The 115,036-nt window shown below is 36.7% G+C and carries 128 protein-coding genes, 9 pseudogenes and 2 riboswitches (1 of these 139 cut by a window edge); of the genes and pseudogenes, 26 read left to right on the forward strand and 111 right to left on the reverse strand.

Features of this window, described 5'->3' with window-relative positions:
• From ACJ004_RS22900 to ACJ004_RS22915, 4 genes are all read right to left on the reverse strand, one after another.
• Nucleotides 1–236: hypothetical protein (locus tag ACJ004_RS22900; RefSeq protein WP_410895452.1), on the reverse strand; the 236-nt coding region annotated here is incomplete at its 3' end.
• A gap of 773 nt (nucleotides 237–1,009) precedes the next feature.
• Nucleotides 1,010–1,186, reverse strand: a complete 177-nt coding sequence (locus ACJ004_RS22905) for an antibiotic biosynthesis monooxygenase (RefSeq protein WP_410895453.1) — start codon at nucleotides 1,184–1,186, stop codon at nucleotides 1,010–1,012.
• 277 nt (nucleotides 1,187–1,463) lie between these two features.
• Nucleotides 1,464–1,922, reverse strand: a complete 459-nt coding sequence (locus ACJ004_RS22910) for a CBO0543 family protein (RefSeq protein ID WP_410895454.1) — start codon at nucleotides 1,920–1,922, stop codon at nucleotides 1,464–1,466.
• A gap of 381 nt (nucleotides 1,923–2,303) precedes the next feature.
• A complete protein-coding gene (locus tag ACJ004_RS22915) occupies nucleotides 2,304–2,759 on the reverse strand; it encodes a MarR family winged helix-turn-helix transcriptional regulator (RefSeq protein WP_410895455.1) in 456 nt (151 codons plus the stop codon).
• A gap of 123 nt (nucleotides 2,760–2,882) precedes the next feature.
• Here ACJ004_RS22915 and ACJ004_RS22920 point away from each other — a divergent pair, with 123 nt between their 5' ends.
• Complete coding sequence (locus ACJ004_RS22920; RefSeq protein WP_410895456.1) at nucleotides 2,883–3,752, forward strand: SDR family NAD(P)-dependent oxidoreductase; 870 nt, start codon at nucleotides 2,883–2,885, stop codon at nucleotides 3,750–3,752.
• Between the two features lie 135 nt (nucleotides 3,753–3,887).
• Here ACJ004_RS22920 and ACJ004_RS22925 read toward each other — a convergent pair whose 3' ends face one another.
• The 12 genes from ACJ004_RS22925 to ACJ004_RS22980 form a co-directional block, all read right to left on the reverse strand.
• A complete protein-coding gene (locus ACJ004_RS22925) occupies nucleotides 3,888–4,499 on the reverse strand; it encodes a LysE family translocator (RefSeq protein WP_410895457.1) in 612 nt (203 codons plus the stop codon).
• Nucleotides 4,500–4,739: 240 nt separating this feature from the next.
• Nucleotides 4,740–5,720, reverse strand: coding sequence for a hypothetical protein (locus ACJ004_RS22930; RefSeq protein WP_410895458.1), 981 nt, complete (start codon nucleotides 5,718–5,720; stop codon nucleotides 4,740–4,742).
• Nucleotides 5,721–5,842: 122 nt separating this feature from the next.
• On the reverse strand, nucleotides 5,843–6,199 hold the full coding sequence (locus ACJ004_RS22935) for a DUF7674 family protein (RefSeq protein ID WP_410895459.1): 357 nt from the start codon (nucleotides 6,197–6,199) through the stop codon (nucleotides 5,843–5,845).
• A 133-nt stretch (nucleotides 6,200–6,332) separates the two neighbouring features.
• Nucleotides 6,333–6,824, reverse strand: a complete 492-nt coding sequence (locus ACJ004_RS22940) for a DUF6584 family protein (protein WP_410895626.1) — start codon at nucleotides 6,822–6,824, stop codon at nucleotides 6,333–6,335.
• Between the two features lie 304 nt (nucleotides 6,825–7,128).
• The gene (locus ACJ004_RS22945; protein WP_410895460.1) at nucleotides 7,129–7,929 is read right to left on the reverse strand and encodes an ExeA family protein; all 801 of its coding nucleotides are present in this window, start codon (nucleotides 7,927–7,929) and stop codon (nucleotides 7,129–7,131) included.
• On the reverse strand, nucleotides 7,922–9,277 hold the full coding sequence (locus ACJ004_RS22950) for a DDE-type integrase/transposase/recombinase (RefSeq protein WP_410895461.1): 1,356 nt from the start codon (nucleotides 9,275–9,277) through the stop codon (nucleotides 7,922–7,924). Before ACJ004_RS22950 ends, ACJ004_RS22945 begins: the two co-directional genes overlap by 8 nt.
• Before the next feature lie 47 nt (nucleotides 9,278–9,324).
• Entirely contained in the window at nucleotides 9,325–9,873 is a 549-nt protein-coding gene (locus tag ACJ004_RS22955) for a DUF6431 domain-containing protein (RefSeq protein ID WP_410895462.1), read from the reverse strand.
• A gap of 138 nt (nucleotides 9,874–10,011) precedes the next feature.
• Nucleotides 10,012–10,302, reverse strand: coding sequence for a hypothetical protein (locus tag ACJ004_RS22960; RefSeq protein ID WP_410895463.1), 291 nt, complete (start codon nucleotides 10,300–10,302; stop codon nucleotides 10,012–10,014).
• A gap of 123 nt (nucleotides 10,303–10,425) precedes the next feature.
• Nucleotides 10,426–10,743 carry a hypothetical protein gene (locus ACJ004_RS22965; protein ID WP_410895464.1) on the reverse strand — a complete coding sequence of 106 codons (318 nt, stop codon included), beginning with the start codon at nucleotides 10,741–10,743 and terminating at the stop codon, nucleotides 10,426–10,428.
• Nucleotides 10,744–10,982: 239 nt separating this feature from the next.
• Nucleotides 10,983–11,132 (reverse strand): hypothetical protein, encoded by a 150-nt coding sequence (locus ACJ004_RS22970; RefSeq protein ID WP_410895465.1) that lies wholly within the window; start codon nucleotides 11,130–11,132, stop codon nucleotides 10,983–10,985.
• Nucleotides 11,133–11,304: 172 nt separating this feature from the next.
• The gene (locus ACJ004_RS22975) at nucleotides 11,305–11,535 is read right to left on the reverse strand and encodes a hypothetical protein (protein ID WP_410895466.1); all 231 of its coding nucleotides are present in this window, start codon (nucleotides 11,533–11,535) and stop codon (nucleotides 11,305–11,307) included.
• 483 nt (nucleotides 11,536–12,018) lie between these two features.
• Entirely contained in the window at nucleotides 12,019–12,300 is a 282-nt protein-coding gene (locus tag ACJ004_RS22980; protein WP_066253999.1) for a hypothetical protein, read from the reverse strand.
• Nucleotides 12,301–12,569: 269 nt separating this feature from the next.
• Here ACJ004_RS22980 and ACJ004_RS22985 point away from each other — a divergent pair, with 269 nt between their 5' ends.
• Nucleotides 12,570–13,844 carry an IS110 family RNA-guided transposase gene (locus ACJ004_RS22985; protein ID WP_410895467.1) on the forward strand — a complete coding sequence of 425 codons (1,275 nt, stop codon included), beginning with the start codon at nucleotides 12,570–12,572 and terminating at the stop codon, nucleotides 13,842–13,844.
• A 506-nt stretch (nucleotides 13,845–14,350) separates the two neighbouring features.
• Here the strand turns inward: ACJ004_RS22985 and ACJ004_RS22990 are convergent.
• Nucleotides 14,351–14,761 carry a DUF4279 domain-containing protein gene (locus tag ACJ004_RS22990; RefSeq protein WP_410895468.1) on the reverse strand — a complete coding sequence of 137 codons (411 nt, stop codon included), beginning with the start codon at nucleotides 14,759–14,761 and terminating at the stop codon, nucleotides 14,351–14,353.
• A 143-nt stretch (nucleotides 14,762–14,904) separates the two neighbouring features.
• A complete protein-coding gene (locus ACJ004_RS22995) occupies nucleotides 14,905–15,204 on the reverse strand; it encodes a hypothetical protein (RefSeq protein WP_410895469.1) in 300 nt (99 codons plus the stop codon).
• Nucleotides 15,205–15,632: 428 nt separating this feature from the next.
• On the opposite strand from ACJ004_RS22995, the gene ACJ004_RS23000 reads away from it, so the two are divergent.
• Nucleotides 15,633–16,490, forward strand: coding sequence for an alpha/beta fold hydrolase (locus ACJ004_RS23000; protein ID WP_410895470.1), 858 nt, complete (start codon nucleotides 15,633–15,635; stop codon nucleotides 16,488–16,490).
• A 251-nt stretch (nucleotides 16,491–16,741) separates the two neighbouring features.
• Here ACJ004_RS23000 and ACJ004_RS23005 read toward each other — a convergent pair whose 3' ends face one another.
• From ACJ004_RS23005 to ACJ004_RS23050, 10 genes and pseudogenes are all read right to left on the reverse strand, one after another.
• A complete protein-coding gene (locus ACJ004_RS23005) occupies nucleotides 16,742–17,323 on the reverse strand; it encodes a nucleotidyltransferase domain-containing protein (RefSeq protein WP_410895471.1) in 582 nt (193 codons plus the stop codon).
• A gap of 162 nt (nucleotides 17,324–17,485) precedes the next feature.
• Nucleotides 17,486–17,737 carry a VOC family protein gene (locus ACJ004_RS23010; RefSeq protein ID WP_410895472.1) on the reverse strand — a complete coding sequence of 84 codons (252 nt, stop codon included), beginning with the start codon at nucleotides 17,735–17,737 and terminating at the stop codon, nucleotides 17,486–17,488.
• Nucleotides 17,738–17,840: 103 nt separating this feature from the next.
• Complete coding sequence (locus tag ACJ004_RS23015) at nucleotides 17,841–18,338, reverse strand: DinB family protein (protein ID WP_410895473.1); 498 nt, start codon at nucleotides 18,336–18,338, stop codon at nucleotides 17,841–17,843.
• 938 nt (nucleotides 18,339–19,276) lie between these two features.
• Nucleotides 19,277–20,116: an Imm26 family immunity protein gene (locus ACJ004_RS23020; RefSeq protein WP_410895474.1), complete on the reverse strand. Its 840-nt coding sequence runs from the start codon at nucleotides 20,114–20,116 to the stop codon at nucleotides 19,277–19,279.
• Nucleotides 20,117–20,367: 251 nt separating this feature from the next.
• Entirely contained in the window at nucleotides 20,368–21,510 is a 1,143-nt protein-coding gene (locus ACJ004_RS23025) for a D-alanyl-D-alanine carboxypeptidase family protein (RefSeq protein ID WP_410895475.1), read from the reverse strand.
• Nucleotides 21,511–22,124: 614 nt separating this feature from the next.
• Entirely contained in the window at nucleotides 22,125–22,625 is a 501-nt protein-coding gene (locus ACJ004_RS23030; RefSeq protein WP_410895476.1) for a GNAT family N-acetyltransferase, read from the reverse strand.
• A gap of 120 nt (nucleotides 22,626–22,745) precedes the next feature.
• A complete protein-coding gene (locus ACJ004_RS23035; RefSeq protein ID WP_410895477.1) occupies nucleotides 22,746–23,045 on the reverse strand; it encodes a hypothetical protein in 300 nt (99 codons plus the stop codon).
• 379 nt (nucleotides 23,046–23,424) lie between these two features.
• Nucleotides 23,425–23,842, reverse strand: a pseudogene (locus ACJ004_RS23040) (GNAT family N-acetyltransferase).
• 160 nt (nucleotides 23,843–24,002) lie between these two features.
• Nucleotides 24,003–24,464 (reverse strand): hypothetical protein, encoded by a 462-nt coding sequence (locus tag ACJ004_RS23045; RefSeq protein ID WP_410895478.1) that lies wholly within the window; start codon nucleotides 24,462–24,464, stop codon nucleotides 24,003–24,005.
• 250 nt (nucleotides 24,465–24,714) lie between these two features.
• Nucleotides 24,715–25,371: a DUF3885 domain-containing protein gene (locus ACJ004_RS23050; protein ID WP_410895479.1), complete on the reverse strand. Its 657-nt coding sequence runs from the start codon at nucleotides 25,369–25,371 to the stop codon at nucleotides 24,715–24,717.
• A 224-nt stretch (nucleotides 25,372–25,595) separates the two neighbouring features.
• Between ACJ004_RS23050 and ACJ004_RS23055 the strand changes: the two genes are divergently transcribed.
• Complete coding sequence (locus ACJ004_RS23055; protein ID WP_410895480.1) at nucleotides 25,596–25,811, forward strand: hypothetical protein; 216 nt, start codon at nucleotides 25,596–25,598, stop codon at nucleotides 25,809–25,811.
• Between the two features lie 194 nt (nucleotides 25,812–26,005).
• Here ACJ004_RS23055 and ACJ004_RS23060 read toward each other — a convergent pair.
• Both ACJ004_RS23060 and ACJ004_RS23065 read right to left on the reverse strand, forming a co-directional pair.
• A pseudogene (locus tag ACJ004_RS23060) lies at nucleotides 26,006–26,411 on the reverse strand (GNAT family N-acetyltransferase).
• A 58-nt stretch (nucleotides 26,412–26,469) separates the two neighbouring features.
• Nucleotides 26,470–27,633 (reverse strand): low temperature requirement protein A, encoded by a 1,164-nt coding sequence (locus ACJ004_RS23065; protein WP_410895481.1) that lies wholly within the window; start codon nucleotides 27,631–27,633, stop codon nucleotides 26,470–26,472.
• 269 nt (nucleotides 27,634–27,902) lie between these two features.
• Here ACJ004_RS23065 and ACJ004_RS23070 point away from each other — a divergent pair, with 269 nt between their 5' ends.
• Nucleotides 27,903–28,460, forward strand: coding sequence for an NADPH-dependent FMN reductase (locus ACJ004_RS23070; RefSeq protein WP_410895482.1), 558 nt, complete (start codon nucleotides 27,903–27,905; stop codon nucleotides 28,458–28,460).
• Between the two features lie 187 nt (nucleotides 28,461–28,647).
• A complete protein-coding gene (ycaC, locus tag ACJ004_RS23075) occupies nucleotides 28,648–29,292 on the forward strand; it encodes an isochorismate family cysteine hydrolase YcaC (RefSeq protein WP_410895483.1) in 645 nt (214 codons plus the stop codon).
• 280 nt (nucleotides 29,293–29,572) lie between these two features.
• Here the strand turns inward: ycaC and ACJ004_RS23080 are convergent, their stop codons facing one another.
• From ACJ004_RS23080 to ACJ004_RS23090, 3 genes are all read right to left on the reverse strand, one after another.
• Nucleotides 29,573–29,755: a hypothetical protein gene (locus ACJ004_RS23080; protein WP_410895484.1), complete on the reverse strand. Its 183-nt coding sequence runs from the start codon at nucleotides 29,753–29,755 to the stop codon at nucleotides 29,573–29,575.
• Nucleotides 29,748–30,005, reverse strand: a complete 258-nt coding sequence (locus ACJ004_RS23085) for a DMP19 family protein (protein WP_410895485.1) — start codon at nucleotides 30,003–30,005, stop codon at nucleotides 29,748–29,750. The genes ACJ004_RS23080 and ACJ004_RS23085 overlap by 8 nt, the downstream gene beginning before the upstream one ends.
• Nucleotides 30,006–30,333: 328 nt before the next feature.
• Nucleotides 30,334–31,245 (reverse strand): phosphatidylinositol-specific phospholipase C/glycerophosphodiester phosphodiesterase family protein, encoded by a 912-nt coding sequence (locus ACJ004_RS23090; protein WP_410895486.1) that lies wholly within the window; start codon nucleotides 31,243–31,245, stop codon nucleotides 30,334–30,336.
• 627 nt (nucleotides 31,246–31,872) lie between these two features.
• On the opposite strand from ACJ004_RS23090, the gene ACJ004_RS23095 reads away from it, so the two are divergent.
• Together ACJ004_RS23095 and ACJ004_RS23100 are read left to right on the forward strand one after the other, a co-directional pair.
• A complete protein-coding gene (locus ACJ004_RS23095; RefSeq protein WP_410895487.1) occupies nucleotides 31,873–32,820 on the forward strand; it encodes a DUF6454 family protein in 948 nt (315 codons plus the stop codon).
• A 290-nt stretch (nucleotides 32,821–33,110) separates the two neighbouring features.
• Nucleotides 33,111–33,518: pseudogene (locus tag ACJ004_RS23100) on the forward strand (DUF3888 domain-containing protein); the annotation flags it as partial.
• Between the two features lie 309 nt (nucleotides 33,519–33,827).
• Here ACJ004_RS23100 and ACJ004_RS23105 read toward each other — a convergent pair.
• Complete coding sequence (locus ACJ004_RS23105) at nucleotides 33,828–34,352, reverse strand: GNAT family N-acetyltransferase (protein WP_410895488.1); 525 nt, start codon at nucleotides 34,350–34,352, stop codon at nucleotides 33,828–33,830.
• Nucleotides 34,353–34,646: 294 nt separating this feature from the next.
• Here ACJ004_RS23105 and ACJ004_RS23110 point away from each other — a divergent pair, with 294 nt between their 5' ends.
• Complete coding sequence (locus tag ACJ004_RS23110; protein ID WP_410895489.1) at nucleotides 34,647–35,093, forward strand: hypothetical protein; 447 nt, start codon at nucleotides 34,647–34,649, stop codon at nucleotides 35,091–35,093.
• A gap of 208 nt (nucleotides 35,094–35,301) precedes the next feature.
• On the opposite strand, the gene ACJ004_RS23115 is transcribed toward ACJ004_RS23110, so the two are convergent.
• From ACJ004_RS23115 to ACJ004_RS23165, 11 genes and pseudogenes are all read right to left on the reverse strand, one after another.
• Nucleotides 35,302–35,751 (reverse strand): hypothetical protein, encoded by a 450-nt coding sequence (locus ACJ004_RS23115; protein ID WP_410895490.1) that lies wholly within the window; start codon nucleotides 35,749–35,751, stop codon nucleotides 35,302–35,304.
• Nucleotides 35,752–36,317: 566 nt separating this feature from the next.
• On the reverse strand, nucleotides 36,318–37,031 hold the full coding sequence (locus tag ACJ004_RS23120) for an alpha/beta fold hydrolase (protein ID WP_410895491.1): 714 nt from the start codon (nucleotides 37,029–37,031) through the stop codon (nucleotides 36,318–36,320).
• 80 nt (nucleotides 37,032–37,111) lie between these two features.
• Nucleotides 37,112–38,113 carry an NADP-dependent oxidoreductase gene (locus ACJ004_RS23125; protein ID WP_410895492.1) on the reverse strand — a complete coding sequence of 334 codons (1,002 nt, stop codon included), beginning with the start codon at nucleotides 38,111–38,113 and terminating at the stop codon, nucleotides 37,112–37,114.
• A gap of 143 nt (nucleotides 38,114–38,256) precedes the next feature.
• Nucleotides 38,257–38,737: pseudogene (locus ACJ004_RS23130) on the reverse strand (oxidoreductase).
• Nucleotides 38,738–38,770: 33 nt separating this feature from the next.
• On the reverse strand, nucleotides 38,771–39,619 hold the full coding sequence (locus ACJ004_RS23135) for an alpha/beta fold hydrolase (RefSeq protein WP_410895493.1): 849 nt from the start codon (nucleotides 39,617–39,619) through the stop codon (nucleotides 38,771–38,773).
• A 414-nt stretch (nucleotides 39,620–40,033) separates the two neighbouring features.
• Nucleotides 40,034–41,107, reverse strand: a complete 1,074-nt coding sequence (locus ACJ004_RS23140; RefSeq protein WP_410895494.1) for an alkene reductase — start codon at nucleotides 41,105–41,107, stop codon at nucleotides 40,034–40,036.
• Between the two features lie 47 nt (nucleotides 41,108–41,154).
• Nucleotides 41,155–41,904 (reverse strand): SDR family NAD(P)-dependent oxidoreductase, encoded by a 750-nt coding sequence (locus tag ACJ004_RS23145; protein ID WP_410895495.1) that lies wholly within the window; start codon nucleotides 41,902–41,904, stop codon nucleotides 41,155–41,157.
• A 170-nt stretch (nucleotides 41,905–42,074) separates the two neighbouring features.
• Entirely contained in the window at nucleotides 42,075–42,650 is a 576-nt protein-coding gene (locus ACJ004_RS23150; RefSeq protein WP_410895496.1) for a TetR/AcrR family transcriptional regulator, read from the reverse strand.
• Nucleotides 42,651–43,435: 785 nt separating this feature from the next.
• Entirely contained in the window at nucleotides 43,436–43,750 is a 315-nt protein-coding gene (locus tag ACJ004_RS23155; RefSeq protein ID WP_410895497.1) for a DMT family transporter, read from the reverse strand.
• Nucleotides 43,751–44,092 (reverse strand): DMT family transporter, encoded by a 342-nt coding sequence (locus ACJ004_RS23160; RefSeq protein WP_410895498.1) that lies wholly within the window; start codon nucleotides 44,090–44,092, stop codon nucleotides 43,751–43,753.
• 21 nt (nucleotides 44,093–44,113) lie between these two features.
• Complete coding sequence (locus tag ACJ004_RS23165) at nucleotides 44,114–44,695, reverse strand: TetR/AcrR family transcriptional regulator (RefSeq protein WP_410895499.1); 582 nt, start codon at nucleotides 44,693–44,695, stop codon at nucleotides 44,114–44,116.
• 288 nt (nucleotides 44,696–44,983) lie between these two features.
• Here ACJ004_RS23165 and ACJ004_RS23170 point away from each other — a divergent pair, with 288 nt between their 5' ends.
• Nucleotides 44,984–45,196, forward strand: a complete 213-nt coding sequence (locus ACJ004_RS23170) for a hypothetical protein (protein WP_410895500.1) — start codon at nucleotides 44,984–44,986, stop codon at nucleotides 45,194–45,196.
• Nucleotides 45,197–45,219: 23 nt separating this feature from the next.
• Here ACJ004_RS23170 and ACJ004_RS23175 read toward each other — a convergent pair whose 3' ends face one another.
• The 7 genes and pseudogenes from ACJ004_RS23175 to ACJ004_RS23205 form a co-directional block, all read right to left on the reverse strand.
• The gene (locus ACJ004_RS23175; protein WP_410895501.1) at nucleotides 45,220–45,720 is read right to left on the reverse strand and encodes an RNA polymerase sigma factor; all 501 of its coding nucleotides are present in this window, start codon (nucleotides 45,718–45,720) and stop codon (nucleotides 45,220–45,222) included.
• A 96-nt stretch (nucleotides 45,721–45,816) separates the two neighbouring features.
• Complete coding sequence (locus tag ACJ004_RS23180; RefSeq protein WP_410895502.1) at nucleotides 45,817–46,290, reverse strand: hypothetical protein; 474 nt, start codon at nucleotides 46,288–46,290, stop codon at nucleotides 45,817–45,819.
• 38 nt (nucleotides 46,291–46,328) lie between these two features.
• A complete protein-coding gene (locus ACJ004_RS23185; RefSeq protein ID WP_410895503.1) occupies nucleotides 46,329–47,132 on the reverse strand; it encodes an extracellular solute-binding protein in 804 nt (267 codons plus the stop codon).
• Between the two features lie 921 nt (nucleotides 47,133–48,053).
• Complete coding sequence (locus tag ACJ004_RS23190; protein ID WP_214712295.1) at nucleotides 48,054–48,401, reverse strand: VOC family protein; 348 nt, start codon at nucleotides 48,399–48,401, stop codon at nucleotides 48,054–48,056.
• A gap of 218 nt (nucleotides 48,402–48,619) precedes the next feature.
• Nucleotides 48,620–49,501 (reverse strand): annotated as a pseudogene (locus ACJ004_RS23195) (aminoglycoside 6-adenylyltransferase).
• A 159-nt stretch (nucleotides 49,502–49,660) separates the two neighbouring features.
• On the reverse strand, nucleotides 49,661–50,479 hold the full coding sequence (locus ACJ004_RS23200) for a sugar nucleotide-binding protein (RefSeq protein ID WP_410895504.1): 819 nt from the start codon (nucleotides 50,477–50,479) through the stop codon (nucleotides 49,661–49,663).
• Between the two features lie 285 nt (nucleotides 50,480–50,764).
• Nucleotides 50,765–51,124: pseudogene (locus ACJ004_RS23205) on the reverse strand (helix-turn-helix domain-containing protein); the annotation flags it as partial.
• Between the two features lie 6 nt (nucleotides 51,125–51,130).
• Here ACJ004_RS23205 and ACJ004_RS23210 point away from each other — a divergent pair.
• Nucleotides 51,131–51,895, forward strand: a pseudogene (locus ACJ004_RS23210) (aldo/keto reductase); the annotation flags it as partial.
• A 1,090-nt stretch (nucleotides 51,896–52,985) separates the two neighbouring features.
• Here ACJ004_RS23210 and ACJ004_RS23215 read toward each other — a convergent pair.
• From ACJ004_RS23215 to ACJ004_RS23225, 3 genes are all read right to left on the reverse strand, one after another.
• Nucleotides 52,986–53,327 carry a hypothetical protein gene (locus ACJ004_RS23215; RefSeq protein WP_410895505.1) on the reverse strand — a complete coding sequence of 114 codons (342 nt, stop codon included), beginning with the start codon at nucleotides 53,325–53,327 and terminating at the stop codon, nucleotides 52,986–52,988.
• 105 nt (nucleotides 53,328–53,432) lie between these two features.
• Nucleotides 53,433–53,609, reverse strand: a complete 177-nt coding sequence (locus tag ACJ004_RS23220) for a hypothetical protein (RefSeq protein WP_410895506.1) — start codon at nucleotides 53,607–53,609, stop codon at nucleotides 53,433–53,435.
• A 94-nt stretch (nucleotides 53,610–53,703) separates the two neighbouring features.
• Nucleotides 53,704–53,862 (reverse strand): hypothetical protein, encoded by a 159-nt coding sequence (locus ACJ004_RS23225; protein WP_410895507.1) that lies wholly within the window; start codon nucleotides 53,860–53,862, stop codon nucleotides 53,704–53,706.
• A 249-nt stretch (nucleotides 53,863–54,111) separates the two neighbouring features.
• Here ACJ004_RS23225 and ACJ004_RS23230 point away from each other — a divergent pair, with 249 nt between their 5' ends.
• Entirely contained in the window at nucleotides 54,112–54,690 is a 579-nt protein-coding gene (locus tag ACJ004_RS23230) for a hypothetical protein (RefSeq protein WP_410895508.1), read from the forward strand.
• Nucleotides 54,691–55,293: 603 nt separating this feature from the next.
• Here ACJ004_RS23230 and ACJ004_RS23235 read toward each other — a convergent pair.
• From ACJ004_RS23235 to ACJ004_RS23270, 8 genes are all read right to left on the reverse strand, one after another.
• The gene (locus ACJ004_RS23235) at nucleotides 55,294–55,716 is read right to left on the reverse strand and encodes a CBS domain-containing protein (RefSeq protein ID WP_410895509.1); all 423 of its coding nucleotides are present in this window, start codon (nucleotides 55,714–55,716) and stop codon (nucleotides 55,294–55,296) included.
• 110 nt (nucleotides 55,717–55,826) lie between these two features.
• Nucleotides 55,827–56,468, reverse strand: coding sequence for a DUF421 domain-containing protein (locus ACJ004_RS23240; protein ID WP_410895627.1), 642 nt, complete (start codon nucleotides 56,466–56,468; stop codon nucleotides 55,827–55,829).
• Nucleotides 56,469–56,743: 275 nt separating this feature from the next.
• Nucleotides 56,744–57,046: a hypothetical protein gene (locus ACJ004_RS23245; protein WP_410895510.1), complete on the reverse strand. Its 303-nt coding sequence runs from the start codon at nucleotides 57,044–57,046 to the stop codon at nucleotides 56,744–56,746.
• 517 nt (nucleotides 57,047–57,563) lie between these two features.
• Complete coding sequence (locus ACJ004_RS23250) at nucleotides 57,564–58,505, reverse strand: hypothetical protein (RefSeq protein ID WP_410895511.1); 942 nt, start codon at nucleotides 58,503–58,505, stop codon at nucleotides 57,564–57,566.
• 175 nt (nucleotides 58,506–58,680) lie between these two features.
• The gene (locus ACJ004_RS23255) at nucleotides 58,681–59,148 is read right to left on the reverse strand and encodes a UPF0158 family protein (RefSeq protein ID WP_410895512.1); all 468 of its coding nucleotides are present in this window, start codon (nucleotides 59,146–59,148) and stop codon (nucleotides 58,681–58,683) included.
• 227 nt (nucleotides 59,149–59,375) lie between these two features.
• Entirely contained in the window at nucleotides 59,376–59,885 is a 510-nt protein-coding gene (locus tag ACJ004_RS23260) for a tetratricopeptide repeat protein (RefSeq protein ID WP_410895513.1), read from the reverse strand.
• Between the two features lie 249 nt (nucleotides 59,886–60,134).
• Nucleotides 60,135–60,401, reverse strand: a complete 267-nt coding sequence (locus tag ACJ004_RS23265; RefSeq protein ID WP_410895514.1) for a hypothetical protein — start codon at nucleotides 60,399–60,401, stop codon at nucleotides 60,135–60,137.
• A gap of 119 nt (nucleotides 60,402–60,520) precedes the next feature.
• A complete protein-coding gene (locus ACJ004_RS23270; RefSeq protein WP_410895515.1) occupies nucleotides 60,521–61,021 on the reverse strand; it encodes a DinB family protein in 501 nt (166 codons plus the stop codon).
• A gap of 332 nt (nucleotides 61,022–61,353) precedes the next feature.
• Here ACJ004_RS23270 and ACJ004_RS23275 point away from each other — a divergent pair, with 332 nt between their 5' ends.
• Complete coding sequence (locus ACJ004_RS23275; protein ID WP_410895516.1) at nucleotides 61,354–61,818, forward strand: hypothetical protein; 465 nt, start codon at nucleotides 61,354–61,356, stop codon at nucleotides 61,816–61,818.
• 244 nt (nucleotides 61,819–62,062) lie between these two features.
• Here ACJ004_RS23275 and ACJ004_RS23280 read toward each other — a convergent pair whose 3' ends face one another.
• The 7 genes from ACJ004_RS23280 to ACJ004_RS23310 form a co-directional block, all read right to left on the reverse strand.
• Nucleotides 62,063–63,082 carry a DUF3231 family protein gene (locus ACJ004_RS23280; protein ID WP_410895517.1) on the reverse strand — a complete coding sequence of 340 codons (1,020 nt, stop codon included), beginning with the start codon at nucleotides 63,080–63,082 and terminating at the stop codon, nucleotides 62,063–62,065.
• Nucleotides 63,083–63,286: 204 nt separating this feature from the next.
• Nucleotides 63,287–63,667 (reverse strand): dienelactone hydrolase family protein, encoded by a 381-nt coding sequence (locus ACJ004_RS23285; protein ID WP_410895518.1) that lies wholly within the window; start codon nucleotides 63,665–63,667, stop codon nucleotides 63,287–63,289.
• Between the two features lie 303 nt (nucleotides 63,668–63,970).
• A complete protein-coding gene (locus tag ACJ004_RS23290) occupies nucleotides 63,971–65,059 on the reverse strand; it encodes a PIG-L deacetylase family protein (protein WP_410895519.1) in 1,089 nt (362 codons plus the stop codon).
• A gap of 293 nt (nucleotides 65,060–65,352) precedes the next feature.
• Complete coding sequence (locus ACJ004_RS23295; RefSeq protein WP_410895520.1) at nucleotides 65,353–65,553, reverse strand: YrvL family regulatory protein; 201 nt, start codon at nucleotides 65,551–65,553, stop codon at nucleotides 65,353–65,355.
• A 115-nt stretch (nucleotides 65,554–65,668) separates the two neighbouring features.
• Complete coding sequence (locus tag ACJ004_RS23300) at nucleotides 65,669–66,100, reverse strand: DUF192 domain-containing protein (protein ID WP_410895521.1); 432 nt, start codon at nucleotides 66,098–66,100, stop codon at nucleotides 65,669–65,671.
• 319 nt (nucleotides 66,101–66,419) lie between these two features.
• On the reverse strand, nucleotides 66,420–66,581 hold the full coding sequence (locus ACJ004_RS23305) for a hypothetical protein (RefSeq protein ID WP_410895522.1): 162 nt from the start codon (nucleotides 66,579–66,581) through the stop codon (nucleotides 66,420–66,422).
• Nucleotides 66,582–66,733: 152 nt separating this feature from the next.
• Complete coding sequence (locus ACJ004_RS23310) at nucleotides 66,734–67,051, reverse strand: MFS transporter (RefSeq protein ID WP_410895523.1); 318 nt, start codon at nucleotides 67,049–67,051, stop codon at nucleotides 66,734–66,736.
• A gap of 110 nt (nucleotides 67,052–67,161) precedes the next feature.
• On the opposite strand from ACJ004_RS23310, the gene ACJ004_RS23315 reads away from it, so the two are divergent.
• The gene (locus ACJ004_RS23315) at nucleotides 67,162–67,413 is read left to right on the forward strand and encodes a TetR/AcrR family transcriptional regulator (protein ID WP_410895524.1); all 252 of its coding nucleotides are present in this window, start codon (nucleotides 67,162–67,164) and stop codon (nucleotides 67,411–67,413) included.
• A 61-nt stretch (nucleotides 67,414–67,474) separates the two neighbouring features.
• Complete coding sequence (locus ACJ004_RS23320; protein WP_410895628.1) at nucleotides 67,475–67,705, forward strand: TetR-like C-terminal domain-containing protein; 231 nt, start codon at nucleotides 67,475–67,477, stop codon at nucleotides 67,703–67,705.
• A 785-nt stretch (nucleotides 67,706–68,490) separates the two neighbouring features.
• Here the strand turns inward: ACJ004_RS23320 and ACJ004_RS23325 are convergent.
• The 3 genes and pseudogenes from ACJ004_RS23325 to ACJ004_RS23335 form a co-directional block, all read right to left on the reverse strand.
• Entirely contained in the window at nucleotides 68,491–68,880 is a 390-nt protein-coding gene (locus ACJ004_RS23325) for a cupredoxin domain-containing protein (protein WP_410895525.1), read from the reverse strand.
• A gap of 173 nt (nucleotides 68,881–69,053) precedes the next feature.
• Nucleotides 69,054–69,266, reverse strand: a pseudogene (locus ACJ004_RS23330) (Type 1 glutamine amidotransferase-like domain-containing protein); the annotation flags it as partial.
• A gap of 31 nt (nucleotides 69,267–69,297) precedes the next feature.
• On the reverse strand, nucleotides 69,298–70,176 hold the full coding sequence (locus ACJ004_RS23335; RefSeq protein WP_410895526.1) for a LysR family transcriptional regulator: 879 nt from the start codon (nucleotides 70,174–70,176) through the stop codon (nucleotides 69,298–69,300).
• 195 nt (nucleotides 70,177–70,371) lie between these two features.
• Here ACJ004_RS23335 and ACJ004_RS23340 point away from each other — a divergent pair, with 195 nt between their 5' ends.
• The 3 genes from ACJ004_RS23340 (at nucleotide 70,372) to ACJ004_RS23350 (ending at nucleotide 72,437) form a co-directional block, all read left to right on the forward strand.
• Nucleotides 70,372–71,265, forward strand: coding sequence for a PhzF family phenazine biosynthesis protein (locus tag ACJ004_RS23340; protein WP_410895527.1), 894 nt, complete (start codon nucleotides 70,372–70,374; stop codon nucleotides 71,263–71,265).
• Nucleotides 71,266–71,734: 469 nt separating this feature from the next.
• Complete coding sequence (locus tag ACJ004_RS23345; protein ID WP_410895528.1) at nucleotides 71,735–72,217, forward strand: DUF2975 domain-containing protein; 483 nt, start codon at nucleotides 71,735–71,737, stop codon at nucleotides 72,215–72,217.
• 10 nt (nucleotides 72,218–72,227) lie between these two features.
• On the forward strand, nucleotides 72,228–72,437 hold the full coding sequence (locus ACJ004_RS23350) for a helix-turn-helix domain-containing protein (protein WP_410895529.1): 210 nt from the start codon (nucleotides 72,228–72,230) through the stop codon (nucleotides 72,435–72,437).
• A gap of 226 nt (nucleotides 72,438–72,663) precedes the next feature.
• Here ACJ004_RS23350 and ppsA read toward each other — a convergent pair whose 3' ends face one another.
• Nucleotides 72,664–75,264, reverse strand: a complete 2,601-nt coding sequence (gene ppsA, locus ACJ004_RS23355) for a phosphoenolpyruvate synthase (protein ID WP_410895530.1) — start codon at nucleotides 75,262–75,264, stop codon at nucleotides 72,664–72,666.
• Between the two features lie 1,028 nt (nucleotides 75,265–76,292).
• Entirely contained in the window at nucleotides 76,293–76,838 is a 546-nt protein-coding gene (locus ACJ004_RS23360; protein WP_410895531.1) for a TetR/AcrR family transcriptional regulator, read from the reverse strand.
• Between the two features lie 294 nt (nucleotides 76,839–77,132).
• On the opposite strand from ACJ004_RS23360, the pseudogene ACJ004_RS23365 reads away from it, so the two are divergent.
• Nucleotides 77,133–77,279 (forward strand): annotated as a pseudogene (locus ACJ004_RS23365) (SDR family NAD(P)-dependent oxidoreductase); the annotation flags it as partial.
• 31 nt (nucleotides 77,280–77,310) lie between these two features.
• A complete protein-coding gene (locus tag ACJ004_RS23370; RefSeq protein WP_410895532.1) occupies nucleotides 77,311–77,721 on the forward strand; it encodes a cupin domain-containing protein in 411 nt (136 codons plus the stop codon).
• Nucleotides 77,722–78,037: 316 nt separating this feature from the next.
• On the opposite strand, the gene ACJ004_RS23375 is transcribed toward ACJ004_RS23370, so the two are convergent.
• Nucleotides 78,038–78,655 (reverse strand): LysE/ArgO family amino acid transporter, encoded by a 618-nt coding sequence (locus ACJ004_RS23375; protein WP_410895533.1) that lies wholly within the window; start codon nucleotides 78,653–78,655, stop codon nucleotides 78,038–78,040.
• A 136-nt stretch (nucleotides 78,656–78,791) separates the two neighbouring features.
• Between ACJ004_RS23375 and pdxR the strand changes: the two genes are divergently transcribed.
• Complete coding sequence (pdxR, locus tag ACJ004_RS23380) at nucleotides 78,792–80,243, forward strand: MocR-like pyridoxine biosynthesis transcription factor PdxR (protein ID WP_410895534.1); 1,452 nt, start codon at nucleotides 78,792–78,794, stop codon at nucleotides 80,241–80,243.
• Nucleotides 80,244–80,303: 60 nt separating this feature from the next.
• Here pdxR and ACJ004_RS23385 read toward each other — a convergent pair whose 3' ends face one another.
• Nucleotides 80,304–80,450, reverse strand: a complete 147-nt coding sequence (locus ACJ004_RS23385) for a hypothetical protein (protein WP_410895535.1) — start codon at nucleotides 80,448–80,450, stop codon at nucleotides 80,304–80,306.
• A 265-nt stretch (nucleotides 80,451–80,715) separates the two neighbouring features.
• Between ACJ004_RS23385 and ACJ004_RS23390 the strand changes: the two genes are divergently transcribed.
• Nucleotides 80,716–81,156, forward strand: a complete 441-nt coding sequence (locus ACJ004_RS23390; RefSeq protein WP_410895536.1) for a YaiI/YqxD family protein — start codon at nucleotides 80,716–80,718, stop codon at nucleotides 81,154–81,156.
• 190 nt (nucleotides 81,157–81,346) lie between these two features.
• Here the strand turns inward: ACJ004_RS23390 and ACJ004_RS23395 are convergent, their stop codons facing one another.
• Complete coding sequence (locus ACJ004_RS23395) at nucleotides 81,347–82,252, reverse strand: NAD(P)/FAD-dependent oxidoreductase (RefSeq protein ID WP_410895537.1); 906 nt, start codon at nucleotides 82,250–82,252, stop codon at nucleotides 81,347–81,349.
• Between the two features lie 85 nt (nucleotides 82,253–82,337).
• Nucleotides 82,338–82,739: an Rrf2 family transcriptional regulator gene (locus tag ACJ004_RS23400; protein ID WP_410895538.1), complete on the reverse strand. Its 402-nt coding sequence runs from the start codon at nucleotides 82,737–82,739 to the stop codon at nucleotides 82,338–82,340.
• Between the two features lie 279 nt (nucleotides 82,740–83,018).
• Here ACJ004_RS23400 and ACJ004_RS23405 point away from each other — a divergent pair, with 279 nt between their 5' ends.
• Together ACJ004_RS23405 and acpP are read left to right on the forward strand one after the other, a co-directional pair.
• Nucleotides 83,019–83,645, forward strand: coding sequence for a metal-dependent hydrolase (locus tag ACJ004_RS23405; RefSeq protein WP_410895539.1), 627 nt, complete (start codon nucleotides 83,019–83,021; stop codon nucleotides 83,643–83,645).
• A gap of 118 nt (nucleotides 83,646–83,763) precedes the next feature.
• A complete protein-coding gene (acpP, locus tag ACJ004_RS23410; RefSeq protein ID WP_410895540.1) occupies nucleotides 83,764–83,991 on the forward strand; it encodes an acyl carrier protein in 228 nt (75 codons plus the stop codon).
• 155 nt (nucleotides 83,992–84,146) lie between these two features.
• Here the strand turns inward: acpP and ACJ004_RS23415 are convergent, their stop codons facing one another.
• Nucleotides 84,147–84,278 carry a YjcZ family sporulation protein gene (locus ACJ004_RS23415; protein ID WP_410895541.1) on the reverse strand — a complete coding sequence of 44 codons (132 nt, stop codon included), beginning with the start codon at nucleotides 84,276–84,278 and terminating at the stop codon, nucleotides 84,147–84,149.
• Between the two features lie 424 nt (nucleotides 84,279–84,702).
• Nucleotides 84,703–85,260 carry a hypothetical protein gene (locus tag ACJ004_RS23420; protein ID WP_410895542.1) on the reverse strand — a complete coding sequence of 186 codons (558 nt, stop codon included), beginning with the start codon at nucleotides 85,258–85,260 and terminating at the stop codon, nucleotides 84,703–84,705.
• A gap of 284 nt (nucleotides 85,261–85,544) precedes the next feature.
• Between ACJ004_RS23420 and ACJ004_RS23425 the strand changes: the two genes are divergently transcribed.
• Nucleotides 85,545–86,402 carry an SPFH domain-containing protein gene (locus tag ACJ004_RS23425; protein WP_410895543.1) on the forward strand — a complete coding sequence of 286 codons (858 nt, stop codon included), beginning with the start codon at nucleotides 85,545–85,547 and terminating at the stop codon, nucleotides 86,400–86,402.
• A 12-nt stretch (nucleotides 86,403–86,414) separates the two neighbouring features.
• Nucleotides 86,415–86,570, forward strand: coding sequence for a type II toxin-antitoxin system antitoxin (locus ACJ004_RS23430; protein ID WP_098573206.1), 156 nt, complete (start codon nucleotides 86,415–86,417; stop codon nucleotides 86,568–86,570).
• A gap of 57 nt (nucleotides 86,571–86,627) precedes the next feature.
• Here the strand turns inward: ACJ004_RS23430 and ACJ004_RS23435 are convergent, their stop codons facing one another.
• The 30 genes from ACJ004_RS23435 to ACJ004_RS23580 all read right to left on the reverse strand — a co-directional run.
• Complete coding sequence (locus ACJ004_RS23435) at nucleotides 86,628–87,431, reverse strand: HoxN/HupN/NixA family nickel/cobalt transporter (RefSeq protein WP_410895544.1); 804 nt, start codon at nucleotides 87,429–87,431, stop codon at nucleotides 86,628–86,630.
• 108 nt (nucleotides 87,432–87,539) lie between these two features.
• On the reverse strand, nucleotides 87,540–88,424 hold the full coding sequence (locus ACJ004_RS23440) for a GHMP family kinase ATP-binding protein (protein WP_410895545.1): 885 nt from the start codon (nucleotides 88,422–88,424) through the stop codon (nucleotides 87,540–87,542).
• A 137-nt stretch (nucleotides 88,425–88,561) separates the two neighbouring features.
• A complete protein-coding gene (gene cobO, locus ACJ004_RS23445) occupies nucleotides 88,562–89,161 on the reverse strand; it encodes a cob(I)yrinic acid a,c-diamide adenosyltransferase (RefSeq protein WP_410895546.1) in 600 nt (199 codons plus the stop codon).
• Nucleotides 89,136–89,705 carry a nitroreductase family protein gene (locus ACJ004_RS23450; RefSeq protein WP_410895547.1) on the reverse strand — a complete coding sequence of 190 codons (570 nt, stop codon included), beginning with the start codon at nucleotides 89,703–89,705 and terminating at the stop codon, nucleotides 89,136–89,138. The genes cobO and ACJ004_RS23450 overlap by 26 nt, the downstream gene beginning before the upstream one ends.
• Nucleotide 89,706: 1 nt before the next feature.
• Entirely contained in the window at nucleotides 89,707–90,489 is a 783-nt protein-coding gene (cobA, locus tag ACJ004_RS23455) for a uroporphyrinogen-III C-methyltransferase (RefSeq protein WP_410895548.1), read from the reverse strand.
• A 24-nt stretch (nucleotides 90,490–90,513) separates the two neighbouring features.
• Nucleotides 90,514–91,554 (reverse strand): nicotinate-nucleotide--dimethylbenzimidazole phosphoribosyltransferase, encoded by a 1,041-nt coding sequence (cobT, locus tag ACJ004_RS23460; RefSeq protein ID WP_410895549.1) that lies wholly within the window; start codon nucleotides 91,552–91,554, stop codon nucleotides 90,514–90,516.
• On the reverse strand, nucleotides 91,551–93,068 hold the full coding sequence (locus ACJ004_RS23465; RefSeq protein ID WP_410895550.1) for a cobyric acid synthase: 1,518 nt from the start codon (nucleotides 93,066–93,068) through the stop codon (nucleotides 91,551–91,553). Before ACJ004_RS23465 ends, cobT begins: the two co-directional genes overlap by 4 nt.
• Complete coding sequence (locus tag ACJ004_RS23470; RefSeq protein ID WP_410895551.1) at nucleotides 93,061–94,431, reverse strand: cobyrinic acid a,c-diamide synthase CobB; 1,371 nt, start codon at nucleotides 94,429–94,431, stop codon at nucleotides 93,061–93,063. The genes ACJ004_RS23465 and ACJ004_RS23470 overlap by 8 nt, the downstream gene beginning before the upstream one ends.
• 18 nt (nucleotides 94,432–94,449) lie before the next feature.
• Nucleotides 94,450–95,571: a cobalt-precorrin 5A hydrolase gene (locus ACJ004_RS23475; protein WP_410895552.1), complete on the reverse strand. Its 1,122-nt coding sequence runs from the start codon at nucleotides 95,569–95,571 to the stop codon at nucleotides 94,450–94,452.
• Nucleotides 95,571–96,344, reverse strand: a complete 774-nt coding sequence (gene cobM, locus ACJ004_RS23480; RefSeq protein WP_410895553.1) for a precorrin-4 C(11)-methyltransferase — start codon at nucleotides 96,342–96,344, stop codon at nucleotides 95,571–95,573. The genes ACJ004_RS23475 and cobM overlap by 1 nt, the downstream gene beginning before the upstream one ends.
• Entirely contained in the window at nucleotides 96,341–97,042 is a 702-nt protein-coding gene (cobI, locus tag ACJ004_RS23485; protein ID WP_410895554.1) for a precorrin-2 C(20)-methyltransferase, read from the reverse strand. The genes cobM and cobI overlap by 4 nt, the downstream gene beginning before the upstream one ends.
• 2 nt (nucleotides 97,043–97,044) lie before the next feature.
• Complete coding sequence (gene cbiE / locus ACJ004_RS23490) at nucleotides 97,045–98,235, reverse strand: precorrin-6y C5,15-methyltransferase (decarboxylating) subunit CbiE (protein WP_410895629.1); 1,191 nt, start codon at nucleotides 98,233–98,235, stop codon at nucleotides 97,045–97,047.
• A 1-nt stretch (nucleotide 98,236) separates the two neighbouring features.
• Nucleotides 98,237–99,340 carry a cobalt-precorrin-5B (C(1))-methyltransferase gene (locus tag ACJ004_RS23495; protein WP_410895555.1) on the reverse strand — a complete coding sequence of 368 codons (1,104 nt, stop codon included), beginning with the start codon at nucleotides 99,338–99,340 and terminating at the stop codon, nucleotides 98,237–98,239.
• Between the two features lie 3 nt (nucleotides 99,341–99,343).
• Nucleotides 99,344–99,991 carry a precorrin-8X methylmutase gene (locus ACJ004_RS23500; protein ID WP_410895556.1) on the reverse strand — a complete coding sequence of 216 codons (648 nt, stop codon included), beginning with the start codon at nucleotides 99,989–99,991 and terminating at the stop codon, nucleotides 99,344–99,346.
• Between the two features lie 12 nt (nucleotides 99,992–100,003).
• The gene (gene cobK, locus ACJ004_RS23505) at nucleotides 100,004–100,804 is read right to left on the reverse strand and encodes a precorrin-6A reductase (protein ID WP_410895557.1); all 801 of its coding nucleotides are present in this window, start codon (nucleotides 100,802–100,804) and stop codon (nucleotides 100,004–100,006) included.
• Nucleotides 100,801–101,745 carry a sirohydrochlorin chelatase gene (locus ACJ004_RS23510; RefSeq protein ID WP_410895558.1) on the reverse strand — a complete coding sequence of 315 codons (945 nt, stop codon included), beginning with the start codon at nucleotides 101,743–101,745 and terminating at the stop codon, nucleotides 100,801–100,803. Before ACJ004_RS23510 ends, cobK begins: the two co-directional genes overlap by 4 nt.
• A 63-nt stretch (nucleotides 101,746–101,808) precedes the next feature.
• A complete protein-coding gene (gene cobJ, locus ACJ004_RS23515; RefSeq protein WP_410895559.1) occupies nucleotides 101,809–103,434 on the reverse strand; it encodes a precorrin-3B C(17)-methyltransferase in 1,626 nt (541 codons plus the stop codon).
• Between the two features lie 45 nt (nucleotides 103,435–103,479).
• The gene (locus tag ACJ004_RS23520; RefSeq protein ID WP_410895560.1) at nucleotides 103,480–103,863 is read right to left on the reverse strand and encodes a (2Fe-2S) ferredoxin domain-containing protein; all 384 of its coding nucleotides are present in this window, start codon (nucleotides 103,861–103,863) and stop codon (nucleotides 103,480–103,482) included.
• Between the two features lie 130 nt (nucleotides 103,864–103,993).
• Nucleotides 103,994–104,181, reverse strand: a riboswitch (cobalamin riboswitch).
• 181 nt (nucleotides 104,182–104,362) lie between these two features.
• Nucleotides 104,363–104,557, reverse strand: a riboswitch (cobalamin riboswitch).
• Between the two features lie 146 nt (nucleotides 104,558–104,703).
• Nucleotides 104,704–105,354 (reverse strand): vWA domain-containing protein, encoded by a 651-nt coding sequence (locus tag ACJ004_RS23525; protein ID WP_410895561.1) that lies wholly within the window; start codon nucleotides 105,352–105,354, stop codon nucleotides 104,704–104,706.
• Nucleotides 105,355–105,432: 78 nt separating this feature from the next.
• Nucleotides 105,433–106,428, reverse strand: coding sequence for a macro domain-containing protein (locus ACJ004_RS23530; protein WP_410895562.1), 996 nt, complete (start codon nucleotides 106,426–106,428; stop codon nucleotides 105,433–105,435).
• An 81-nt stretch (nucleotides 106,429–106,509) separates the two neighbouring features.
• Nucleotides 106,510–107,352 carry an aldo/keto reductase gene (locus ACJ004_RS23535; protein WP_410895563.1) on the reverse strand — a complete coding sequence of 281 codons (843 nt, stop codon included), beginning with the start codon at nucleotides 107,350–107,352 and terminating at the stop codon, nucleotides 106,510–106,512.
• Between the two features lie 124 nt (nucleotides 107,353–107,476).
• Nucleotides 107,477–108,205, reverse strand: a complete 729-nt coding sequence (queE, locus tag ACJ004_RS23540) for a 7-carboxy-7-deazaguanine synthase QueE (protein ID WP_410895564.1) — start codon at nucleotides 108,203–108,205, stop codon at nucleotides 107,477–107,479.
• A complete protein-coding gene (gene queD, locus ACJ004_RS23545) occupies nucleotides 108,202–108,678 on the reverse strand; it encodes a 6-carboxytetrahydropterin synthase QueD (protein ID WP_410895565.1) in 477 nt (158 codons plus the stop codon). The genes queE and queD overlap by 4 nt, the downstream gene beginning before the upstream one ends.
• Nucleotides 108,679–108,680: 2 nt before the next feature.
• A complete protein-coding gene (gene queC, locus ACJ004_RS23550) occupies nucleotides 108,681–109,361 on the reverse strand; it encodes a 7-cyano-7-deazaguanine synthase QueC (RefSeq protein WP_410895566.1) in 681 nt (226 codons plus the stop codon).
• A 364-nt stretch (nucleotides 109,362–109,725) separates the two neighbouring features.
• Nucleotides 109,726–110,700, reverse strand: coding sequence for an electron transfer flavoprotein subunit alpha/FixB family protein (locus ACJ004_RS23555; RefSeq protein WP_410895567.1), 975 nt, complete (start codon nucleotides 110,698–110,700; stop codon nucleotides 109,726–109,728).
• 14 nt (nucleotides 110,701–110,714) lie between these two features.
• Complete coding sequence (locus ACJ004_RS23560; protein ID WP_410895568.1) at nucleotides 110,715–111,485, reverse strand: electron transfer flavoprotein subunit beta/FixA family protein; 771 nt, start codon at nucleotides 111,483–111,485, stop codon at nucleotides 110,715–110,717.
• Nucleotides 111,486–111,598: 113 nt separating this feature from the next.
• Nucleotides 111,599–112,249 (reverse strand): 3-oxoacid CoA-transferase subunit B, encoded by a 651-nt coding sequence (locus tag ACJ004_RS23565; protein WP_410895569.1) that lies wholly within the window; start codon nucleotides 112,247–112,249, stop codon nucleotides 111,599–111,601.
• 108 nt (nucleotides 112,250–112,357) lie between these two features.
• Entirely contained in the window at nucleotides 112,358–113,059 is a 702-nt protein-coding gene (locus tag ACJ004_RS23570) for a CoA transferase subunit A (protein ID WP_410895570.1), read from the reverse strand.
• Nucleotides 113,060–113,117: 58 nt separating this feature from the next.
• Entirely contained in the window at nucleotides 113,118–114,662 is a 1,545-nt protein-coding gene (locus ACJ004_RS23575; RefSeq protein ID WP_410895571.1) for an acyl-CoA carboxylase subunit beta, read from the reverse strand.
• Between the two features lie 30 nt (nucleotides 114,663–114,692).
• Nucleotides 114,693–115,036 carry the 3' end of an enoyl-CoA hydratase gene (locus ACJ004_RS23580; protein ID WP_410895572.1) on the reverse strand. 439 nt of this gene lie beyond the right edge of the window, so only the last 344 of its 783 coding nucleotides appear in the window; its start codon lies beyond the right edge, outside the window — the gene reads right to left on this strand; its stop codon occupies nucleotides 114,693–114,695.

Below are 115,036 nucleotides of genomic sequence, written 5' to 3' on the forward strand. Positions count from 1 at the left end.
CTGTTACAACCACACTCATATTCTTTGAATTTATATTCTTTGTATAGTCTAAATTCTTTAAAGTCGCTTGTATCCGATTCATAAACCTTAACCACAGGAGCAACATCCACTTTTGCTAATTCCCTTATTTGATTATCCATATCCACAGAACCGTCTATATTATATTCGTTCATATCTAAATAAAGATTATTATGTTCACAAACTTCATACGTCACTGCGATATAATATTTCTTCAAATTTCCACTCCTACAATTTTTTGTTACCCTAATGTACCCCGTTGTTCTTGAACTATCCTGCTAGCGGAACAAGAAAAAGGGTTGCCTTGCTACATATTCTTTTTTATTGGATATTTCTTCCTAAACTAAACTGTATCTTTAGTTGAACAAGAAAAGCTGCCAAAATGACAGCTTGATTTACGACTTTTGCACCTTTACTTAAGTATATATATTCAAGCTTTTAATATGGGCTTACAATTTTTTAAACTACAATGATTTGCAGGAAGGACAATGAGTGGTAGATATATTGGTTTCATTATGTATCCACTCATAATTACATGTCGAGCAGTGTAGAACTGTATGTTTTTTTTTGAATTCTATTGATTCATTTATATATTGCTCATAATCTTGAGGGTACATATCTGCTAATGTACGAAATACAAAATTACCATCACACTTGCTTCGGTTCCAATATTCTTTACCATCTTTATATTCAATCATAATTTACACTTCCTACTACTTTTTATAATTTATAAATATGTCTTGGTTTCATAATAGCATAATATTGGGAATCATTTTCCGGTCTCTTTTATCTTCTTATTGCTAAACTGCTTCGTTAGTGCTAAAAGAAAGGGATCGCAATACCGCCCCCTTGTTTAACTCTTGCACCCGGAAGTTTAACAAGAAAACGCGTCTTACTTTACTAATTTTCTTCCATACTTATTATTCAAACGCTCCTTGCATTCCTCCCATGAAGGCTTAATATCTGGTTCCCAATTGGTTAATTCAATTCGTCAGAAATATATTCTGGACACTTTCACAGCTTTTAAATGACTACCATTGTTTCTGTACTCTTTCATAGCATCTTTATTTTCCCAAAAAGTTAGTGTCCAGTAAGTATCCCATCCTTCTTTATTAAAAGAAGAATACAAAAGACCTTCCGATTTCCTAGATTGACTAACGGTTTTCAAACTTTCTCTTTCCTTTTAAACGAAGCCTCGTAACGGAGAGAATGAAAGTAAGTTTTTTGTGTTCATACTTATATTGCGACATGAGGTTTAATTTTTAGGCACAGCTTAAAAAAAATTAAAATTGCTGGGTCTACTTTAGCATTTTTAGATTTTCACTGCTTTGTACTTTCATGGTATTTCAACAAGAAAGAGCTGCCACAAATGACAGCTCTGACCTCTTCCTAAAGCACCCGTTAGTGGAAAAATACAGATCATTTTCTTTAAAATGAATTTTTATTTATTGTCTATACCTCCTTAAAAGATTACGAACATATTTATGAAAGCCCACCAAAATTAAATAAAGTATTGGATAAATTATTATTGAATACCAAAACTTCCAGCCGTTATAATAAAACGTCCCACTCCAAAGGAAAAGTAATTCATATATATACGCAAAAACTGACCATCCCAAAATATAAATAGCCTTACTTAAAAGTTGCATTTTATAAGGAAAGTAATTTAAAAATACTATATTAATTGGTGCATAAATACATATGACATATAGTAGCGATTCCCAATTAACACCTTTTGTAAAATATCCATACAAGTCATATTTTAAGTCCAAAAAAACATTCGTCATTGTCTCTAAATACAGAGAAAATAAAGTGGTAGTTAGTATTTCAATACCAGAAATGCGCTTGGGAATTAATAATGCAATTAGATTAAATACTATTACCGAAAATATAAGAAATAACACTTTTCTTGCCCCTAACTACTTGTGATTTCATTTCATTATAATCTCCCTTTTTTAGAATTATATTTATAAATCCTCCCTTGTTCATGTTCAACTAGCCCGTTACTTTAAGAAGAAAAAGGCTTTACTCCTTATTGAAGTAAAGCACCCGTTACTTTAAGTACAATTTTTCACAATCTTAATTTCGTAAGTAAAAGGAGATGTCTCAGCGCCCCAACTTTTAACACGAGGACAAGGAAGTTATAGAAGATTACTCACTACATCGTTTAGTTGAGAAACTTGCAATGACATGGAAAAAAATGTAATATCACGGCATAAGTAAAGAATACAAACCTGCAATCCCAGTGGAATTTGTTTAAAAGTAGACACTTAATTCCTCAAGAATTATGGTCTTTGTTGAATCGTTAGAGATTTTAGCATTTCAATATATTCCTTCAATTCTGAATCCGTTAAACTTGAAATACGTTCGTAAAAAATAGATTCTTTTTCTTTTAAAGATTTTATTGTTTTGTCATGACCAAGCTCGGTTAAAGATAACAAAACTCCTCGACGATCTTTAGGATGAGGATCGCTCTTTACATATCCCAGACCTTTCAATTGCCCAATAAGTCTACTGATAGAGCTACGGTCCATTGCAGTTGATTCAGCTAAAGTGGTAGCGTTAGTAGGTCCGTGTGAAAATAACCAGCGAACAATCAAAAAGGCTGCTGGCTGCAAAGTTGCATCAAATGTAGCAGCAGTTCTGACATTAAGTGCATGTGCCTCACTAATCAACGCATTGAGCTGTTCACCAAGAGCTAACTCCAGTTTTTCTCTCAAATCAGAATTATTAATATCCATAGTTCTCCCTTCTCAACGAAGCTAAATATATTTGACATATATCAAATAATTAATTATAATTGATATATGTCAAATATATTTAATTATTAAGACTGTGTCAAGATAATAGAAGGAGAGTGTATAATGTCTGAGTATCCAATAATTGTGATGACTGGTGCAACCAGTGGTATTGGTCAGATTGCTGCAATTGAAATCGCAAAATATGGTGCACATCTAGTGCTGACTGCTCGTAACAAAGAACGGGCTAAAGCAACTGAGAAATTAATTAAAGAAGCTTCACCAAATACGGAGGTCGATTTTTATTTTGGTGATTTATCGCTAATGAAGGATGTTCGCCGTATAGGAATTGAGATAAAACAAAACTATTCAAAAATTGATATACTCATCCACAATGCTGGGCTTCATGGGTTCGAGCAACGTGTTACATCTGAAGGATTTGCCGAGATGATTGCGGTAAACTATCTAACACCCTGGCTTCTGACAAATCTGTTAAAGGATTCCTTGCTAAAAGCAAAAAATGCAAAAATTATAAATGTCGCTTCTGAAGCCTCACGAAATCATGGAGAACTGAAATTACCATGTGATTTGACCGACAAATCTCCATTTACAGTAAGAGGTTCATCTAAAATTTATGGAAAAACAAAGCTTCTAAATATCATGTTTACTGGTGAGTTAGTACGTCAGTTTTCAGGTACTAATGTCACTGCCAACGCTCTGAATCCTGGCTTCAATAATACTGGGCTGGGAAGAGACCTTCGTATATCTTCTGTATTGGGAAAAGTCTTAAAAATCCTTAATATCGGAGATCCGAAAAGAGGAGCTGACATCATTGTTCGTTTAGCACTTGATTCCGAATACGAAAGGGTGACAGGAGGATACTTTAATGTTGGAACTGGAGATAAAATTGATCCGATATATCCAGGAAAAGATGTTTCTATGCAGCAACGCTTGTGGAATGATACAAAAGAATTATTGTTACTGTATATAAAATGATGTTCTAAAGATTATTAAAATGGATTGCCTAATAGGTCTGATTTTTCTTACCTATTGGACAACCCTTGTTAAACCCCAATATTTCCCCTAAATTCTACTATAATTTGGTAATTTTTATTAAAGTAACCTGCTTCGTTAGTGCAATAAACCCCAAAAGGAATATATTCCAAATAAAAAAATAATAAGACCCGATAATCGGTTAATCCATATTAAGGTTTGTTTTTTTAGAGATTCCTTGAAAAGCCCCACAACAAAACAGAGTATAAGCCACCAAATTCCTGAACCAATAAATACACCTAAAACCAAAGTGACCACTGATCCTTCATTAGCTTGAGAGAGTCCCAATCCTGAAAAAATGCCAACAAAAGATAATATCGTCATAGGGTTTGTCAAAGTAAGGAAAAAAACTGAGGCATAATCGCCAAATAAATGCTGACCTTGGACTTGTGCAGGGTTTTCTGATGCTTTAGATATTGCTATTTTTATTCCTAAATAACAGAGGAATGCTCCCCCTGCTAAATGAAACCAATACTGGTGTTCTATAAAAAATTTTGTAATAAAGGTCAAACCAAGCCCTGCAATAAGTCCATAAACGGCATCCGCACTTGCTGCCCCAACTCCCGATACAATTCCATATATTCTCCCCTGACTTAATGTTCTTTTAATAACCAGGACACCAATAGGTCCTACAGGAGCAGCAATAGAAAAACCAATAACTAAACCTTTCAAAAACATAAGAATCTCCATAGGTGGGTATCCTTCCAAATAAAATATCTATAATATAATGTAGTGTAACAATATGTTACGCTATCCTGCTTTAAAGCACAAAAAAAAGCTGCCTTTAATTGCAGCTGGATCTTTAACATAAGCACCCTTTAGTTGAAGAAGGATTCCAACAAAAACATAACTTATTTTATCAAACTGTGATGGGTGAAAAATTTTATACTTTCTTTTAAAAATAGAGGTCGGCGAGCCTCCTTATAAATTCTATCCGTGCCAAGAACCAGTTCTTTTATCTAATGTTTCAATAGGATAATTATCTTTTTCTCCGGTATAAGGTACAGAATCCGTATAAACCCATACAGTATCACCTTTATCAATTAATTTTTCTATTTCATCTTCCCTATAATTACCGTTATTCCAGTCCTCAAAAAATAGCTCTTTCCAATTATCTTTTATGGGCGCATTCCGAGAAAGGTACTGGGCTTGTTCAAAGAGAGTTCCTTCTTTACCGTTATTTTTTTTCTTAAATTTCTCTATAACATTCCAAATCTCATTAGCGGTTAAATTATCGAAAAAATTCTCAGACCAGTTAATACCTTTAGCATAAACATAATCAGGACCCTGCATATACGTATCAAATATATAGGTCCTAAGCGTCTTCTTTAAATGCTCCATCTCTTCTAGAGAAGCATTTTGGGAAACAACTTTTTCCTGTTTCTGTTGATATATAAATTCGATAATTTGTCCACTTGGAACCGTGCCATCCGCTAAATATTTTACATAATCCTCACCCTCAACAGTACTACCGTCAAAATTACTGCCATTTCTTTTCAATAAGAGAGCATGTTTTTTGCCTTCTTTATTGGTTATCGTTACAACCGTATACCCATGAGAATATTTATTTTTAGCGATTGTATAGGAAAAATGGTACACGTTATTGACTGTTAATTGCCCATTGTTAAAGTGCCAAGTGCTACTTACCCCATCCTGTTTTCCTGTTGCCAGCCAAACACCACTGATATTATCACTCGCCTGTGGTATTTCTGAAGATGTTGAACTTTTAGATGGCGATGTTTTCACTGCCGGTTTTGTGTTTTGCTTCGAACTTTGTGATGTCGTTTCTGTTATTTTTGTTTTTTGCTTCGAACTTTGCGGGGAAGTATTGGCTGATTCACCTGTCGTTTTTCCACATCCAGAAATTACTACCCCAAAAAGAACTACCCAAAAAACTATTATCTTTTTCATTTACATTAACCCCTCTTTTTTCTTTATTTTAACATTTCTAGTTCAACTAAACTGCCCCTTTGCCCAATAAGAAAATGGGATAGCCATAGCCATCCCATTCTTTAACTATCGCACCCGTTAGCTCAATATCTACCCCAACCTTTTTCTGTTTCATCCGATAAATTTCTTGTTTTTTTACCCATATATTTTTGTGCAATATTCAACACATTCCTGTCGTCACCAAGTCTTTCTAGAATAGTTACGCACAATATATTCTCAACGTCTTCATTTCCTTCAGTTGCCATTATCTCAAATACGCTGAAGAGCCTTTGTAACACTCGTGGGTTATCCTCATTTATATAATTAATAAAAAAATCATTGCACTCGCCAAAGTACACGTGCGGTAATAGCTCTTCATTAAATTCAAGATGTTCTTGTAATACAGGCTCTAAATCTTTAAATTCATCAATAAGTATATTTATTGTATCCATCACGTCCATACCTTTTCACCTCTTTAAACAATAGTTCTCCTTACAAATGAACAAACCCTTCTTCGACTAACCTGCTTCGTTAGTGGAACAAGAAAAAGAGCTGCATCGATAGCAGCTGGTCCTTCACTATAAGTACCCTATGTTAAAATATCCATCTAATAATAGTGATAATCCCAATTAATGTAAAGCAAAAAGTTAATACTAAAATAGAGATACATCCAATGGTCACTAACTTATCACCTAATGTTTCAGTAGGTTCTTCCACTAATTTTTCTTTAACTTTATCCTGAATAGGAGAGTACCCCTGAACTAATTGCAATTTTTGTATTTTTTCAGGACTACCTTTAAATTTTAAAGCTCTTGATATTCTAAATGGATCATTCCCCTCAGATTGTTCGAACGCAGCACACGCTTTTATCATTTCAGGGGTTTTATTCTCTTCAAGATACCAATATCGACCAGCCATTGAAGGATATTTTAATGAAAAATAAATATCACCCAATTTTCTACGCAGCTCTAATTCATCAGGGTAAGTGGAAATTAACCCGTGTAGTCTATCCCTTGCTTTCCCTAAATCATTATTTTTAATGTCATCTTCTATTTTTTTTAATGTTTTAACAGGTACTTTTTCTATAAAAAACACCTCATTTAACTCTATTCTTCTACATCATTATTTCTCGGTAGTTCATATAAATTCCTTCTTTAACTAAACTGACCGTTAGTGGAACAACAGAAAAAAAGGCTCTACTCCTTATTGAAGTAAAGCACCCGTTAGTTGAACAAAAAGTTAATTTTAGTTTGTATAAGTTAAGTTACTTAAAAGGTGTGAAAAGTACCCAGATGTTATTGATATATTATTTAGTCCAGAAATTGACGAAATTAGATGTCCATATTTTGACGAGTTCTGTGTCCAATTGAAATTTTTAAAAAAGGGAGAATCACGAAAATTCTCCCTCAATCACCCGTTTAACCATGTGGTCATCTACAATTCTAAATCCATTCTTAGATCCATAAATTAAACAATGAGTGCATAACTTATTTATGAGCCTTGCGGCTCCTCCAGAAAAGCGATGGATTTCATCCAAAGCAGCGTCAGAAAAGAAATGTTGGTCCACTCCTGCATATTTTAAATGCTTTTCTACATACTCACCAACCTGAGCACGATCGTAATGCCCCAATTTGAACTGAATATCAATTCTTTGTCGTATTGCTGAGAATGATTGAAGACGAAGTCGATCCCATAATTCACTTTGCCCAACGAGAATTAGTGCCATTGGACTTTGTGCATCCATTTTGAAGTTAAGCAGGAACCTCACCTCCTCCAGCATCTCACGATCTAAGAGGTGAGCTTCATCTACTACAACCACTGGCTGGATACCGCGAATTCCTCTCATCAACTCTATCTCTCGATGGAGTTGCCGTTTTGCATCACCTCTATAAAACTTTGCTTCAGAGCCTAATTGTTCAAGTAATCCCTTATAAAAATGTCGTGGAGTTAATTTTGAATCGGACAAATAGAGTACTTGAAATTTACCCTTATCTAATCGATCTACAAATTTTCGGATAGTGGTCGTCTTACCGGTACCACAATCACCTGTTAAAACTGCAAAAAGTTGTCTTTCTGCCGAGTACTTAAGCCTGCCAAGAATTTCTTGCATCATAAGAGAATCATATAGTTTATCGGTGGGTACATCCCTGGAAAAAGGGGTATTTTCCATCCCATAAGCCTCTTCAAACATTTTCTTCTTCCTCCTTCCAAATTGCACGGAAGGTAACAGCTGGATTCATACCCTTTTGCCGCTCTTGGTGTTTCTGTTCCGCTGCTTTTAATAATCTAGATGAATCTGCTTCTTGTGGTTGAAGATGCGAAGGTAATGCTGGTCGTTTTCCTGCTTTTTCACCAATGACTAGCTTCCTCGCTCTCCAAGGGGAGTGCCCCTCATACTCAATAGTTAATTCCTCCAGGTCCGAAGGATCGTACACAACGTCAACTTGACGTCCCATAAAAGTAAGGCCAACTTCATACTTTTGATCCATAAAACTTATACAGCCAGATTTGTCTACCTTCCGTGACTCACAATGCAGAAAGGCATTAGCCAATTTATCAGGGTCAATAAATCGAATTGCTTTCCGATCGCTACGGAATGCCGACTGAGGACTAATTTTCTCCCCAAGTGCTGAATGAGGTTTTTCTTGGTAACACTCGGTAAGCCAAGATTGAAACAGTTCGTTTAACCGGTCCAATGTTTTTGGCTTTTCAAGTGCAATCTCACCAAGAAAAGAATCAATAACTCTATTAAAACGCTCAATTTTACCTTTTGATTCAGGCGCATAGGGTTTTGCAAAAATAAGGCGTGTACCGATTTTAGAACATGTTCGCGACATCCACTTAGTCCGATATTGCTTTCCATTATCAAAATAAACAGATTCCGGTACTCCATATTTTTGTACAGCTTGTCGAAAAGCATCTTCTACAATTCTGGAATCAAGGGTCGGATAAAAAGCACCATGTAAAACAAAACGGGTTGCGTCATCTATAATAGCTACAAGAAATACCTGCTTTTTAGTTCCATTCGGACCAATGGGCAAATACGGACCATATTTGATATCAGATTGCCACAACTGATTACGATGCCGTTTTTGAAAACGTCTCGCAGCTACTCCTGATTGAGAATAAAGCCTCATTTGACGAGAACTATATCCTTTTTCCGTTAATTTCTCTTGAAGAGTAGAACGTTTAAGTTGACCAGGTTCTGCCAAGCCCTCCCACTCAAGTATCTGAATAATTTGTGCAACGCTACGACTAGGAGCTTCCTTTCTAAGGAGAATAGCCTGTTCCAATAAATGTAGAGGAATAGCCTCTGGTTTGGTTTGTGCAGTTTTCCCATTAGGTTTTAATCCTCCAAAACCTTCGGTACGATATTGTGAAAGGTAACGTCTTATTGTCCTTTCAGAAAGACCACTGGTCTTACAAATCTGATCCTTCAGTTGCTTGGCTTTTCCAGCGTCAAGACCTTCTGCTAATAGGGGTGCAATAAGCTGGAATCTCTGTACTGCAATTTCTTCTGCTTTTTTCTGATCTCTCATGGTAACACTCCTCTCAATGTGTCTACCATGAGTGTAAATCAACCCCCTCAGGACAAAAATGCAGAACGGGTATGTACCCAAAAATTAATATTTACAATGGGTCGGACAATTCGCGCTAGCCATCTAGGCGCATCCCCAACCAGCTGTCCTAATCTATGAAGTGCGGTCTCTGAAGTTGCGGACATCAAATTCAAAGGGATATTTTCCTGATTAGTTTGAAGCATGATGGAAACAAGGCAACCCACCCAATAATCTACAAAACTTTTAAACCATTCAAACCAACGAAACAGGGTTGATTCATCTGCAGGTATATCGTGATTAGTGGGGTTCGAGAGAACCATTTCTATGCAATTTGATTCGTACCTCTTATAAGGAACCAAGAAATCTGGTAATTCATGATGAATACTACCGCAATTATCACATCTTAATCTGCGAATATTATAAACTCTCGTTTCCCCAGATCTTTCTTTTGATTTTCTATCTCTAGTCCCAATTACACTCATGCTTATACCACAACAAGGAGAGGGAATCCTCCCCGCACCCCTAACTAAAAACTCCTGTGTTGTTCTTTTCAATAAGTTTGTAATCTGATACAATGACCATAGTTGTTTTTTGTGGGACGTCTCCCGTATAACTGTTGGCGCAGTTGTACATCATGGGAGGCGTCTTTTCCTTTCTCCGGAATTATACGTGGACATTATACTCGTCCACTTCCGGACAGGCAATACCGTCAACTATGGGTAAATTATGGGTGTCAAAAACACCCAGAATAAAACTGTTAAGCCTACCAAAAATACTCCAAATAAAAAGGAGATAATTTTAAAAATAACTATATGGTATCTTTTCGGAAAAATTTTTTCCGAAATTAATAATAGTACACCTAAAAAAAATTCAATAAAAGATAATGTATTCCATCCTCCAGAAAAATCGTCATCATCTTCATATTTCTTAAAAGTGACATAAAAGGCATTTCCAGCAAACAATAATAAAACCAATGAAATTATTAATAGCAGATATATATTCATATTAAAAATGTCACTCCTAATGTAATCCTAATACAACTATTTTGTCATTTACTTCAACAAGAAAAGCATTACTTCCTGCTTATTGAGGTAATGCTACCCGTTAGCTTAATAAGGAAGTGTTATTTAATCATCCATATTAAGAGTTATCATATATAGATTTGGGATATAAATTTCACAATCATCCATAGTTTTGGAAGCTAAATATTCATCGGGAAGTTCCAACCAGTTAGATGCAATATTACTCAACAGTGTTTTCATATTACATTCGGATGATTTATTGACTCCAAGTAATGCCTTATACATATCTTCAATCTTCCAATATTCTTCTACTTTTGACACAGACACACTAACATCATAATTTGCAGTAAACCTCTTAAAGTTATCTAAAGCTTGCTTCGTTTCTTCTAAGGTACTTGCTTCGAGAAATAATGTAAATTGCATATCATTCTCCTATGTTTTTCTAACTTAAAATAAGTTAGAAATTAATCGTTTATGCTTTTATTATAAATGATTTTCTTGTTCAACTATACTGACCCGTTAGCACAATAAGAAAAGATGCCAAAATGACAGCACCGATACAGCACCGATATTTAACTCAAGCTTCCTTTTAGTTGAAAAAGAACAGGCTTAATTTTAATTAAAATAAAAACCAATTGGTAATTCCACGTTGTTTTTGTTAGCTATTTATTCTTGAATGTTAAATTAGCGACCAAAACAGTTAAGCCTACAACAAACGCCATAATAATCGTTTTAAAATTTGATTCTGGAATAAGGATTCCAATAATAAATACCACTATTCCCGCAAATAGTCCCCCATATATTCGCTTCAAAAAAAAGCCCCCCCAATGTTCTTTTTAATTCTAATAATTCCCCCATTGTTTACATTTTCCTTCTTCAAGTAACCTGCCAGTTAGTTCAATAAAAAAGAAGGATCGCCGTAGCAATCCCCGTTCTTTAACTCTTGCCCCCGTTAGTTCAACAAGAACATATTAATGATTCATATTACCACTTAATATCCATAAAAATTTCTGAAAGAAGTCTTCCTTCAATTGTTCCATTTTTAAAAAGAGCCTCAGATGTTTCAAACTCTTGAGTATAGGAACCTCTGACTCGCGTAAGATAATATGCACCTGGATTTTGGCTTATCCAATATTCTTCATTTTGATATGTAAATGAGTATTCTTCCCCGATTGCTATACCTTCTTGGAACTCAAAAAACTCTTTTAAAGTCATCTTCTCACCACCTGTGAGCTTTTATTAAATTATACCTCTTATGCAACTAACCTGCCTCTTTAGTTGAAGAAACATTTCAAAAAATCAAAACTCCTAAAATCACAAAAGCGATACCAACAATAATGACAAATCCTTTTACAATCCACCAAGGAAAGTAAGTCACCAAACTAAATAGAACTTCAAATATTGAAGACTCCACAGAACCGTCCCCAGCACCTAAAAAATGAAACTTTTCTTTTTAATTTGAAAATGGAGTTAAATATAACGATAATTCCCCAAAGAACACATAAAACAGAAAAGAATAAATTCATATCCCTTCACTCCATTTATTTAATAAGCATTTCATTAATATTCTGGGGAAGATAGTAGTATTCCTTCTTCCACTAACCTGCTTCGTTAGTTGCATAAGAAAATCAACATCAATATTTAACAGAGCAATTTTCATAAAAAAAGAGCTGATCCAATAAGGATAACCCCATTCATTTATTCTTGCATTTTATAGTTATATTTCTTATTTACTTCACTGGCAATAGTCTCTAAAAAAACATCGACTGTGATCTTCTCAATATGTCGAGTATACCAGGCAAGTTTTGCACCTTTACTTATTCCGTTGCATTGAACTTTTAAAGGCATATACCCGCCCATTTCTAAAGAATGATCAAATTCTATAGATAATTGATCACCGTTTGGGCATTCAAGTAAGACGGTATATTTTGGATTCTTATTTTCCGTTTTCAATTTACCTATTTTTATTTTCGCTAACATCTTTATTTCCTCCCTAGGATAATTATTTGTATCACTAACTTCATTCCTTTCATTTAAATATATCTAATACATATTAATTCAACTATAAAAGAGAAAATTCCTTTTAGACCATTAATTACCTAACATTTTATAATGTACCTTCTCGAGCTAACCTGCTTCGTTAGAATTCCTGTAGAGAGCTATTTTTCACGTTTGAAAAAAATAGAGCTCCTCAGTAAGATGATTATACACACACAACACAAAATCATCTCTTAGGAGGAAGCTCTACTATGAAGTTTAAAATGCAAGACAAACAAAATCAACTAATTGAAAGAATTTCGATCAGACATCTTATTGTGGGAATTGATATAGCTCAACAGTTTCACGTTGCTCGTGCTGTTAACTTCCGTGGAATTGTTATTGGTGACCCTCTAACTTTCGAAAATAATGAAGATGGATTTGCTAGATTGATACAATGGATTAACCGTTTAAAAGCCTTAAAGGGCTTAGATACAACGATCGTTGGAATGGAACCCACCGGACATTACTGGGTAAACCTTTCTAAATGGCTCTATGAAAGAAATATTGAAGTCGTAACAGTAAACCCCCACCTAGTAAAAAGAAATAAGGAAAATCGAGATAACACTCAATCGAAAAGCGATAAAAAAGATGCTTTAGTTATTGCTGATATGGTGAAGAATGGTTACTATTCGTTTATTCGCCCTTCCTCAGAAACCTTTGAAAAACTGCGAGTCTTAATGTCTAATCGTGACATGACCGTGAAAAGATTGGTAAGTGCTGTAAATCAGATAAATCGTTGGGTAGATATTGTTTTTCCAGAACTTCGGCAAGTGTTCAAAGATGTTAAAGGTAAAGGGGCAATCGCTACACTTCGCTTATTCCCTACCCCACATGAAATTAGTTCAATGAAACCACAGGAAATCGTTAATGGCTGGAAAACCTTAATGAAACGACAAGCTGGATTAAGAAAAGCACAACTACTTATAGAATTAGCTGCTCATTCTGTTGGTACACCACAAGCACTGGACGCTTATAAATTACATCTGGAACAATTACTTGAAGAATTTGATTTGGCTACAGCCCAGCTAGAAAGAGTTGAAAAGGAAGTCACTGAAGTTCTTAAACAAATACCTTTCTCTAGAAAATTGCTTGCCATTAAAGGTATTAGCGAAATTGCACTTGCCGGGATTTTAGGAGAAGCAGGAGACCTCAGTAGCTTCGCTCATGGTAATTCTTTATTACGTCATGCTGGTTTACACTTAGCAGAGGCTAGTTCAGGTAAATGGAAAGGACAAATTGTCCTCTCAAAACGAGGAAGGTCCCGTTTGAGACGATTTTTGTACCTAGCCACAATGAGCCTTGTCATGAACAACAAAGATTTTAAAGAACTCCATTCTAACAATGTTAAGGTAAAAAAAATGAAGAAAATGAAGTCTATCATGAAACTAATTAATAAATTCGCAAGAATTCTAGTAGGAATGGCAAGAAAGAATGAATCTTATAGTTCCGAAAAAGTACAACCTTTTATTTCAATGGCTGCTTAATATAATTTTTCAACAGATCTTCAATTACAGGAAAATTAACTAAGCCAATACATTAATACATTTCGAATATTGGCTTATTCGTAGGATTTCAAAGAAAGTACGAAGGACCGGATTTATTGTGCATAAGGGCTCTGACCCGTTCCGTTAGAAAGACCGGCATCTACCACTTGGATAGGTATGACGAAGGAATGAAAGGGCATTTGACCCGTTGAGACATGGGAGCGAAAACCTCCAAGGGTGGCGTGGAGAAACGTACAGTATAATGGAAATTAATGGAGATATTACTACCTCCTTTATTTAAGTACGCCTTCATGTAGCCTAAATGCTAACAACGCATTTCTTCAGTCCCCTAAAATTATTACAAGTGATTTGAAATCCTGCGAATAAGTGAGTATTCGAGAGATAATCGTATCTAACTGAGGGAGCACAATAAGCAAAAAAGACCGCCGCAGCGATCCATCTTGAACTCTTGCACCCGTTAGTTAAAGGAGAAAAAAAAGAATTTATTAATTTTCAACTTCTCCATATGAAATAAAATGGACTTCAAATCTAATATTTAAGTTAGCTAATTCCTGTAGAGTCTTGGGGGGTAACTCAAAGCCTAATTGTCCTAGATTTGATCTTAAGCCGAAAAATATATAAGCATCATAAACTTCAGAGATATCACTGACAAAAGCCTTATAAGGCAATAGAGTGCTTAAAAATTTCTCTAAAACTTGATTTAATTGATCGCAACCGTTAAATTTCACTTGATAACTCCAATAAGAATCCATCATTTTTGTGTTTTTGGTGATTAATTCATCTTTTCTTCTTACTTTGGTAGGTTTAAGTTTTATATTTTTCGTTATTTCATCAGGATCTAGGTCCACCCCACGAATATTGAAATTAAAAGATCCTGCAACAAAACTTTCTTCCAATGCTATACACATCCCCCAAAAATCATATTTATGTAATCTTCTCCTAACGAATACCAAATTCCTTCTTCAACTTTTCCTGCCCATTATAACAAGAAAAGAGAACGCCGCAGCTATCCCCGTCTTGAACTCTTGCACCCGTTAGTTCAACAAGCACATAAAATCAATGTTCCATCTGGATTAACTGCAACCAATGGATATTCAGGTGAGTTTTCTCCAGTAAGAATACTTTCTTTATCAAGAATCTTTGATAGATTTTTCATAAATTCAAAAACAGCATTTGCCTCAGATTTATTTTTAACTTCTTTTGGGTCAATATCGAATTCTATCTTGTCTTCTGAAAAGAAATTGCAATTAATCAAAACACCATTGGTGTTAATAGACATTAAAATACGGTGGTTCTCCTTTTCCTCAAAAAAATGGGTAACATCTGTTTCTTCATACACTGTTATGTGCCCATCCTTGTAAAAAACAATGTCCCAAGTAGAAGTGTGAATCCAATCAAAAAATTTTTTGCCAATCGGTTAAATTAACGTCAACAATAAAAATATCCCTTAGACTTCCATCATTGAAAAATACTTTATCCAAAACCTTATATGTTATTTCCATTTAATCAATCCCAATATACAGATTATTTTATTTGTATTTTACCACTTCTTATTGAACTAAACTGCCCCGGTAGTGCAATAAGAAAAATGGGATCGCCGCAGCCATCCCAATCTTTAACTCTTGCACCCTTTAGTTTAAGTGTATTACTTCACAATATGACTGATTTCATAAATAAGGCTGTTTTCGCATACATTGTTGATGACTTTGTGATATTGACTAGTTCTCCACCTTTGACTGTGCGAGTCAATCAAAAAGGAGTGTTTTAATGTCTAATTCATCTCAAATTAACAACTTGAATTTGTTTAAAGAAAATACTGTTAGTTCTCATGACGGGACAACGATAGGTTACAGAAGTGTGGGAACGGGACCTGGAATTCTCATTATACATGGAGCTCTTAGTGATTCAGAAGATTATACCCAGTTGGCGAATAATCTTGCCCAATACTTTTCGGTGCATATCATGGATCGGAGGGGACGGGGAATGAGTGGAGCACAAGGAAAGAATTACGGGATAAACAAAGAACTTGAAGATGTTCAGGCAGTTCGTAATGAAACAAATGCGAATTTTATCGTTGGACATAGCTACGGAGGATTGGTCGCGCTCGAAGTTGCACGCCAAGAACGTACAGTTGAGAAATTAGCTCTCTATGAACCCGGTGTATTTATTTACCATCAGCAATGGCAATGGTTGTCCGATTATGAAGTTGCCATAAAACGTAAAGATTATAGAGAGGCTTTCGCACATTTTGTCAGAGGTATCGGTCACACACCGCAACTAACAAAGTTGCCAAAATGGTATGTGAAATTTATATTAAAAATAATGATACGCGGACAAAGTTGGGATAAAAAAGTATCCATGCTTCCAGAAAATTTAAATGAACATCGAGAAGTGCAACGACTTTCGGGGACATATGGTAATTACCGGAGCTTAGAAGTTGATACACTTTTGATGGTGGGTGGCAAAAGTTCTCCCTTCATAAAACAAATGATTCAAGAATTGGGAAGAACCATTTCAGAATGTCGAACTTTGACAATTCCTAATACAGATCACTTCGGATTAGATAACGATCATTGTCCTAAAGATGTAGCAAGTCATCTTCGTTCATTTTTTGCATATGAATAAGGAGGATTAAACTTTTATAACGATGAAAGTAGACGGCAGTAAATCTATTGGGCAAAATTATGAAAGGGTTAAAAATAATTCACACTATTTTAATAAATATCATATCTTATATCTCCACCATGAAAGTAAAAAAAGTATTAATGGAAGAGGCGAAATAAACTTTTCCTTTTTCAATTATTTCGTAGTATGGGTCAAAAGCGGTATTAAAAAGACAGGGATTTTCATTCCGCTTCTTACATTAACCTGCCCAGTTAGCACAATAAATTGAACAAATATTGAAGCCACTTATGTTTTGGTTCGTGCAATTCTATCGCATATCGAAGCCATTGTTTCTTCTCAATATCGAGATAGTCCTTTATTGTCATAAAGTCTTGATGGTCTTTTTCTCTAGTATTTTTCACCTTATATAAAAGAACAATTTCTGGATTTAGATAAGGAATACCTGTTTCAGAATAACTCCAAACTGAAGTGAGTGGGTAGGAAATCCTTAAATCTCTTCTAAATTTCCAATCATTATCTTTTGTTTCATTGAGAAGAATTTCAATTTTAGCTCCATTTAATTTATTCGAAGCGTGTATTTCGTGAACTGGTAACTCTAAAAACTCATTTTCCCAGCTATGAAATTCACCTTTAATGACCTTTTTAAACTCCCATTCTTTAAGATAATCTTTTAGATATAGTTGATTTTTTCGGAATACAGCAATTTCTATATCTTTGTGTTCCCTGGTTTCTTTACCAATAAAATGGTCAATTGCCCATCCACCAGCAATGCCCCACGTTTTATTAAATCCTGCCATTAAAGAGGTAATACTTTGACATTGTTCAAATGACATAAAAATCCTCCAAATTGTAAAAATTTATCTCTTATCTATTCTTTTTTGCTATAAGAATTACCTGTTGCTTCTTCAACTAAACTGCCACGTTACTTCAATAATAAAAAGGACCGCAGCCGGTACGATCCTTCTTAAACTCTTGCACCCTTTAGTTGAAGAGACTTATTCTTTTCTTTTACAAACAATTTGTATTGGGTTTCCATCTGGGTCTTGTACCCAACCCGACCTTAAATTATTTAAAAAATTATGAGGATGGGATAACATTGTAGCACCGTTTTCAATTAGGTGCTGAATGGCTGAATCTGTATCTTCTGTCCATACAACAATTTTGCAACCCATGTTTTTACCAGGTTTTAACCCGTGAATTTCTTTTGTAGATTCTTTAGTGGCTATCCCTAACTTAAAACAGTCCAATATTAGTTCATAAAATGTACTGGTTTATCATCAATTTCTGCTACTAAGGTTTGTGTAAAACCCAGTTTCTGATAAAATCCTTTTGATTAGCTCATTCATTTCGTTAGGACCAATCAACGCCACGCCAAGAGGATTGCAACTTTCGCAACAGAACAATTTGGCCGAGATGATACGTATCGTGCATCATGATATTGCTGAGTAAACGGTCAGTAGAGTAACTATTAGCTGCATACGGAGCTGTTAACTTTTCATCGTCAAGGTCCGCAATAACCGTTTTTAATTTATTCATGACTTCATAAAGGCGCTGCACTGTCTGGGCCCACCCAATTTCGTCTTCTGGATCCCCCGGATTTCCAAAGGTTTCATCATTGCCTTCTGCTTTATGCGGATTCTCTGTGCCCTTAATTCGATGGATCACGTCTTCATTCCAAAATATCAAGTGGTTGACAATCTGCCAAATCGAATTGCTGATTCCCGAACTTGTCCATGCTGCCTCAGCTGCGATGACTCCATGAAGCGCCTGATCCATGGATGCAAACCACTCATTCTTATAGCAATGCATGTCGAGTTGTTCTAAAAACATTTTAGCTACAACTTGCATAAATCCAATCTCCTCACTGTTTAGTGTAATCTTTCAAAGTTAAAAGACATGAAAAAATCTGAGTATAGTATAAATTAGTCGTTCCTAAAAAGGTATAAACCAAAACCAAGTGTGTCCCTTCCATTTTGGAGATACATTTCTCTCCAGCTTCTAATACTCTCCAACATGGCAGGGTAATCCGAATCTTCCGGGTGAGGATAACAATAATTCTCAATCGATTTCGAAAATAGCCATTCATACGTATCAAAATCATCTTCATTTGCTACTATCGACCATATAACGAAAAAATGTTCTCAATGAAATCCTCCAATCATTTATTTTGAGAATACAACAAAACCAAGTTCACTATAACTTATTCGAATCATCTAGTTTAAATTCCTTCTTCATGTACATGACTACAATTGCTCTTATTTCAAACAACTCTTATTTTTTAAAAATAAGGAAAAAATTAATTTGTTCACTTATAAATTACCACTTTTTTTGGGAATAGCCTTGAAAGACGGTCTTATATACCATAGGTAAAAGAAAACTTAAACTATGGACAAACCAATATGTAATTATTATTTTATTGTCTTTAGTATTGTTCTCTTCTTTTTATACGATTACAGCAGGTTTCCCCATTTTCGCCGTATCAACCATAAGTGATAATCCTGCGATTGCAAAAGATATTGTTTATCACCCTTATCAACAGTTAATTTGTATTTCATGGTCAGTCATTATAAGGGAAAAATTACAAAGGATAGGTGAGCAGTAGAAAATACTCTTAATCTATCCTTTTTTGTGCTACAAATGACCTCAATTATCACAACATTTTGTGGTATGATTTCTTCAACTAAAGCACCAGTAAGTTTAAGTACAAAGTTTCACAAACTTATAAGTCAAGACTTTTTAAAGTTCTTTTTAGAACTTCAAATGGAAGCCCTGGTTTAAGAAATCTATCAGTATAATTTCTTTTGTTCTTTTGTTAGGGTAATAACATTATCAGGTCTATTCACATTTGGCAAAAGAAGCTTATCCATAAAGTTATCTTTGAATGGTAAATGATTCCACGGCTTTATCGCAAAAAATGCCTCAATAAAACTGCTAAGGATATATTCTTGATAAATCTTCAAACCGACTCCAGCAGTGCCACTGTGTTCCAAAGGTACATTTGATTTTTCTTTCACCAATGAATCATTACCTAATACTTTCCATTTGCCACTGTTTAAATCATATAAATTTTTTACAGTTAAAACTGATATAACGTCTGATTGAACTATTTCCCCTTTTGGTTTAATTTCATTACTGCGACAATCAAATATTGCACAGGTAACAGACGATTTTTTATTTTGATGCCATAATACTTGCCCATATCCAAATGACCTGTCCGATAATGGAATGGCAAATATATCACCTTCTTGCCATTTTTGAGGTTTTGGGCGTTTCCAGGTTGTCAGGACTTTTCTTGCGTCTTCAATATGTTCAGAGATTAGGTCTTGACGAAATGGTTGTATCGCTAATTCATTAATTATAATTGCCACTTCAAGAATACTATTACCTTGTTTTGAATTTACATTTATAAAAACACAGCCGGATTCAGCGTCGATTTTAATTTTTTTATAAATGTCACTATCCTTGCTTTCCAAAGTATTGCGTAATTTTTCTTCAGCTTCATAATTGGTTTTTAAACCAAATTCCTCACCCAGACTTTGTGCAATCATAAAACTGGGATTAATTGCATCAGGAAGATGAATTTTAACTATTCCAATATCTAAAGTCAAATTTTCATTATCAACCATATTAGACCTCCCGACACACATATTATATTTGATTCTATAACAAAAATAAGAACTTAAACAACGGGGTACGATTATTCAAGTATCCTGCCACGTTACTTGAATAAGGAAAAAGCGATCCTTCATTATTGAAGCATCGCACCCGTTACTTTAAGTACATTTCTTCACAATCTAATTTGTATTCTACTAGAGTATATAGGGTAAATATAAAAAGCAGTGTTCATTCGGCTTCGAATTACACTGCTTTTGTGCTTTTAAATAGGTGTTTGACCTAGGTATTCTTCAAGTGTTAAGTTTCGACTTGCTATTTGTTTGGCAACATCTTTTCCTATATAACGAATATGCCATGGCTCATATTGATATCCTGTGATACTTTCTTTTCCTTTTGGATATCGTATTATAAACCCGAATTCAGGTGCGTTTTCAGCTAACCACTTACCTTCTTTCGTATCCCCGAAAGATTGGGTAAGAGCATTTCCGACAGATGGACTAGAAACATCTATTGCTAAACCTGTTTGATGTTCGCTTTCGCCAGGGCGAGCGCTGAATTGATTGGCGTTTGGATTCGCTTTTATATTTCTAGAGAAAAGCTGGTTTTGATAGTCATAAGAACGATAACCGGAAACGCCAGTTAAATCGATATTGTCCTGTTTTGCTTTATCAAATAGAGCATCAACGGCTTTAGCTGCTTCGGGTTGCATCAGTTTTTGTGGTCGGAACTCCGTAAAGTAAAATGGAATATCTGTTACAGTTAAATTTTTAGGGACATAGGAAGGGAGAAGCGCATTAAATTTATTGACTAACACCATTCTATTGTCGGGATTTTGTACAACTTTATAGTTAGATGATAAAAGTTTTTGTAAAATTTCTTTTGTCTTGGGTCCATATACGCCATCAGCCACTAAAGCTTCAGGGTATTTTTTTTGTAAATCTAAGATAACGTTTGAAGTTTTTGGACCATAAACACCATCCGGTTCGATATCAAAGCCCATAGATGCCAATGCTTGTTGTATTTTTAATACGTTGGGACCGTGGCTTCCAATCCCAAATACACCGTCTGGAAGTGTTATTACTGAAGGGACAGGTATTATTAGCGATTGTCCGGTATAAATTAAATCTTTAGTTAAATTGTTTGCAATCTTAATATTTTGCACGGTAGTATTGAATTTCTTAGCAATAGTATATAGATAATCTCCTGGTTGTACGACATACGTCGTAGCGCCTGGAATAGTTAACGATTGTCCGGGATATAGGGCATCGCTTAGTAAATGATTTGCATTCTTTATATTTGGGATGGTTGTATTAAATTTTTTAGCGATCGTATACAGTGTATCTCCCGGTTTTACAACGTAATTTATTGTTCTATAGTCTCCATTCCAAGTATTATATGGAAACACATACCTCACTCCTTACATCATTGATACATAATAAGGTATGTTTTATCGATACAGGAGTGTCAGAAATTAAAAAGAACTGGAACATTCCAGTTCTCTAAATATTTGTTTTGAATGTTATTTCTTCTCTTTCTATCCAACCGAATTCTTCGCCTGTTCCATCCGATTAATACATATTATTCTATCCCTATATTCGTAAATCCTTCTTCAACTAAACTGCTTCGTTACTTCAATAAGGAATTATGGTTTTTGCTTTGTTTTTCTAAATAATAAATAGGTAAATAATGGAATTATAATAACCATTACTTCATCATTTTTCACAAACAATCGATACAATCCATATCCCCAAAGTAAGACAAGAAAGATAATATCATATATAATAACGGATTTTTTAGATTTCATTTGGATTTCTTTTCCCTTCCTGAACACGATACCGAACCGTCTATTAATTTAACATATCCTCCTTGTTTACTGTTTTTCCTTCTTTAATTAACCTGCTCCGTTACAATAAGAAAGCAAGGCTGTTTCGGCAGCCTTGCTTTCTTGAACATAAGCACCCATTAGTTAAACAACAGAAGGTTTCTTAGTCAAGAACCCCTCCAATCGTATAACGTTTATTACATATCATAAGGTTCAAGCCTCAAAATAAATTCTTCAACATCCTTGCCTCTTGCGTTAGAAAAACCCTTATCTTCAGAGATGATTTTAAACCCGCATTTTTCCAATACCCTGATGGAGGCTAGGTTATCTTTAGCGGCACGAGCATAGAGCGGACGTACCTTAATATACTCCAGAAATTCTGACAACGCTTTAGTTGCAATACCTTGACCCCAATATTCCTTCCCGATCCAGTAGCTTACTTCGGGTTCGCCGAACTGTTCAAAGGTCGAGACGTGTCCAGTGACAATGCCATTGAATAATATAGTCTTAATTGTGATGGTCTCGTCAGCAATAATTTTTGTCCAATGGTCAAAAAATGCGTCCTTATCAGTGGGGTCTTTAGTTGTAAAGGCAGCCATATAGTTCGCCGTTGAATCTAGTTGTTGTTCGAAAAAGATAGGAAGATCTTCCTCTGTGATATCTCGTAGCTTTACTTCGCTTTTACTAATGGATTCCATATTATTCACAAGCTCCTTAACATTTCTTTGAATATAAATTCTTCCAAGATTAGAGAAATTCCTTCTTCAACTATCCTGCTTACGTTAGTACAACAACACATTTCCACCATACTCTACTTCTTAATCAAAACGTTCTGTATTAAATCCATCCAAAATATCCTCTAATTCTGTAAGAAAATTTAGTTGTACAGGAGCAGGGATTTGCTCCATCCACTTTTTTATTTCAGGTAGTTCCTCAGCCTCATCAATATTTGTTGGCTTTGGATGAAGAGTTGCCCACCATTTCTTCAATTCATCGATAAATTCATAAAAGTAGCGTTCAAATCTTTCAGCCCATTCTGCCCCTTCATCATCAGAAGTCTTTTGCATCATACTCCAGGCTTCCATTGCTGTTTCGAAGTACTCATCTATCATCTTCATTTGGAACTCCTTTCTACATACTGTTAAATTCTTTCATTCTCTCATTGTAACAGTAGATAGCTATGGTTCGGTACTGATGACTTACCTATGCCTCGTAATTTATAAGGAATATCTACATACACCTTCATTTGGACCTCATTTTCATTTACATCATTAATTTAGCTCGTTGTATACGCAAGCCCCTAATTTGCTAGAGATTATAGAATAAAGAAAAAGCCATACTTCCTATTTAAAGTAAGGCTTAAATATGTATTCGGCAGAAGGAAAATACCTTCTTCTTATCAAACTAAACTGTAACGTTAGTGGAATAAGAAAAAACCAGCTAGTTTATCAGCTGGATCTTTAACTCTTGCACCCGTTAGCACAACAAGAAAAATGGTTATTCTAAATACTCACTGGATAGATTAGGGTTTAAGTACCTAGCCATTCCTGTTTTAATTCTCTTTAATCCAAGTTTCTTATAAAAATCCTCATTTCCAGAGGTAGAAATTAAATGAACGCACGATATATTACTTAGTTTATCAAGTAAATACTCCATAATTTGTCTCGCTATCCCTTGTTTCTGAAATTCTGGATGTACTATAACGTCATAAATTGCAGCATTAAAAACACCATCTGATCGCCCTACCAAGTCCAATAATCCGACCATTTACTGTAACCAATGCTATAACATTACTTGCTTCGAAAACTTGCTTGATAATCTCTTTTGTATGCTTTGTCCAACCGACAGAAGAATAAATTTCCTTCATTTCATCAAGATTTACTTTAGAAAAATCACTATGTATTCTTAAATCCATAAAACCCCTCCCTATAATACTATGAGTATTTCTTCATTATTGTTGATTGCACCTTCTTTAAATATCCTGCCAGTTAGTGCAATAAAAAAAATGGGATCGCCGCAGCCATCCCAATCTTTAGCTCTTGCACCCTTTAGTTGAATAAAAAGTTATAAATAGATTATTTAGGCTTCACTAATGTATGGTTCTGTAAATCATAGATTTTTAATGATTTTCCTATATCTGAATTACGATAATATTCCACTTCACAGTAATAAGTTCCATCCTGGTCTTCACTATATCCTTGACGAGAAAAACCAATAATCTTTTTCTTAAACTCAACCTGCAAACCACCTCCACTTTTTACCCCTTCGAAAATAAACACATCACATTTTCCTTTAAATTCCTCAGTTTGATTAAGTATTACAGTTGGTAAAAATCGTATGGAGTATATAAAACAAATGACTGAAAACAGCGTAAAAGTAATGATAATAAATCTTTCTTTCATTGGCATTTTATAAGAACTACCTTGTTTCTTTTGCTTTTTATAATAATACATAATGATAGCGACGGAACCAATTATCATTACAAGTGACAAAAATAACATATAGTAATAATCAGACACTTCTTCAACATCCTCCATTTTGATGTTTTTTCAAAAATTTTTTTAATTAACTTTATCCTTTTTCTTTCTTCAACTATCCGTTAGTCGAATAAGAAATGGCTGCCATAATGACAGCCCTGATCTTCAACTCTGGCACCCTTTAGTGCAAGAACACTAACTTAGATACTCTTTTAAATTACCTTTATCCCACTCAATTATTTACATTTCAACTGAGTAGCCAAAAAGTTGAGGTTATCCTGCTACGTTAGTTGAAGATGCACGTTATGTTCTACTCAAACAAGTGATCAATTCTTTTGCGATCATAATCTAAAATCCAATCGTTAAATTCCTCATAAAGATAACGAATATCCTCTTTATCTGCTGCTAAAATATCGCATCCACGATCATCATATAAGTGGAAAATTATTTTTTTATTTAGATTAACAAAATAAATTTCATATCCACTTTCTTGATTACTTTTTAAAATAGTAGATGAATGAGCATAGTCCTCATAACAAATTGCTTTTAATAGTGGGACATACCTAATAGTGTTCTTTTTGCACTGAAGGAGAAATCGATGAATAACCATCTCATCCGCTTCATCTTCGAAGAATCTACCTAAAAGTTGATGGTGTAATTTGTATAATAGATTTTTATCTTTTAAATACTTCTTATAAACATTTAAAGGTTTCCTCTGGAGAAAGTGATTGTTTCTTGTAGTAAGCACATCGGTAACCAGCAGAATTTCATCCCTCTCATTAAACACCTTTTTAAACAAAGTAATGGACCGTTGAAAGGTTTGTTGCAAATTTTCTTTTGAGTAGTGTGGTTTTATAGGATTTGAAATTTCGAACCTAATGCTATTATTCCAAGAATAAAATAGAGGAGGGGTTAAAATTAGCCCCTCAAAATTCTGATTTAAAAATGAATATAGATTTCTAATCATTTTTCCTCCAACCGATTTATTAACAAAAGTAGTATATAAAATTTTTTAGAAACGCACCCGTTAGTTGATCAAGCACCTTCTATTTTATTGCACATATTTCTCGTAGGTCGTACTACTTAAATAGTTCTTTTATGTTCAACTGAATAATAAAACCTATATTTAAGAAAGACAAAATCCTACTTTTTATTTATTGAATAAGATATGTTAAGGACGGTGTTGATTTAATGCAGACAATCATAACTGGAACTGATGGTGTTATTTATCATGGATATGGAAGACCGTTTTTCGGACCTTGGGGTCAGATTATAAAAGGTAACGACCCTTTTTATATTTCTTTTGGTGGTTTGTATCATCCAGTTTTTGCCCATCCATACGGTACAAAGTACGTGTACACAGGACAGGGAATGGCAGCCCCTTATTTTTATGGTCCCTTCCAATAGAGACCGTCCTTTTATTATTTTTACTGCACAATTTTGAGCAATGCGACATTGAAGAGTCAAATAACTTCTTCAACTAAACTGCCCGTTAGTGAAAGAACGACTGCTCTTATTGAACAATCGCACCCTATAGTTTAAGTACAATTGTTCACAAACTTAGTTTTATTACAAGAATGCTGCCAATTTGGTACAAAATGTTAACCTATTTTTTTAGAAAATAAAATACGGTCTTGTCCTTTACCAGTATAATCCGTTCCTAAAGTTACAGAAAAACCCATTGACTTATGTATATGCAACCAATCCTTCGTTAACTGGAGAAGTTATACATTTAACTGTATCACAACCTAAATTTCGAACTTTTGAGAAGAATAAATTATATATTCCTCTCGCTAATACTTTATTTCTAATTTCAGGATTTACGCCAACAAAATGTATATAGGCTTCATTTGGATGTGTTTGAGAAACAAATCCAATAAGAAAAGCCGATAAACTATTGTTTTCATCTTCAACTATAAAACTCGTTGACTGAAAATGCTCAAAAAATAATCGAGGCAACAAATGTGTCATTTGTCTACCTCCCCACCAATTATTAATAACATCCATTACTTTAAAATAATCATCTTCAATAACATTACGAGTAACCAGTTCAAGACATCCTCTCTCAATAAAAGTTTTTATTATCTTCCTCAATTCCAATTCTCGGATGAATCTCATTTGTCAACGGTTGCTTTTTATTAGAAATTGTTAGTTTAGTAAAGATAATAAAAAACAAGGTTAATTCAACTATTATCAAAATATTGGGTACTACAATAATCAAATTAATAATAAAAAAGACGGTTAAAATTCCTAAAAATAACCCTAAATGATAAATTTTCAATCGGTGGTGCACATGTCTATATTGATGGAAAACAAAGGTAGTTGAAAGGAAATAGAGCAATACAGATCCAAAAGCAAAAAATAAGATAAATGAGTAATGGACCTCATCTAAAAACAATAGTCTGATAGATGCTGCAATCATGCTCAAAGACATTAAAATAAACAGATGACCATAAATAATGATTTGGCCGGATGTTTGTAAAGACTTGTCGAGTTTCTTCTCCATGTTATCGAAATATTGCCACCACATCGATATAATCAGGATAAATGAAATGATCGCAAAGCCTATTGAATCCCAATTTCCTTGTGTAGGCTGAATGATCGCAAGTGTACTAATAAGAGCTTCCCCAAAGAGAATAATGGTAAATAAACCAAATCGCTCTAATAAATGAGCCGTATTTGTGGGAACCTTTTCTAAGCATTTTCGTCCAAGCACCGGGACAATGATATCAATAAGGATTCCCGTATACAACACAGCATAACGAACCCAAGAATCAAAAAAGACGGACAATAATGAAATGACGATTCCAATCCAAAAATACCTTCCAAAAAAGAGGGCTGCTTGTTTTCGAACTCCCGTTTCTATACGCTGGACAATAAGATATTGGATCGCAGTCACTGCTCTTAAGCCAATATAACCAATTAAAAAAGAAAGATAATAAGGATCAAAATCAACTGATAAACTTGATGTCATAATTAGTACAAAAAACATTTGCAGAATTAAAAAGATACGTTGATGAAATAAATCTTTTCCAAACCGGTTAATAAATATGGTTTGCCCTACCCAAGCCCACCAGATAGGAATAAAAATTAATACAAACTTTACTAAATACTCTGCATGGATATGACCATCTTCAACATGAAGTAAAACATGAGTCGCAGCCGCAACCGCCGCCACAAATAACAAATCATAAAAGAGTTCTAACCAGGTCACTTTCTTTTCTTCCATTTCTGCACTCCCTCCAACTCTTTATAGTTACTAGTATGATGGAAATAAATAGTAATTGAAAGAGAAAATAAAATTGACATAGACCATTTGCCATAGCTTGCAAAACACGAGCCGAATAATAAGAAAACTAAAGAGAAATCCTTACATCCTAGATTTCTTGTAATAAACACTTCATTAAATTAAATAATCAGACAATTAGGTATAACGACACTCTTCTATTTTGGTATATTATGGTAACATTAAAATAATTTTAAACGAGGAGGAAATGTATGACTAAGACCATCGGCCTTATTTGTGGTAGTTTACGAAAAAACTCTTATAATCGAATCATTGCTCAATCATTAACAGAGCTGGATGATTCCCATCAATTTCGTTGGATCGAGATTAATGATCTACCTTTGTTCAACGAAGACTTAGAAATAAGTGTTCCAGAAACAGTGACATCATTTAAATCTGCTATCCAGGACGTTGACGGTATCATTATTATAAGTCCAGAGTACAATTCTGGAATTCCAGGCGTATTAAAGAATGCGTTGGACTGGGCATCAAGACCTCGGGAATCCGCCGTTCTTAGCAGAAAACCGGTTGGTTTAATTGGTGCAACTCCTGGGGGATTAGGTACTGCCTTTGCTCAATTGCAAATCAGACAAGTACTAGAGGCCATGCAGGTTCATGTTCTTCCATTTCAAAAAGTGTTGATTTCCCAAGTACATAAAAAGATTGATTCTGATCAGAAAGTCCTTACAGACGAACAAACAAAACGTTATCTTCAACAATATTTACATCAATTTATTTCTTGGATCGGACACACTCCAGCTCTAGATTAATTGAAAAAGTCCAAGCTCTTTTTCAATCATTTTTATTAAAATACTACTAACACATAATGAGTTTTTAGAAAACGAATTCCAGTAATCCGTTCAATTACATTGGAACAAACGAAGGAGTTTAACATCCATTTTCCAATCTATGAATCTTCTTCGATTACTTATATTTAATTAAAGGGAGGACAATAAAATGTCTGATTTCTATTCTCGTCTTAATAAAGATGATGCTGCCGTTCTTTTAGTTGATCATCAAACCGGCCTTATCTCCGGTCTTGTGCGTGACTATGGTGTTGATGAATTCAAGAACAATGTTATGGCTCTTGCTAACACTGCTAAGTTTTTTGATTTACCAGTTATTTTAACAACAAGCTTTGAAAACGGGCCTAATGGGCCACTCATGCAAGAATTGGTTGAACTTTTTCCTCATGCGCCAAAAATAGCTCGTCCTGGACAAATTAACGCATGGGAGAATGAAGATTTTGTCAAAGCAATCGAAGAAACTGGAAAAAAACAACTGATCATTGCCGGCGTAGTAACAGATGTTTGTGTTGCATTTCCTGCACTTTCCGCTGTGAACGCTGGTTATGAAGTATTTGTTGCTACTGATGCTTCTGGAACATTCAGTAAACAAGTAGCGGATGCGGCATTAACGCGTATGGCCCATGGTGGGGTGCAGCTTCTGAACTGGTTTAGCATAGCGTGCGAATTACAACGTGATTGGCGCAATGATGTTGAAGGTTTTGGCGCTTTAATTTCTAGCCATCTTCCTGGTTATCAAAATCTTATTGGAAGCTATAGGGGAGCTCAGAGAGATTTCAGCAAGCAGCCTAACTAGAATAGCAGCTTATTTATAAATCACTTTTTCCAATATAAAGCTTCTGGCTTATTCAAGAAAAAGGCGTTTTTCTGAAGTAACTAAAGCCTAATTTCTCACTTATAACACCTGAGAAATTAGGCTTTTTATATTTGTATTTCCTTAACGTTGTAAATCCGCGTTTTGCTGGTGGTACCCCAAAAAAGCTAAGGTCGATTGTTCAACTAAACTGCTTCTTTAGTGGAATAAGAAGAGGGACTTCCACAACAGCCCTAATCTTTAACGCTTGTACCCGTTAACTTTAATTAATTAATCTTTTTACTACCTTATCTAACTTGATTTCAAGAGTCTCTTGTTGTTCGTTATAAAATTTCTTGTCTAATTCCTCAAATAAGTCATTATACTGTCCATCCCAGGAATCGATTTCCTCATTACGTTCATCTATATCTTTTGGTGGATTTCCATTTGGAAATAACTCATTCAATTTTTTGTAACAAATGAACAACTTCAATTGCATCTATTTTTTGCAAATCTTCCAATGTATCATCAAGGTAATCAGCACCATAATTATAATAAAAACTTATTAGACCACCATTTTCAATCGCATCAATTAAGCCTCTTACATTAAACCAAATTCTTTCGTCTGAACTAAAACTTAAGTAACCTTTTTCTTCATATTTATCAAATAATTGATTCCATCGTTGTTCCCACTCTTCATAAGCTAATCTGTCCATTTTTTTCATCTCCGACGTTAAATTATTAAGTAGTTTCAACAATGTCTTCTTAAACTAAACTGCTCGATAGCACAATAAGAAAACGGTATCACCGCAGCCATCCCGATCCTTAACTCTTGCACCCGTTAGTTGAAGATGTAATAGTAATGGCTATCACAAAAAAACCAACACTTTATAACTGCAATAGACCGTATTAAACACACAAAGGCGATGACTCTCAGTCATCGCCTTTCCATTGTATTGATAATCGAAATTTTTAAAACACGTGGTGGTTTACCTAAGGATTATTTTACAATAATCTGAAATGATTACACTGAATCCTCAGCTTTTATTTATTATTGTTAGTGGTTTCCCAAGTAATATTAGGTTCAGAAGGCTGAGGATCATTTTTCATTAAGAAAATCTGCAAGCCAGCTAAATCATCGGTATTGATAAAATCAACACCCGCTTTCAAAAGTTCCTTCCATACAGCATCTCTAGCTGGAGATGCGATGTCAGGGGTCGCCCAAAAACGTACTTTCTGGTCATTAGCATGAGCGGTCGAAACAATATTATTCAGTTTCTCCCTTTCATTTTTTGGCATCTCACCTACACCCATCCAAGTAAAATGTTTTGTCCAATTATCACTAATAATTGGCATAAACTCATTGGAGGCACCTGATTCAAAGTCACTCATTCGTCCATCATAGGCTGCATAGCGAACGGGCTGGTTCTCCATTAGCTCTTTTGGACGATTCCCTGAAATATAAACAGTAATCGCCCCCGGTTTTACCCCTGAAGGCAAAAACTTTGTAAGCATTTTTTGATATGTTTTCAGCTGTTCATGGATAACTTGATAGGTCGCTACATCCTCCGACTTCACATCGATCCATAGAATAAACTCTTTATCATATCCTGGATAAACGGCACCATTATTGTCTTTAACTCTTTCCTTCAATGGGTCAAGATATAGTGATTTCAATGTTCGATCTGGTCGTAAATCCTCTTTATCATGGGCAACAAGGAGTTCACCATCAACAAGCCAAACATCAGCTTCTACACTCGTAAATCCATGCTCCAGGGCATCTGTTAATGGACGGGTATGCTCGTAATCATTATGTGCGTGAGCTTTTGCAAGAGGAACCACAGTCTCTTGGTTAGATAATGATGATTTGCCTTCCCCGGCAGCAGCAAAAACATTTGTAAAAGATAGCATGAAAACAGAAGCAATAAGGGTTAAAACAGCCAAGCATTTTTTCATAGTTTCTAGTCCTCCTATAATAATAGATTACCTTTTCCATTTTAGAGAAAAACCATTAAAGTTAAATGAAATTACAGGATTCTTTACAAACCCTTTAATTACTTTACATGTTTTATGTAAATGGCAAAATATTTTTACAAAAAAAATAAACAAAATAAATAATGTAATAAAAAAATTAAACTTTTATCTTTTGTTCGTTTAAAAGAAAATCAAGATAATTTCCTTTTTAGTTAATACAATTTTCTTATGCAACTATACTGCCCTGTTAGTCGAATAAGAAAAAGGCTCCCGCAGCAATAAATCCTCGTTAATATAGGAATCTTTACAAATATCTAACACACCAATTACTTTCACTTAACATTACTTTAGTAAGATACATTAAACATCATAAAAAAGGGGAAATTTAAGATGACTTTGGGCAAGGATATCAACTGGATTTGTTATGATCTAACTTTAAAGGTGCAACAGTATAACCTATTGTTTGATAGAGGTAACTTTAACCGTCAATTGTTTAACTGATAAACATATCTCTTAAATAAAGGTTAACATCCAGTTGATTAATCAATTTTTTTACTGCCGTAATAATTTTAAATTGTTTTAGCCCTTAAAAATCAGGAGGATGAAATGATGAAAAAAGTAATTCTTGCACTGGCTACCACGCTTGTTATTGGAACCGGAACAACAGTTTTTGCAAATCCTAACACGTTTTTTTCTGGTTCAGAAGGAAAACAACTCACAGAAAAATTCCAACAACTTACTCGCAATAATATCTGGGAACAGAAAGAAAAAGTTGATCTGAAATTTAACACCTATCATCCACAAGGAATGACGAAAGTCGGAGACTTGTACTACATGTCTTCTGTAGAAATTCTTGAAAAACCTGTTAAATACGACCAGCCGAAAGATGGTTATGATCGTACACCAGGTAAAGGAGTCGGACACCTATTTCTTTTTAACAAAGAAGGAAAACTCCTAAAAGATATAAAGCTTGGTGAAGGGGATGTGTATCATCCTGGAGGAATTGCTTTTGATGGTAAATCAATCTGGGTTCCTGTTGCAGAATATCGCCCAAATAGCAAGTCCATCATTTATAAAGTGAATCCAAAAACGATGGAGTCCCAAGAAGTATTTCGCACGAATGACCACATTGGAGGAATACTTCGTGATGGAAAGGAAGGAACTTTAAAAGCTGTGAGCTGGGGTTCGAGAACATTTTATGAGTTTAATGAAAAAGGAAAAGTTCTTCGAAAAACAAGTAATCCTAGCCACTTTATTGATTATCAAGACTGCGAGAATGCTGGAAAAAACAATATCATATGTAGTGGTATTACTGAATTGCCACAACCAGCACCATCAACTGCTAAATATGAATTGGGTGGACTAGCCTTACTAGATATGAAAACAATGGATATGGTCCATGAACTGCCAATTCCTCTGTTTTCTCCTGATGGACATGTTGTAACACGCAATCCAGTATATCTTGAAAATACAACACAAGGAATTAAAATGTATGCTGTTCCTGATGATGATCAATCCTCTATGCTAATATATGAAACAAACATTAGTAAAAAATAATTTAGATGAAAACTTTGATGCCAAACATCAAAGTTTTCTTTATAAGTACTCTCTTTCAGAAATAAACACATTTACTGTATCTTATCATTTCTTCTACTCCCTCAGTTTAATACGATTTTCTCACGGATACTCGCTAACCTGCTTCTTTTGTTCAATTAGAAAAAAGATGCTGCCACTGCAACACCTTGTTTCACTCTTGCACCCGTTAGTTCAAGAAGCACATACCTTATTTAGAATAAGGTAACACTACAATTGAATAGGTAAAATCGTAAAGAGGTGCATTGAAAAGAATGAAAAAAATGCTAATTGCTTTTATACTATCCCTTGTTCTTGTTACACTCTTCCAAATAAAATTGGTTTCAGCAGATAAACCAACTCAAGATTCCGAAGAACTTCGGTTACAGGATATGCTTATGATTATGCTAACGCCTTATATCAGAGCAGATTTGAATAAATATTATCATCCAAAGATTTTAAAGGACTTTTATCCACAAGCAACCCCACAGAACATTGATGTGCTTGAAACAGAAAGAAATCACCTCTTTGGCAATAAATTGGAGATTACATTTGAAATCGAACCAGACGATGGTGGTCATCACGTTCGAGTTGGCAAGGACAAAATGACTTATCAGATTTCTTATGGACCTGAAGTGAAGTTAATAAATCACACGCACTTAAAGACATATAAATACCCTCCTCCTGACTTGCACTTGCAGGGATCGTTTGATTTTAATAAGCTGCCACATTTGTTTAAGTATGTTCTTAAGAAACCTTTTTAGGTTAATGTTACTGCCAATAAAAGATGCAAACTCGTCTTTTCCTTCTTCGACTAACCTGCTTCGTTACTTGAATAAGGAAAAGGCTTTACTCCTTCTTGAAGTAAAGCACCCGTTTGTTTAAGTACATTACTTCACAATCACCCCATAATAAAAAGACCAAGTAGCTATCCACAACTTTAACTCTTGTAAAAGTTAGTTTTATAACAATTTGATATTTCAAAATGGTTTTTACTTTAACAACGAATAAATATTAGCATCAAACGGAACATCATTTTGATACAAATAATTTCTCAAAACGCCTTCCTTTATAAAGCCTAGTTTTGTTAGCAACTTATTAGATGCTTTATTTTTAACAAAAACAACCGCTCCAATACGCATTAAACCAAGCTCTTTAAAACCATAGGAAATCAGTTTAGTAACAGCTTCAGTTGCAAATCCATTGCCCCAATGTTCAGGAAAAAGTGCATAGCTTATTTCTGCTCTCTTATGTTCAGGAGACCACTCTTGAAACCCAATTGTCCCGATAATACCTGCCGTACCTTTCTTTTCAATTCCCCATTTAATACCACGTTTTTCATCGTAATTCTTCGAAAAATTCCTGACAAGTTGTTTCACCTGAACTATACTTGTTAATGGATTTTGTCCGTAATAACGTAATACATCTGCATTAGAGAAACAATTTAATATATCTAATGCGTCATATTCCATAAGTTCTCTCAAAACTAACCGCTCTGTTTCTAATATAGGAAACATTCTCCCACTCCCTTTTGTTTGAACCGTGAGTCAGCTTGCGATTTTACATTTTTACTATTAATACTGTTATGAATGGAATATTCTTGTTATGTTAACCTGCCCTATTGTTCAAGAAAAAAAGCAACTAGATGGCATCTGGATATTAGACCCTTCAAACCGATTGTAGAAGATATTACTATCCTCTTTAATTTTGATATAATAACGAAAGTAATATAATTTCGAATGTTGAAATAATTATAAAAAGAGGGATTCGTGAAATAATCTTCTTCTCGAGAGGAGGGAAATTATCAGTCTATGAAAAGCATTTCATTTCGTAATCATATATCCATTCAGGCACCAGCAATAGATATTTACGAATACTTAATGGAGCCAAGTAACCTAATCCATTTACATCCACTTATTATTGACGTGAAGTTGCTTCAAATTGAGAAAACAGGGAGCACTAGAGTTGAAATTCAAGACAAGATTATGCTTTTTGACTTAATCCCCTTATATAAAAAATATGAAGCTTCATTTACTTCTATTAAGCAGAATCAGCAATTGCAGTTGGAAACATTTACATCGCCTGGAATTCACATAAAAAATACGATTACTCTTTATGAATCGGATTTTGAAACTGAAGTGGATGAGATGGTCCACGTTGATGCCCCTACGTGGATATCAAGATTTGTAATGAAGCAAATTAAATTTTCCCACGGCGAGATGCTAAAATCACTAAAAAAGACCTTGGAATTATCCTAAATGAAGCATTTCGTAATTGTCTAAATAGTATTTTACATTTTGGTTTATTAGCAATATCTACTACATCATCTAATGTCTTATAATTTGATTGATGAATTGCCTTTTCTATTAAATCGAATTAAATCACTTTTATCCTACTTGATCCCTCAGCGAAAAAGCGTTCCTCCTTATTGTAGAAACGCACCCGTTAGTTGCACAAGACTCTTACTCAATCATCTGGATTTTCTTTAAGAACCCAAGGAATTTTAGCATCAAAGCTTAACTGTATGACAGGGTTTGGGAATCCTTCTGGTACAAACTCTAAATCCTCTGAAAATCCAAATGTGAAATTGGTTACCTCAATAGTATTTTTTTCATTAAAGTTAGTGTCTGTACACAATTCTCCTTCTAGTACTCTTCCCACAAGATGATAATGCCCTAAGTATAACCGTGTCCTCGCTTCCTCGGTAGGAAATTTAGAAAGATGTGCTGGTTTTGCTGGATTGATCCCTAGTTTAGTGAATACATCAGAAACAGAAGTCCTTAAATTCTTACAAGCTTCAACATAATTTTTACAGTATAAGCAATTACAGACTGATATATCTTTGCTGTAAAATTCTCGTGTCTTCTCAATATCAGCTTCTATTAACCATTTTCCTATTCTAATCTGTTGTAGCATTATCATTCCTTCTTCCTGTCACATCTCCGAATTTTCTCCCTTTAACAAATATAAAATTCGGCGACTCGAATTAACATTCCTTCTTGTGCTAACCTGCTTCGTTAGTGGAACAAGAAAAAGAGCCGCAGCTACAACTCTTTGTTAAACTCAAGCACCCTTTACTTTAAGTGCATTTCTTCACAAATTAGTACCTTTTTGTAGTAGTTCTTTTATTAAAGGAATGCTGACCCGTTTGTCAAATACAAAGACAGTTACCTTATTGGCAACTGCTTTGTAAGGAAAGCATATTAATGTAAAAAAAAGAGTTTTTCCGCTCACTTAAATTCTAGATTCGAAAGCTAATATAACTTTACCTAGTGAGTGTCCTGAAGATACTTTTTTAACGCTTCGTTAATATCAGTAAATTTATTCTATAAAAGGCTTAATATTTTCTTTTTCAATAAGTGTTGTGATTTTTTGTAATTGGCTGCCATTACTTTGTACAAATAAAAAATGATATCCCTTGATAATATTTTTGTGCTAAGAAATCCACACGAGCACCAACTAATCCAAATAATAAAACTTTATCAACTTAAGAATGTTATTACAATTTCGACAAACTCTTTTGGATATTGACATAAGGACCCATGTCCTGCATGGTCAAATATTTTTAACTTACTATCAGGGATTCTATTTGCCAAGTCATATGAATTTTCTGTTGGAACCATGCGATCATGATTTCTATTTATTATTAGTGTTGGCTGAACGATTTTGGATAGATCCGCAGGCTTCTCTATTCCCCATTTATTGATTGCATCTAATTGCATTCTATACGCTCTTAAACTGATTGTTTTATCTCTATGTTTTTTCCTTTTTTTTATTTGAATTAGAAATTCTTTAGCCTTTTTCTTACCATTCTCTGTGTTTTGAAAAAACAGATAGGTCTTGATGTCTTTGAAAGTCAAAGTTGCACGGACAAGATCAAGATTAGTAATATGCGTGACATTGGAAATCCCTTTTCCTCCTCGAGGTCCCGTACCAACTAATACCAGCTTTCTAACTAAGCTTGGTTCCTTTAAGATTAATTCTTGAGCAATCATTCCTCCCATTGACAAAGCTATCAAATCAATCTTTAAAAATCCTAATAGTTTAATAAATGTGATTGCATCGTTTGCCATTTGAGGGATGTTGTTTGGTACTTTACCATTGGATAGTCCTACCCCTATGTTATCAAATGCGATGACCCAATGGCTTTTAGCAAGACCATCGATAATCCTAGGATCCCAATTCTCTATAAGCATACCGTTTACCATTCTGATGCTGAATGAATAAGTTAGGTTCGTCAATATAAGAATAATGAATTGACATTTCCTACTTACCTTTAAAATTTGATAACTACCTTTCCTTTTGTATGTCCATTTGCCACTAAATTTAGTGCAGCATTAACGTCATCAATTGTAAAATTGGTAGGATCAATAGCTGGAACAATATTGTTTTCTTCAATGATTTTTGTAATTTTTTCTAACTGCTTTCCATCAGCTCTTACGAAAATGAAGCGATATTGAACACCTTTTTTCTTTGCTTTCTTATCAAATTTCGCGCCAACCATTCCAAAAATAATTTGCTTCCATTTAGGAAGACCTTGATCTATTGCAAACTGTTTATTTGGTCCAGTACGAAGACTTAGTAAGCGACCACCAGGTTTGATAATGGATAACTCACGTTCGAATTCATCAGCACCTAGCGTATCGATTACAAAATCAACTTTGTCTAGTATTTCCCAATAATTTTCCTTTGTATAATCAATATATTGATCTGCACCCGCATTCAGCGTTCTCTCTTTAGCGGAAGGACTACCAGAAACAATAACCTTTAATCCCATTGCTTTAGCTATAGGAACAGCCATTTGGCCAAAACTTCCTGATCCTCCTGGAATAAACACTGTTTGGCCCTTTTTCGCCTCTAACTCTTCTATTAAGCCTTGATATGCCGTCAAACCAGTTAAAGGTGCACCAGCTCCAGTGACGAAATCTAAATTTTTCGGCAAATGCCATATGGATGCAGCATCAACTGCAGCATATTCTGCAAATGCCCCAATTTTTTCAATAGGGAGTCTTGTATAAATAGGATCTCCAACCTTAAAACCATGTACATTATTACCCACTTTTTCGACAATCCCTGTTAGTTCATTTCCTAATACAAGAGGCATTTCATAGTCTTGTATTAATTTTACACTTCCTGTAATATTTAATATTTCAAGTGGATTTATTGCAGCAACTTTTACCTTTATTAGTACTTCGTTATCTTTAATACTTGGTATAGGAATATCAACAATCTGTGCTTCAATGTTTTTTGAGTATTTTTGTATTTGAGCAGCTTTCATATTCTTCATCTCCTTTAAAAAAAAACCACCAACTCTTACATTAATGGTTTTTTATCATTTGCCTATTTCATTCATTTTAGGATAGTCAGTGTACCCTAAAGCACCATTATTAACATAAAATTTACTACTAAACCTTGCCTGTTTTATTCTTTTAAGAACGGATAATCTGTATACCCTTCCGCTCCTCCTGCATAGATGGTATTTTTATCAGGCGCATTCAGCGGGGCTTCCAATTTCAATCGCTCGACAAAATCTGGGTTGGTTATCAACCAAGTAGCTTGACGGTGATGAGGCGTATTGTCAGGATGCGATACACGGCCTACATGCATAAGTTGAACAAAGATTCGACCTCCTTCGATATGCACCTTTGTTGTTACCTTTTTCCACCCCTCAATGTGTGCTTCTGTATAAATACCAGGTGTATAAGAATACCCCTGACCATCATCTGAGGGTTGAGTGCCCTCACTTATTATTAAACCAAGATGCACGTGGGCCGTAATACTCTGCTGCCAAATCACTCGGTGTGCCATCTGGCAGCGCTCTACTTCTTGTCATTGGTGCTATACCTAAACGGTTTTTTAGTTCTATGTTTCCAATACTGAATGGTTCAAATAACTTGCTCATATAACTTCCTCCTTTTTAATCGTTATCAATTTTTTATAGAGATGTTGAATTCAGGAACGAATTGACATTCTCAGCAAATAATTCTGGAAATTGGAATAGGTGTCCGTGACCAGATTCAGGATATATAATGAGTTGTGCTTTTGGTAAGTGCTCAGCTAAAATATAACTATTTTTGGTTGGAACCATAACATCGTTAATACCATTCGTCACAAGCACAGGGTGTTTAATGTTCTGTAACCAATTGTAATCATTATTGGATTTTGGTTGAGACCAATTTGCAATAGCCTTTAATTGGGCTTGTTGTACTTGGTCAGAACTTTCAACCTTTTTCTGATTGATAATTCTTTGTAAAGATGCCATTCCCGCAGATTTACTTGTTTCAGTTGAACGGTAGAAGAAAAACATGAAGTCATCCAAAGCATCCTCTGCATTCCCACCGTGTCGATTCATTCTTTCAAATATTTCTAGCTCTGGATTAATTCCAGATTCAGGTCCAGTACCTGCCATGATGATTCGTCTAATCAAATTCCCTTCTTGTAATGCCAATTCTTGTGCGACCATTCCACCAATTGAAAAACCGAGAATATCGACTTGATTTAATCCAAGTGCTTTAATAAATGTTCCTGCATCTTGTGCCATCTCAGCTATCGTAGCAGGTGTTTGCCCATTCGTCTCACCAACCCCTTTGTTATCAAATAGGATAACTGGACGTTCTTTCGCTATTGGAACAACCATATTAGGATCCCAATTTTCCATCGTTCCTCTAAAGTGAACTAGAAATACGACAGGTACTCCCGTTTTTTCACCAAACCTTCTATAAGCATAACTAGTACCTTCAACTTCGATAAATTCTGATTCAGATGGGATAGTAAATGTTGTCATTTGAGTTTCTCCTTCGAACATTGAGTTCTTAATTTTTTAATTTAAATTAGTTGAACTACATCCTTTTTAGAATGAACGTTCTAAAAAGGATGTAAAGAAAGCTAATCCAGCACTTAAAGTATCAGATCATAATCCTTGCTATTTTTTTAGTTGTAAGGAGTCTTTACTAAGCCCCTCAGACCTACAAGGATGTTGTGAAGATAAAGGGAGAGTAACTCAGGGTTATGTTTATTTGAGATTTCACCTTTATTCTGTCTTTGTATCAGTAGATTGTAAAAAAGATTATCTGTTCATGCTGAACATATTTGTGATTATTTGGGCAACTTCTTCGTCTAACAACGATAATTCAACGGCTGTGTTAACAGTCAGACACCCTTTCGAATAATCATCATCTACTCTTTAATTAAAAACAAACTATTTAGATTCCAATTCTTTAAAAGTAGGATAATCGGTATAACCCTTACTTCCTAGTCCAAAGAAAGTTGTAGGATCTGGTGCATTTAATGGAGCACCTGCTTTAAGACGTTCTACTAAATCTGGATTAGCTAAAGACCATACACCAACTGGTACCAGATCAGCAAGGTTATTATCAATATCCAAACTAATATCTTCAAGAGATCTTCCAGCTCGATTCACTAATAATGGATTCTTCCAAATTGAACGAATCTCACGAAGAAGTGCTTCGTTTCCAAGATGCATGACATGAAGGTAAGATAAGTCAAATTTAGCTAACTCATTTACAAGGTGAAGATAAACTTCAGAAATCTGTTCACCTTCTTTAATCCCACCAAGAGTTGTCCCTGGTGAAATACGGAATCCAGTTCTATCTGCTCCGATTTCCTCAACGATTGCTTTCGTTACTTCAATAGCGAAGCGCGTACGATTCTCTATAGATCCACCATATTCATCTGTTCGTCTATTAGAATTTTCGGAAATAAATTGATTAATTAGATAACCATTTGCACCATGAATTTCAACCCCATCTGCTCCTGCTTCAATAGCTGCTGCAGCTGCTTTTTTGAAGTCTGCAATTGTTATTTCAATATCTTCTTTACTTAACTCACGTGGAATTGGTATTTCCTTCATTCCTGTAGCAGTAAACATTTTTTCACCAGGTGCTATTGCAGAAGGCGCAACAGCTTGACGATGATGCGGTGTATTGTCAGGGTGGGACATACGACCAGCATGCATTAATTGGATATATATAAATCCACCTGCTTCATGTACTGCATCCGTTACCTTTTTCCATCCTTCAATATGCTTTTCATTATATATACCAGGTGACCACAAATAACCCTGACCATCTTCAGAAGGTTGTGTACCTTCGCTTATTATTAAACCCATTGATGCTCTTTGAGAATAATAAAGGGAACTTAATTCTCCCGGTGTACCATCATCCTGCGCTCTACTACGTGTCATTGGTGCCATCGCTAAACGATGAGGTAACTCAAGTCTTCCAATTTCCGTCTTACTCCAAAGTTTTTCCATTTTTTATACACCCTTTCAAATAAAAGAATCTAAAGATTTTTTAAAACTTAACCTTCTATTATTGGATAAATTTGGTTTCTTATTTTAAATTCATAATTTTGGTCTACAATACCTACGACCGCATTACTATCATATATTTCCATCATAAATCCAGCTACTTGCTTAGCTGTGTGGTACAAAGGCAAATTTTCTTTGTAATTGAAATTATCCAAATTAGTTGCATTTTTAGCGAATTCTGTTTCCGTCATAGCTGGTGCTATAACTTTTGCTTTTAATTTTGCACCTTTCAATTCTAGTTCTTTTGCAAGACCTTCAGTGAAGGCACTAACATAATATTTAGATGCAGAATAAGTTATAGTCCCAACAGCAATTGCATATCCGAGTGCCGATGATACGTTAATTAACTGAGTTCCCTCTTTCTCTGCATAATCTCGAACAAATAATGTAGAAAGGATTGTCAAAGATTCTATGTTAACCCGTAACAGCGTTTCAACTTTGCTTAAATTTTGATCTGCTACAAATGCGGATTCACCAAGACCAGCATTATTAATCCAAGTCTCAATTTCATACCCTTTTAATTTGTTGTACAGGTTATATGCCTGATCCGTGACAGATAAGTCAATTGTGCAAATAATAACATCTAATTCAGGATTTATATTATGAATTGTGGATTTTAGTTCCTCTAATTTATCTAATCTTCTAGCAACTATAATTAAGTTTTTCCCCCGAGCAGCAAATGCTAATGCTGTCTCATATCCTATACCTGAGCTTGCTCCTGTAATAACTGTGTATTTCATATTATCTCTCCTTAAATTAAAGTAATTTAAATTATCATTTAGTTTTTTTCTGTTTTATTGAATTTTTGAATAAATATCAAGGCAAGCTTTGCTTGATAGCTGACAAGTGAAGTCCAGCTAGATTGATTAACAACCTTTCGAGAATGAACGTTCTCAAAAGGGTAAAAAAATTAATCTAATACCGAGAGTGTTATATCAATAATATTATTTAATTTTTCTATATCATCGGTAGTTTTGGTCATAACACGTAGTCCTACTAAGGAATTATGAAGAAATTCCGAGATTTTTTTTGCATCATGATGTCTAGATATTTCTCCAGATTTTTGACCACTCAGCACTAGATTGTTTAGCAGTAATTCGGTCTTAGAAAAACTCTCCACAACCTTTTCTGCTGCTTGATCATCATGTAAAGACAACTCAACTGCCGTATTTACCGTCAAACATCCAATAAGTTGTTGTTTATCTCTGACAATTACCATTTCAAATAATTGCCTGATAGCATCCTTTACCGAATTCAGCTGGTTTACTTCATTCTCTATTCTAGTTCTTATTATTTCATTATAATGATCCAACGCTTTTATAAACAAAGTATGTTTGTCGCCAAACGTATCATATAAGCTACGACGATGGATACCCATATACTTCACTAAATCTTGCATGGAGGTTTTTTCATAGCCTTGTATCCAAAAAAGTTCCATAGCTTTTCGTAATACTTCATTTTCATCAAATTCTTTATTTCTAGCCATACTATCATTTCCTTTGAGTAATCTTAGAGTAACCAGAAAATCTTAATGATAACTTCAAGGATATCCATCATTCAACAAGGTGAAGAATATTGATTTTCTCGTTCCTCGCCAATAATATCATTTTAAGAATGAACAGTAAAGATTAGCTTAAAGAGTTACTACCAATATTACCAATTGTGTGTATGAACCATACGTTTTAACAGCTTCAGCTCCTTTAAAAAAACATTTTCAATATGTTTCTGTAAACTTAAGATAGTGCTAAGTGATGTTTTTAGAATGAACATTCTCATTATGACAAAAATTAGCTAATAACCTTACAAATCTATAATATCATTTTGAGAACGATTGGTAAAGAAAAAGTTTTGGATTTTTTTTAACATTAGGCGAGATAAAAGTGCATAATTTTTAATGCTATATTACGGTTTAATAATTCATTCTTTAACATGTGGACACTAACCTTTTTATTTTTAAATTGAAAGAATAGTTTAAATCCTTATTCAACAAACCTGCATAGTTAGTGAAACAAGAAAAGAGCCGCAGCTACGACTCTTTGTTAAACTCAAGCACCCGTTAGTTGAATAGAAAGCCACCTATTTCGGCGGCTATTTTAACTAAGGCTCTTTTCGTAAACTTTGTTGCTATTGGAGCTTAATAAGGATCATTTACTAAGTTTCTTGGCAATTTTCGCAAATGTTCTTACGAAAAGATGCCACGAAGAATCCATTTATACGGTTGATTAACTTATACGAAAAACAACAATCTTTGCAAAAATAGCCTTAACTAATTTATGATGTCAATTTTAAGCCAATTACTGCGGTTAAGATTATTCCTATAAATGAAATTCGTTTCCAATCATTAGCTTCTCCATAAAACAACATTCCAACGATTGTTCCCCCTATTGTCCCAATCCCTGTCCAAACTGCATAGGATAGCCCCATGGGGAGGGTTCCCATAGCTAAAGATAAAGAACCAAAACTAAATATGAATCCAATAATTAATAAGATATAGGATTGTAAATTTCCATTTTTATTTATGAGGTTCATAGCAATTACACCAACCACTTCAAAAGTTCCAGCTAATAGGAGAAATATCCACCCCATTTATACTGCACCTTCTTTCTCGCCTGATTCTGTGGTGACAAGTTTTAGACCTAATACGCCGATTAGGAGCAAAAGGATAAAGAATATTTTTGTCCAACTGAAAGGTTCTCCAAACATAACCATATCAACCAAAACCGTTCCTGCTGTTCCTATCCCAGTAAAGACAGCATAGGCGGTAGCAACGGGTACTTTTTTTGTAGCTTTAAGTAATAAAACAAAGGATAAATAGATAAGAAAAATAGTGCCAGCCCAAGAAATCAAGTTAGTTGAATGTTTCAACCCCATTGCCCACATAATTTCAATAAGACCTGCTATACTAACAAATGCCCAATTTCGATTCATTAATATCCCCTCCAAAAACGGTTAGTCATTCGAGAGTCCACGCCAATACAGATACCAAGAGGCATCTAATCTTTTCTGTAAGCGTTCAGAACCTCCGTATAACATTTCAACAAATACCCCATCTAATACTCCCAAGAATGCCGCAGTAGCCCGCTCGGCTCCGATCATAGAGCTAATTTCCCCATCCGACATAGATTTTTCTAATACTGTTACAAGAAGTTCTTCCAACTTATCTAAGTATTCATATACGTATTTCATCACTTGTTCATATAGGTGAGTTGGTGGAAAGAAAGAGATATGAAGCCAAAACTTAGTAGAATTATTCATCTCGTATCGTTCTTTGTACTGCAATAAAAAATCTAATAAAAAATCTTCAATAGGCCGCGTTTTATGACTGTCTATAAAGTTCATAACGAAACTTAACTCTTCAGCAAATACGTCCTTACATACCTCAAGAAAAAGCTCATCTTTACCTTTGAAATGAGTGTAGATGGATTGTTTTTTTATCCCTACATCATCAGCAATCTTTGCCATCGATGTCCCCTCGTAGCCATTTTCTGCGAAATGATTACGTGCAATTTCCTTAATTTGATTTGAAGTCATATTTTCACCCTTCCGACCGTTCGTCAGTTAACTTTATCACTTGATCATTTTCTAGTCAATTATTATTCCTAAATTAAATTCAACAATTCTTATTCAAATAACCTGCTTCGTTAGTTAAATAAGATATTAAAATCGCATATTTTATATACTAATGCATTGGGTAAGGAACATTGATTAAGTTCATAACTATTTCTGGACTTATAGGATGGTACTGTGGAGGAAACATATGGTAAACTTAGGAAAAATAACTTCCCAAAGAAAGTTGAATAAATTTATGGGGGAGCATCAATGAAGAAGACTTTAATTGTAGCAGGACTTGGATTAACATTAGTGATTGGAGGTTCGTATGCAATCATTTCCATTAAAGGGGTATCTCAGTTAGTTGTGTTTGCACTAACGGGTGCAAGAGTTGAACACCGGGGAATGCCGCTGCGCTCTTTTGCTTATTCGACTACTGGCAGTTTACATGAAGAAAGAATATTGGCTTATATTAAATGTTAAACAAAAGCCATGTGTTCAAATCTTTAATTGAGCTCTATTACTGTGACCGCTTGAAAGAGATGACACAGTTTTTGCTTGATAAATTGGGACACTTTTTTCCAGTTTGAAAGCAAATCGATTAATTTTCTTTGCGCCGTCGGCAATTTGTTTTTCGCTTTCACAATATCATTCGTATTTACTCGTTGCTCGATTGCATTGGCAGAGTCAGCGATCTCTTCATGTTCCTCTTGATGGTGTTGCGTCTGCCTCTTCTCTTTGCGGAGGTAGTCAATGCAAATATTGCGGGTAATCGTGAGGAGCCAATTTACAAAGCTGCCTTGAGAGGGATCGTAATGGCTGTTTGTTGACCATAGCCTCAAAAAGACCAACTGAATAATCTCTTTCGTCTTATCCTCATACCCATTGCAAAACTTCATAACGAAGCCGTAAACAAGCTTTATATATCGATCATAAAGCTCCTCTAATGCGTGACCGTGTTTTTTGTTTACCAATCTCATTAATTCCGCATCGTGTTTTTCTTTCATGTGGCACTCTCTGCTATTGGATAAAAATATATTGCCATTATACTATTTTAAAAGTAAGGATGGGAACGACCGCGACTGATCGTTCCCTGGGCAGGCTTATTCAAATTCTGTTTCGCTGTTTACGACAAACCATACATCTTTTACTCCTTGTCCGTTTACATCCCCTTCTTGCTGGTCTTTTGCAAAATAATAGAGAGGAAAGCCTTTGTACGTGACCTGCTTCTCCCCGTTGTCTTCTCTTGTGATCGTATCGAAATCCTTTTTATCAAAACCTTCTGGGACGGCGAAATCCTCCTGAGTAAATGCCGGCCAGTTTCCCAAGCAGTCTCCGCTGCAATTGCTTTTTCCTGCTTCGTCCTTTTTAAAGTAATACAGGGCTCTTCCCTGTGAATCCGCTAGGTACTCTCCAGCTTTCTCATTCTCCAAAAGCTGGAGGCTGTCAGCCGGGGCTTGTTCCGTTTGGGCTTGATCGGGTTGATCCGTCCCTGTTTTTTCCTCAGTGCTTTTTCCGCAGGCAGCCAAAGCAAAAATAATCGAAAGTATCGCGAGAGTAAAAATTCCTTTTTTCATGTATGTTCCTCCCAGTTTTTTAGATTTAAGGCTCGTCCTTACTTCCAGCCCCATTTTTGAAAGATTTGGTGAGATTCTTCCGTTCTTAAATAATCAATAAATTGCTGTGCCTCTTTTTTCTGATCGGTGATTTTCGTCAGGACGATCGGTGTTCCACGATAGAGCTTTTCTTCTTCGGGCAGTTCGACTAGGTCGGTCACATCCTGGAGCCGGTAATGCCACGATTCATAGGTAATCCAGGCGTCCAGGCTAGAATTCGATTTCCATCGTTCAATGGCTTCGGCACTCGACTTTACAGAAAGGTTAATATTTTGGAAAATGCCTTCGATCAGCCCTTTTCTGCCTGCCAGGTCTTCCCACAGGCCAAGCTGGCCAGCCCCATTCACATCGATTATTTTCACTCCCTTTTTCGTTAAATCCTCCAGACTTTCAATCTTCTTAGGATTTCCTTTCCTCACCAATATTCCTGCAGCGCGCGGGTAAAGCTCCATCCGTGATTTAGTGTCGATCATTTCGGGGTGGTTAAAGATGAAGACCTGCAGCATATACTCGGAGCCACCGAAAATAATATCTGCATCTTGCTTTGCCTGGCCGATCCAATTGCCCTCTGGTCCGGCTGTTACTTCCACCTTGATTCCCGTTTCAGCTGAAAAATGTTCAGCAGCTTCCTTGATCGGTCCAAGTGGTCCGCCCGGTCCGTACACCCGGATGACATGATCACTTTGGCTGGAATTTGGTGTCGCCTGGGACACTGGCTTACGGTCCATTTTGGCATAGGCTGACAATCCGGCAGCCGTAATGACAAAGAGCAGTAGAGCTGATAGGAATACGGTCTTCTTCATGATTCTTCCTCCATTTCATACATGATTTTTACCGTTACTATTAAAGGAAACGAAGGGAGGCTGTAAACGGTTTGATTATAATTGCAAAATAGTTAGAAAGTTTCATAAATCTATTGAAGATTAGTCTGGTGAAGAATAAATAAAGGTGTACCTGTTGGTTTAAAATATAGTTAGAACAGAAATATTGAATAAGCCTTTATTTTACGGAAAATAAAAAGAATCCATTTTGAAAAAAGATTGATCAAAATGGATTCTTTACTTACTAATTGGTATTGCGAATTTTTTAAAAAAGTTCGATTATTTCCTTTGTAATTTTAAAATGTGAAGGAATATACATGGGGATGTTTCTCCTCTTAGAATTTTTTCTTATTATTACTATACAAAAGTATAATTTCTCTATAAGATACCACTTAACCTTCTTGAAGTATTCTCCTTCAATACCCTTAGACAAAAATTATCTAAGAGAAAAAGTAAAGCAACATTTTTATAACGTCGCAACTTTATTTTAAACATCGCATCTTTTTTACAAACATCGTGACTCTATTTCAAAGCCACACAATCAACGATATTGTGAAGAATTACACTTAAACTACCATGAAAACTAACTTCTGAAATGCTGAAAAATGGCCATACTAAAGAAGACGCAGCACATTCTTTTTTTTTAAAAGTGGTAGCGTCTGATTCCTTTGATATTTAATGAGATTGGATGGATCAAGAAGCTTCTGTAATTGTCACGGTATATCCTAGACTTTCCAGTCTTCGAACTGAATGTCGTACAATAGATACTTGCTTTTGTTTATCGAGTAGTCTTCGCCTAAGTCTACATACATTTCTTTTCTTTAATAACTTCAACAAAAAGAAACGTCAATCCTTCTTGGATTAACGCACCTGATAGCTCAATAGCATATAAATTACAACTCGCTATTTTTCCCAAAGCTCGACCAGTCGACCTTCAGGATCTTCAATCCAAATAAATTTTCCAAACTCACTAACCTCTTTTTCCTTAACAAGAGGTACACCAATTTGTTCAAGATGCTTAATAGTCTCGTTTAGATTATGTACTTGAAAATTTAACATCACTTGTTGTTCTGTTGGAAAATAACTGTCATTCTCGGCAAAGAAAGAAAAGATAGTCTCATTTCCTAATTGGGGTTTAATCACAGTCCCATTCCAATTTTCTATTTCAATCTTCAACACTTCACTGTACCATTTTTTTATAACATCAAGATTCTTAGTTCTCCAAAATATTCCACCGAAACCTTTTATCATCGTAACTAACTCCTGTCTTTCTTTAAATTTTTAGTTTTTCGATTACATTAGATATTCGAGATTAAATGTTAAGTTCCTTCTTCAACCTGCCTCGCTTGTGCAACAAAAAATAGATCGCCGCAGCGATACCATCTTTAACTCTTGCACCCGTTAGCTTAAGTACAATTCTTCACAAACCGTTCACATAAAAACAAAAATATACTACATTTCGATTCCATTTAATAAATTTTATTTGCCTCAGCAGGTAAATTTCTTACGTGTTTAAGATATTGTGTCATGTTTACATCATCTTCTTCAGGATAGGTGAAAGAAATATATTCGGCTACATCTTTGGATAAAATCCGAAACAATTCACATGTCACAAAAATAGAACTCCAGAAATTATCATAATCACTATCTGAATAGGTTCCTTTATACATCTCCCAATATGATTCTGGAAGATACTTTTTAAAATACTTGCCCATCTTTCCTGTTGAAACTTGGAAGTCATGTTTAGTCCCAATCCACCATGAAACCATCTAATCCAGAGAAGCCCGAGTGGTATATTCAAACATTAGTTTTGCATACGGTAGTTCGTCACGCCAAATTCCTTTTGCAACGTTTTGTAAACACCACCAAAAATTATTTGTACAACTTATAAAAAGCCCTTCTGTTGGCTTTTTTACATGATAGTCTATATCTGTCGCAGAAGGAATATATGGCAGAATATTATCTTTATCCAATAATGGAATTGTAAGCTTATCATTTTCATAGCTTTCAACCATATCTTCTTTTGTTTGAATATGAAGATCGATTCGATTTCCATCTTTAAAAAGCATTAAATATCCGTAAGAACGTTCAAAATCCATATTTGTACCAATAAGTTTGTCTAATTTATCAGGTTCCTGAATCATAAGCCATTCACCAAAAATACTAATCCATTTGCTATCATTTATAAATGACTTGGTTTCCGTCACTACATAAACAATATCATAATCCTGGAAAATATCTTTTGGAACGTTAGGATTGGTTCTTGAACCGTTCATATAGACTGCACGTATTCTGTCATCTTTTTGGGCAACTTCTAAAATTAAATCAAACATGACTTTTTCATTTCTCATAATTTCCACCTCGACAACGAAATCAACTAGTATCTATATAAGTTCTTTATAATTAATGGAAATTCCTTCTTCACTAAACTGCCCCTTTAGTTCAATAAGAACCGGCTACACTTTGTAGCTGGTTCTTTAGGGATAGCACCAGTTAAATTTTCCTGATATTTATTCCAGCAAGTAAGAAATGATATCTTGGTTCGTACATTGTAGTGAGCTTGGTATAGCACCACGATTCGAATTTATCCTAAAATAACAAGTTTCTACTTTATCCTGATATAAACAATATCGTAATATCCCCTTTTTACTTGTCAGTTTACTTAAAATCTGTTCAAAAAATTGTCCCTGCGTCGTCATATCTACTGATCCTAAGTGAAATACTCCTTTTAAATTATTTTCAATAATTAATCGTAGTTGTTTTGCTAACACAGTATCCAAAAGATTGTTACATACTAAATTGCTGTATACATCTATCACGCTATTATTTTTTATGCTTTCTTTAATAAAATTCAATCTTGGAGAATCCTTTCCCCATATCGCTGGAATTCGGAGGATTATCACTCGCTCATCCAAAATTCCTTTTAGGATATTTTCACATTCAATTTTGAATTTCCCATAAACGGATTCGGCAATAGGTAAATCTGTTTCTATGTGGGATCGTGAATGGTCCCCATCAAATACATTTGTGGTAGAAAAGTAATAAACACGGCTGCCTTTATTTTTTAATTCTATTGCCAATTCTTTATGAAATTTAAGCTGTTGATTAAAGTCTCCTCTTAGACAAGAAATTACGATATCAGGTTTAATTGATCTTGTAATTTCCATCAACTTGTCGATTTGCTGAACGTCTAATTGGAACTGTTTATCATTGGAAAGACGCGTTATCGAAGAATAATATGTACCATATAGTTCAAACCCTTCAGTAAATTCATTTATTAAAGCTCTTCCTACAAGACCACTCGCACCAAGAATAAGTATCTTTTGCATAACTTTGTCCCCCTTTCGATAACTTCATGTATATTATTAACGAACTATAACTAAAAAAAGATACGGTTTAGATTCCGAAAATATTTAAAAAATCGATTTTCAGCTAAACTGCATGTCTGCTAAATTATAAAAAGGCACCATAATGATAGCCTGATCTTCAACTCTTGCACCTGATAGCTGAAGTACAATCCTTCACAATCTATATTTTTATCAATAAAATACAGTCCAGGTACCTTCCAGAGGGTTTCAACTTCATAGAGCTGATTATTCATACACTTTGTTCATTTAAATATAGTTCTTCCTCATTCGGTTTATATCTGCTCTAGGTGAAAAACCGAACATGCGGGAATATTCTCGACTGAATTGCGATTGACTTTCGTAGCCCACCCTGAATGCGACATCAGCTACATCTGATGACTCAGCTAATAACAAACGCCTAGCTTCCTGCAGTCTCAATTGTTTTTGAAACTGAATCGGGCTCATGGCAGTTACCTCTTTAAAATGCCGATGAAGCGAACCGACACTCATATTCGCTATTTCCCCTAGATCCTCTATTCGAAAAGACTTTTCATAGTTATTAATGATATGTTCGATTACGTTTCTAATTCGGAGGGCATTACTTCCTTCTACAGCCATTTGCTCTAGTGCTTCGCTCTAAAGGATTATGCCAATCGAGATGAAGTTGTACTTGCAACGAAGGTTCACGGTCGTATGCATGAAGGTCCAAATGGTGCGGGTCTTTCCCGAAAAGCCATCATGAGTGAAATTGATAAGAGCCTTAAGAGACTGGGAACGGATTATGTAGACCTTTATATCATCCACCGCTGGGACTACAATACCCCTATTGAAGAGACGATGGAAGCATTGCATGATGTGGTGAAAGATGGGAAGGCAAGATATATTGGTGCCTCTGCCATGTTCGCATGGCAATTCCAAAAAGCATTACATGTAGCAGAGAAAAATGGATGGTCTCGCTTTGTGTCGATGCAGAATCATTACAACCTCATATACCGTGAAGAAGAGAGGGAAATGCTTCCTCTTTGTAAAGAAGAAAAAATCGGTGTGACTCCATACAGACCGCTTGCATCAGGAAGATTGACTCGTGATTGGTCGCATACAACGCATCGTTCCGAGACGGACCAAATTCAAAAATCTAAATATGATGCGACTGCCAATGCAGACCGATTAGTTGTAGAACGGGTTGCTGCAATCGCAGAAAAACATGGCGTTCCCCGTATCCATATCGCACTTGCTTGGTTACTGCTGAAAGAACCAGTAACATCCCCTATTATCGGTGCTACGAAAATATCCCATCTCGAAGATGCCGTCGGTGCTCTATCTGCTAAGCTAACAGCTGAAGAAATTGCGTTTCTCGAAGAACCATATATACCACATCCAATAGTTGGACATAATTAAACCCTTTGATTATAGATAAAAGAAACCCAATTTACTTAAAAATGAAGATTGGGTTTTCTTACTATCTTTGAGAATTCTTCCACTTGAAATAATCTGCTACCGTTAATGGATCATGAGAAAAGGACTTCCGTAGCAACCCTTTGATTAATCAAAGCACCCATTAACTGAAGAACGTGAGCATTTTATTGAACTATAATCCTAAAACCTTAACAGTAATAATAATGAACAATAAAATGATATTTAGCCAGACAAAAAATTTAATCATAAACTCCGCCCATAACTTCCTACGCAAACCAAAGTAAAGGATAATACCATAAAATAAGAGGCTACTAACTATACGAAATCCAGAAACTTTTTCAATTCCCAAGTCGAAAATGTCAATGAATGCATTTATCAAAACAGTGATAATAAACAAAAATAGGTATAATTTATATTTTTTTTCTTTTCTCTCGGACTCATATTTAAATTCATACATTTTTATTACCTCAACTTATCTTCTTTTTTCCTTAGACTAACAATATGTTCTTCAATTATTCTGCAACCGTTAGTTCCATAAAAAAAGAGCTGCCGAAGCAAATCCTTTGCTTATTAGCAAGCCAGTTTCAAAAAAAATTGATTACTATAGCAAATATACCAAACAATATGAGTAGTATTCCAAACAAAAATATCTCTGTTACATATTCAAATATGGTAAAGAAAAAGGCTAACTTGTTTACCTTACTTCGCTCTTCAAAAATAAATTTTAAACCATCTTTAACTTCATAAAAACTAAGTGAACTTAAACCAAATCCAACAATAATGCAACTAATTCCTACATATAAAAGTGTCATAATCTAATATCTCCAATTATTATTCTCAACAACACCTTGTACAACTCAAGCACCTGTTAGCTTAATAAGACTTTAACTCTTTACTTTTAACTTATATATTACTTATTCTTCTTCAAGTAACCTGCTTCGTTTGTGCAACAAAAAATAGATCGCCACAGCGATCTCCATATTTATCACTTACACCATAAGTTGAAGAATAGCTCCTAGAAATACTCTTTTGAAAGTGGATTTCGTTTGTAAATTGAAATGTCAAGCTAAGTTTAGTCACCTACTGCAAATATTAGTTTACCCTTATTTAATGCATCTCCGCAAAGCATCTTTAGGTCTCTCGCAAATTGTCTTACTTTTTGTTCAACAATATCTCCTTTTTTATATTCACTTAATAACATATCACATATAATTATCAATTCATTTATTTCTTGTTTTGAAAATAATTTATCCCCATACGGATCTAAACCTAAAAGCAGTACTATATTTCTTCCAGAGTCCTGTTCCTTTCTCATAACATACTGATGTATCTTTTCATCGTACTTGACATAGGTTTCCGCTTTAGCTGCTTCCTTCAAGGTATTTGCAATACAAAAATCGATTCCTACCGTCATTAATTTCACCTCTCAATGAACTTTGGCCTAGATTTTATTATCTTCAACTCTTGCACCAGTTTGTTTAAGTACAATGTTTCACACACTTTCCATTTTAATAAATAATCACATATATTTCTTCTGCTGTTCCCTAACGTAATAAATCGCTTTTTCAATTGTAAATATTTTTTCATTAAACCAATTTTCACCCATTTCTCTTACCAACGGGTGAACAATTCCGATGCTACTTATAATTGCATCATAATCAAGTAACACATATATAACGTCATCTATTAACCCCAATAGTTGCAAATCCTAAACAAGCTTTATATCATCCTCGGTAAAATTACCGTATCGTTCTTTAATAAAATCGTAAGGTGTTGTAGATTTCGCCTCATTAATACCATTCATCGGGTGTCATTCCAGTTTTAGCTTTGAATTGTCGTTCGTTCCATTCCTCTATTGTTATTCCGTATATTTCCTTAAAACGTTCTTCTGGTGTCTTACCGTGTACTACTCTATTATTTGTCTTTTTTAAACGTTTTTTGTCTTTCATCATCCTTTTCACCCTTAATGTTTGTTTTTAATAAAAGATTATTCGATACAGTTTTTATTTTTCCCTTTTAAATTCTTATTGCTAATCAAACCCAATAAACTTCCCTATCAATTTCTTCAAAGTGTGAAGATTGTCGAACTTTATTTAAGTACATTTTTTCCACCATATTGTACAATTAGGACAGCGGTTTAGGTTACCAAAAATTGGGGGTTCGTAATGAGAAAAGTGAAAGTATTGATTCTGACGGTTGTGTTCCTTTTGACTATGGCCCTGCCAGCAATGGCGCAAAGCAATTCCACTGTATACAAAGGCTCTTTTCAAGGAGCTTCGTTCTATGGGTCAGAAGGTACTGTCGATACCTCTGTAGACCTTTCTACTAACTTTGAAGTTAAGGATTCTTACATCCTCTATTACCAAACCTATGATTATGAAAAAGACGAATACTATTATGGCAGCGGCGTAGTTCCAGCAACCAAAGTGGTTTTTGACATTAACAAAGGTACGGCCAAAGTGAATCAGACAGTAGAAGTATATAAAGTTGATTTTACTTGCGATGAAGAAGGAAATTGCACTAGCGTTGAAACTCCTGCAGGTACTAAGTCTATCAATCTTACCTGGGCATTCAATCCAAAGAGTTATTCTACCTCGAAATACACTGAGAAAAATGTCCAGATCGATTTCGACGAGTACATAAAACTTTCTAAGGGTACTTTCAAAGATTACAATAATATCTCGGTTTCCGGAACCGTCGATGGTAAGGGGACGGATAGTTTTGAGTATTCCGGTGGTAATGTATCCACTAGTTCTTCTTTCGCAATAATTAAGTAAACATTCCGCTAAAATAATCCAAAAAACCTAAACGCTAATTGAATATGTACATAAAAGGCCGGTTAGCATTAACCGACCTTTTATTTTGCCGCTAGGCATATGGTTGCCATAGCCTTCTTCTTCATTCCTTTCACCATCTGGAAACTTGACTTCACCAACGAATGATGGCTTCAAATTTAGCGACGATACCCGAAGGAATCAGGTCAAGTCAGCCTGGCCTTTGTTTCATTTCCTTGACCCTTCTCACGTATTTCTCCTATTTCTCTTTCAAGTTAGTTAATTAGTATTTATTTATTTTTTATATAACGTCATTTTTCCTTCTTCGAGTAACCTGCTTCCGTTAGCTCAATAAGAAAAGCCGCCAAAAATGGCAGCTTGTTCTTTAACTCTTACCCCGCTAGAAAAAGCTTATTCTAAATACTCACTAGCTAGATTAGGGTTTAGGTACCTAGCCATTCCTGTTTTTAACTTCTTTAATCCAAGTTTCTTATAACCAGTTAGTACAATAAGAAAATGAGTTGCTACCGCAACTCATTTTCATTATGATTTTGAATTCTAAACCCGTTTCCGGGTTTTTTCCTTTTTTATTCCTTTGAAAATTTCTTATTGTAGTGGTTGAGAAATATTACTTAACGCATCTCCTGCTTCATTAATATGAATGTCAACTGTTGCCAGGTCACCAATAGCACAAATACCAACCATTTCTCCATTTTGGACCACAGGTATACGGCGGATTTGATGATCAGCCATCATTCGGGCACATTCATGTGCATCTGTATCCGGCGAACAGGTAATTACATCCGAAGTCATACAATCATGACAATGGATTGAACTGCAATCTTTTTCATCAGCCACACAGTTGATGACAATATCACGGTCAGTGATCATGCCCACCACTTTTTTTCCTTCACAAACCGGTACGGAACCACAATTAATATCCCGCATAATTTTTGCTGCAACTGTCACAGGCTCATGGGGCGTACATACATTTACATCTTTTGTCATTATATCTTGTACTTTTGTCATTTTCTTTTCCTCCCTTTACAACTGGCAATTAGTTTGTTCACTATATTTTTGCCTCTCGGAATAATAATATTACTTAAACTGCTTTTTTTTTATCTCATTTCATGATCATGTTATTGTAAATGCTTTGGCAGGCCGATTTTATGATCATTATTCTTAACTTCTGCAAAAATGTCCTCTTGGCTTTCGACCTGGTACTGTTTGTTTATCAAGTTTAAAATTTCATTTATATGAGTAAGTTGTGAATTACTAGGTATCAAATTAACAATTGTTTGCTTGAAATCTTCAAATTCCTTTTTCGTTACTGGTTGAGCATCATGTTTCAACTCAAAACCTAATTGACCATTCGGTTCCAGAGTTGCCCATTTTACGTCACTTATTTTGGATACACTATTTTGTCTGAGTTTCATTTCAAGTTGGTCCACCGATAATCTATGTTTCCTCAAGTTTTTTTCATTCAAAGTTCCGTTATCAATTACTACTACTGCTTTACCTGTAATCATTTTTTCAAACCTGTCAGATTTCAATTGTATAAATTGTATGACTAATAGTGTTCCGACAAGAACATTAGCAACCAGAAAGGTTACCCAAATATTTTTTCCCACTACTGGTTGAATAAGTAATGTACCGATTGCAATCATAATAACAGTTTCGGCCAAAGTCATTTGTGAAATTGTTTTCCTGCCTGCCATTTTCAAAATTACTGTTCCTTCTAAAACGATCAAAATCGCCTTCCATAAATAATCCCATTCCATATAATAAACAACCACCATTCGTTCAAGCAGAGTTACAAATATCTTCCCCGAAATTTCCTCTATTATCCAAATCTCTTTAGCAATCAAAACGATCGAAGAAAAAAGTCGTCTCCATTTGTTGTAAAAACGCACGCGTTTGGTTTGAACAAAATAATATTAATGTACAGTACATATTATTTCGATGTTATGGCGACTGTTTCCTCTTCTTCCACTGCAAGTTAGTGGAACAAGCAAATAAGCCGCCGAGCAGCTGGATCCTTCAACTCTTGCACCCGTTAGGTTAAGAAGAAACTTAGAATCAGAGGTAACAACATTAATAATATTGAAATGGTAATAAGCACTTTTGATACATTTGTGGGGAGTTTTACTCGACCTTTACCAGTGTACCATCCACTAAACTGATATTTATTCCTATACTGTACAAATAAAAAAATAAGAATCGATACAAGTCCCATCCAGCCATAGGTGTCTATGTCTGTTTCTAATTTTGAGTACACATAATTTATAAAGGCACTTAAAATTCCTCCGATTAATACAACTAAAAACACTATTCGTACTAACTCCAACAGTACCTTCATTAGTACCACTCTCCACCTATATCTTTTACCATAATTTTACCATACATTTCCATAGTGTTCTTCAACTAAACTGTTTCGTTAGCACAACAAGAAAAAAGACCGCCCGCAGCGATCACGTCTTCAACTCTTGCTACCCGTTAGCTGAAGAAAGACTTCTTCGATTTTAATTAAGATATTTAATAGAATAAATTGCCTGCTCAGCTCCAAATCTGCTAATCGTTCGTTCTAATTCCATACCTAATCTTTCTAAGAGCCTACAAGAAGACGTATTTGCAGTTTGTGTTTCAACAATTACACTTGAAAGATTTAAACCTAATTGATTAGTCCTCGTAAAAGGTGAAATTAATTGTTGTCTAGTTTCTCTTGAAAATAACTCCAAGCTGCAATTGCCCAAGCCGAAATTACTTCACCAACAAAAGATACCAGACCGATAACAAAATCCATAATTATCAACCCCTTCAAAATAATTATCGCATATATTCCTTAACTTAGTGGGGAGAGCCTTCATTAGCATTGTTTAATTTATTTTCTTATTATCTTTACTTAGAACCTGAATCTCATAAGGACCAGGAAATGATTTGTTAATTTGTTTATACTGGAAAAATTCATTAATGAGTTCTTCAATATGTTTTCCATTTGCTTTAGCATTTTTATCTGTGCTGTTTATTTCAGTATTAATAATAATTGGATTCTTATCATCTATTATAGTTGTAGATTTAACTTTAAGATCTTTTATTTCTTTTAACCCTTTATTTATTGACGGCATCACTTTCATTTCCCAATCTCGTTTTAAATTTGATTTAAAACGTATAGGAATATCTGTAACATTGAATCCATTTTCTTTAGCTAATTTTAAAAATTCTTTATGAAAATTATTCACTTCATTTGGATCTATAATTTCTTTGTTGTTTCTATAAAGCATTAAGTCCAATTGAACAATACGTCCGTCAGTAGCTGAATATTGGGTTCCCATTGAAACATTAATTTTATGAGTCTTTTTCATTATCTGAACTATTTCATTTACAATCTTTTGTTCATTTTCTTGTCTTTCTGTCTGATTCGTTTTAGACCAATCAGCAAGAACTTTAACTTTATAATCCGTATATTTTTTTGATTGCAAAACTTCTTCAATATTACTTTGAAGGTCGTCTTTTAAATAATTAAAATTTTTCTTAGAATAAGGTCTAATCACAAGAATGACTTCTCTCTTTGCCCGAGAAAGGGTTAGATCATATCCATCTGGATAACCTTTTTTCTTGAAAACCTTTTTATTGAAAGAAGATTCAATGGAATTTTCTAATTTAATGGTTTCATAATAAGTAATTAAATTATTTGAACTCCCTTTAGTTATGGCGTCATTATCAGATTTCCCCATATCTTTATTCGTCTTATTTGATGTGCATCCTACTGCAAAAAATAACATACTGAATAAAACGAATAACATTGATATTCGTTTCAAAAAATCACCCCCTTGAATAATTTACATTTTTACACAATATTGTTAACTATTATACTACAAAAAATAGCAGAAGAAACCATAAGAAAGCTTATCTTTTCTTGTTCAACTAACCCGCTCATTTACTTTAATAAGAAAAGGCGATTACCCTTTAGTTCAGTAATCGCCCCATGAATTTCTATTCAATAAAGTTTATTTTATTTTCCTGACACCATTCAATCGCTATTTGTTTAAAACACTCGTCACGGTATGAATACCATTGTTCTTCTATTTCAAAATCTATTATTTTGTCCTTAAACCTTCTAAAGGCACCCTTCCCTTTAATTGCCCTTAATAAGGATTCCTGTTTTCTTTGATCACTTACTGTTATGCAAAAGTTTTCCATCATTTCATATTCATTCACTTCATATTTAGTAGGTAACTCTAGATAATTTTCAAAGTTTTCAACCACATCAATTGCTATTACCCTATTTTCTTGTTCCCATTCTAGTAAATGATCAAATGGTTTATCTTCTTCAGCAGCTCTCAAGTCGTCCGATGTTACTAACACTATTTCACCCGTCTTAATATTAAGTAATGAACGTGACTCTTCAAACTGTATTTCCATTTCCTCAATTATATCTTTTAGTTTAACTTGTATATTCATTATTAGATCACCTTTTGATTTTTTTTACTAATGCACCTATTAGTTGAATAAAAATTATTACACATTGGGGTCCTCACAACAGAAATCGGCAAAATATAAAAAGTTGATTTTCCCGACGGTAAAGTAAATTAGAGTTCCCCCAGTCCCTTTTTCATAAGGAGGTTTAGTTAACTCATATAATTTCGTATTTAACTTGGCATATTCCTCTTTTAGTTTTGTTGACTTTATCATTTCTTAATTTCATCAAGGTGTTGCGAATAGTATACAATACCGCGTTTGAAATATTGAAGCTTTTCGTCAGAGGTTGTCTCCATCAAATTGGTCAAAAGGATTTCTATCGCTTCCTTGTAACCCTGTTTATTATACAGGGCGATCGCGAGATGTACTTGGATGGCCCGGTTTTGAGGAAATTCTTTTACACCTCGACGTAATGTTTCCTCAGCTTGATTATAATATCCTAAACATCGATAAGTACTCCCCAAGCCAAGTAAGGCTCTTTCAAGATCTGATTCAGAAAGCCCCAGTTCAAGAGCACGCACGTAGAAAGTAATAGCCTCTATCTCTAATCCGGAATTGTCAAGAGCCACTGCTGTCTGAAAATTGACCTCAGCGTCATCTGGGTAGGCTGCTGCCAATTCTAAAAGGAGCGTTAGGGCTTCCTCCAAAATAGTTGGATCTTGCTTGGCCCGTCCATCTTCACGTAGTATAATAGCTTCTGCCAAACGTTCTCGCATCATTTGCTTCCAACACCTTTCTTGGTTTGTTTGTAATCTCTTATCCTAATCGTGTGTGAAAATAGGTTGTATTAACCGACAAAATGATACTGTGGAATATCCATCCAATCTTGACACACATATTCTACATTAATTTTCCAGATACTCATAGTCAAATAGACCATTGATTTTTTTGGTGGTGTTGAGCAAAATAAAAATGCACTATTAAACTAACTTGACCGTTAGCAATAAGAAAAGGCTGCATCTACCTACCTATCTACAATGAATTTCAAAACAAAAAAAACCAAAAGGCAAATCATCTTCTTTTAATTCCCTTACTGATGTTGAGATTTTCATCATTTTAGGCAGGATTTCACTTAAGGTTTCTTTGTATTTTTTAAGTGCCTTTTGAAAAGACACTACATCGTTATTTTTACATAAAGGATATAGTATTGCCCCTAATTTCAAATCATTAAGTGCTCTGGGGGTATCAACGGGGTTAAGACATTCTAAGACGTGCATCTCTTTGAATCTTTTCATCGAACCATTCTCTGCATTCAATATAAAACACAAATTCCTCAAATTCGATTTGCGTATTCAATTGTTCGTTCATATAAAATGGTTGGCTGATTTAAAAAATCTTGAAAACTTGTAAGTTCTTAGAACACAAGTTTTTGTTCTAATTCGTACTTCTGACGCAAGTGATGACGGAAATGCATGCTTACCAGATCATACCACTCTCTCGCATTAAGCCAGCCAAAGCCATCATGTTTAACTTTGTAATTTGGATTTATAGCATCTACTTTAGATTCCCATTCTCTCATCCTCTGCATTACCTGATCAAGCCTACTCATAAGGTTTTCTTTACTGTCTGAATTGCTGGGTGGGGTATTTAATTCGTCAGGTAACTTGATTTTAATTGGTGGGAATCCTCCAATTTTATATAAATGCTCACCAAACTCCTTTTTTCCAAGCTTTTGCTCTTCTTTTACTGAGGCACAAGTTTCCACATTGTCAAGGTACTCATGGGCAACGAGGATCATGTGGTCGTACATTTGACCTAAAGACCAAACCCCTTCAGCTGTTATATATCTTAGTTGCTCCAAAGAATAGTTTTGCAGATTGCTTTTGTATTTTTCAATCACTTTTAGATCACTCAATTTAATCACTCCTTTATCCTATAATACATATTCTTGTCTCATGATTTATAAGCATTATTTCTACTCTAATAGTTCTCTAATAATATTTAAATTCCTTTCCTATTTAACCTATCCATTCCGCCCAATTGTTAAAAAATCTGGTAAACATACTTCAACTAAACTGCCCAGTTTGTTGAAGAAGTTAATGGTAGCACAGTCTAAAATAAAGCACGCAATTGTCAAAAAGAATACTTCACAGCCCAGAACAATCACTTTTCCAATAGTTCTAGTTTTACCTACATTCGGATAATTTCCTTATATTAGAAAATATTATTTATAAGGAGGTGATACGTGTGAAAAATGTTCTAATACTACCTTTAATGTTTTTCTTTTTAGCTATACCAAGCGTTGTACAAGGTGAAGAATACAATAAAAAAGGTTTACAAGATGATTTGTACAATTTAACCAATGATGTTACTCAAGAACAACATTTAAAACATTTTATGCTTGATTTAATTAATAAAGAAATAATTATATCTGCTAGAGAGTATTATGAAGATAAAAACATTTCAGGTATGTCATTTGACTGGGAGAAAAACTATAATGTTGTTGAGATAACAGAGCCTCACCTAATAGGCGAACAAATTAAATATCCATTTGTTGTTAAAGTGAATATAATTCCAAGTAATGGGAAACCATTAGGGACTGATACTTTAACCTTCGGGGTTTCCGTCGATAGCCATCCCGACAAACCAGAAAATCCTACAATTACAAGTAAGCTTTTAAAATATGACCACAAAGATTTACCGAAGGAGTAGTTGTCTCCTTTGGTTTTTTAAATTAAATGAGGTTAAATGTACATCTTTTACTAGCATTATTTACTTCAAATATTAATTTGATTTCTTATTTTGCTAACCACCCCGTTATCACAACAAGAAAAAGACCGCCCGCAGCGATCACGTCTTCAACTCTTGCCCCCATTAGTTTAAGTACAACACTTCACAATCTTGTAACTTGCTACACCAGACAAATATTAAAGTTAGATTAAATTATAAAACTTTCTTATTTTTTGTTATGTATCAGCATCTTCCTATTGGTCACAAGGGGGGGTTGCTCCAGCCATTTCTTTTGCACCACTATATCAAATGTATCCTTTGCGTACAGCATTACCTCTGCTATGATTTTACTGTATTGAACTGTAAGGTCGGTTCTCATAGTTACTGACATTGCATGTGAAATTAGGCTAATGTCTACGGAATTTAAAACATTAATCATAGAAAGGATGAGTTTGTCTGAGAATGGTGACAAAGTAGAGTCAGTTACTTCCATGCTCACGGTCACAGTGCCAAGAAGTTCTTCTTTCATTAGTAAATTATTGAAAAAGGAAATTTGTTTTTCACTAATAGTTTTTCCCTTAAGAACATGTTTTTTCAGTTCCTTGTCTTTTACTACTTGAGCAAATGCGAGCATGATAAGAACTGAAAAGTAATTTCGCTCAATGTTAAAGAATATTTCGGATAATTCAATTGCATTCAAAGGACGCTTATTACCTATAATTCCTGAAAGAAAAGATTCCTTCTCGACAAACTCAATTTCTTTAGGATAGTTCATTTTAGGTGGGCGATCATAAATGCCTTTTGACAACATCATCTTGACTGCTTTGCCGAACATTTCAGTAGACGTATGAATACACTCGGAAAAAAAATCAAGCACATCAAGTCGAACATTGTTGGATGCAGTATAGCTAAAATTAATCATTCCTAACCGATTCATCATATAAATATAACTTAGGCTAAACACATCATTAAATAATGGAGGGGCAGCCAAATTTAAATCCCCTTCTGAAAAAGCAGTTGGTATAGGAAAATTTTCTGCAAGGAAAATATTTTTTATTTTTTCTAATCGCACTTGTGAAATTTTTAGTGCCTCATTTGCTAATGGAATGATTTCCTCGTCTTTGAGATGATGCAAAAAGTATCTAAGGAAACAAGAGCTCATGCTTTCTTGTAAAAAAACCCCCCAAAGACCACCAATTTCAGTGCAAGACAGTTCAATATTTGCTTGCTTTTTCTCCGATTCCAAGGCATAAATCCTCCCTCTATTTATTTTTAAGCTTAGTATCTCATAAAGCTTCAAGAATAATGCTATATTTAAAAGAGGAAAATACCTGATATCTTAAAAAATTAATTATTAAACTAACCCCGTTACCACAAGTAGAAAAAGCTACCACAATGGCAGCTGAATATAATACTAATGCACTAGTGAGTTGAATAACGTCCAGGTTTATCAATCAATGTATTTTAATAAATTTGAGCATTTCATTGATATCCCATCGAGATAATCTTCCTCACTACACAACCAAGCAACAGTGGCCCCAATACTAAATCCAATAAGATATATTTTTTTGTATTTATTTTTAAAAGTTAATAATATATTTTTTATTTTATGTACAGCTTCAATGAAACCCATATTCTCCATAAAATTTCGATAAGCAATCTTTTCTTCAGAATAATCAAAAGGTTGTTCGCGTTCTAACAAGTTCGGACAGATAACATCAAAGCCCTGATCTGATAATCTTTTACAAAAACTCTCCATATGTTGATTAATTCCATAAATTTCGTGAATCACAATTGCCAAGTTATCTGTCTTATTTAGTAACTGTAGCATTTTATCCCCCTTAAAATAACTATAAAATATAAAAATCAGACACATTATATCATTTCTTCTTCAGGCTTAATGGGTATATTAGCTACTACCGAATACATTAGAATTATGCCATTTTATATAAATGAGCAAGAAAATATGCAAATTGAGTTCGAGGAATTTTGAACTAAAGCCAGTTAGTACAATAAGAAAATGAGTTGCTCCCGCAACTCATTATGATTTTGAACTCTTGCCCTTTAGTTAAATAAGGATCGGCAAAACTTAAACTAACTAAATGAAATATGATCTATATTTCGCAGTATTCCCTTAGATCGTACACCAAAAAATTTCTTCCTTCTTTATAAACGATTCGAGATACTCCCTGTCCGTTGCAAGCTGCGAGCGATAAGCTCGAATCGCATTCAACTTTCTAATTGCCTCAGCTTCGGACATTGGTACCCGAACTGGAGGAGGCCACGGTACAAAGCTGGGAATTCGCTCTCCTTTATACTCATGTGCCTCAAATGGCAATCTGGGAGTAATCCCACGTGGCCATGGCCATTCGGTGTCTGGACCGCTGTGGATTAAATAGGTATACACTTGCCCTCTATAACCTGTCGCCTGCACGGCGTCACGAACAAACAAGAAAGCCGCCTGATGATCTGGGTGCCCATCCGCACCGTCGGTGACGTAGATTTCCTTTGGCTGCATACACCTGATCAGGTCCATTGTATCGGAGAGAGCAAATTCCTTCAGATAGGGCGCAGGCATACCATAAACTAGCGAGTGATAGTCCGGGTATACCATACTATACGTCTGTCTCATCAGGGTGAAGTGTTGCTGGAAAGGCTCTAGTCCCTGTGACTTATAGACATGATCCAGACCGGCATCGGGATATCCGAGAAATGTAATATCCGACGGCTTTAGTCCCAACTCCGCCATTGCAGCATACACTTCGAATTGGCGCACTCGCGCCAATTCGAAGTAATCCTCGGGACGGAGCTCGTTAATATTCTTCTTAAGCAGCTGGGAGGCAGCCCTCGGGTAACCATCTCCATTCGTAAAGATAACAACATGAACCCGCTTTCCAGCCGCCACTGCGCGCATAATTACACCAGCAGTCCCTAGCGTCTCGTCGTCGGGATGAGGGGCGAAAACCAGCAGATCAATAGGCTTGGTGTTGATCACGTATTTTCCTGCTTGAAGGCAATAAATAGTTTTGGATAAGTTATACCAAATAGTTGGTATATGTACTTGTTGAAGGGATAAGAATGGTGGTATTACTTTTGTTGATATTGGTCCTGACAAGTCAATTGATGGTTTAGGTAACGGAATAGAGTAAGAGAGATAGCACGGACAAGGCTGTTTTAGGTAAGGCCAGTAAACAGGTACATTTCTGTACGTATCTTCTATCAATGCTTGTTCCTCCATTCTTTATAATAGACTCTGGATCGTCTATGAAAATGGGACAAGGGGTTCTTGAAGTCGATATTCTGGGAAACACCAATAACGTGGAAATTAATCTAACGTTAGATCAAGTTGAAGCGGTGAAAGTGGCCCTTTAAGCAGTCTTGAACTGTCAAACCACCAACTTACTTTGTAGTTACAAAGATAAAGGTAATTTAAAATAATTCCAAATTAACTATATTCGGAACTCCAATAAAATTAGGCAAATATAATATTAAGCTATGTAAACAAATATTGATTTGTTAAAGGGATAACGCCAGTAGTGATGAAAAAGATTCATACCTTACTCCAAATAATTTAAAAAATCCTGCAAACCCAAAGAAAATGCTCCCAATTATAACTGAAATACAGACAATTATAAGTAATATTAGTATTGAAACTGCAAATATCCTTTCAAAAAGATTCATTGCTTTGAATGAATTACTTTTACCTTTCTTTTTCACCGTTCTGTATCTCCTGTAGTTTTAGTTACATTCTTTTAATCCATATCCACATATTAGCATAAATATCTATTAAAAAATCACCTTACCTCTAAGAACTCATAGAGATGAGGTAATTTTAATTAAGCTTAACAAAATCCCCTACTTTGATTTGATTCCTTTCAAACCATCCAAGATTAACTTCGATTGCATAATGATAAGAAAGTCCCGGTTCATAACTAGGACATTCTTCCTCTTTACAAGGCAACATATCTAGTATTTTTAGAATTTTCCCATCTGAATCAAGAAATGCAATAGATAAAGGAATTAAGGTGTTTTTCATCCAAAAACCGCCATATATTTTTCCTGAAAACACAAATAGCATCCCCTCGTTTTCGGGTAATTTTCCAACAAACATTAAACCCTTTTCTCTTTTTTTCTGAGTATCCGCAACTTGAACGATTAATTTGGTTGTCCTTTTTCCACTAGAAACTTTAATCATTTTTGTTTGAAGACTTGCTTCTTTTTCTTGCCGAAAAAGAAAACTGATTAATTTTAATCCTTTTTTCAACATATTCACTCACCTTGTCTTTTCCCTTTATCATAAAAAGGAAGAAGTTGAAAAAAACGAAAACAAGAAGAAAAAAGAAACGAGGAAAACTCCCTTTCACTGCCTATACTTATTATATAGTTATACATTTAATGCTTTATTTTCAATAATCACAGCTACAATATATAAAAAGATTAAGGCAGTTTTATTCAACTAAACTCCCTTTAGTGCAATAAGAAAAGCTGCCAAAATGACAGCTTGATCTGTAACTCTTGTATTAGTTAGTTGAAGTACAATTCTTCACATTGAACAATGTGAAATTGTTTTTGAATATTCCTGTTTATGGTCCAAAAGTATTCATGTTTTGCATCGGGTTTATAACTTCATCTGGCTTCTCAGCTAGTTTACTCTCATCTGGCGGAGTCATCTCAGATCTTTTTCCCAAATAAATAGCTATAGCACTAACAATAAAAACAGGTGACAGAATAATTAACCAAATCAAAATAACACCTCCATAATTAACATACGAATTATTAATATTATATTATAAAATTAACTTTTTTTTACATTTTTTATTAAATAAAACTATATAAAGTCTGCTCTCTTATCCCAAGTATATAAAAATAGCCAGTACAGTATATACTTGCTTAAAAATTATGATTGTTGTTTAACCCTTTCTTTAGCTGGAACGAATAGTGTTAAAACAAATGCGATAATAGCTAAGATTGTCATGAAATAATAGGCATCACTTGATCCTAATATTGAAGCAAGTGTACGAATAGCTTCAACTGTAGCATTTGGTGTTTCTTCTAGTAATGTTTTCGCATGGTTTGTCGTTTGTGTTGTAAAAACTGTAATAACTACAGCAGTTCCGATTGCACCTGAAATTTGGCGCAAGGTATTATTCACTGCTGTACCATGTGTCACAAGTGTTCTTGGTAAAGCATTCAAACTAGCTGTGTTCAATGGCATTGTAATAAAACTAATAAAACTCAATCCTATTTTTTAAGATGTGTGAATTAAACAACAAATTTTAGGGATGTATCAACAAAGTCGAGTTTAATAGATAAAGGAGAATTAAATTGACTACACCAAAAAAACAGGACCCACGAGCTGTTCGTTCTAAGCAAATGATTAAAAAAGCTACCGTAGATCTATTGATTGAAAACCCGGATATTTCGAAACTTACAGTACAAAAAATATCTAAACGTGCAGAGCTAAATCGTGCAACTTTTTATTTGCATTTTATAGATATTAATGATTTGTTAAAACAATTGGTTTACGATATTTTCGACGACTTGTCGTTGGAAATGTCTCCAATTTTGCAAAATTGATAATTTACATAATGAGGAACAATTAATTACTTTTTTAGATTATTTTTATAAGCATCGAAAAATTCTATCCGTTCTATTTGAGCACCCAGGTTTCAAAAAGAAATTGCATATGGTTTTAAAGGACTCGATTATCATACAACGTGAAAGAGGAGGTACTGTTACTACCGAAATAACTTTATCAATGGATATTCTCGCATCCTCAATCCTTGGGATAATCATGTGGTGGCTAAAAGATGGGGTTCATTTTAGCTCAGAATATATAGCAAATCAAATGATTGAATTATATCGATAATCAACATAAATAATTTTTGAAATATCCTTACTTACATTTTGGAAAACACTGTTTATTTTAAAAAGCTTGTTACATGGAAAAAACCACCATAACAAGCTTTGGGTTTATTTTAATGGTAGTTGAAGTACAACATCTTTTTTATTAGTGAAAATAGCGAAAATAAAGGGCAATAATATAATTAACGATAATAAATAGGGAATAACTTTTTCCGATTAATAAAAGACACCCTTTTTCTTTTCGAGTGAAAATTAAGTAGCCAATACACAATATCAGTTGAATATTATATACAAAGGGGCTACTGCAAGATTTGAGTATTGTTCTGGAAAGTGTGTTTCCATAATTTTGTCATCCACTTGATTTTCTCCACTGTGAGACAAAAAAATAGTCATTATACCGAATATGGAAAGTATTTCTTTTCCTTTTAGGGTAAATTATGTTTATTATTTTTCAAAAAAGGTGATGTTAAATTGGCCGATTGGATTTACCACCATTTTATAAACACATTTTGGTTTGTTTCTCTTGCGTTCGCGATATTTGCTGGATTACAAATATGGCTTATTTACTTAAACTATAAAAGTAAATAGTAATTCGCAATTTTTCTCAAATGCAACAAAATAGAGCGATTGATTTTCATCTTTCCTGTTCCACTTCCCCGAAAGTGGAACATACAAAAAAAAGGTTCATTTCTTTAAAATCTTACTTCTGCAAAGTTTACGATAAGAGCCTTTCATAACAAGCAAGTTACCGTTGCCAATTAAAAAACAGGGCCCAATTGGCCCTGCTAGTTATTTGACTATTACTTTTCCAACCATTCCTTCCTGGAAATGGTACCGACATATCAGTTCATATGTACCGGGCTTTTGCGGTTTCACGGTAATGGTTTTTTCTTTTCCTGGTTGGACTTCGGCATCAATTCCGAGATTTTTCACTGTGAAGGTGTGCTTTTTCTTACCTACGTTTTTCAATATCAATGGTGTCGATTGTCCATTGAGAATAGTAATGTCTTTTGGATTAAAGTAATCATCGTTCAACTCGACCACAATCGCTTTCACCGTCACCGTAGGCTGAGTTACGGCACCGGATTCGGCAAATACGCCGAGCGAGCCTAGAGTTGTCACACCCACAATTAATGCTAGTAAAACGACCAATCCTGTTAACCACTTTTTCACAGACATACGCAATCCCTCCTTTCCTTAATACTATTGTTTTCTAATTCATAAAATATTATCACTATAATTTGTGTTCCACCCTTAAAATTAACCTAAGTAAACCGTTTCAAGTTCAAGCTCTTTGACTTCCTTATCAAAATAGACTTGATATGCCTTACCGTTGGGTCTAGAACTTACGATTTAAATAATGATAAATGTGACGGTTGGCATACTTGTTGTTCAAAGAAGTCATAAAACCACTTTATACATATATCAGCGTCTCCACTTGCAGTAGGTACATAACAGATCTTTGGGTTAGATTTCCCTGCCTGATTAAGGATATATAAATCTAACAATGGATTCTCGGGTTCCATGGAGAACCCTCCACCTCCAAGAGCAATTATTTGTCTCATCATTTTTACCTTCCTTTCCTATTCCCTTTTATTAACCTTCTCTATTTATTTTCACGAATTGCTGAGAGGCATGAATGAATTCTTTTACAGCAGGTGTATTATTCTTTACAGACTTTACTGCTAATCCAATCTGACGATAGGTTTCGGGAACAAGTTCGACCTGAGTAACACGAGTTAACCAGTTTGGTAATGTTAATTGGGGAACCACTGTTAGCCCAAGTCCTTCTTGAACCATTGAGATAATTGTTTGATTATCTTCCACCTCAAATTGAATATTGGGTTTTAAGCCACATGATTGAAATCTTTCCTTGATTAGCAGCTCACAGCCTGCTTTTGGCATAATAAAGGGTTCCTGCGCTAACTGCTCTACATTTAGAGATGAATACTCATGGAAGGGATGGCCGTTAGGCAAGAGCACAACTAGTTGATCTTTTAGAAGAGGAATCATCTCTAATCCCTTAATAGGCAATGAAACAAATCCAATGTCAATGACTCCATTTTCTACCCATTCATTAATCTCGGAATAGCTCCCCTCATGAAGTTCTAACTCAATTCCTTTAAATCTGCCTTTGAAGTAAGAGATGATGCCAGGCAATAATTTAGCCGATGCGCTTGGGAAACTCCCTATCTTAATTTTACCAATTTCTACACCAAGAATAGCCGCCGTTTTTTGTTTAATTTGTTCTGACTCAGAAAGAACATTTCTCATATGTCCGATAATCCGTTTTCCTGCATCCGTCAAGGAAACTCCATTTCTTCCTCTATTTAACAGAACAATCCCTAGTTCTGACTCCAAAGCCGAGATATTATGACTGACACCAGATTGTGTGAGTCCTAAAATTTCGCCTGCCCTAGTAAAATTTCCTGTGTCTACCACTTTCACGAATACCTCAAATTGAAAAAAAGACATTGATTTCCTCCTTTTATTAATCTTGATAAATCACGATTTGGTTTATGTAAGGCCCATAATTTTATTCTTAAACTAGATTTTACATGAATGTTTCTCATGTATTCCATTAATTATATTCATTTTACTTATCCATTAGTTGTGCATATGATTAAATTAGAAAAAGATCTTTTTCAACTTAAATTTGAGGAGGAAATTATGAAACAAATTCCGGTTTATCATATTGATGCTTTTACTGATGTATCATTTGGGGGAAATCCTGCAGGGGTTATTCCTCAGGCGGAAAATTTAACAGTTGAAGAAATGCAACAAATTGCCAATGAATTGAATCTCCCAGAATCAGCTTTTTTATTGCCCTCTTCTCATCCTAATGTAGATTTTAAAGTTAGATATTTTACACCGACCGAGGAAATCAATTTTTGCGGGCATGCAACGGTTGGGCTTTCATGGTTACTTGGTACGAAATACAATTGGTTGGATAAAGTGGATCAGATTGTGTTTGAGACCAATGTAGGGCTGATTCCAGTAAAATGGATAAAAGAAAACAATCAACTGGTTAGTGTTTCGATGACCCAAATCAAGCCAACGGTCAAAGAAATAGAAATTGATAAAGGTTCGATCGCCCAACTAGTCGGAATTCAAGCAAGTGATTTAGACGATAAGTACCCAATTAAACTAAGTAATACTGGAAACTGGCATCTTCTTATCCCAGTTAAATCGCGGGAAGCCATTGATTTGGCAGAGCCGCAACTAAAAAAGTTAGGAAGCTTGAACCGAGAGCAGAATATTTCAACCACTCACTTATTTACCTTTAATACTGAGGAGTTTGATATCTATACAAGAGATTTTGCTCCTGGCATTGGCATTGACGAGGATCCTGTAACTGGAGCGGCAAATGGTGCCTTAGCAGGGTATTTGTTTTTAGAAGGAATTCTTTCAAAAAACCAAACGCATCAGCTTAAAATAGGTCAAGGACATGCAATTGGCAGACCAGGTACATTATATATAACGATAACACCGAAAAATAATGAACCTATCATTGAAGTGGCTGGATCAGCAGTGATAACAATTGAAGGGAAAATAAACATCTGATAAGTATTCTAGATTGAAAGCGGAGCCGCCTAAAAAGTGGCTCTTGTTCTTGTACAAATATCTAGTTTAAGCGATATCTACGATCGTACCTAGTTATTATTAAAATTCCCTATGGAATGAAATATATTTAGCCATTCTAAAATTAAACTGCCCGTTAGCACCATAAGAAAAGCTGCCCAAGAAAGCCGCTAAATGATTTTTTGAAAAATTACATGATTGTCCATTACCTTTTAAAACAAGCTATCATAATATAAAGTAATCCTTTAGCTGAAAATAACCATTTACAATACCACTTTACTAAAGCGTCAAATATTGACGCTTTTTCTTGTTTCATTGTCAATTTACATAAAAATATTTTAAAGATTAATCTCCTTAACGATAATAACGTAATAAAAAATGATAATAATTTATTGTAAGACGATAAAAATGTGTTAAAATTAATATAACAATAAATTAGAGAGGTGCTTTTATGAAAAGAGGAACAACATTATTTTTAAAGATAGCTGATATTCTTATTGGAATTCCAGTTCTTGCTTTGTGTATCTTTTTGGTGCCTGAGATAGGGAATGTTGCAGCAAAATTGCTTCCAGATTTTGCTTATATTAAATATCTCGTTTCCATCGTTTTTTATGCATCGGCGATACCTTTTTACTTTGCTTTGTATCAGGCTTTCAAACTATTACGCTATATTGATAAAAATAAAGCTTTCTCCGAATTATCAGTTATAGCTTTAAAGAAAATTAAACACTGTGCCATAACAATCAGTATCTTGCAGGTGCTAGTCTTGCCGCTCTTCTACCTCTTTGCGGACAAAGACGACGCCCCAGGTGTCATCTTTGTCGGATTGGTTGTTCCTTTTGCTTCCATGGTCATTACGGTCTTTGCCGCTGTTCTTCAAAGGCTTTTACAAGAGGCTATTGATATAAAATCAGAAAATGATTTAACTGTGTGAGGTGGATAACTTGGCAATTATAATCAATATTGATGTGATGCTGGCTAAAAGGAAAATGAGCGTAACTGAACTTTCGGAGAGGGTTGGGATTACTATGGCGAACCTTTCCATTCTGAAAAACGGGAAAGCAAAAGCGATTCGTTTTTCAACATTAGAAGCGATATGTAAAGCTTTGGATTGCCAGCCAGGTGATATTTTAGAATATAGGAACGAAGAATAAATCTTTTAATTTAAACGATAAAAAAGCAAAACGGCTTGATATTTTCCAAGCCGTTTTTATGGGTAACAAAAGATAAGAATTTCAATATAACATCTTGTTATACTGTAAGGTGAGAAATGAGTGGGTTATATTTTACAGTTTATTTTAGGTGGAACAATTTTGGTATCAAACCGCTCTGTTAACCCCTAGAACGGTGCTACTAATTATATCTGGACGTATTCAGCAATTACAATATTTCGATATACCCTTCTGTCCCATACACTCGAATTCTTTGCCCATCTTTTATCAGTTTGGTAGCATTTTCCACTCCAACAACTGCAGGTAAGCCATATTCACGTGCGATAACTGCTCCATGGGTCATCAGTCCACCAACTTCGGTGACTAGGCCTTTTATGGATACAAACAATGGGGTCCAACTAGGGTCAGTAAAGGAGGTAACTAGTATATCTCCATCTTCTAGATCAGCATCTTCCATGTTTAAAATGACTCGTGCTCTTCCCTCTATAACTCCAGAAGAAACAGGTAGACCTACAATAGCTTCGGCTGGGAGATTTTCTCGTTTGTACTCACCTGTAATGATTTCACCATCAGACGTGATAACACGTGGGGGTGTTAGTCTTTCATATAATTTGTACTCGTCTTTTCGTTTGCTGATGATCTGGTAATCCAGTTTATTTGTGTGTACGACTTCGCGAAGTTCTTCAAAAGTGAGATAGTATATATCTTCTTTTTCATGAATAACGCCCTCTTGTAGGAGTTGTTCGGCTTCCTTCAGCAATGCCTGCTTATAAACGAAGTAGCGATTAATCATTCCATATTTTGGATATTCCCGATAACCAATGAAATTCCTAATTAGGTCAATCATTCGTTTTGTTTCTTTGGCCTTTTGTTCACCATCCGGTAATTGCTTCAATCGGCCCAATAACTCTTGTTCCTTTTCCAAAGCTTCTAGTCGCCCTTTTTCGAATTTGCGCTTGCCTGCATTGGGTTCAAAGTTTTTGATGTTACCAAGAATCATGGGGACAAGTGTAATTGGTTTTTCACTCCAACGAGTTTTCGTAATATCGATTTCTCCGCTGCACCGCATTCCATATTTGTTGAGATAATCATAGATAGCGTTCCGTGCTTCCTGTCCGCCATTAAACTTAACCAGGTCTCCCAATAAGTTATCATCTCTTACATGTTGTAAATAATCAATTACTTCTGGAAATGGACGAATCACATCTGCGACATCCAATAGTGCTAATCCCATTTCCGAAGTAATATTGTTTGGTACAGATTGAGTAAGCGCGTCTGCTGCGTTTTTTTCACCTAACCACTCGTTCATTTTTTCATTGACCCATGTTGAAGCATTTATAGCAGCCATAAAAACAGCTGTACTTTGTGGGTCAAATAAAATCTTCTTTAATTCCTGAATATCTTCTAGAATAAAATCAAATAAATCTGATCCTGATTTCGTTTGGATGTTTTGTTTTAACTCTTCTATGGATGTTTGACTACGCTTAATCAAATCAGAAACGATGGATGGATTGTTTTCGATTTGTGCCAGCATATCTGTATTACCTCTTCTGGGACTCGGTGCTTTTTGATCATTTGGTAACGAATTTATAAAATCTCCTCGCTCTACAACAGTCGTAAGTGCGTCTTTCATGAGCGGATCGTGATGTCCCATGGTATTTAATAACATGTTTCTGCTGTCAGGTGAAGCCAGCATAGGTGTGACATCCACAAACAACCTTCCACCAGCTTTACGCATAGGTGCAGGAGTTATTAACAGGTGAAAAGACAATCCCAATGGTTTTAAGGGCGCGGTCATCATTTGTTGATGACCAACAGATACATAGACGTGATTTTCTTGATCATTCGCTTCAGGGATGGGGAAAAGCGTCGTGATTGGACGGCTCTGGACAATATAAAAAGTATCATCAACCAAACACCATTCGATATCTTGCGGGAAGCCAAAATGAGCTTCGATCTGTCTTCCGATACGTGCCAGTTGTAAAATTTGTGGGTCAGTAAGTGTTTGCGTCTTTTGCTGATCAGGAGCGATCTCGTGTGTCTCTGTCCCGCCTTCTTTTCGTCCATAGATAGCCAATTTTTTAGCTGCTATCATCTTATCGACAATTTTATTCTCTTTAACCTTATAGCAATCGGCAGAAACCAATCCAGAGACCAGCGCTTCTCCAAGTCCAAAACTGGCATCGATTGATAGCAGCTTGCGATTAGAAGTAATCGGATCAGCGGTAAATAAAATCCCTGAAGCCTGTGGGAAAACCATCCTTTGAACGATAACGGATAAATAAACCTGACTGTGGTCAAATCCATTTTGCATACGGTAGATTACCGCGCGATCCGTAAATAAAGAAGCCCAACATTTGCTGATATGCTGCAAGATGGCTTCTTTTCCGATGATATTTAAATAGGTGTCTTGTTGACCCGCAAAAGAGGCATATGGTAAATCTTCAGCTGTCGCACTAGAACGCACTGCATAAGCGTGTTCATCGCCAAACTGGGAGAGATAGTGAGCAACTGATTTCACAACATCGGAAGGAATTTCTACTTCCAAAATGATTTGTCGAATCTTCTTGCTGATTTCACTAATTTGTTCTCGATCCTCTACTTTTAGCATTGTTAGCTGATCCAACAATGTTTGAAACATTTCGTTTTGTTCGATGGCTTTTTGATATCCCACTGTTGTAACACAAAATCCTTCAGGTACTTGTATTCCTTGAATTTTTGATAATTTTCCTAAATTCAACCCTTTTCCGCCAACGAGCAAAAGCTGTGTTTTTTCCATTTCCTGAAAGTCGAGAACCAAAGGACCCATTCTATATCCCTCCACAAATTTCATTAAAGTTCTATTGAATTTTAGCAGTAGTAAATGAGAATAAACAGTCTATATTGACCATTTTTTATATGCTATAATTAAATTAAGAAGAGATCAAAAAAAATAGCTAGACCTACCATATAAAGTAAGCTGATGCCACAGTTCATCCCCTCGAAAGCAGCTCATATACCTTTTAACCCACAAGATGAATATGATTAAAATCAACTTTTTTCCATTTAATCTGTTTATTTTCGCAAAAACACCTTATATTAATATGAGATTTCAACCTCTTTTTCAACTCCTTCAGTTTAATACGAATATCTCTCGAATGCTCACTTATTCGCAGGATTTTAAAAATTTCAAAACTTTATTCAATTTAAATCAACAATTATGTAGAATGAGTGACAATTTACAACAATAACCAAACAAAAAAATACCTTTGATCTATAAAATCAAAGGTCAAAGTTGAACTTAGTGGTCTAGGCTAAGTTCATTTTAGGAGGTCTAAACTCAGAAGAATTTAAACTATTATTATATTAACATTTAATGAATATTTATTCAAGTTATTAAATAATTATACATTTTCTATCTTTGGTTGCTTTTCGATTAACTTAATGCAACCCTTTTGAATTCAAGCATCCGTTTGTTTTACAAGAATAGCTTAATAATTTTGATAATAATTCCGTGCCATTTTTTATCAGGCATATCATATTCTTCTCGCAAGGGTACTTCACGATTTTCCATAAAAGAAATATACCGTTTTAAATTTTTTATAGTCCACTTAAGTCATCTTTTAGAATTTCATTATAAGCATTGTCCCCAATTCAATGTATTGCTCTTCAATTTCTGCTAAATTGTTTTTCCCGTCTCACTAAGCAGCACAATATTTTTATCCTGAACAACATCAACAATTTTAATTGAATAAGAAAAAAGATCGCCACAGCAATCCCCGTTCTTCAACTCTTGCACCCGTTAGTTTAAGTAAATTCCTTCACAATCTTCGTTGTATACGAAAAACTATTCTCTAACTATAAATTCCTATCTAACAAAATCCCCACTTGTTCTGCCACGACTTGAGTTGGTTCAGATAATCCATTGGTGATCCATGCTTCTACTATCTCTACAATGGCAGCTCCAAAAAATTTAAGAATTAAATCTTTACTTAATCCTTGATTTTTTCCTTCGGTTACATCTACTTCCCCCTCCAACTCCTCGATTACAAATTCTAGGAAATGATTCCGAAAGGCAGGGGCTCCTTTACTCGCTAGCATGGTTGAAAAGAATGAATAATTACGTTCAAAATATTCAAACCAAATCAGATTTCCCTCAACAAAATCCAATTCAGATGCCGATTCGCACAGCTTCCTTAGTTCATTAATATGTTCTTCAATGAGCTTCTTCAGAAGATCATATTTATCCATGTAATGATCATAAATGGTTCTTCGACCTACATTTGCCCTGTCGGAAATATCTTGTATCGTAATATGATCAAAACTTTTTTCAGACATTAGTTCAATAAAAGCATTTTTTATTGCTTTTTGAGATTTTTGTACTCTTCTATCCATACTAGACATTGTAGTAATCACCAAGCTTTCTTAAAAGTTATCGCACAAATTTAATCAACTTGTGCAGTAACGCACATATTACGGCATATTGATTGTTGCAGTTATCCTCTTTTCAATTTATATTATACACAGATGTGCGATAACGTATCAACATGCGATTTTCTATTTCATCAAATTTTACTAGCTACATTTATCACCGCCCTCACCCAATGCCTTCCATATATGGGCTTTCCAAGAACACTGAATGCATTAGCTTGCGTTAATGAAATGATTCCTGAAAATTAAGAAAGGGTGTTAATTAGTATGTCTAATACTCAAGATACAGTTTTCATTATTACGGGTGCTTCTTCTGGGATTGGAGAAACTACGGCAAAAGAACTTGCATCAAAAGGTTCAAAGTTGGTACTTGCAGCTCGTCGTGAAGACCGTTTAAAGAAATTACAAGAAGAATAAAAAAATAAAGTTTATTGGAGGAATTAAAATGGCAAAACATGAAGAAGTAAAAAATGGCGTTATTTTCCCAGTGGGCGAAAAAAATGAAGCATATTCACAATTTTTTGTGGGACAAAGTTATCTTAAAACATTAATTGCTGATCCTAAAGTGAGTGTTAGTGTTGGGAATGTGACCTTTGAACCAGGATGCAGAAATAACTGGCATATCCATCGTGATGGCTTTCAACTTTTATTAGTAACAGGTGGCGAAGGTTGGTACCAAGAAGAAGGAAATCCTGCTCAATTCTTACAAGCCGGTGATGTTATTGTCACCCATGATGGTGTAAAACACTGGCATGGTGCTGCAAAAGACAGCTGGTTTGAACACATTGCAATCACTGGAGGTACGCCAGAATGGTTGGAACCAGTAACAGATGAGGAATATAACAAATTAAAATAATAGTTTTGGATAAGAATTGAGGGTGTCCCAAAAGTTTAACTTTTAGGGGCACCCTTTTTTGTGTATGGTTCTATGAAACTCGTCTGTTGATTGCAGCGAAGGGCGCTTCCCTTTCCGCAGGCGGTCCGGGGAGCCTCTTTTTTATATCATTCCTAAGCATAGTAATTTATATTTAACTTTACATTTACTCCTCAGTAATTGTTCCGCACTCAGGCGCAATTATTGATTAATTATTTCCAATTTCTCAGTTATATCACTTAGAAATTGGAATTATACTGGAATTTCCTTAACGATGTAAATCCACGTTTGACTAGTTTTATTTACTCAAAAAGGTAAACAAAAGATAAACCGCTGACCCCCACATTACTAAGGCAGATATTTTATTTAGTACCAACATGAATTTTCCAGTTTTATCAAGGTTTCCAGTAATTCGTCCAACTAGTGCCAGTCCTAAAAACCAAATCCACGAAACCAATATACACGCAAATGCAAATATAACTTTTTCTTCCCCCTGGTATTTTAATGAACTTGTTCCAATTACACCGACAGTATCCATGATTGCATGAGGGTTTAACAAAGAAACAGATGCTGCAAACAATACTTGTTTCTTTAAAGAAAATTTATTCGCACTTATATCCCTTTCATTACTTGGTTTACTATTCCATGTACTCCATCCCATATATATTAAAAAGATAAAACCTCCCCCAATTAGAATAATTTTTATCCAAAAGGAACCTAGAATGAGTAATGAGACACCTAAAACAGATACCAAGATTAGGAGGGTATCACACAAAGAGGCTGTTATGATGACTGGTAATGCTTTAATAAAACGAGGTTGAAGTACCCCCTGATTAAATACAAAAACATTTTGGGCACCAAGAGGCAGAATAAGCCCCAGTGCAAGAAACAATCCATGAATAAATGGTTCTAACATCTGATGTTCTCCTTTTCTTTGCATATTATCACTGGTTTTATTGTAGTTAAAAAATATGAATAGGTCTCCAACCAATTGGATGGAATCCTAACCAACCAAGTTATATAATAGAATTATTTATAAAAAGGAGTACATTATGTTTATAATCGATTGGAAACCAAATAAGTCATCTCCTGTCCCATTACATAAACAAATAACTGATTTTATTAAAGAAAAAATCTCGAATGGAGAATGGACAATCGGATATAGACTCCCTCCCCAACGTACTTTGGCAAAGGCTTTGGGAGTGAATAGGAGTACAGTTGTAACTGCATTTGATGAATTAATAGCAGAAGGACTGATTGAAGGAAAAAGCGGCAGTGGAACAAGAGTCGTAAATAATACATGGAATCTGTTAGCTACAACTCCTCCCCCAGATTGGAGTTCATACGTTAATTTTGGAATACATAAGCCCAACTTGCCAACAATTCAAGAAATAAATCAAGCCGAATTCACTTCTAACATCATCCGTTTGGGAACAGGAGAATTATCGCCAGATCTTATTCCCAGCATTTCAATGAAAAAAGTTTTTAATGAATTGTCCAATAGAGATATTTCTTATGGCTATGAAGAACCAAAGGGGTTGCTGCCGTTAAGGGAACAAATCGCCACCTATCTAAACACAATTGGGATTTCCGCTTCTCCTTCTTCGATTTTAATCGTATCAGGTGCTTTACAAGCCTTACATCTTATAAGTGTTGGTTTATTACATAAAGGTTCTACCGTGTTAACAGAAAAGCCATCCTATCTTCATTCATTAAATGTCTTCCAGTCAGCAGGTATGCGTTTAGTTGGCATTCCTATGGATAAAGAAGGAATTCAGGCAAATCATATTCCTAAATATAAAAAACAACATAGTGCTGCTTTACTTTATACAATTCCTTCCTTTCACAATCCTACTGGAACTTTAATGACCGTTGAAAGGCGTAATCAGTTATTTAATATTTGTCAACAAGAGCAATTACCTTTAATTGAGGATGATGTGTACAGAGAATTATGGTTCGATGAATATCCGCCACAACCAATTAAGGCATTTGACAAAAATGGACTTGTACTTTATTTGGGAAGTTTGTCTAAATCGTTAAGTCCTGGTCTCCGTATTGGTTGGATAGTTGGCCCTGAACCAGTTGTAGATCACTTGGCAGATATTAAAATGCAAACGGATTATGGGTCCAGTTCTATATCGCAGTGGGCAGCAGTTGAGTGGTTTTCCAGCGGACTTTACTATAAACATCTGAATGAAGTAAGAAAACAACTGAAAATTCGAAGAGATTTTACTTTAGATATTTTGAACAAGTATTTTTCTGATATTGCAGTTTGGGAAAAACCAACAGGAGGATTTTTTATTTGGTTGCGTTTGTTACCGTCACTCTCAATTAGAAAATTATTTGAAATTGCACTTAAAGAAGGAATATTACTGAATCCAGGAAATGTTTATGATCATCAAGCTGAACAATATCTACGAATTTCTTATTCATTTGCTTCTCTTACCAATATAGAGAATGGTCTGAGACGCTTATCAAAAATTGTAAAATCAATAGCAAAATAAGGGCTCCATTTGAAGCCCTTATTGGTCAATTCCTTATTCAAGTATCTCTAGCCTGTTACTTTATCGACCGAGTCCCTTTTTATTCTTACCGACATTATCATTTGGTGAGTCTCCGGTACCATTTTTGCTCTTGCTATTAGGCGTTCCATAAATTTGATTATCCTTTGTTACTTTAGCTCCGGTTAAAAAATCATCCTTTGTTTCCATCCTTATCATCTCCTTTTGTTAATCTCTCATATTATCTATGGAGAGGATCGGATTTATACAATAATGTGGGTGTAACCTTTATTTAAAATTTTTAGAATAATGACTCAGATCCTTCACGCATTACATTTAATTGGTTCCTTACTGAACCTGCCACTTTAATAGAATAGCTGTTTTTTAAATGATTTTAGGTATAGCATCATTTTAGATTGACAAATGCTATATATGCCATTATCATCAACTCTAACTTATTTATGGGAGAGATAAAATGAAAATTTATGTTGATGCAGATGCTTGTCCGGTAAAAGATATTATTATCTCTGAAGGTACGAATGCAGAAATTCCTGTTATCCTTGTTACTAGCTTTTCTCATTTTTCTAGTGCGGAACAACCATCAGGAGTGGAAACCATTTATGTTGATTCTGGAGCAGACGCTGCGGATTATCGGATTATGAAGTTAGTAGAAAAAGGAGATATAATCGTTACGCAAGATTATGGTCTTGCTTCGCTAGGTTTAGCAAAAGGTTGTACGGTTCTTCACCATATTGGGTATACCTATACAAATGAAAACATTGACCAATTATTACAATCACGTTATTTAAGTGCAATGGCTCGAAAAAGTGGAAAGCGTACAAAGGGGCCAAAACCATTTACATCAGAAGATAGGGAGAAATTTAGGGAGCTTTTTAAACGATCGATTTCACGATAAAAAAGAACGTTCTTTTGTTAATGAAAACCTAATATCCCTCTTCTAATTAACTGCCCTTTTATTTAATAAGAAAAAAGCCACCAAGATTGGCAGCTGAACTTTACTCTTTTACCTGTTAATTGATAAGGGTGAAGAAATCTCTTTAATTCTTGCACAAATTGGTTTAATGAAAAAGTCATTATTACGATAATCAAAATCGTTCCATAGTTAGATCAGTATTTACGGAAACGGCCGCTTTATTACCTTCGGCAGCTGAAATCATTAATGAAGATGGTCCGGATTTTTCAGTTTCTCCCGCAATATAAATATTTTTTTGTGTTGTTCTACCAAAACCATCTGTTACAACGGTTCCATTTTCTTGTACTTCACACCCAAGCGTCTCAGCAAAATGATTAGGGCGATAAAAAGATGGAACCACAAATCCAGCTGATCTTATAATCGTTTCTCCTGATACAAATTCAATTTTTTGTAGATAACCGTTATCACCTATTAAGGCTTTTATCGGCTCCGATTTTATTTTGATCCTGCGTTTGGATAACTCTTGAACTCCTTCTTTAGATAGTTCAACTCCATTTGTTACGACAACTAAATCCTTCGACCAGTTATAAATTAATTTAGCCATATGCAGTGCATGCTCTTCTTTTTCAGCCATGACAATTAATGGCTTATCCCTTAGCTCCCAACCATCACAATACGGGCAGCTAAAAAGGCTTTTTCCATAATAATTTCTTACACTTTGAATAGAAAATACCTCTTGAATACCTGTAGCTAATATAATCTTTTCTGTAACAAATTCCTGACCTTCCGTTGATTTTACGATAAATCTTTCATTACCATTATCTTTGATTATTTCAGTAATTGTTGCCTTGAAATAAGATACGGATGGATAATTTTCCAATTCTTTTCGCCCTATTTCTTTAAACTCTTGTGGTTTTATACCATCTCGAGTAATAAATCCATGTGACTCATGTGTTACTCTATTCCTATTCGATCCATCGTCAAATACAGCAATTTTTCTTCTAGCCCTTCCTAAAGTTAAACTAGAACTTAATCCGGCAGGACCTGCACCAACAATGATACAATCAAAAATATTCATTACTCTCCACCTCTACTTGTTAATAATCATTAATTAAGGATATTAATACTCCTTAATATCTATAATAGGAGTAAAATAACATGGCTTAAGGAGCCAATGTCATCTGTTTAGCTATATCAACGATCTTTTTTTGTTTTAATTCATTTAACATCTTTTCTTCTGCGGAAATAATTACATTTTGTATTAAACATTCAGGATTATGATTTAAACAATAGTCAAATAAAGGTGTAGGACCTTCAATCGCCTGAATAATATCCAAAAACGATATACTTTCCCAATCTCGTCTTAGCTTATAACCACCATTCGCACCTGAAGTTGATTCAACCATGCCTGCCTTAACAAGTTTAGTTAGTATTTTAGATAAATACGTAGTAGAAACCCCTTGACGTTCAGCGAGTTGGTGAACTCCCACATGTTTCTCAGGCGCAGCAATCGCCAAATATAACATGGTATGAAGTGCATAATTTGTTGCTTTTGAATATTTCATTCTTATTTTCCACTCCAATTAAAGATATTGTGTATCCACTATATCCGTTATAAGATTTTAAGTCAATCAAGTTGTTTTATTATTACCATCTATTTGTTTTCGAAACTAACCTGCTTCGTTTAAGTAAAAACCTTCACAATCTCCCATCCATTTCTATGTAATTCATTAAAGTCTACTAAAAACTTTTTTTATTTTCTAAACAGAACAGATGTTTTGATGTAAAATAGTTATGACTGTTTTTGTTTTACTAGATTAATAATTATTAGAGGTGGAATTAAATTGAATGGTACATCACATGCAGTAATTGGATCAGCAACAGGATTTATTGTTGCTAATACATTTCAAGCCTCTCCGTCTGAGACACTCTTGTTTGTCGGTTTAGGTGGCGTCTCAGGATTAATCCCTGATTTAGATATTGACGGGAAACTTCGTGGAAAGATTACTTTGTCGCATAAGGTGATTCGGTTATCTGCCCTGATCATTGGAATGATGATGATTTTATATAGTTTCTATGAGAAAACAGTGGAAGAGAGATGGCTGGGGGTCGGAATCGGATTTTTGATTGTAGTGGTTGCTTCCTTAATTAAGCAAAAACATATGTTAACTATTACAGGAATTGCTGTCCTGGTCGGAGGATTCTCGTTAGAGGAACTTTGGTTAATTCTGCTAGGGATCTACATTGTAATTGCCTCCTTTACTCCTCACCGCAGCTATACCCATTCGATCCTAGGCATTGTTTTCTTTGGGGTTATTGCTTCCAATTTAGAGACTTCACTTGGGATCCAGGGTGTTTTCTATTCCTGTTTTGGCGGTTATATCAGTCACCTAATAGCAGATTTAAAAATTCTACCATTTAATAAACGTGGGATTAAGCTGTTCTTACCACTTTCATCCAAGGAAATATAACTCTGACAAAAATGACAATGGAAACCACTATATCCTGATATTGGAAACATTTTTATATGTTACGTTGCTAATTAGGTTGTTATAATGGTGGTTATGTAATACTTAGGAGGATACCGCAATGACCACATTTGAAAAGTTAAAGCCAATTATAGCCGACCAACTGGGTGTCAAAATTGAGACTATCAAATCAGAATCATCATTCAAAGATGACTTCGAAGCCGATTCGCTTGATATGGTGGACCTGACAATGGAAATTGAAGATGAATTCGCGATCGAAATTAGTGACAAAGTTGCAGCGACGCTTCAAACGGTCGGTGATGTAGTAAACTATATTGAAAACCGATAACAAATTGGGATAGAGGATAACCCAACTCTGCAGAAAGCATAGAGTGTAGCCGAAACCTCATAACATGTCCATGGTCCAAAACCTTAATGAGGTTTAGTTTTCAAACAAAAAAGCCCTTTTTAGGGCTTTTTCAAGTTAAGAGTGATAGCTTTTTCTTAGAAACAGATTACTGCTCCAACTATGATTAACAAGATAAACAATACAACGATTAAAGCAAAGCCACCTCCGAATCCGAACCCTCCGTACCCATAGCCACAACAACCACCAAATCCACCATAACCAAACATTCTATTTCCTCCTTTAAATTTATTCCCTACAATTTATGTTAAGAAATTAATAATGGGAAGGGCTTATCACTAGGATTTTATGAGGACAAACACATTTCCGATTACGAAACCTTCCTAATTTAAATAAAAGCTAATTTTCTGTCCAAATCAAAAAAAGCCCCTTACTTGGAGACTTTTTTCATGGTACATTTCCTGTTTATTTACTTTTAATCAGCACTTGTCCCCTTTCAGCTTTATTTTGAGTGCATATGTTATTATTACCACCAGCCGCTACGTATTTTTAATACCTCCGAAGAGGCGTTTGCAAATATAGCAAACGCTTTTTTATATTTAGAAATTGTTCAAACAAATTGCTGATTTCTAATTAAACAAATAATATTTCAAGGGAACTACAGGTAAGAACGTTCTAAAAGCAGTGTGGTTTTCAGACGCTTTTGATCAGTTTCATCTCTCCATTTTTAGGGACTAACTCACTGATATTTTCATATTTTCCTTCCCTTTTTGAAGGGTTTTGGTCCCCCACGACATATTCCTTAAAAGAATAACAAAAGAGTTTACGGGCCACTCGTCCTTTATCACCAATTAGATTGAACCAGCTTTGCCCCACATAAAAAGGATTCGTTAGTAACTTTTCGATAATGTCAGCTATACGGTCCTTTTCTTCCCCTGGATTAAATTTTGTTTTAGAAGAAAGGGCCAAGATAAAATAATTTTTACACTGATCTAATTCGAGTAATTGAAGATGGTACTTCTTCCGTTGATTTTGATTGAAATTCCTCAGGACTGTTTTGATACTTTCTTCAACATCAATTTCAAATTTACTTGCATCGTTCCAGGTCGATAAACGTGAATCAAAAATAGATAGTGTTAGTATATAATATGCAGCAAAATTTTGGGGATCAAATACTTCATTCACAACTTGTTTTTCATCTTCCGGTACAACAACATAGTTTTTATAGTCAGCAAAGAATTTTTCAAACATATCATATACCTTCTTTCGTACCTTGATAGAATGGATGATTGTATTAATATATTCCTTTATTAAAATCAAAAATCCTGCGTATTCTTCCAAAAATCCACAACTTTCACTGTTTTTAATTAAAAAGTCCCATTTTAGTATTAATAACTTGTCGTAACAGGTCTTTTGATCGAGCTAGAGATTGGAAAATTGGCAAACAATTAAATTATTTACTTTTTTTAACATCCGTTGTATGATATTAATGTGATATCACTTTTATATCACTTGGATATTAGGAGGGGAACCTTATGAAAGAGAAATCAATTTTTAAAATGAATGGGTTTGCTGCACTGGTCATTGCGCTTTTGTGTATTGTTTTTGGGATTTACTTAATTGTTACTGGATCAATTTCGGAGAAAATATCCGGAGGAATCGTCGTCCTTTTAGGACTGATTATTGCAACAAGTTTAACCATTGTGCAACCCAATGAAGCAAAGGTATTAACGTTCTTTGGAACCTATCTCGGTGTCATTAGAGACCAAGGATTATGGGCAACGATTCCCTTTACTTTCAAACGGAGCGTTTCCTTACGTGTGAGAAACTTTAACAGTGAGAGACTAAAAGTCAATGATTTGGAAGGAAATCCAATCGAGATTGCAGCAGTTGTGGTATACAAAGTAAGAGATTCTGCAAAAGCCTTGTATGACGTAGAAAACTACGTAAAATTCATTCAAATTCAAAGTGAAACCGGTATTCGTCATATTGCGAGCAGATATGCCTATGATTCATTTGACAATTCGGAAAACACTTTAACCCTTCGTCAAAATAGTGATGAGGTGGCTGATGTACTTGCTCATGATTTACAAACCAGACTTGATGTTGCGGGTGTGGATGTCATTCAGGCACAAATTATGCATCTTGCCTACTCTTCCGAAATCGCTTCTGCCATGCTTCAAAGGCAACAAGCGCAAGCTGTATTATCTGCACGTAAAGTGATTGTTGACGGAGCAGTAGGCCTAGTGAAAGCAGCGATTGATCAACTCGCAGAGCAGGAAATTGTCGACCTAGATGAAGAGAAAAAAGCACAAATGGTCAATAACCTAATGGTCGCCATTGTCTCCGAGAAAGGAACGCAGCCAATTATCAATACAGGAAGCATTTATTAAGGTCGTGTTTAAATGAGTAAAAGAAAATCATTTCCGCTTCGCATCGATCCCAAATTATATGAAGTGCTGGAAAAATGGGCCGAAGATGAAATTAGAAGCGTTAACGCCCAAATCGAAGTCATCTTAAAAGAGGCAGCCAAAAAGGCGGGAAGATTAAAAAAAGAATAGACAAAAAAGCCTGTATTTTAGATTATTGCTAATCATAAATACAGGCTTTTTGATATTCTATAAATTTTTTACTGTCATATCCATCTGTTTTTTTGTTCGAAAGTTTACGATAACATAACAGAGAACTAATAATACAAACAGAATAACCCCTACAATTTCAAAATCCAGTTCAGCCCATGGGAAGAAAAACGTAAAGGCTTGATAAAAGGAAACACCGTAAGCCAAGGATACTATCACCCATCCCATAACTCGTGAAGCCGATTGTCCTAATCGATCGGATTGGTTAATCATACGAAAGGCAACAAATGAATCCAATGTATCTGTTACCATCATACCCAGCATAAATATGAGCCCCAGTAGAACTGGCATGTAACTTGCTGTATTTCCTGCCGCTATCGCCCACATAGACGTTTGGCTAACCGTTTCAGCTGCTAGTGCGAATAATCCGCCAATCAAAATGACAAAAAAGGGATTTGTGGTTTCTTGTAACATACGCGGCAGAAACTTCCCTTTGATTCCACTAACCTGAAAATCTTCATCAAATGTTGATTTTTTGCGCAAAAGATTATAGATATTTAATGTACCAATGCCAAAAAGTGAAACAATCGATATCCAAGTGACAAGTGTAGTAACGAGTTCTGGTATCTTAAAGCTCTTCATGAAAATACCCAGAATAACCGCTATACATGTTACAACCGAACCGTGCCCAAGCGAGAATAGAAAGCCCACCCAGCGGGCAATCGGACTATTCATACGCCCATTATAACGGGTTAAACCATCGATACATGCCAGATGATCAGCATCCAGTCCATGACGAAGCCCCAACACAAATACAAGAAGTATTAACGAGATTATTTCCATTCATTAGCTCCTCTCTCTCCTATAAACTTTCCCAAAGGGATTTTAAACTTTTCCGTTATCCCCATCTGACTTTGCTTTTAATCCTGGCATTGACAATTAGATGTGGGTTTATTTCATCAAACTGCTATTTTTTTCCTCGCTATCATAATGAAAAAGATTTATATTTAATCTCTTGAAAGGAACGGACATTTCCCTTGATAAATGTGATACCGCCTCATGGCAATTCGGTATATTTCGGTCTATTAAAATACCCGCGATGGTTCCACTGTGGGCGATAACTGTTCCTCCCTGATAGGTAAGAGCTAATTTTTCTAATTGATGAAAAACAGGTTTTGGCAGTATTTTTTGATTCACCCGTGCACTCATCGTTGCTGCCTTGCAAATATAAGATAAATTTTTATCCCTAAACCCTTTTTTGACCAAATCATATGCTTCTGAAAAGTGCTTTCGATCGTCCCGGCTATATGCTTTTGGAGCTTGATTAAATTCAATCGTATTGATTGTACCTCCGAGATCCATGCCAACGAGGATATATGGTGGTAAGACTCCAAAGCTTTCCATAAGCTGTCCATGAATATAGTCATAAGCCACAACCTCCTCATACATCACCCCATCGGTGGGCTCGAGCTTTGCGGCAATGGTTGAGATTGTTTCATTTGTAAGAGAAAGAGAATAGCTGTGAGAAATAGCTCTCAAAGCTGCTACGATATCAGCGGAACTGCTTGCCAGCCCCTTTCCAACGGGTATATTCGAGCGTATCTCAAGATGTCCGCCTCCCTTTATTCCAAACAGTTGGAGTAACATTTCTCCTGCTCTCATCGCTTTCCTCTTTGAATCTACCACTCTTATTTTAGAAATGCCTGGATCTGGAATAAAGGTAGCCTCACTCCTTAAAGTTGGGATGGGCAGTGTGATTAAAAACGGACGTTCTCCGATAATCCCTTGTACAAGTTCTCCAAATGTTCCATGACAACTTCCTTTACCAAGTTTCATTTTTTTACTCCTATACGACTAATTCATCCCCTGTTCAACCAAAAAGGAGAAATCTAATAGCTGAGTGGAATCCTTACGAAACAGCTGCCGGGCAGTAAGCAAATCACCGCCATGTCCATACTTTTCAATGTAGGCCATTAAAACTCAATTCCCTTCACAGCAGGAATTCCATCATTATAGTAATGCTTCACGACCTTCATTTCCGTTACTAAATCAGCACAAGCAATAATTTCCTCTCTTGCAGACCGTCCGGTAATCACAAGATGCATCCCCTTGGGGCGGTGCTGGATCAACTCAAGGACCTCTTTCAATGGAAGAACATCATCAATCGGAAATTTTTCGATCGCCAGCGCATTATTCAATTCATCTAAAATGACCACATCATATCCGCCAAAGAGCACCCTTTCTTTCGTAAAGGCCCACGCTGTTTTTAAAGCCTCTCGATGCTCCTCCGGTGTTTTTGTCCAGGTAAAGCCCACACCCGTTTGAAAGGTTTCAATTCCCAATTTGTCAAACGTGATTTTTTCTCCATATGTTCTTTCCGAAGATTTAATATATTGAATCACTAGGACCCTTTTCCCTCGTCCAGCGGCACGGATGGCAAGTCCAAAGGCCGCCGTTGTTTTCCCTTTTCCATCGCCGGTATAAACTAACGTGAGACCGCGCTTTGCTTTGTTTTCTGTTAATGCTTCCATCCTATTCGCTCCTTCGTTACAACCAGACTGTTTTTTCTTCAAATGAAGTCCGAGCCGGCGCTTTGGCTTTTTTTAACATTTCATCATCGGGATAACCGATAAATAGGTTTCCGATTATTTTTTTGTTTTCTGGTGATCCGATAAACTCATACATCCGTGCATCGCGAACAAGTCCTACGCCCCTTGTCCGCCAAACTAGCCCCAAGCCCAATTCTTTTGCGGCCAGCCACATCGAATGGATGGCACAGCATACGGCATATTCATTATCCAAAGATGCCTCTTCATCCCCTGGAACCATGTCAGCTGTCACGACAATGTGAACCGGTGTCGTTTTTAGTACCTTTAAGGAACTCTCAATCAGATGTGGTTTCGTTGGAAAGCGCTCCTGCAAATAATCATTTGCCAAAGCCTCATAGCTTTTTTTGGCTTCCCCTTTTATCACATAAAAGCCCCAAGGTTCCCGCATCCGATCATTTGGCGCCCATGTCGCTGCTTCCAATAAGGTTTTAATTTTTTTGTCTTCGACCTCTCGTTGAGCATAATCGCGAATCGCTCTCCGATTTTTGATCTCAGCTATAATCGACATCTTACTCCCTCCCCATTCCAACTACTTGCTTTCCTTCTCCTTCTTGAAACCATCTTATTTTCTCCCGCACCCCAACGACATCGCCAACAAGGACAATCGCTGGATGGGTGATGCCTGCTTCAAGAGCCCGGTCTTCGATATTTTTTAATGTTCCTGTAACCGTCTTCTGCTCCTGCGTTGTCCCCCATTGAATAATCGCAGCTTTCGTATGAGGATTTTTTCCATGCTCGATTAAACTAGTACATATATAGTTTAAATTCCCAATTCCCATATAAAAGGCAATCGTATCTATCCCAGCAAGGGCTTGCCAATTCAATTGATCTTGTTCCTTTTCAGCCCGGCTGTGGCCTGTGACGATAGCGAAGGAGGAGGCATAATCCCGATGGGTAACAGGGATTCCTGCATAGGCAGGTGCGGCGATTCCAGAGGTAATCCCTGGCACGATTTCGTATGGAATGCCATTTACAGCTAATACTTCCGCTTCTTCGCCTACACGGCCGAAGATACAGGGGTCGCCCCCTTTTAATCTGGTGACGGTCTTTCCATTCGTGGCTTTTTCGATTAACAGCTCATGAATTTGTTCTTGGATAATTTGATGTTTTCCCGGTTGTTTGCCGCAAAAAATCAGCTCTGCATCCGCTTTTGCGTATTTGAGCAGTTCATCGTTCACTAAGCGGTCATATAAAATCACATCCGCCTGTTGGATGCACTCCATCCCATACACGGTGATCAGCTTGGGATCTCCCGGTCCTGCACCGACAAGGTACACTTTTCCTTTAGTCATGTCATGATCAATCTCCTTTTACCGTTACTCTTTTGAAATGCCTGCCGATGCAAAAGTGGCCATTTCTTTCAGCATCAATGAGGCGGACTGTAAGATTGGGAAGGCAACCGCAGCCCCGCTCCCTTCACCTAGACGCAAACCTAAATCAAGCAGAGGCTTCTTTCCTAATAACTGAAGGGCTATTTCGTGTCCTGGTTCAACGGAACGATGTCCTACGATCATATAATTACTTGCTGTATCGCAAATTTCCTTTGCTAGCAGGGCAGATATGGTACAAATAAACCCGTCGACCAAAATCGGGACCCGGTTCGCCGCTCCCGCTAACATCGCCCCGGTCATTCCGGCAATTTCCAATCCGCCTATTTTGGCTAAGATATCGATTGGATCCTTCCGATCAGGCTTTCTATCCTTTAGTGCCCTTTCAATAACCCCTTGTTTATGAATGATTTTTTCGGCGGCAATCCCTGTTCCCCGGCCGACAAGCGTACTGATGTCCTGACCACTTAAAACGGCTAATATTGCGCTGCTTGGAGTGGTGTTGCCGATTCCCATCTCACCAAGAATTAAGCATTTGCTTCCCTGCTCGATCATGTGTTCAGCCCGTTCATAGCCGGCAGCGATCGCTTTTTCGACTTCTTCTCTGGTCATGGCATCCTGCTTGCAAAAATTTCCTGTGCCATAGCGAATCTTCCGTTTCACGACACCGTCAGCCTCAATATCAGCGGCAACACCAATATCGACTACTTCAAACATCGCACCAATTTGTTTGCTAAACACATTAATCGCTGCACCGCTGTTTAAAAAATTCATCACCATTTGCACGGTCACTTCTTGCGGGAAAGCGGATACCCCTTCTTCGACCACTCCGTGATCAGCGGCAAACACAATCACACCAGCTGGTGACACGACAGGAAATGCTTCAGAAGTAATTTCTGCCAGTTGTATGGCTAATTCCTCTAATCTGCCTAAACTACCTGGAGGTTTCGTTAAGGTATCAATATACTCCCTGACCTTTTGACCCATTTCTAAATCCAGAGGTTGAATCGCCTTTTTTACACCATTCATTGGGTAATCCCCCTTTTTTGGAATTCCTTCATTTTTTGTTCAATGTCATCGAGTTTTACGTGTCCCCTTACATGATCCGCTAACCGATCAAATGCTTCTTCACGTAATTGGTTAAAAGAAACCCGCTGATGAATCGGCTCCAAGCCCTTTGTTTTGCGAATCTGATTAAGCAGTTCTTTACGAAAGTCATCATTATGAAAAATCCCATGAAAATAGGTGCCGATTATTTTTTCATCTGGCGTTTTACAGCCATCCAATCGGCCTAATGTTTCAATAAGCCCCCGGGACTCCCTCGTCGCTTGAGTTTCTCCCATATGAATCTCATAACCTGTTACGTTGAAGCTTTTTCCGTAAAGATTTAGGGACCCATTCGATAATACAGTTGTCTTGTCGTTTGTAATCGACGTCTGGATTGGCAATAAGCGAAGACCTTCTATTTCTTGATGGAGTGACTCGATCGCAAACGGGTCGTCAATTTTTTCACCGAGCATTTGATATCCGCCGCAGATCCCGAATATCACGGTTTTATTCTTTTTCTGTAATTCCGCCATTTTTTGTGCGATACCGCTATTTCTTAAAAACAGCAAATCTTCGATGGTGTTCTTGCTTCCTGGGAGAATCACTAAATCTGGGTTATGCAATTGGTCCGCTCTCGTAATAAAACGGACATGACAATCAGGTTCGACAAAGAAAGGATCAACATCGGTAAAATTGGAAATTTTCGGATATTGAATCACCGCAATATCTAGTTCTTTTTCGGTATTTCGGACGGATGTATATTGATTTAAAATAACCGAATCCTCCGCATCAATATTTAAATTCTCCAAATAAGGAATCACCCCAAGAACCGGTTTTCCTGTATATTCCTCAAACCACGTTAATCCAGATTCCAAAAGCCGAATATCGCCGCGAAATTTATTGATGATCACACCAATTACCCGGTCACGGTCCTCAGGTTCCATTAGCTGAAGGGTTCCTACTAAACTGGCAAAAACCCCGCCTTTTTCGATATCGCCAATCAAAATAACAGGGGCGCCCGCCATTCTTGCGACCCGCATATTGACCATTTCCCGGTCATTCAAATTAATCTCGGCAGGGCTGCCAGCCCCTTCAATGACAATCCGTTGATAATTATCTGACAGAACAGAAAGAGATTCTTGAATGAGCTCTAACCCCGTTTGAAAGAATTCCCTTCGATAAGCACCAGCCTCCATGTTTTTATACGGTTTTCCATGGACCACAATTTGTGATTGATTATCCCGGTTCGGCTTGAGTAAAATCGGATTCATATCGGTTGTTGCCTGAATGCCTGCTGCTTCTGCCTGGACTCCCTGGGCTCTTCCTATTTCTTTTCCGTCCACAGTTATATAAGAATTTAAGGCCATATTTTGTGATTTAAAGGGAACGGTCTTATGCCCGTCCTGGGCAAAAATACGGCAAAAAGCCGTAACGACGACACTTTTGCCGACATCAGAATTTGTACCTTGAAACATAAGCGGAAGTGCCTTAGTCATTTTCTTTGAACTCCTTACATTTCTTCACCCAATTTTCGACGAGTCGAGGGCATGAACCAAAATGAAAATGGGTATAACCAGCGATTAAACTGCCATTCCTATACCCCTCTTGTTTATACCCGCGCATGCCTTTTGTTTGGTAGGCAGACTGAAATTCCGATCTTGGATGAAAGGTCGAATAGTGGAATTCATGCCCTCTTGCTATCAAATTTCCCTCTAACAAGAAGTTTCCTACTTCTGATGTGATTTCGCGATATCCTAAGGCAGCCAGCTTTGTTTGCATTTTCACCTTACCGGGAATAATCCCGACCATTTCATAGTTCTTTTCATCTGTTGTTTCAAGGGATTCGGTTAAATACATAAAACCGCCGCATTCAGCCAAGGTTGGCATTCCGTTTTCAATCGCAGATCGAATCGAGCTTTTTACCTCTGTATTTTCGGCCAGCTCTTGGGCAAATTCTTCCGGAAATCCCCCGCCAATATATAAGCCATCCACATTTTCTGGCAAGATTTCTCCTTTTAACGGGGAAAACTGGATCAGCTCGGCTCCAGATGCTTCTAACATTTCAAGGTTTTCCTGATAGTAAAAGTTAAAGGCGGCATCTCTTGCCACCGCAATTCTTACTGCTGCCGTTTCCCTTCTCTTAAACTGGGATTCTTTAACCTCCAGTGGTGAAGCATTAGCCAGCTCATATAAAGTGTCTACATCTACCGTTTCAAGGACTAAATCACCTAGCTGATCAAAAAACGGATTCAGTTCTCCCCGTTCCACGGATGGGATCAACCCTAAATGCCGTTCCGGAATTGAAAGCTCCTCATCTTTTTTCAAATAGCCAAGCACCGGAATGCCGCACTCTTGCTGAATGGCTGTTTGGACGATTTTAAAATGTCCTTCGCTGCCAACCCGATTGGCTATCACACCGACAATATTGGCTTCCTTAAGAAACTCTTGAAATCCCTTGACGATGGCAGCAGCGCTCCGGGCCATGCTGGCACAATTAACAACAAGAACCACTGGACTTTCCGTAATCAGGCTGATTTCTGCTGTGGAGCCAGTGTTGTTCAGTGGGTTTTTTCCATCAAAGAAACCCATGACCCCTTCGATGATAGAAATATCTGCGCCTTCACTTCCGCGGATGACAATCTCTTTGACCATCTCGTGGTTTAACATCCAGCTGTCAATGTTTCTGGAAATTCTGCCGGTAACCGCCGTATGGTAGGTCGGATCAATATAATCCGGACCGCATTTAAAGCCCTGCACGGTATATCCCTTTTTCCTCAGTGCAGACATCAGCCCAATCGTTAAGGTTGTCTTTCCGACACCGCTTCCTGTACCTGCAATCACAAGTCTGCGACTTGACATCCAATTTCCCCTCCTCGGTTAATAGGGAATGACCGCTACTGAAATGGTCACATTACCTGATTTCTTTTTCGTTAACGCTAATTTTTCCGCTCCGCTGTACAGCAATGCAGCCGGCTCACTGACGCCGTAAGCACCAGTAAATTTAAAAACCGTTTCTGAAGGATCGTGAATTTTTATGGAATTTAATTCATTTGGTGTAAAATAGATAAACTCCCAGTGGTTTTTATTCACTACTTCAATCAATCCAGCTTCATCCTTTTTTAAATCAATCGTACAAAGAGCTTTGACACTTTTTTTAGAAAAATTTAATTCCTCCAGCGTTTCGTTGATCACTGCTTCAATTTCCTCTGAAGAGGTCCCACGGTTGCAGCCCATCCCAAGGACAATCACCTTCGGCCGATATAGCACCCCATTATGTAAAATCAAATTCTCCTCTTCGGATAAATTCCGATGCGTAATAACCAGAGCAGCGTCCGGTTTCTCTTTAAGTGCTTCTGCAACAGAATGATATAATTTAATATTTTCTGGAATGGAGGGTCCATAATGCCACCATTCTTTTTCTCCTGACTCTTGTACAACTGCAATCTTTTCCTCATTCACGACAGCAGCGCTCACAGGGGTCAGCTTTTCTGCGGAATCCCATACCCAGCCAAACCGTTTCCCGAACAAATCAACGGGAATCGTTCCCTGCACATCCGAAGCTGTCGTAATAATGGGACGTGCCTTTAGAGCGGCTGCTACTTCTTTCGTTAGTTCGTTGGCACCCCCGATATGTCCTGACAATACGCTGATCACATGTTCTCCCTTATCGTCAATGACAACGACAGCGGGATCTGTTTTTTTATCCTTTAGCAGAGGAGCAATCATTCGGACCACAGCTCCAAGGGAAATAATAATAATCAATCCCTTGTAAGCTTCGAAAAGAGAAGGCAGAAGGAGGCGGACACTGCCAGTGAATAGCTGAATGTCCTTCGCCTCTTCATCCCCTTTTTCAAATTTACTCATATAGTACACATCTGCATTTTGAAACGAATTTCCCAGTTTTCGGGCCAGTTCTACCCCATGTTTTGTAATCGCCACAACGGCATAGTCACCCTTCTGCTTAATGACAGCCTTTTGTGCTTCCTGAAGCTCGATCATCAAGCATCCACCCCCCGGCGGAATCCGTGCGTAAAGGTTTTGTCATACAGCTTTGATCGATAATTTTGATCGTGGATGTTTTCATCGAGTGCCCAGCCGGCCAAAATCATCGCTTGTTTGCGAATGCCGTTCACCCGCATATCTTCGTCCAAACGTTCTAGTGTAGTCCGGACAATTTTTTGATCCGGCCACGATGCTTTATAGACAACAGCAACAGGGGTGTCCTTACTCCAGCCGGACTCAGTCAATTCCTTGACCAACTTTTTCGTTAAAGTCGCACTTAAGAAGAGTGCAATCGTGCAATGATGTTTCGCTAAATCCCCTAGCTTTTCAAATTCCGGTACTGGTGTTCTGCCCTCTGCTCTTGTCAAAATAACGGTTTGGGTTAAATCGGGAATCGTCAGCTCGGCTTGTGCGGCAGCAGCTGCTGCAAACACAGAACTAACACCGGGAACAATCTCGACGTCGATGTCTTTCTTTTTCAAAAGAACGATTTGTTCCATAATCGCACCATATACCGCTGGATCACCGGTATGGACCCGGACGACCTTTTTGCCTTGCTTGATCCGATCAGCCATAATGTCAACCATCTCATCTAAATGCATGCCGGCGGTCTTCATCACTTCCGCAGACGGTTTTGCTTTGGCAATTAATTCTTCATTGACAAGAGAATCGGCATAAAGGACGACGTCTGCTTCCTGAAGATGTTTAAGGCCTTTTACCGTAATTAAATCCGGATCTCCGGGACCGGCACCGATTATATATAGCTTCATTTCCTCACCACCATTAACGTTAAGTATTCAAGCTCCACTCCTTCTAGCTCGTCAGCCCGCCAAATAATCTCCTCATCCGATGTCACCTTTGTGACGACCGAGGCCTTGTGAAGCAGATCCAAATCACGTAATACTTCCAGTATTAAATCGATTACTTTTGCGACTTTGATAAAAATGACACAATCATTTTCTTCGATTACTTTTTTCATGGTTTCATAGTCATCCCGCGCCGGAACAATCGCCACATGCTCATCACCATCTGCCAAGGGAATCCCCAGCCTTGAAGCTGCTCCATTGATCGAAGAAATTCCCGGGACGACTTCAATCGGGACCTGCGGATACTTCTCCTGCATCAGGCGCATCATATGAATAAAGGTACTGTAGAGAAGTGGATCTCCTTCCGTTACAAAGGCAACATCCTTTCCCTCCTGTAGCTTTTCCCATACACTTTCTACGGTTTCCGTCCACTTTCTTTCCAATGTCGCCGGATCCTTTGTCATCGGAAATACTAGACCAAGCATTTCCTTTTCGTTCGGCTGAAAATAGACATCAATAATTCGATGGGCATAGCTTTTACTGCCTTTTTGTTTCTTTGGATACGCAATCACCGGTGATTCCTTTAATTTGCGAAACGCCTTTACGGTTATTAGCTCCGGATCCCCAGGGCCAACCCCTAAGCCGTATAATGTCCCTAACATCTTTACTCCCCTTCCTGACGCCTAGCTTCAATTATGTAAATCGGATTTAATGCATCAAATCTGGTAAGATTCAAAATCGGCTTACTTCTTGAAATTTGTGCAAGTGTAATATTCGTCTGAAATCCTCGCTCTTTAAATGCAGCCATTGCTTCTGAAAGATTCTCTATTGTAACGGCATTTAAGACGATTCGTCCGCCATCCTTCAAGCGGCTGCAGCAGATATCCAAAATGTCCTCCATCCCGCCAGCTGTCCCGCCAATAAAAACAGCATCTGGATCTGGGAATGTATCTAATCCCTCCGGGGCTTTCCCATGAAGGAGCGTTGCATCGACACGGAACTTGGCTAAATTTTGTTTGCAGTTTTCCAAGTCGCCTTCGTTCTTTTCAATCGCAAAGATCTGTCCTTCCCGGGCTATTTTAGCAGCCTCAATCGCAACTGAACCCGTACACGTCCCAATATCCCAAACAATACTGTCTTCCTTTAAACGGAGGGCACTGATGCTTAAGGTTCGAATTTCCTTTTTTGTAATCAAACCTTTATCCGGTTTTCGCTGAAAGAACTCTTGATCATCAATGCCAATGGACCACTTTGGATTTTCAGCTATCTTTTTAAGAATCACAACATTGAGCGGTGAAAACTCTGCATCCTTCATTTCTTCAAGGCTAAACCAGCGGAATCGTTCATTTTCACCGCCTAGGTTCTCTCCCACAAACGCTTGATACTCGATGATTCCAAAGGAGAGCAGATACTGAGCAATTTTATTCGGTGAATTCTCGAGATCTGTTAAAATCGCGATTTTCTCTTTCCCATCAATCCGTTGGGCCAACCCTTTCATACTCCTGCCGTGAACGCTTGTGAAATAAGCGTCCTGCCATCTTTCTTTCATTTTGGCAAAGGCAAGCTGGACAGAGCTTAAGTAAGGAAAAATTTCCAGATCGATTTTAGTAGATAAGTAGCTTCCTATTCCATAAAATAAAGGGTCTCCTGATGCTATGATAACAACGTTTCTCGTCTCCGACTGCAAGCGATCCACGAGCGAAGATAGGCCGCTCTCAATAACGATTTTTTCTCCTTCAAATTCCGGAAAAAAGGAGAGTTGGCGCCTTCCTCCTATCAACACATCACTATGATTAATCCACTTTTCATACATGGGGAGCAGGCTTACTTTTCCTTCATCCCCAATGCCAATCATTTTAATAGATGCCACTATGTCGCACCGCCTTTCCTAAACATTCACCTTTCAACGTATAAAGGCTTGTATCTACATCAATCCCACCATCCACTTCCTTTAGCGCAGCAAGGCAGCAATTATCGCTTAGCTGTTCAAAAAAGGAGAGAAAGCCTTGCGCTGCCATCAAGTCACCAACCTGTGAAGCGGTATTTGCATTTCTTATTTCCTCAACAAGGGCAGCATTTGCACCAGCACGGCTTGCAACGTCAGCTAAAAAATCGAAATCGACAGGGGCACTTTTCGAGTGGACCATCATGATCCCCATCGCGACCTTTGAGAATTTCCCCATCATTCCGACCATTGAAACTCTTTTCATCCCTTGCTTCTTGCACTGTTTAAGGGTAAAACCTACAAAGTCTCCCATCTCTACAAATGCTTCCTCAGGAAGTTCGGGAAATTGCTTGATGGCATACTTTTCACTTCGCCCGCCCGTCGTAATGACGATATGCTCGCACCCGCTTGCCCGTGCGACGCTGATGGCCTGAATAATACTGGCCTTATAGGCTGCTGTTGAAAAGGGAACGACAATACCGCGGGTCCCTAGTATGGAGATTCCTCCAATGATCCCTAAACGTCCGTTTAACGTTTTTTTGGCAATTTCTTCGCCGTCTGGTACCGAAATCACAATCTTTATTCCTTTATTCATTCCAAATTCCTTTAAAACCCCTTCCGCCGTCTCACGGATCATCTTGCGTGGAACAGGGTTAATGGCAGCCTCCCCGACGGAAACGGGCAAGCCGTCCTTTGTGACCCGGCCAACCCCAACACCGCCGTCAAGCACGATACCTGGTTCATCCAGCCACGACACTGTTGAAACGATTAATGCCCTGTGAGTAGCATCGGGGTCATCTCCCGCGTCTTTAATCGTACTTGCTGTTGCCATTTGTTCGGTGATTTCACAGCTGTCGATATGAAAGGTAGCAAACCGCTTAACGGGCAAATAAATAGTTGATTCTGTTTGCGTTTCACCTGTAATTAAGGCCGTTAGGGCCGCTTTTGTTACTGCCGTTGCGCAGGCCCCTGTCGTATATCCTTCACGCAGCTTTCCTTTTGGTACTTCCTGCATGTGTTATCCCCGGTCGGCAAGAATGGAAATGGCATTTAATGCAGCAACGGTCACGGTACTGCCGCCTTTCCTGCCAATATTGGTGATGAACGGGATATCCAGCTTGGCTAGTTCTTCTTTTGATTCAGCTGCTGAAACAAACCCAACTGGCAGCCCGATGACAAGTCCTGGTTTGGTTTCCCCTTCTTTAATGAGTCGGATTAGTTCAAGTAAGGCTGTTGGGGCATTTCCAATCGCAAATATACCGCCGTCCGCTTCTTTTATCGCTTTTCTCATCGAAATGATCGCCCTTGTGGTATTCAATCGTTTTGCTTCCTGCATGACATCCGGATCGGAAATATACACCTTGATTTCTCCGCCGTACTTTTCAATACGTGTTTTATTGGCCCCGCTTTGAATCATTTGCACATCCGCGACCACTTTTTTCCCGCTCCGAATCGCCCGGATTCCTGACTGGATGGCGTCAGGATGAAAGAGGACGCTTTTCCCCAGTTCAAAGTCAGCAGATGCATGTATGATACGCTGGACAATCGGATATTGCTCATCGGTAAAAGGGTGCTCACCAATTTCTTCATCAATCATTTCAAAACTTCTTCCTTCAATCTGTTCCGGCTGAACCGTTAACGGTTTAAATTCGGTACGAAAATCCATTACTCTCACTCCTCAATTAAAATGAATGTTGTTTCTGGCGGTACATTTGGAACTAACCTTTTTATGTAATTCCTCGATTACATCGAAAAAATTAGAGTAGACCGTTCCATAATTTATTTTTGGACGTCCAATCATAATGACCTCAATCCCAAGTTCCTTTGCCGCTTCAACCTTTTCATCAACAGATCCGACCTTCCCACTCTCCTTCGTAACCATTAAGGTTACGCCATATTGCCTATAAAGCGCTTGGTCGAACTCTTTTGAAAACGGGCCTTGGATAGCGACAATATTTTTTTGTGGAAACCCTAGCTGTTCACATTTTTCCATATTATCAACGCGTGGAAGCATCCGGGCAATCAACCGGATGTCTGGTTTTCCAAATAATTTCTCCGTAAATACCTGAAGTGTCTTGCTGCCGGTCGTCAGCATCACAACCCCTTTTTTGGCGGCGGCGATATCGGCTGCTTCCTCGTAGTTTTCGACCACTTTCATCTTTTCATATTGGAAGGTTTGGGACTCGCGCTCGTAGCGGATATAGGGGACTCCTACTGTTTCTGCTGCATTCATCGCGTTTTTGGAAGCTTCTTCGGCAAAAGGATGACTTGCATCGACAACGGCTTGAATTCCCCTTGTTTCAATCAAATCAACCATTTCTTCAGCCGTTAATCTTCCTGCTTGTACGTTAATCCCTGTCTCCTTTAATTCACCCGCAGCATTATCGGTGACAACTGTTGCAAGGAGATCGAAGCCCTCCTTCTGTATTTCTAAAGCAAGGGCCCGTGCATCACTTGTTCCAGCTAATACTAAAATCATCTTCCATCTCCTGCCTTCTGCCCAACATGTTCATGGTGGTGGTCATGATCATGGTCATGGTCATGGTCATGGTCATGGTCATGGTGGTCATGCCCGTGGTGCTCATGATCATGGTCATGGTGATGGTGATGATGGACATGCTCCATTACATTCAGGCGATATTGGCAGGTATCACAGTTCATCTTCACTTCATCACCAAGCGCTTCTTCCACTCGATCGATTAAAATCGTCTGCAGTTTCGGATGATAACCGAAATAGCCGGCCAATTTAAAGTCCACAGTGGAATATTGATGTTTAAAGGGAACCATCATCTTTTCTAACCGTTTAATCAGAATGCCTGTGAACAAAAAGTAAGGCAGGATAATCACTTTCTTTGCCCCAAGCTTTACACAGCGCTCTATTCCTTCATTCACAAGGGGATTGGTAACCCCCATAAAAGCAGGTTCTACAATTTTATAGTTTGTTTTTTCCCAAAGTAATCTTGCAATCTTATATAAATCACTATTAGCATCCGGGTCACTACCGCCTCGACCTAATAAAAGAACGGCTGTATCGTCTTCTGGATGATCCAAGTTCTCCCCGATATCCGTTAATCTCGTTTTAAGAATTTCAAATGTTTCCTCATGAACGCCAATCGGTCTGCCATAGGTTAACCGTACAAACGGATATTTCTTCTTTGCCTCATCAATGGCAGCAGGAATATGAATTTTGGAATGACCTGCTTGCAAAAGCATAATAGGAATGACAACAATATGGTCGGCCCCCTTCTCGACACATACATCAATTCCTTGATTTACAGTTGGTCTTTCAAATTCTAAAAAACTCGTCTGAACTAGTACTGTATCGTCCCATTTACTTCTCATCGCTTCTATGAACTGACGGACTTGTTCATTACCTTCACGTTCCTTACTCCCATGACCAACAAATAAAATAGCTTTCAAAATGTTTCCTCCCCTTTGTTTGTAATTGCCAAACCTATCGATTGACAACTATCCTTCTTTCCTTTACTCCCCGCATGCCGCCGCTTCAATTTTTATATTCGGTGTAATATCTTGATGCTCGAAGCCTTGAACCTGCTTTGCCCGTTTAAAAAATTTATAGAAACGTTCATTAGGATAGGCATTCTGTTTGTATTCTTGAACAATCCCCTCCACTACCCCAACGATTTGGTCAGGAGCTATTCCTTCGGCGACAATCTGACCAGGATGGGCACTTCTTCCGGCTGTCTTCGCTCCTAAAAATAAATCAAATGCTCCTTTGCGGTAGACAATGCCAATATCCTCTTTTACAGCTCCGTAGCAGGCCATCCCGCAGCCATTCACGCCCAGTTTTAATTCCTTCGGAAGTTCCATTCCTCCAAGCCTTTCCTGTAGTTCCTCAGCATAGGGAATGGAATCCTTCTTTTCTCCGTCACAAAAATCACAGGCTTTGACGGTTAAAACGTCCCCAACCGGAGCAATCAAAAAATTGGCTGCTGCTAATTTTTCCACAATGTCATCAGGCTCGGAGGTTAAAATTTGCAGCTTAATACAGTGATCTTGTGTGTATTCCATTACTCCTTCTTCTCCGATAATTGCGGAAAGAGTCATCATCTGTTTCGCTGTAAATTTTTTATTCACCACCCCAGGACTGACGGCAATCTCAAAAATGGATTGAACATCTTGCTTAACCATTAGATTTTGGGAAAGCCCTTGGTTTTCACCAATGATCATTTGTAAGGCTTCCTCTGCCAGTTCTCTTGGAGATTCTTTTACTGAAATGGCAGTGACCGTTTTATTTTTCAAAGGTTTCAAATCTTCCGTTTGCTCCAATGCCCATGGTTCGGCTTCCTTTTGCAGTCGCTGATGCGGTTTTAACGGCTGTACAGCCTGATTTAATGTATACTTCCGCTGATAACCGCGCGGGGTGATGATTAAGCCATCGTAGAAAAACGTAGAAGAATTCCCAATTAACACGGTCGTCAGCATCCCAATTTCATGTTCCAGCATGTCTTGTAAATTGGTTAAGACGACATTTTGGCTTTCACGATACGCACTCTTTACCAATCCAACTGGAGTATCGGGAGACCGATATTTTAAAAGAATTTTTTGCGCTTCCATGATCTGTCTTGTTCTTCTTCCACTCTTTGGGTTGTAAAGAGCAATAACAAAGTCCGCCTGAGCCGCCGCTTCGATTCTTTTCTCGATTAAATTCCACGGTGTTAAATGGTCACTTAAACTAATCGTACATGCATCATGCATGACTGGCGCTCCGAGTAGTGCTGCACAGGAGTTAATCGCGGAAATTCCAGGGATAACCTCGATTTCTACCCCTGAATCTTTTTTCCAGCCTTTTTCAATTAACACTTCGTAAACGAGACCTGCCATTCCATAAACACCGGCATCTCCACTTGAAATCACCGCTACCTTCTTACCCTGCTCGGCCTGTTTAACAGCCTCTTGGGCCCGGCTCACTTCTTCTGTCATTCCCGTGCTAATAATTTGCTTCCCCGTTATGAATCCCTGAATTAAATCAACATACGTTTTGTACCCAATGATGATATCACTTTCTTGAATGGCTTCTTTTGCCCGTTCCGTGATATGTTTTTCATCTCCTGGGCCAAAGCCAATAACCAACAGTTTCCCTCGCACTCTTTTTGCTCCTCCTTCCAGAAATTGAATAAAGAACCTATTAATCTAGACACTCTTTTTAACAGGCTTTAGAACCCCTTCGATACATTCCGTTCTTTCTGATGCTATAAATCCTTCGTGGCTATATTGATAAATGACATGGTCTTTAAGACAGGCCCCTCCTATCAGATGCTGTCGGACCATATTACTTCCCACCTCCGGCGTAACGTTCTTATACCAAGTTCCTTCCGGATAAACGATAGCAACAGGGGCATCCTTACATCTTCCATTACATCGTGTTCTTGTTGTATGTATGATTGACTCCAAATCTAAATTAGTAATCTCATTTCGAATCGCTTGTGTAGCCTCTTCCCCTCCCTTTCTCATACAGCTGCTGCCGTTACAAATTAATACATGGTGTTTCGTCCCTTTTAAATTCCAGGTTGTCATAAAACACTCTCCTTTTATTTTTTTTACGAAAAAAAGCACCCCTATGAAAATAGGGGTGCAGAGTAATACACACAAAATGACAGAAAATGAGGTATTTATCAGCACTTCCACCTATTGTCCCGTAGGTTAATGAAGTCATTAGGTAGAGGCAGGTCTCCTGACTAAGGTTCATCGTTCGATTGCGTCTTCCCGAAAAATTCCAGTGACATTTGCAATGAACTCCCCAATACAGTGGCGGGTACCGTGACGGAATTAAACCGTACTTCCCTTTTAAGCGCATTTCTTTCCTTTATGCGCACCTATCCTAATCATATTCAATTTTTATAGAAGGTCTGTTTCTTCTAACATAAGCGATGAGAATCAAAAATCATTTAGAATCATGTAAAAATAAAAAATCCGTTCAACAGTTGTTGAACGGATAAAACGTCAGCGGAAAGCAAGTTAAAGAAACTATACTTTTTGTCGCGAACGTTCCATCTTCTCAACCCCCGAAGAAATCGAAACTATAAAAGCTAAGACAGGTCTCCTGACTTGTGTATCTTCCTACTTTAGACCCTTCCCGTATTCGTATATCTATTAATATACGAAACAGTGGTTTGCCTATTTCGTCCACACTTACAGTTGCGGGGACAGTTCTGGCTTTTCACCAGATTCCCTATTAAGCCCAAAGGGCATCTTAACTGATTTGTTAACAAAAACATATTATATTTTTCAAAGATAATATCATACTAGTCTAACAAATAGAATATATCAAGTATTTTTTAAAGTCTCTTTTTTGAGGGTAGGTAAAGTTTTTGTTTCTCTTTTTTAATTCAAGCATAAGAACCGGCTCTGTGGCATTTAATTCCTCGAACGTCGATTATAATCCTTTTCAATGCCTTCTTTCCAGCTTCGATCAAGCTTTTTGCCGCTTCGAAGATTACTTACGACTTCATTGACCGCTTCATAATTTAATTGAGTTCCTTTCTGGTCCGCATGGTATTCCACCGCGAAGTCCTCATCGATTCCAAATTGTGAAGCCGTTGAGAGGGCATCGATATTGGCTCCAAGGAAGATGAATTCCCACCCAAATTTCTCTTTTTGAAGCTGAACCATTTTTTTGATTTTGTTCGTTGTGAATTCACGGCTCGCGTTTTCCATCCCATCCGTTGTGATAACGAATAACACTTTTTCGGCCCGTTCCGCTTCACTAGTTCTCTTTTGGACATTAATCATTTTTTGAATAGTAAAACCAATGGCATCTAATAGCGCAGTGGTGCCGCCTACTTCATACTCTTTGTCGGTCATAGATGAAATACCTCTTACATTGATTCGATCGTGTAATAATTCGTACCGGTGATCGAATAATGCAGTCGTAACAAAGGCTTCTCCTTCCGCTTTTTGTTGTTTCTTCAGCATCGCATTGAAACCACCGATTGTATCTGCTTCAAGCCCTGCCATTGACCCACTTTTATCTAAAATAAATACTAATTCTGTTACATTCTTTTTCATAATTGTCATCCTCCGTTTCTTTGATGAACTTAGGATAACAATAATTAGATAAAAAAAGGTCGCTTCGAAAGCGACATTTTAAGCACCGAGTAATGGTTGATCAAACGCAAATAAAGCCTCATTGATTTCATGTATATTGTGGTTGTCTTGTTGAATGAAAAACTCAATAATGACATCAAATTTACTACTCCGCGACAAGGTATAACCGGCCGTAGTTAGCAGCTCATCCGTTTCCTCTAAGTTCAATCTTAAAGCAATCGCAAAGGCAATCGCGGTTTTCTTCGTTGGCGTATAATCGACAGCATTCCGAATTTTTGAGAATAATCGCCGGTCGATATTCGCCCGTTTATACGTCTCAACATCAGTCATTCCTTTTTCATCAATTAAACGAAGCATCTGCTCGGAAAAAGATTCATCGAGCTGGTCTAACAGGTTCACTAAAGAATGGTTTACTTCTTCATAGATATCCTGCTTGAGAATTTCGACTTCTCGCATGACATATTGTTCTTCTCCTGTCCTGCGATTAAAAGTACTTTCTACTTCCTCTACATAGTGTTCGTCAATATATTGATGGATGGTGGAAAATAACTTCGTACTTAAACCGAATGATTTTTTGTCAAAAACAACTAAATAAACATGCATGTCATGATTCAATAAAAAGGAACTGATGGTGGAAATGGCAATATGTAATGCTTCTTCTTTTGGATAGCCATAGATGCCAGTTGAAATTAAGGGAAATGCAATCGATTCACATTGATGATTGTTTGCTAGCTCTAAAGAATTATAATATGAAGCTTTTAATAGATTTGCTTCCTGATGTGAACCACCCTGCCAAACAGGTCCGGGGGTATGAATGATATATTTTGCATCCAACTTAAACCCATCGGTAAGAACGGCTTCTCCTACCTTGCATCCACCGATTTGATCACATGCTTCTTGCAGCTCACTGTCACCCGCCGCACGAAATATCGCCCCACATACGCCCCTCCCCATTTTCAATGCTGTATTCGCAGCATTCACAATTACATCCACCTTCATCTTTGTAATATCATGACGAACAATTTCTAATGGCATACTACCTTCCCCATCCCAACATAATCTTTTTTTCGCTACTTGAATCATTAGTTTTTTGCCTATTAATCTAACAAGTATAGTTTAAAATTCTTCGTATACAGCAGGGTCTTGATTATTAATCCTTCCGTCATTACGAGTTAAACCTGAAATCAAGCTCATTTCTGTTTCATCTAATGTGAAGTCAAAGATTGAAATATTTTCTAGCTGCCTTAATGGAGATGAAGATTTAGGAATTGAAATGGCCCCCAATTGATAATGCCAGCGTAAAATAACTTGTGATATAGACTTGTTGTAATGGTCGGCTATCATTTGAAGTGTGTCATTATGTAAAACCTCATTTGCTCGTGCTAATGGACTCCAAGATTGGGTCTTAATCTCATGTTCTTCATGCCATTTTCTTTGCTCAGCTTGATTGAAAAAGGGATGTAATTCAATTTGGTTTACACTTGGCTTCATGCCTGTTTCCTTTTCTAACCGCTCCATATGTTCAGGTAAGAAATTACATACACCAATCGAACGAATAAGCCCTTTCTTTTTCGCGTCAATTAATGCTTGCCACGCATCCACATATAGATTTTGTTTTGGGTTAGGCCAATGAATCAGATACAAATCATAATAATCTAGATTTGCACGATATAAGGATTCTTCAATCGTAGTAACGGCTGTGACATACGATTGATAGCGCCCCGGTAATTTGGAGGTAATTCTTAATTCTTCTCTTGGAACAGAACTGCGTCGAACCGCTTCTCCAACCGTTCCTTCATTTTCATAGTTATAAGCAGTATCTATTAGTCTATAACCTCTATCAATGGCACTTAGGATCGAATGGACACCTTCATTTCCTTTCAGCTTATAAGTACCCAGTCCGATTACCGGTAATGTAAGTCCATCATTTAGTGCAATCTCTGGAATGGCTTTGCTCATAACGAATCACTCCTCTCCGTAATATCTTTAGATTAGCATAATTATCCATAGATTTCATGGAAAGAAAACGATAGTAAAAAACACTTACCATGGACGCTGATTCTCCCGGTAAGTGCTTTTATCCTTACACCCCGCGCTTATTTCCCCAAAGCAGAGCATGTAATTGTGGTAAAACTTTTACATCATTTAATTCGTGGTCGGCAACGACACTATTGACTAACCACTCATATTTCAACAGAAGTTTCTGAATCAGTTCACTATTATTGACATTGGTGATATCATCATTACCAACCTGAAGATAAAAAGGAATGTCTGCATATCGCTTATGCACCTTTTTGGCGTACTCCAGATCAGCTTCATCAAAGATCACCACTTTTAAACTTACTTGATGTTTAAAATCATGGTCGTTTAAATTTTGAAAAATAGAATCTAAGATTTCAAAATTCGTAACCATAGTTGAGCTTGGCGGCTTTGGTGAAATGGTTAGTTCATCGATGTTGATGAACCAGTCTTGCCATTTACTGCCTTGTGTTTCGATGCCAATTTTAATCTCTTTTTCTTTTAATAAATCAATAAACACATCTAGATTTTTCAGCAGCGCTGGATTTCCTCCTGAGATCGTAACAAAGGAGAAATTATCGCCGCCGATTCTTTTTAATTCAGCCCAAATTTCTTCCGCTGTCATTAACTGAATATCATCTTTGGCACTGCCATCCCATGTAAAAGCCGAATCACACCAGCTGCATGAATAATCACAGCCGGCCGTCCGAACAAACATCGTCTTTTGACCAATGACCATCCCTTCACCTTGGATGGTTGGGCCAAAAATTTCTAATACGGGGATCTTACTCATTCTTCCATCCACTCCCTTCTTGCTTCTGCGTAGCTTGTAGGAGTTTCGAAAAGACGGACAAATTCCACTCTTGCTCCAGAATATTGGTTCTTACGATCTTCTGTTGTTAATGCTTCTTTCATTTTTTCATAAATCCAGACAACCATGTTTTCCGCTGTGGTATTCATCGATGGCAGGGTTTCATTCAAGTACTGATGATCGAGGAATATTTCGATTTCGTTTTTCCAAATCTCTTTAATATCACCAAAATCGATCATTAAGCCGCGCTCATCAACAAAACCACTGATTCCAAAAATAACTCGGTACGTATGGCCGTGTAAATTCTTGCATTTCCCTTCATAGCAATGCAAGTGGTGCGAAGCATCGAAGGTAAATTCTTTACTCACAAGGACACGTTTCTGATGATATTTTAATTGATGAGGATGAATGTCCTCATTTATTTTCTGAAGTTTATCGACGATTCGAAAACCCATCGTTAATACCTCCCGTTTAAAAAGTCATCAAGCCCTCTTTTTCTTAAGACGCAGGCTGGGCATTCGCCACACCCATCGGCAATCACACCATTGTAGCAAGTTAATGTTTTTTCACGAACAAAATTCAATTCGCCTAATTCATCCGCTAAAGCCCATGTTTCCGCTTTGTTGATCCACATTAATGGGGTATGAATGACAAAATTATCATCCATGGATAGGTTCAAGGTAACATTAAGGGATTTGATAAAAATATCTCGACAATCTGGGTAGCCGCTGAAATCTGTTTCACAAACCCCTGTGACTAAATGCTTCGCACCAACCTGACGCGCTAACACACCTGCAAACGTTAGGAATAACAGGTTACGACCTGGGACAAATGTCGACGGAAGTTCACCTTCGCCGCCTTCAGTCACGGCAATATCTGAACGTGTTAACGCATTAGGTGCAAGTTGATTAAGTAATGACATATCTAAAATATGGTGTTTCACACCAAGTTCATTCGCTATATTTTTGGCACATTCAATTTCTAAACTATGCCTTTGATTGTAATCAAACGTCACTGCTTCTACTTCTTTAAATTGCTTTAATGCCCAAAATAAACAAGTGGTGCTGTCTTGTCCACCACTAAATACAACAATTGCCTTCTCATTTTTCAACATTTTGTTTCTGATACTTCCTTTCAAAATAGAAAAAACAGCACTCCAAGATAGAAGTACTGCTTCATCTTAGTTTTTTTAATGAGGGGGGCTAGAACCTCTTTCGCATTTATTGCGATTATATATTATTTTTTCTATGACTATATAATTATAAACTAATTTTACAAACTTTCCACCTTTTTGTCGACAATTTTTGAGTTTATGTGTTTTCAGAATTATCGCAGCAGCAAATTCTGGGCTCAGCTGGGGAGGATCGATCAAAAACCTTAAAAAAGTATGCTTTATGATTTAAAAGCATACTTTTTTATTAAATATGTTTTCCACGGTCACAATGTATATTTCTCATCTACATTGACGTTAAAGTGTTAAAAGGGATTCGAATTCTTTATATCTAGTAAACAGCTACACTCTTAAATTCTTCTATTAATAATGGTACAACTTCAAATAAGTCTCCCACTATTCCATAATCAGCGATGCTGAAAATATTTGCTTCTGGATCTTTGTTAATAGCTACAATCACTTTCGCATTAGACATACCTGCTATGTGTTGAATAGCACCTGATATTCCACAAGCAATATAAAGGTCAGGTGTCACCACTTTACCTGTTTGACCAATTTGAAGTGAATAATCACAATAGTCCGCATCACATGCACCACGAGATGCCCCAACTGCGCCACCTAACAATTCTGCCAACTCTTGCAAGGGCTTAAATCCGTCTTTACTCTTTACTCCTCGTCCTCCGGAAACAATAATTTTTGCTTCTGAAAGATCAACCCCGCTCGTTGCTTTACGAACAACATCTTTAACTATGGTTCGTAAATCTTTTACCTCAACATTAACTGAATTGACTTCTCCAAAACGTGATTCATCCTTTTCAAGTGATGGAATATTATTTGGACGAATCGTTGCAAAAACCATTCCATCGGCAATCACTTTCTTCTCAAAAGCTTTTCCAGAATATATTGGACGAGTAAATATAACCTGATCTCCATTTACTTCAAGACTGATTGCGTCAGAAATTAATCCTGACTTTAACTTTGCAGCAATTCTTGGTGAAATGTCTTTTCCGATAGAAGTATGCCCTAATATAAAACCTTGAGGATTTTCTGCCTCTATGACTTGCATTATGGCCTGTGAATATGCATCTGATGTATAGGACTCTAAATCAATATGTTGAGCGATTATAACACGGTCTGCGCCATATTGAATCATAGCATTTGCTAGGTTGTTTACATCATTTCCTAGCAGTAATCCGCAAACTTCTCCACCATCTGAAATCTGCTTTGCTGCAGCAATGGCTTCAAAGGAAACATTTCGCATTTCACCTTCACGTACCTCACCAAAAACCATAACTTTTTTTGCCATGTTGTTTCCCCTCCTTAAATTACCTTTGCTTCTGTTTTTAATAAAGAAATAAGTTCTTGAGCTTGCTGTTTCAGATCTCCATCAAGAATCTTCCCTGCCCCTTTACTTGATGGCAAGAAAATCTCAATAGTTTTAGATTTTGCTTCAACATCCTCTTCATCTAAGTCTAAATCATCTAAATCTAATGTATCGAGAGGCTTTTTCTTGGCCTTCATGATTCCAGGTAAAGAAGGATAGCGAGGTTCATTTAAACCTTGCTGGCAAGTTACAAGGAGCGGAAGCTGCGCTTCAACAATTTCGATATCCCCTTCGACATCGCGTTCAATAGTTGCTTTATCATCGTTAATGGTTAGCTTTGTTATGGCTGTAACAACAGCAATTCCAAGTTCTTCTGCAAGTCTTGGGCCGACCTGTCCAGAACTGCCATCTACAGATAGATTTCCTGCTAAAATAATGTCTGCATCTTTGTCTTTAAGGAAACTGGCTAATATGGTTGCCGTAGTGAATGGATCTACCTCTTCAATTTCCTCATTATCAATTAGAACCGCTTTATCTGCACCCATGGCAAGAGCAGTTCGAAGTTCTTTTTCTGCTTCTGCCTCACCAATTGTTACAACTGTTACTTCCCCGCCATGCTCTTCACGTAATTTGAGTGCTTCTTCAATTGCATATTCATCATAGGGATTAATAATAAATTCCGCATCATCTTTATGTACTTTTCCGCCTTTAATAGAAATTTTTTCTTCTGTATCAAAAGTGCGCTTCATGATAATATAAATATTCATTTATCTTCCTCCTCATTTATTCCAATCAAAGTAGTCTCCTAAAATATCTTTTGCACTAACGACACGCCTGAATTTGATTTATTCCTTCGTAAACTCAGGACCAGTCCAATCCCTTACTTAACTGGTAATTTGACACCAATTTTAAATGAAGCCTCCGTTTTTTCAATAACTTCCTCAACCGATACTCCGTCCTGAGTTTCCATGAGAACCATTCCTTCCGGAGTGAAATCAAATACAGCCAAATCAGTAATCAAACGGTGCACCACTTCTTTTCCAGTTAGGGGAAGTGTACACTCTTTTTTGACCTTCGATTCTCCGTGCTTATTCACATGTTCCATAATGACAACGACACGTTTTGCGCCGTTTACTAGGTCCATGGCGCCGCCCATTCCTTTGATCATCTTCCCTGGAATCATCCAATTAGCCAAATCTCCTGTTTGAGAAACTTCCATTCCTCCTAAGATGGCAAGGTCGATATGACCGCCGCGAATCATTGCAAATGATTCAGCACTGTCGAAAAAAGAAGCACCAGGTACAGCAGTTACCGTTTCTTTTCCCGCATTTATTAGATCGGGGTCTTCTGTACCTTCAACCGGAAAAGGACCAATGCCCAATAAGCCATTTTCTGATTGAAGCAAAACGTTGTATTCGCTTGGAATTTCATTGGCAATAAGGGTTGGAATACCAATCCCTAAATTTACGTTCATTCCATCCTGAATTTCTTGAACCGCACGTTTTACAATGGTTAATCGCGCATCCTTCATTCTACTCACTCCTTGTCTCTTTTACTTTTAAAAAAAACCGCCCATCACTCATTTTTATCTATTAAATGGTAAAAGCTTGTCCAATAGAATGAACTTCTGACCAACTATTTAGGCATGTACAACTGTACGTCTTTCAATCCGCTTTTCATAGTTTGTTCCGAGCAGAACACGTTGAACATAGATTCCTGGCGTATGGATTTCATCCGGTTCTAAATCTCCTATCCCAACGATTTCCTCGACTTCTGCAATCGTAATTTTTCCAGCCATTGCAGCCAATGGATTAAAGTTACGTGATGTTTTTTTGAAAACAAGGTTTCCAAGCGGATCGGCCTTCCAGGCTTTCACGAGAGCGAAATCGCCGACAATTCCCTCTTCTAATAAATAAGTTCTTCCGTTAAATTCCTTGTGCTCTTTTCCTTCAGCAATCGGAGTTCCCACCCCTGTAGCCGTATAAAAACCAGGTATTCCGGCTCCGCCAGCACGAATTCGTTCAGCGAGCGTTCCTTGAGGGACTAGTTCTACCTCAAGCTCACCGTTTAGAAACTGCTTCTCAAAAATTTTATTTTCACCGACATAGGATGAAACCATTTTCTTAATTTGCTTATTTGCAAGCAGCAGACCGAGCCCCCAATCATCAACGCCACAGTTATTACTAACTATTGTTAAATCCTTTGTTCCTTGATCTCTTAAGGCAAGAATTGCTTTTTCTGGAATTCCGCATAGTCCGAAACCACCGACGATGATAGTATCGCCATTTGAAATATCTTGTATTGCTTCCCCGAAGGAGTTTACAATTTTTCCATTCTTCACAGGATTCGCCTCCTTATTAAGATTAAGTCTCTTACATTTGAAATTGATTGTTAATAAATTAGACCGGATATACAGAGTGTTTTCGTTCTGAGAAAATAAAATATTTTGAAGAATATGCCTCAAAACGATTTACAAGCTCCGCGCGTAATGAGTTTGCTGGAATAATACCGTCGATCACCATTTCGGAAGCTAAACGGTAAATATCAATGTCCTCTTTATATTCCTCACGTTTTTGTTCTATGAATGCGGTACGCTCCTCTTCAGGCAGCGCAGCAATTTTATTAGCATAAACTGCATTAACTGCTGCTTCTGGTCCCATTACAGCAATTTGTGCAGAAGGCAATGCAAGACAAGCATCCGGTTCAAATGCAGGGCCACACATTGCATAAAGACCAGCGCCAAATGCTTTACGTACGATGACAGAGATTTTTGGAACACTTGCTTCAGACATCGCTGAAATCATTTTCGCACCATGGCGAATGATTCCTGCCCGTTCTACCTTTGTACCTATCATAAATCCAGGCACATCAACTAGAAACAAAAGTGGAATATGGTAGGCATCACAAAGATTAATAAATTTTGCGGCCTTATCTGCTGAATCATGGAATAATACCCCGCCCTTAACACGCGGCTGATTAGCAATGATTCCTACAGGTTTCCCATCAATGCGGGCAAGTCCTGTAATAAGTTCGCCAGCAAAAAGTTTTTTGATTTCAAAGAAAGAGCCTTCATCAATAATCCCATTTATTAAATCATGCATATTAAATGGTGAATTCTGATTATCCGGAATCAGCTCCTCTAATGGTTTCTTCAATTGTTTAGGAGCCACAGCCTCACGAACTGGCGGTTTCTCTGAAAAATTAGCAGGGAAATATGAAAGATAGTTTCTAGCCATTGAAAGAGCTTCTTCTTCATTTTTCGCAAGAACATCACCGCAGCCTGAAACAGAACAGTGCATCCGAGCGCCGCCCATTTCCTCCAAGGTTACTTTTTCACCAATAACCATTTCGGCCATTCTCGGTGATCCCAGGTACATCGATGCATTTTTATCAACCATAATGACAATGTCACAAAAAGCTGGAATATAGGCTCCGCCAGCAGCAGATGGTCCAAATAGAATACAGATCTGAGGAACTTTACCTGAAAGTTTCACCTGATTGTAAAAGATTCTTCCTGCACCACGACGTCCCGGGAACATTTCCACCTGATCCGTTATCCGCGCTCCAGCTGAATCTACCAGGTATATTAATGGCACTCGAAGTTTTTCAGCTGTTTCTTGGATTCGAATTATTTTCTCAACCGTCCGAGCTCCCCAAGAACCCGCCTTGATGGTTGAATCGTTGGCCATTACACAGACTAGCTGGCCATTAATCTTGCCCATCCCTGTCACAACACCGTCTGCAGGAAGATCCCCCGCCATACAGTTCGCAAATAGAGCATCCTCCAGTTGAAAGCCAGGATCAAATAATAATGATAAACGTTCGCGGACGAACATTTTTCCCTGCTCTTGGTTTTTTTCATGATATTTTGGAGCTCCGCCCTTTTTAATTTGTTCGACTCTATTCTGCAGTGTTTGTTGTAGAGGTTTCATATCTACTGTCATTATTTTTCCTCCTCTATTAATCTAGTTTTCTTATTCTCCAAGGTAGATAGGGGTGCGTTTCTCCTTAAAAGCATGTAATCCTTCTAAACGATCTTTTGTTGGGATCGTCACTTCATAGGCATTTTGCTCAATAGCAAGACCGGTGTTTATATCAACATCATAGCCTTTATCGATTGCGAACTTTGCTTGTGCGACGGCAATCGGACCATTCCGAACAATTTGTCCTGCAATTTCTAATGCTTTATCAATTAAGCTTGCAACAGGGACCGTATACTCCACTAAGCCGATCTCAAGGGCTTCTTTTGCATTAACACGTCTAGCAGTGAAAATCAGCTCTTTGGCACGTCCCTTTCCTACTAATCTTGGTAAACGCT

Origin of the sequence: Neobacillus sp. 204, assembly GCF_046562815.1 — a bacterium.
Lineage (GTDB): Bacteria > Bacillota > Bacilli > Bacillales > Cytobacillaceae > Neobacillus.

Coding starts and splice junctions, on each gene's coding strand:
- ACJ004_RS22915 (WP_410895455.1), bottom strand. CDS start 2,759: ATGGATATTAATAATTCTGATTTGAGAGAAAAACTGGAGTTAGCTCTT.
- ACJ004_RS22920 (WP_410895456.1), top strand. CDS start 2,883: ATGTCTGAGTATCCAATAATTGTGATGACTGGTGCAACCAGTGGTATT.
- ACJ004_RS22925 (WP_410895457.1), bottom strand. CDS start 4,499: ATGGAGATTCTTATGTTTTTGAAAGGTTTAGTTATTGGTTTTTCTATT.
- ACJ004_RS22930 (WP_410895458.1), bottom strand. CDS start 5,720: ATGAAAAAGATAATAGTTTTTTGGGTAGTTCTTTTTGGGGTAGTAATT.
- ACJ004_RS22935 (WP_410895459.1), bottom strand. CDS start 6,199: ATGGACGTGATGGATACAATAAATATACTTATTGATGAATTTAAAGAT.
- ACJ004_RS22945 (WP_410895460.1), bottom strand. CDS start 7,929: ATGTTTGAAGAGGCTTATGGGATGGAAAATACCCCTTTTTCCAGGGAT.
- ACJ004_RS22950 (WP_410895461.1), bottom strand. CDS start 9,277: ATGAGAGATCAGAAAAAAGCAGAAGAAATTGCAGTACAGAGATTCCAG.
- ACJ004_RS22960 (WP_410895463.1), bottom strand. CDS start 10,302: ATGAATATATATCTGCTATTAATAATTTCATTGGTTTTATTATTGTTT.
- ACJ004_RS22965 (WP_410895464.1), bottom strand. CDS start 10,743: ATGCAATTTACATTATTTCTCGAAGCAAGTACCTTAGAAGAAACGAAG.
- ACJ004_RS22975 (WP_410895466.1), bottom strand. CDS start 11,535: ATGACTTTAAAAGAGTTTTTTGAGTTCCAAGAAGGTATAGCAATCGGG.
- ACJ004_RS22980 (WP_066253999.1), bottom strand. CDS start 12,300: ATGTTAGCGAAAATAAAAATAGGTAAATTGAAAACGGAAAATAAGAAT.
- ACJ004_RS22985 (WP_410895467.1), top strand. CDS start 12,570: ATGAAGTTTAAAATGCAAGACAAACAAAATCAACTAATTGAAAGAATT.
- ACJ004_RS23000 (WP_410895470.1), top strand. CDS start 15,633: ATGTCTAATTCATCTCAAATTAACAACTTGAATTTGTTTAAAGAAAAT.
- ACJ004_RS23005 (WP_410895471.1), bottom strand. CDS start 17,323: ATGTCATTTGAACAATGTCAAAGTATTACCTCTTTAATGGCAGGATTT.
- ACJ004_RS23015 (WP_410895473.1), bottom strand. CDS start 18,338: ATGCAAGTTGTAGCTAAAATGTTTTTAGAACAACTCGACATGCATTGC.
- ACJ004_RS23020 (WP_410895474.1), bottom strand. CDS start 20,116: ATGGTTGATAATGAAAATTTGACTTTAGATATTGGAATAGTTAAAATT.
- ACJ004_RS23030 (WP_410895476.1), bottom strand. CDS start 22,625: ATGGAATCCATTAGTAAAAGCGAAGTAAAGCTACGAGATATCACAGAG.
- ACJ004_RS23035 (WP_410895477.1), bottom strand. CDS start 23,045: ATGAAGATGATAGATGAGTACTTCGAAACAGCAATGGAAGCCTGGAGT.
- ACJ004_RS23045 (WP_410895478.1), bottom strand. CDS start 24,464: ATGGAGGATGTTGAAGAAGTGTCTGATTATTACTATATGTTATTTTTG.
- ACJ004_RS23050 (WP_410895479.1), bottom strand. CDS start 25,371: ATGATTAGAAATCTATATTCATTTTTAAATCAGAATTTTGAGGGGCTA.
- ACJ004_RS23055 (WP_410895480.1), top strand. CDS start 25,596: ATGCAGACAATCATAACTGGAACTGATGGTGTTATTTATCATGGATAT.
- ACJ004_RS23065 (WP_410895481.1), bottom strand. CDS start 27,633: ATGGAAGAAAAGAAAGTGACCTGGTTAGAACTCTTTTATGATTTGTTA.
- ACJ004_RS23070 (WP_410895482.1), top strand. CDS start 27,903: ATGACTAAGACCATCGGCCTTATTTGTGGTAGTTTACGAAAAAACTCT.
- ycaC (WP_410895483.1), top strand. CDS start 28,648: ATGTCTGATTTCTATTCTCGTCTTAATAAAGATGATGCTGCCGTTCTT.
- ACJ004_RS23085 (WP_410895485.1), bottom strand. CDS start 30,005: ATGGACAGATTAGCTTATGAAGAGTGGGAACAACGATGGAATCAATTA.
- ACJ004_RS23090 (WP_410895486.1), bottom strand. CDS start 31,245: ATGAAAAAATGCTTGGCTGTTTTAACCCTTATTGCTTCTGTTTTCATG.
- ACJ004_RS23095 (WP_410895487.1), top strand. CDS start 31,873: ATGAAAAAAGTAATTCTTGCACTGGCTACCACGCTTGTTATTGGAACC.
- ACJ004_RS23105 (WP_410895488.1), bottom strand. CDS start 34,352: ATGTTTCCTATATTAGAAACAGAGCGGTTAGTTTTGAGAGAACTTATG.
- ACJ004_RS23110 (WP_410895489.1), top strand. CDS start 34,647: ATGAAAAGCATTTCATTTCGTAATCATATATCCATTCAGGCACCAGCA.
- ACJ004_RS23115 (WP_410895490.1), bottom strand. CDS start 35,751: ATGCTACAACAGATTAGAATAGGAAAATGGTTAATAGAAGCTGATATT.
- ACJ004_RS23120 (WP_410895491.1), bottom strand. CDS start 37,031: ATGCTTATAGAGAATTGGGATCCTAGGATTATCGATGGTCTTGCTAAA.
- ACJ004_RS23125 (WP_410895492.1), bottom strand. CDS start 38,113: ATGAAAGCTGCTCAAATACAAAAATACTCAAAAAACATTGAAGCACAG.
- ACJ004_RS23135 (WP_410895493.1), bottom strand. CDS start 39,619: ATGACAACATTTACTATCCCATCTGAATCAGAATTTATCGAAGTTGAA.
- ACJ004_RS23140 (WP_410895494.1), bottom strand. CDS start 41,107: ATGGAAAAACTTTGGAGTAAGACGGAAATTGGAAGACTTGAGTTACCT.
- ACJ004_RS23145 (WP_410895495.1), bottom strand. CDS start 41,904: ATGAAATACACAGTTATTACAGGAGCAAGCTCAGGTATAGGATATGAG.
- ACJ004_RS23150 (WP_410895496.1), bottom strand. CDS start 42,650: ATGGCTAGAAATAAAGAATTTGATGAAAATGAAGTATTACGAAAAGCT.
- ACJ004_RS23155 (WP_410895497.1), bottom strand. CDS start 43,750: ATGGGGTGGATATTTCTCCTATTAGCTGGAACTTTTGAAGTGGTTGGT.
- ACJ004_RS23160 (WP_410895498.1), bottom strand. CDS start 44,092: ATGAATCGAAATTGGGCATTTGTTAGTATAGCAGGTCTTATTGAAATT.
- ACJ004_RS23165 (WP_410895499.1), bottom strand. CDS start 44,695: ATGACTTCAAATCAAATTAAGGAAATTGCACGTAATCATTTCGCAGAA.
- ACJ004_RS23170 (WP_410895500.1), top strand. CDS start 44,984: ATGAAGAAGACTTTAATTGTAGCAGGACTTGGATTAACATTAGTGATT.
- ACJ004_RS23175 (WP_410895501.1), bottom strand. CDS start 45,720: ATGAAAGAAAAACACGATGCGGAATTAATGAGATTGGTAAACAAAAAA.
- ACJ004_RS23180 (WP_410895502.1), bottom strand. CDS start 46,290: ATGAAAAAAGGAATTTTTACTCTCGCGATACTTTCGATTATTTTTGCT.
- ACJ004_RS23185 (WP_410895503.1), bottom strand. CDS start 47,132: ATGAAGAAGACCGTATTCCTATCAGCTCTACTGCTCTTTGTCATTACG.
- ACJ004_RS23190 (WP_214712295.1), bottom strand. CDS start 48,401: ATGATAAAAGGTTTCGGTGGAATATTTTGGAGAACTAAGAATCTTGAT.
- ACJ004_RS23200 (WP_410895504.1), bottom strand. CDS start 50,479: ATGCAAAAGATACTTATTCTTGGTGCGAGTGGTCTTGTAGGAAGAGCT.
- ACJ004_RS23215 (WP_410895505.1), bottom strand. CDS start 53,327: ATGACGGTAGGAATCGATTTTTGTATTGCAAATACCTTGAAGGAAGCA.
- ACJ004_RS23225 (WP_410895507.1), bottom strand. CDS start 53,862: ATGAAAGACAAAAAACGTTTAAAAAAGACAAATAATAGAGTAGTACAC.
- ACJ004_RS23235 (WP_410895509.1), bottom strand. CDS start 55,716: ATGACAAAAGTACAAGATATAATGACAAAAGATGTAAATGTATGTACG.
- ACJ004_RS23240 (WP_410895627.1), bottom strand. CDS start 56,468: ATGGAATGGGATTATTTATGGAAGGCGATTTTGATCGTTTTAGAAGGA.
- ACJ004_RS23245 (WP_410895510.1), bottom strand. CDS start 57,046: ATGAAGGTACTGTTGGAGTTAGTACGAATAGTGTTTTTAGTTGTATTA.
- ACJ004_RS23255 (WP_410895512.1), bottom strand. CDS start 59,148: ATGAATATACAAGTTAAACTAAAAGATATAATTGAGGAAATGGAAATA.
- ACJ004_RS23260 (WP_410895513.1), bottom strand. CDS start 59,885: ATGATGCGAGAACGTTTGGCAGAAGCTATTATACTACGTGAAGATGGA.
- ACJ004_RS23265 (WP_410895514.1), bottom strand. CDS start 60,401: ATGAAAAGATTCAAAGAGATGCACGTCTTAGAATGTCTTAACCCCGTT.
- ACJ004_RS23285 (WP_410895518.1), bottom strand. CDS start 63,667: ATGCTACAGTTACTAAATAAGACAGATAACTTGGCAATTGTGATTCAC.
- ACJ004_RS23310 (WP_410895523.1), bottom strand. CDS start 67,051: ATGCCATTGAACACAGCTAGTTTGAATGCTTTACCAAGAACACTTGTG.
- ACJ004_RS23325 (WP_410895525.1), bottom strand. CDS start 68,880: ATGTCTGTGAAAAAGTGGTTAACAGGATTGGTCGTTTTACTAGCATTA.
- ACJ004_RS23335 (WP_410895526.1), bottom strand. CDS start 70,176: ATGTCTTTTTTTCAATTTGAGGTATTCGTGAAAGTGGTAGACACAGGA.
- ACJ004_RS23340 (WP_410895527.1), top strand. CDS start 70,372: ATGAAACAAATTCCGGTTTATCATATTGATGCTTTTACTGATGTATCA.
- ACJ004_RS23345 (WP_410895528.1), top strand. CDS start 71,735: ATGAAAAGAGGAACAACATTATTTTTAAAGATAGCTGATATTCTTATT.
- ppsA (WP_410895530.1), bottom strand. CDS start 75,264: ATGGGTCCTTTGGTTCTCGACTTTCAGGAAATGGAAAAAACACAGCTT.
- ACJ004_RS23360 (WP_410895531.1), bottom strand. CDS start 76,838: ATGTCTAGTATGGATAGAAGAGTACAAAAATCTCAAAAAGCAATAAAA.
- ACJ004_RS23370 (WP_410895532.1), top strand. CDS start 77,311: ATGGCAAAACATGAAGAAGTAAAAAATGGCGTTATTTTCCCAGTGGGC.
- ACJ004_RS23375 (WP_410895533.1), bottom strand. CDS start 78,655: ATGTTAGAACCATTTATTCATGGATTGTTTCTTGCACTGGGGCTTATT.
- pdxR (WP_410895534.1), top strand. CDS start 78,792: ATGTTTATAATCGATTGGAAACCAAATAAGTCATCTCCTGTCCCATTA.
- ACJ004_RS23385 (WP_410895535.1), bottom strand. CDS start 80,450: ATGGAAACAAAGGATGATTTTTTAACCGGAGCTAAAGTAACAAAGGAT.
- ACJ004_RS23390 (WP_410895536.1), top strand. CDS start 80,716: ATGAAAATTTATGTTGATGCAGATGCTTGTCCGGTAAAAGATATTATT.
- ACJ004_RS23395 (WP_410895537.1), bottom strand. CDS start 82,252: ATGAATATTTTTGATTGTATCATTGTTGGTGCAGGTCCTGCCGGATTA.
- ACJ004_RS23400 (WP_410895538.1), bottom strand. CDS start 82,739: ATGAAATATTCAAAAGCAACAAATTATGCACTTCATACCATGTTATAT.
- acpP (WP_410895540.1), top strand. CDS start 83,764: ATGACCACATTTGAAAAGTTAAAGCCAATTATAGCCGACCAACTGGGT.
- ACJ004_RS23415 (WP_410895541.1), bottom strand. CDS start 84,278: ATGTTTGGTTATGGTGGATTTGGTGGTTGTTGTGGCTATGGGTACGGA.
- ACJ004_RS23420 (WP_410895542.1), bottom strand. CDS start 85,260: ATGTTTGAAAAATTCTTTGCTGACTATAAAAACTATGTTGTTGTACCG.
- ACJ004_RS23425 (WP_410895543.1), top strand. CDS start 85,545: ATGAAAGAGAAATCAATTTTTAAAATGAATGGGTTTGCTGCACTGGTC.
- ACJ004_RS23430 (WP_098573206.1), top strand. CDS start 86,415: ATGAGTAAAAGAAAATCATTTCCGCTTCGCATCGATCCCAAATTATAT.
- ACJ004_RS23435 (WP_410895544.1), bottom strand. CDS start 87,431: ATGGAAATAATCTCGTTAATACTTCTTGTATTTGTGTTGGGGCTTCGT.
- ACJ004_RS23440 (WP_410895545.1), bottom strand. CDS start 88,424: ATGAAACTTGGTAAAGGAAGTTGTCATGGAACATTTGGAGAACTTGTA.
- ACJ004_RS23450 (WP_410895547.1), bottom strand. CDS start 89,705: ATGTCGATTATAGCTGAGATCAAAAATCGGAGAGCGATTCGCGATTAT.
- cobA (WP_410895548.1), bottom strand. CDS start 90,489: ATGACTAAAGGAAAAGTGTACCTTGTCGGTGCAGGACCGGGAGATCCC.
- cobT (WP_410895549.1), bottom strand. CDS start 91,554: ATGAATGGTGTAAAAAAGGCGATTCAACCTCTGGATTTAGAAATGGGT.
- ACJ004_RS23465 (WP_410895550.1), bottom strand. CDS start 93,068: ATGACTAAGGCACTTCCGCTTATGTTTCAAGGTACAAATTCTGATGTC.
- ACJ004_RS23470 (WP_410895551.1), bottom strand. CDS start 94,431: ATGTCAAGTCGCAGACTTGTGATTGCAGGTACAGGAAGCGGTGTCGGA.
- ACJ004_RS23475 (WP_410895552.1), bottom strand. CDS start 95,571: ATGATCGAGCTTCAGGAAGCACAAAAGGCTGTCATTAAGCAGAAGGGT.
- cobM (WP_410895553.1), bottom strand. CDS start 96,344: ATGAAGCTATATATAATCGGTGCCGGTCCCGGAGATCCGGATTTAATT.
- cobI (WP_410895554.1), bottom strand. CDS start 97,042: ATGTTAGGGACATTATACGGCTTAGGGGTTGGCCCTGGGGATCCGGAG.
- cbiE (WP_410895629.1), bottom strand. CDS start 98,235: ATGATTGGCATTGGGGATGAAGGAAAAGTAAGCCTGCTCCCCATGTAT.
- ACJ004_RS23495 (WP_410895555.1), bottom strand. CDS start 99,340: ATGCAGGAAGTACCAAAAGGAAAGCTGCGTGAAGGATATACGACAGGG.
- ACJ004_RS23500 (WP_410895556.1), bottom strand. CDS start 99,991: ATGGATTTTCGTACCGAATTTAAACCGTTAACGGTTCAGCCGGAACAG.
- cobK (WP_410895557.1), bottom strand. CDS start 100,804: ATGATTTTAGTATTAGCTGGAACAAGTGATGCACGGGCCCTTGCTTTA.
- ACJ004_RS23520 (WP_410895560.1), bottom strand. CDS start 103,863: ATGACAACCTGGAATTTAAAAGGGACGAAACACCATGTATTAATTTGT.
- ACJ004_RS23525 (WP_410895561.1), bottom strand. CDS start 105,354: ATGAAAAAGAATGTAACAGAATTAGTATTTATTTTAGATAAAAGTGGG.
- ACJ004_RS23530 (WP_410895562.1), bottom strand. CDS start 106,428: ATGCCATTAGAAATTGTTCGTCATGATATTACAAAGATGAAGGTGGAT.
- ACJ004_RS23535 (WP_410895563.1), bottom strand. CDS start 107,352: ATGAGCAAAGCCATTCCAGAGATTGCACTAAATGATGGACTTACATTA.
- queE (WP_410895564.1), bottom strand. CDS start 108,205: ATGAGTAAGATCCCCGTATTAGAAATTTTTGGCCCAACCATCCAAGGT.
- queD (WP_410895565.1), bottom strand. CDS start 108,678: ATGGGTTTTCGAATCGTCGATAAACTTCAGAAAATAAATGAGGACATT.
- ACJ004_RS23555 (WP_410895567.1), bottom strand. CDS start 110,700: ATGGCAAAAAAAGTTATGGTTTTTGGTGAGGTACGTGAAGGTGAAATG.
- ACJ004_RS23560 (WP_410895568.1), bottom strand. CDS start 111,485: ATGAATATTTATATTATCATGAAGCGCACTTTTGATACAGAAGAAAAA.
- ACJ004_RS23565 (WP_410895569.1), bottom strand. CDS start 112,249: ATGAAGGATGCGCGATTAACCATTGTAAAACGTGCGGTTCAAGAAATT.
- ACJ004_RS23575 (WP_410895571.1), bottom strand. CDS start 114,662: ATGACAGTAGATATGAAACCTCTACAACAAACACTGCAGAATAGAGTC.